At 61.7% G+C, this 115,343-nt stretch carries 104 protein-coding genes (1 of these 104 running past the window's edge); 19 read left to right on the forward strand and 85 right to left on the reverse strand.

The window, feature by feature from the left end; all coding sequences use genetic code 11:
• Positions 1–285 (forward strand): PRC-barrel domain containing protein (locus QP828_RS02290; RefSeq protein WP_284891184.1); only part of this gene is annotated, 285 nt, incomplete at its 5' end.
• Between the two features lie 72 nt (positions 286–357).
• On the opposite strand, the gene QP828_RS02295 is transcribed toward QP828_RS02290, so the two are convergent.
• Positions 358–1,512, reverse strand: coding sequence for a YibE/F family protein (locus QP828_RS02295; RefSeq protein WP_274733226.1), 1,155 nt, complete (start codon positions 1,510–1,512; stop codon positions 358–360).
• Between the two features lie 85 nt (positions 1,513–1,597).
• Here QP828_RS02295 and QP828_RS02300 point away from each other — a divergent pair, with 85 nt between their 5' ends.
• Complete coding sequence (locus tag QP828_RS02300) at positions 1,598–2,830, forward strand: lipid II:glycine glycyltransferase FemX (protein ID WP_274733225.1); 1,233 nt, start codon at positions 1,598–1,600, stop codon at positions 2,828–2,830.
• A gap of 81 nt (positions 2,831–2,911) precedes the next feature.
• On the opposite strand, the gene murJ is transcribed toward QP828_RS02300, so the two are convergent.
• Positions 2,912–4,681 carry a murein biosynthesis integral membrane protein MurJ gene (gene murJ / locus QP828_RS02305; protein ID WP_274733223.1) on the reverse strand — a complete coding sequence of 590 codons (1,770 nt, stop codon included), beginning with the start codon at positions 4,679–4,681 and terminating at the stop codon, positions 2,912–2,914.
• 15 nt (positions 4,682–4,696) lie between these two features.
• A complete protein-coding gene (locus QP828_RS02310; RefSeq protein ID WP_126134603.1) occupies positions 4,697–5,929 on the reverse strand; it encodes a carboxylate--amine ligase in 1,233 nt (410 codons plus the stop codon).
• A 99-nt stretch (positions 5,930–6,028) separates the two neighbouring features.
• On the opposite strand from QP828_RS02310, the gene QP828_RS02315 reads away from it, so the two are divergent.
• Positions 6,029–6,265, forward strand: a complete 237-nt coding sequence (locus QP828_RS02315; protein WP_126134604.1) for an RNA-binding S4 domain-containing protein — start codon at positions 6,029–6,031, stop codon at positions 6,263–6,265.
• On the opposite strand, the gene QP828_RS02320 is transcribed toward QP828_RS02315, so the two are convergent.
• From QP828_RS02320 to QP828_RS02460, 29 genes are all read right to left on the reverse strand, one after another.
• Positions 6,262–7,659, reverse strand: coding sequence for a glycine--tRNA ligase (locus tag QP828_RS02320; RefSeq protein WP_126134605.1), 1,398 nt, complete (start codon positions 7,657–7,659; stop codon positions 6,262–6,264). The two genes, QP828_RS02315 and QP828_RS02320, sit on opposite strands and share 4 nt — an antisense overlap.
• 45 nt (positions 7,660–7,704) lie before the next feature.
• Positions 7,705–8,166: a VTT domain-containing protein gene (locus QP828_RS02325; protein WP_274733220.1), complete on the reverse strand. Its 462-nt coding sequence runs from the start codon at positions 8,164–8,166 to the stop codon at positions 7,705–7,707.
• Between the two features lie 64 nt (positions 8,167–8,230).
• Positions 8,231–8,680, reverse strand: a complete 450-nt coding sequence (locus tag QP828_RS02330) for a Fur family transcriptional regulator (RefSeq protein WP_126134607.1) — start codon at positions 8,678–8,680, stop codon at positions 8,231–8,233.
• Positions 8,667–9,527: a metal ABC transporter permease gene (locus QP828_RS02335; protein WP_284891188.1), complete on the reverse strand. Its 861-nt coding sequence runs from the start codon at positions 9,525–9,527 to the stop codon at positions 8,667–8,669. The genes QP828_RS02330 and QP828_RS02335 overlap by 14 nt, the downstream gene beginning before the upstream one ends.
• A complete protein-coding gene (locus QP828_RS02340; protein ID WP_274733218.1) occupies positions 9,524–10,273 on the reverse strand; it encodes a metal ABC transporter ATP-binding protein in 750 nt (249 codons plus the stop codon). Before QP828_RS02340 ends, QP828_RS02335 begins: the two co-directional genes overlap by 4 nt.
• Positions 10,264–11,238: a metal ABC transporter substrate-binding protein gene (locus tag QP828_RS02345; RefSeq protein ID WP_274733217.1), complete on the reverse strand. Its 975-nt coding sequence runs from the start codon at positions 11,236–11,238 to the stop codon at positions 10,264–10,266. The genes QP828_RS02340 and QP828_RS02345 overlap by 10 nt, the downstream gene beginning before the upstream one ends.
• Before the next feature lie 23 nt (positions 11,239–11,261).
• Positions 11,262–14,792, reverse strand: a complete 3,531-nt coding sequence (dnaE, locus tag QP828_RS02350) for a DNA polymerase III subunit alpha (RefSeq protein WP_274778467.1) — start codon at positions 14,790–14,792, stop codon at positions 11,262–11,264.
• 10 nt (positions 14,793–14,802) lie between these two features.
• Positions 14,803–15,258, reverse strand: a complete 456-nt coding sequence (locus tag QP828_RS02355; RefSeq protein WP_126134611.1) for a GNAT family N-acetyltransferase — start codon at positions 15,256–15,258, stop codon at positions 14,803–14,805.
• Entirely contained in the window at positions 15,255–16,175 is a 921-nt protein-coding gene (locus QP828_RS02360) for an RluA family pseudouridine synthase (protein WP_274734874.1), read from the reverse strand. The genes QP828_RS02355 and QP828_RS02360 overlap by 4 nt, the downstream gene beginning before the upstream one ends.
• A 1-nt stretch (position 16,176) precedes the next feature.
• Complete coding sequence (locus tag QP828_RS02365) at positions 16,177–16,779, reverse strand: signal peptidase II (protein ID WP_274733212.1); 603 nt, start codon at positions 16,777–16,779, stop codon at positions 16,177–16,179.
• A gap of 5 nt (positions 16,780–16,784) precedes the next feature.
• Positions 16,785–17,360, reverse strand: a complete 576-nt coding sequence (locus tag QP828_RS02370; protein ID WP_284891192.1) for a DivIVA domain-containing protein — start codon at positions 17,358–17,360, stop codon at positions 16,785–16,787.
• Positions 17,361–17,462: 102 nt separating this feature from the next.
• Positions 17,463–17,756 carry a YggT family protein gene (locus QP828_RS02375; RefSeq protein WP_126134614.1) on the reverse strand — a complete coding sequence of 98 codons (294 nt, stop codon included), beginning with the start codon at positions 17,754–17,756 and terminating at the stop codon, positions 17,463–17,465.
• Positions 17,756–18,163, reverse strand: coding sequence for a cell division protein SepF (locus QP828_RS02380; RefSeq protein WP_274733209.1), 408 nt, complete (start codon positions 18,161–18,163; stop codon positions 17,756–17,758). Before QP828_RS02380 ends, QP828_RS02375 begins: the two co-directional genes overlap by 1 nt.
• Before the next feature lie 40 nt (positions 18,164–18,203).
• On the reverse strand, positions 18,204–19,019 hold the full coding sequence (locus QP828_RS02385; RefSeq protein WP_284891195.1) for a purine nucleoside phosphorylase YfiH/LACC1 family protein: 816 nt from the start codon (positions 19,017–19,019) through the stop codon (positions 18,204–18,206).
• Between the two features lie 105 nt (positions 19,020–19,124).
• On the reverse strand, positions 19,125–20,336 hold the full coding sequence (gene ftsZ / locus QP828_RS02390; RefSeq protein ID WP_274733207.1) for a cell division protein FtsZ: 1,212 nt from the start codon (positions 20,334–20,336) through the stop codon (positions 19,125–19,127).
• A 268-nt stretch (positions 20,337–20,604) separates the two neighbouring features.
• Positions 20,605–21,495: a cell division protein FtsQ/DivIB gene (locus tag QP828_RS02395; protein ID WP_126134618.1), complete on the reverse strand. Its 891-nt coding sequence runs from the start codon at positions 21,493–21,495 to the stop codon at positions 20,605–20,607.
• Complete coding sequence (murC, locus tag QP828_RS02400) at positions 21,492–22,847, reverse strand: UDP-N-acetylmuramate--L-alanine ligase (RefSeq protein WP_274733204.1); 1,356 nt, start codon at positions 22,845–22,847, stop codon at positions 21,492–21,494. The genes QP828_RS02395 and murC overlap by 4 nt, the downstream gene beginning before the upstream one ends.
• Positions 22,844–23,935, reverse strand: coding sequence for an undecaprenyldiphospho-muramoylpentapeptide beta-N-acetylglucosaminyltransferase (gene murG / locus QP828_RS02405; protein ID WP_274733202.1), 1,092 nt, complete (start codon positions 23,933–23,935; stop codon positions 22,844–22,846). The genes murC and murG overlap by 4 nt, the downstream gene beginning before the upstream one ends.
• Positions 23,932–25,170, reverse strand: a complete 1,239-nt coding sequence (locus QP828_RS02410; RefSeq protein ID WP_274733200.1) for an FtsW/RodA/SpoVE family cell cycle protein — start codon at positions 25,168–25,170, stop codon at positions 23,932–23,934. Before QP828_RS02410 ends, murG begins: the two co-directional genes overlap by 4 nt.
• Positions 25,163–26,755, reverse strand: a complete 1,593-nt coding sequence (murD, locus tag QP828_RS02415) for a UDP-N-acetylmuramoyl-L-alanine--D-glutamate ligase (RefSeq protein WP_284891199.1) — start codon at positions 26,753–26,755, stop codon at positions 25,163–25,165. The genes QP828_RS02410 and murD overlap by 8 nt, the downstream gene beginning before the upstream one ends.
• On the reverse strand, positions 26,752–27,837 hold the full coding sequence (mraY, locus tag QP828_RS02420; protein WP_016442544.1) for a phospho-N-acetylmuramoyl-pentapeptide-transferase: 1,086 nt from the start codon (positions 27,835–27,837) through the stop codon (positions 26,752–26,754). The genes murD and mraY overlap by 4 nt, the downstream gene beginning before the upstream one ends.
• Positions 27,837–29,324 (reverse strand): UDP-N-acetylmuramoyl-tripeptide--D-alanyl-D-alanine ligase, encoded by a 1,488-nt coding sequence (locus tag QP828_RS02425; protein ID WP_274733197.1) that lies wholly within the window; start codon positions 29,322–29,324, stop codon positions 27,837–27,839. Before QP828_RS02425 ends, mraY begins: the two co-directional genes overlap by 1 nt.
• Before the next feature lie 5 nt (positions 29,325–29,329).
• Positions 29,330–30,934 (reverse strand): UDP-N-acetylmuramoyl-L-alanyl-D-glutamate--2,6-diaminopimelate ligase, encoded by a 1,605-nt coding sequence (locus QP828_RS02430; protein WP_274733195.1) that lies wholly within the window; start codon positions 30,932–30,934, stop codon positions 29,330–29,332.
• Positions 30,934–32,787 carry a peptidoglycan D,D-transpeptidase FtsI family protein gene (locus QP828_RS02435; RefSeq protein ID WP_274733193.1) on the reverse strand — a complete coding sequence of 618 codons (1,854 nt, stop codon included), beginning with the start codon at positions 32,785–32,787 and terminating at the stop codon, positions 30,934–30,936. The genes QP828_RS02430 and QP828_RS02435 overlap by 1 nt, the downstream gene beginning before the upstream one ends.
• A gap of 16 nt (positions 32,788–32,803) precedes the next feature.
• Positions 32,804–33,193: a cell division protein FtsL gene (gene ftsL, locus QP828_RS08805; protein ID WP_016442540.1), complete on the reverse strand. Its 390-nt coding sequence runs from the start codon at positions 33,191–33,193 to the stop codon at positions 32,804–32,806.
• A complete protein-coding gene (gene rsmH / locus QP828_RS02445) occupies positions 33,190–34,176 on the reverse strand; it encodes a 16S rRNA (cytosine(1402)-N(4))-methyltransferase RsmH (protein ID WP_274733190.1) in 987 nt (328 codons plus the stop codon). Before rsmH ends, ftsL begins: the two co-directional genes overlap by 4 nt.
• 112 nt (positions 34,177–34,288) lie before the next feature.
• On the reverse strand, positions 34,289–34,720 hold the full coding sequence (gene mraZ, locus QP828_RS02450; protein ID WP_016442538.1) for a division/cell wall cluster transcriptional repressor MraZ: 432 nt from the start codon (positions 34,718–34,720) through the stop codon (positions 34,289–34,291).
• A gap of 344 nt (positions 34,721–35,064) precedes the next feature.
• Positions 35,065–35,472: a DUF3040 domain-containing protein gene (locus tag QP828_RS02455; RefSeq protein WP_126134629.1), complete on the reverse strand. Its 408-nt coding sequence runs from the start codon at positions 35,470–35,472 to the stop codon at positions 35,065–35,067.
• Positions 35,473–35,541: 69 nt separating this feature from the next.
• On the reverse strand, positions 35,542–36,894 hold the full coding sequence (locus QP828_RS02460) for a DNA polymerase IV (RefSeq protein ID WP_274733186.1): 1,353 nt from the start codon (positions 36,892–36,894) through the stop codon (positions 35,542–35,544).
• Positions 36,895–36,977: 83 nt separating this feature from the next.
• On the opposite strand from QP828_RS02460, the gene QP828_RS02465 reads away from it, so the two are divergent.
• Complete coding sequence (locus QP828_RS02465) at positions 36,978–37,811, forward strand: spermidine synthase (RefSeq protein WP_311373469.1); 834 nt, start codon at positions 36,978–36,980, stop codon at positions 37,809–37,811.
• On the opposite strand, the gene QP828_RS02470 is transcribed toward QP828_RS02465, so the two are convergent.
• The gene (locus QP828_RS02470; protein ID WP_274778466.1) at positions 37,808–38,902 is read right to left on the reverse strand and encodes a PAC2 family protein; all 1,095 of its coding nucleotides are present in this window, start codon (positions 38,900–38,902) and stop codon (positions 37,808–37,810) included. The genes QP828_RS02465 and QP828_RS02470 overlap by 4 nt on opposite strands.
• A gap of 267 nt (positions 38,903–39,169) precedes the next feature.
• Between QP828_RS02470 and QP828_RS02475 the strand changes: the two genes are divergently transcribed.
• Positions 39,170–41,443, forward strand: a complete 2,274-nt coding sequence (locus QP828_RS02475) for a HelD family protein (RefSeq protein ID WP_274778465.1) — start codon at positions 39,170–39,172, stop codon at positions 41,441–41,443.
• A gap of 208 nt (positions 41,444–41,651) precedes the next feature.
• The gene (locus tag QP828_RS02480) at positions 41,652–43,811 is read left to right on the forward strand and encodes an AMP-binding protein (RefSeq protein ID WP_274778464.1); all 2,160 of its coding nucleotides are present in this window, start codon (positions 41,652–41,654) and stop codon (positions 43,809–43,811) included.
• Positions 43,812–43,931: 120 nt separating this feature from the next.
• Here the strand turns inward: QP828_RS02480 and nrdR are convergent, their stop codons facing one another.
• A complete protein-coding gene (nrdR, locus tag QP828_RS02485) occupies positions 43,932–44,435 on the reverse strand; it encodes a transcriptional regulator NrdR (RefSeq protein WP_206435359.1) in 504 nt (167 codons plus the stop codon).
• A gap of 92 nt (positions 44,436–44,527) precedes the next feature.
• Positions 44,528–45,211: a LysM peptidoglycan-binding domain-containing protein gene (locus QP828_RS02490; RefSeq protein ID WP_274778463.1), complete on the reverse strand. Its 684-nt coding sequence runs from the start codon at positions 45,209–45,211 to the stop codon at positions 44,528–44,530.
• A gap of 183 nt (positions 45,212–45,394) precedes the next feature.
• Here QP828_RS02490 and lexA point away from each other — a divergent pair, with 183 nt between their 5' ends.
• The gene (gene lexA / locus QP828_RS02495; RefSeq protein WP_274778462.1) at positions 45,395–46,102 is read left to right on the forward strand and encodes a transcriptional repressor LexA; all 708 of its coding nucleotides are present in this window, start codon (positions 45,395–45,397) and stop codon (positions 46,100–46,102) included.
• Between the two features lie 120 nt (positions 46,103–46,222).
• Here the strand turns inward: lexA and QP828_RS02500 are convergent, their stop codons facing one another.
• Together QP828_RS02500 and hflX are read right to left on the reverse strand one after the other, a co-directional pair.
• A complete protein-coding gene (locus tag QP828_RS02500) occupies positions 46,223–48,163 on the reverse strand; it encodes an ATP-dependent DNA helicase (RefSeq protein WP_274778461.1) in 1,941 nt (646 codons plus the stop codon).
• Complete coding sequence (hflX, locus tag QP828_RS02505; protein ID WP_274778460.1) at positions 48,160–49,689, reverse strand: GTPase HflX; 1,530 nt, start codon at positions 49,687–49,689, stop codon at positions 48,160–48,162. Before hflX ends, QP828_RS02500 begins: the two co-directional genes overlap by 4 nt.
• 107 nt (positions 49,690–49,796) lie before the next feature.
• Here hflX and QP828_RS02510 point away from each other — a divergent pair, with 107 nt between their 5' ends.
• Positions 49,797–50,399: a class I SAM-dependent methyltransferase gene (locus tag QP828_RS02510; protein WP_274778459.1), complete on the forward strand. Its 603-nt coding sequence runs from the start codon at positions 49,797–49,799 to the stop codon at positions 50,397–50,399.
• Positions 50,400–50,462: 63 nt separating this feature from the next.
• Here the strand turns inward: QP828_RS02510 and miaA are convergent, their stop codons facing one another.
• From miaA to dapB, 11 genes are all read right to left on the reverse strand, one after another.
• Positions 50,463–51,374, reverse strand: coding sequence for a tRNA (adenosine(37)-N6)-dimethylallyltransferase MiaA (miaA, locus tag QP828_RS02515; protein WP_274778458.1), 912 nt, complete (start codon positions 51,372–51,374; stop codon positions 50,463–50,465).
• Positions 51,371–51,913: a regulatory protein RecX gene (locus tag QP828_RS02520; protein WP_274778457.1), complete on the reverse strand. Its 543-nt coding sequence runs from the start codon at positions 51,911–51,913 to the stop codon at positions 51,371–51,373. The genes miaA and QP828_RS02520 overlap by 4 nt, the downstream gene beginning before the upstream one ends.
• A 127-nt stretch (positions 51,914–52,040) precedes the next feature.
• Entirely contained in the window at positions 52,041–53,213 is a 1,173-nt protein-coding gene (recA, locus tag QP828_RS02525) for a recombinase RecA (protein ID WP_274778456.1), read from the reverse strand.
• Positions 53,214–53,505: 292 nt separating this feature from the next.
• Positions 53,506–53,742: a DUF3046 domain-containing protein gene (locus QP828_RS02530; protein WP_164545864.1), complete on the reverse strand. Its 237-nt coding sequence runs from the start codon at positions 53,740–53,742 to the stop codon at positions 53,506–53,508.
• 185 nt (positions 53,743–53,927) lie between these two features.
• Positions 53,928–54,308, reverse strand: a complete 381-nt coding sequence (locus tag QP828_RS02535) for a helix-turn-helix domain-containing protein (protein WP_026428564.1) — start codon at positions 54,306–54,308, stop codon at positions 53,928–53,930.
• Positions 54,309–54,464: 156 nt separating this feature from the next.
• Positions 54,465–55,007: a CinA family protein gene (locus tag QP828_RS02540; RefSeq protein WP_274778455.1), complete on the reverse strand. Its 543-nt coding sequence runs from the start codon at positions 55,005–55,007 to the stop codon at positions 54,465–54,467.
• Positions 55,004–55,615, reverse strand: coding sequence for a CDP-diacylglycerol--glycerol-3-phosphate 3-phosphatidyltransferase (gene pgsA, locus QP828_RS02545; protein ID WP_274778454.1), 612 nt, complete (start codon positions 55,613–55,615; stop codon positions 55,004–55,006). Before pgsA ends, QP828_RS02540 begins: the two co-directional genes overlap by 4 nt.
• A gap of 9 nt (positions 55,616–55,624) precedes the next feature.
• The gene (locus tag QP828_RS02550; RefSeq protein ID WP_274778453.1) at positions 55,625–58,474 is read right to left on the reverse strand and encodes an FtsK/SpoIIIE family DNA translocase; all 2,850 of its coding nucleotides are present in this window, start codon (positions 58,472–58,474) and stop codon (positions 55,625–55,627) included.
• Between the two features lie 61 nt (positions 58,475–58,535).
• Positions 58,536–60,212 carry a ribonuclease J gene (locus QP828_RS02555; RefSeq protein ID WP_016442517.1) on the reverse strand — a complete coding sequence of 559 codons (1,677 nt, stop codon included), beginning with the start codon at positions 60,210–60,212 and terminating at the stop codon, positions 58,536–58,538.
• Positions 60,213–60,349: 137 nt separating this feature from the next.
• Positions 60,350–61,258 (reverse strand): 4-hydroxy-tetrahydrodipicolinate synthase, encoded by a 909-nt coding sequence (gene dapA / locus QP828_RS02560; RefSeq protein ID WP_016442516.1) that lies wholly within the window; start codon positions 61,256–61,258, stop codon positions 60,350–60,352.
• A gap of 9 nt (positions 61,259–61,267) precedes the next feature.
• On the reverse strand, positions 61,268–62,014 hold the full coding sequence (gene dapB / locus QP828_RS02565; protein ID WP_274778452.1) for a 4-hydroxy-tetrahydrodipicolinate reductase: 747 nt from the start codon (positions 62,012–62,014) through the stop codon (positions 61,268–61,270).
• Positions 62,015–62,051: 37 nt separating this feature from the next.
• Here dapB and QP828_RS02570 point away from each other — a divergent pair, with 37 nt between their 5' ends.
• Positions 62,052–64,070: an ABC-ATPase domain-containing protein gene (locus tag QP828_RS02570; protein ID WP_274778451.1), complete on the forward strand. Its 2,019-nt coding sequence runs from the start codon at positions 62,052–62,054 to the stop codon at positions 64,068–64,070.
• On the opposite strand, the gene QP828_RS02575 is transcribed toward QP828_RS02570, so the two are convergent.
• The 5 genes from QP828_RS02575 to QP828_RS02595 form a co-directional block, all read right to left on the reverse strand.
• Positions 64,067–65,380: a M16 family metallopeptidase gene (locus tag QP828_RS02575; protein WP_274778450.1), complete on the reverse strand. Its 1,314-nt coding sequence runs from the start codon at positions 65,378–65,380 to the stop codon at positions 64,067–64,069. The two genes, QP828_RS02570 and QP828_RS02575, sit on opposite strands and share 4 nt — an antisense overlap.
• A gap of 92 nt (positions 65,381–65,472) precedes the next feature.
• On the reverse strand, positions 65,473–67,902 hold the full coding sequence (locus QP828_RS02580) for a polyribonucleotide nucleotidyltransferase (protein ID WP_274778449.1): 2,430 nt from the start codon (positions 67,900–67,902) through the stop codon (positions 65,473–65,475).
• 275 nt (positions 67,903–68,177) lie between these two features.
• Complete coding sequence (rpsO, locus tag QP828_RS02585; protein ID WP_016442511.1) at positions 68,178–68,447, reverse strand: 30S ribosomal protein S15; 270 nt, start codon at positions 68,445–68,447, stop codon at positions 68,178–68,180.
• A 199-nt stretch (positions 68,448–68,646) separates the two neighbouring features.
• Positions 68,647–69,027, reverse strand: coding sequence for a phage holin family protein (locus tag QP828_RS02590; protein WP_126134650.1), 381 nt, complete (start codon positions 69,025–69,027; stop codon positions 68,647–68,649).
• Positions 69,028–69,089: 62 nt separating this feature from the next.
• Positions 69,090–70,079, reverse strand: coding sequence for a bifunctional riboflavin kinase/FAD synthetase (locus QP828_RS02595; RefSeq protein ID WP_274733154.1), 990 nt, complete (start codon positions 70,077–70,079; stop codon positions 69,090–69,092).
• Positions 70,080–70,320: 241 nt separating this feature from the next.
• Here QP828_RS02595 and QP828_RS02600 point away from each other — a divergent pair, with 241 nt between their 5' ends.
• Together QP828_RS02600 and QP828_RS02605 are read left to right on the forward strand one after the other, a co-directional pair.
• The gene (locus QP828_RS02600; RefSeq protein WP_274733152.1) at positions 70,321–71,274 is read left to right on the forward strand and encodes a carbohydrate kinase family protein; all 954 of its coding nucleotides are present in this window, start codon (positions 70,321–70,323) and stop codon (positions 71,272–71,274) included.
• 23 nt (positions 71,275–71,297) lie between these two features.
• Positions 71,298–72,197 (forward strand): DUF4862 family protein, encoded by a 900-nt coding sequence (locus QP828_RS02605; protein ID WP_274733150.1) that lies wholly within the window; start codon positions 71,298–71,300, stop codon positions 72,195–72,197.
• Between the two features lie 76 nt (positions 72,198–72,273).
• Here QP828_RS02605 and truB read toward each other — a convergent pair whose 3' ends face one another.
• The 6 genes from truB to rimP all read right to left on the reverse strand — a co-directional run bounded on the left by truB (position 72,274) and on the right by rimP (position 79,123).
• Positions 72,274–73,374 (reverse strand): tRNA pseudouridine(55) synthase TruB, encoded by a 1,101-nt coding sequence (truB, locus tag QP828_RS02610; protein WP_274733148.1) that lies wholly within the window; start codon positions 73,372–73,374, stop codon positions 72,274–72,276.
• Positions 73,352–73,885, reverse strand: a complete 534-nt coding sequence (gene rbfA / locus QP828_RS02615) for a 30S ribosome-binding factor RbfA (RefSeq protein ID WP_274733147.1) — start codon at positions 73,883–73,885, stop codon at positions 73,352–73,354. The genes truB and rbfA overlap by 23 nt, the downstream gene beginning before the upstream one ends.
• A 98-nt stretch (positions 73,886–73,983) precedes the next feature.
• The gene (infB, locus tag QP828_RS02620; protein WP_274733145.1) at positions 73,984–77,046 is read right to left on the reverse strand and encodes a translation initiation factor IF-2; all 3,063 of its coding nucleotides are present in this window, start codon (positions 77,044–77,046) and stop codon (positions 73,984–73,986) included.
• Positions 77,047–77,173: 127 nt separating this feature from the next.
• Positions 77,174–77,431 (reverse strand): YlxR family protein, encoded by a 258-nt coding sequence (locus tag QP828_RS08775; RefSeq protein ID WP_367881876.1) that lies wholly within the window; start codon positions 77,429–77,431, stop codon positions 77,174–77,176.
• 49 nt (positions 77,432–77,480) lie between these two features.
• Entirely contained in the window at positions 77,481–78,557 is a 1,077-nt protein-coding gene (nusA, locus tag QP828_RS02625) for a transcription termination factor NusA (protein ID WP_241227329.1), read from the reverse strand.
• 14 nt (positions 78,558–78,571) lie between these two features.
• Positions 78,572–79,123: a ribosome maturation factor RimP gene (gene rimP / locus QP828_RS02630; protein ID WP_274733143.1), complete on the reverse strand. Its 552-nt coding sequence runs from the start codon at positions 79,121–79,123 to the stop codon at positions 78,572–78,574.
• A gap of 127 nt (positions 79,124–79,250) precedes the next feature.
• On the opposite strand from rimP, the gene QP828_RS02635 reads away from it, so the two are divergent.
• Complete coding sequence (locus QP828_RS02635; protein ID WP_274733142.1) at positions 79,251–80,411, forward strand: hypothetical protein; 1,161 nt, start codon at positions 79,251–79,253, stop codon at positions 80,409–80,411.
• Between the two features lie 125 nt (positions 80,412–80,536).
• Here the strand turns inward: QP828_RS02635 and QP828_RS02640 are convergent, their stop codons facing one another.
• The 6 genes from QP828_RS02640 to pyrH all read right to left on the reverse strand — a co-directional run bounded on the left by QP828_RS02640 (position 80,537) and on the right by pyrH (position 86,407).
• Positions 80,537–82,363 (reverse strand): proline--tRNA ligase, encoded by a 1,827-nt coding sequence (locus QP828_RS02640; protein ID WP_274733231.1) that lies wholly within the window; start codon positions 82,361–82,363, stop codon positions 80,537–80,539.
• Between the two features lie 192 nt (positions 82,364–82,555).
• A complete protein-coding gene (locus QP828_RS02645; RefSeq protein WP_274733141.1) occupies positions 82,556–83,419 on the reverse strand; it encodes a GNAT family N-acetyltransferase in 864 nt (287 codons plus the stop codon).
• 18 nt (positions 83,420–83,437) lie between these two features.
• Positions 83,438–83,977, reverse strand: coding sequence for a DivIVA domain-containing protein (locus tag QP828_RS02650; protein WP_126134663.1), 540 nt, complete (start codon positions 83,975–83,977; stop codon positions 83,438–83,440).
• Positions 83,978–84,119: 142 nt separating this feature from the next.
• Positions 84,120–84,998: a phosphatidate cytidylyltransferase gene (locus tag QP828_RS02655; RefSeq protein WP_274733138.1), complete on the reverse strand. Its 879-nt coding sequence runs from the start codon at positions 84,996–84,998 to the stop codon at positions 84,120–84,122.
• Positions 84,998–85,555, reverse strand: a complete 558-nt coding sequence (frr, locus tag QP828_RS02660; RefSeq protein ID WP_026428541.1) for a ribosome recycling factor — start codon at positions 85,553–85,555, stop codon at positions 84,998–85,000. The genes QP828_RS02655 and frr overlap by 1 nt, the downstream gene beginning before the upstream one ends.
• 102 nt (positions 85,556–85,657) lie before the next feature.
• Positions 85,658–86,407, reverse strand: coding sequence for a UMP kinase (pyrH, locus tag QP828_RS02665; protein ID WP_126134665.1), 750 nt, complete (start codon positions 86,405–86,407; stop codon positions 85,658–85,660).
• A 64-nt stretch (positions 86,408–86,471) separates the two neighbouring features.
• On the opposite strand from pyrH, the gene QP828_RS02670 reads away from it, so the two are divergent.
• Entirely contained in the window at positions 86,472–87,566 is a 1,095-nt protein-coding gene (locus tag QP828_RS02670) for a YeiH family protein (RefSeq protein ID WP_284891211.1), read from the forward strand.
• A 99-nt stretch (positions 87,567–87,665) separates the two neighbouring features.
• Here the strand turns inward: QP828_RS02670 and QP828_RS02675 are convergent, their stop codons facing one another.
• The 3 genes from QP828_RS02675 to rpsB all read right to left on the reverse strand — a co-directional run bounded on the left by QP828_RS02675 (position 87,666) and on the right by rpsB (position 90,527).
• Positions 87,666–88,547, reverse strand: coding sequence for a formate/nitrite transporter family protein (locus QP828_RS02675; RefSeq protein WP_274733132.1), 882 nt, complete (start codon positions 88,545–88,547; stop codon positions 87,666–87,668).
• A 232-nt stretch (positions 88,548–88,779) separates the two neighbouring features.
• Positions 88,780–89,628 (reverse strand): translation elongation factor Ts, encoded by an 849-nt coding sequence (tsf, locus tag QP828_RS02680; RefSeq protein ID WP_274734039.1) that lies wholly within the window; start codon positions 89,626–89,628, stop codon positions 88,780–88,782.
• A 29-nt stretch (positions 89,629–89,657) separates the two neighbouring features.
• Entirely contained in the window at positions 89,658–90,527 is an 870-nt protein-coding gene (gene rpsB, locus QP828_RS02685) for a 30S ribosomal protein S2 (protein WP_126134667.1), read from the reverse strand.
• A gap of 631 nt (positions 90,528–91,158) precedes the next feature.
• Here rpsB and QP828_RS02690 point away from each other — a divergent pair.
• From QP828_RS02690 to QP828_RS02710, 5 genes are all read left to right on the forward strand, one after another.
• Positions 91,159–92,121: an ABC transporter ATP-binding protein gene (locus QP828_RS02690; RefSeq protein WP_274734038.1), complete on the forward strand. Its 963-nt coding sequence runs from the start codon at positions 91,159–91,161 to the stop codon at positions 92,119–92,121.
• 14 nt (positions 92,122–92,135) lie between these two features.
• Positions 92,136–92,864, forward strand: coding sequence for an ABC transporter permease (locus QP828_RS02695; RefSeq protein ID WP_274734036.1), 729 nt, complete (start codon positions 92,136–92,138; stop codon positions 92,862–92,864).
• Entirely contained in the window at positions 92,864–93,616 is a 753-nt protein-coding gene (locus QP828_RS02700; RefSeq protein ID WP_274734044.1) for an ABC transporter permease, read from the forward strand. The genes QP828_RS02695 and QP828_RS02700 overlap by 1 nt, the downstream gene beginning before the upstream one ends.
• A complete protein-coding gene (rsgA, locus tag QP828_RS02705) occupies positions 93,613–94,716 on the forward strand; it encodes a ribosome small subunit-dependent GTPase A (protein ID WP_274734035.1) in 1,104 nt (367 codons plus the stop codon). The genes QP828_RS02700 and rsgA overlap by 4 nt, the downstream gene beginning before the upstream one ends.
• Positions 94,717–94,845: 129 nt before the next feature.
• The gene (locus QP828_RS02710; protein ID WP_274734034.1) at positions 94,846–95,586 is read left to right on the forward strand and encodes a M23 family metallopeptidase; all 741 of its coding nucleotides are present in this window, start codon (positions 94,846–94,848) and stop codon (positions 95,584–95,586) included.
• An 18-nt stretch (positions 95,587–95,604) separates the two neighbouring features.
• Here QP828_RS02710 and QP828_RS02715 read toward each other — a convergent pair whose 3' ends face one another.
• The 12 genes from QP828_RS02715 to rpsP all read right to left on the reverse strand — a co-directional run bounded on the left by QP828_RS02715 (position 95,605) and on the right by rpsP (position 106,088).
• Positions 95,605–96,540, reverse strand: a complete 936-nt coding sequence (locus tag QP828_RS02715) for a tyrosine recombinase XerC (protein WP_274734033.1) — start codon at positions 96,538–96,540, stop codon at positions 95,605–95,607.
• 20 nt (positions 96,541–96,560) lie between these two features.
• Positions 96,561–97,859: a DNA-processing protein DprA gene (dprA, locus tag QP828_RS02720; RefSeq protein WP_274734032.1), complete on the reverse strand. Its 1,299-nt coding sequence runs from the start codon at positions 97,857–97,859 to the stop codon at positions 96,561–96,563.
• A gap of 70 nt (positions 97,860–97,929) precedes the next feature.
• A complete protein-coding gene (locus tag QP828_RS02725; RefSeq protein WP_274734030.1) occupies positions 97,930–99,450 on the reverse strand; it encodes a YifB family Mg chelatase-like AAA ATPase in 1,521 nt (506 codons plus the stop codon).
• On the reverse strand, positions 99,447–99,872 hold the full coding sequence (locus QP828_RS02730; RefSeq protein ID WP_274734029.1) for a YraN family protein: 426 nt from the start codon (positions 99,870–99,872) through the stop codon (positions 99,447–99,449). The genes QP828_RS02725 and QP828_RS02730 overlap by 4 nt, the downstream gene beginning before the upstream one ends.
• Before the next feature lie 129 nt (positions 99,873–100,001).
• Positions 100,002–100,325: a DUF2469 domain-containing protein gene (locus QP828_RS02735; protein ID WP_016442473.1), complete on the reverse strand. Its 324-nt coding sequence runs from the start codon at positions 100,323–100,325 to the stop codon at positions 100,002–100,004.
• On the reverse strand, positions 100,325–101,002 hold the full coding sequence (rnhB, locus tag QP828_RS02740; protein WP_274734028.1) for a ribonuclease HII: 678 nt from the start codon (positions 101,000–101,002) through the stop codon (positions 100,325–100,327). Before rnhB ends, QP828_RS02735 begins: the two co-directional genes overlap by 1 nt.
• Before the next feature lie 5 nt (positions 101,003–101,007).
• Positions 101,008–101,919 carry a signal peptidase I gene (gene lepB, locus QP828_RS02745; protein ID WP_274734027.1) on the reverse strand — a complete coding sequence of 304 codons (912 nt, stop codon included), beginning with the start codon at positions 101,917–101,919 and terminating at the stop codon, positions 101,008–101,010.
• A gap of 729 nt (positions 101,920–102,648) precedes the next feature.
• Positions 102,649–103,002, reverse strand: coding sequence for a 50S ribosomal protein L19 (rplS, locus tag QP828_RS02750; protein ID WP_016442470.1), 354 nt, complete (start codon positions 103,000–103,002; stop codon positions 102,649–102,651).
• Between the two features lie 120 nt (positions 103,003–103,122).
• Entirely contained in the window at positions 103,123–104,631 is a 1,509-nt protein-coding gene (trmD, locus tag QP828_RS02755; RefSeq protein WP_274734042.1) for a tRNA (guanosine(37)-N1)-methyltransferase TrmD, read from the reverse strand.
• 8 nt (positions 104,632–104,639) lie between these two features.
• Positions 104,640–105,269, reverse strand: coding sequence for a ribosome maturation factor RimM (gene rimM / locus QP828_RS02760; protein ID WP_274734025.1), 630 nt, complete (start codon positions 105,267–105,269; stop codon positions 104,640–104,642).
• A gap of 100 nt (positions 105,270–105,369) precedes the next feature.
• Positions 105,370–105,609, reverse strand: a complete 240-nt coding sequence (locus QP828_RS02765; RefSeq protein ID WP_016442467.1) for an RNA-binding protein — start codon at positions 105,607–105,609, stop codon at positions 105,370–105,372.
• A complete protein-coding gene (gene rpsP, locus QP828_RS02770) occupies positions 105,609–106,088 on the reverse strand; it encodes a 30S ribosomal protein S16 (RefSeq protein WP_126135005.1) in 480 nt (159 codons plus the stop codon). The genes QP828_RS02765 and rpsP overlap by 1 nt, the downstream gene beginning before the upstream one ends.
• Positions 106,089–106,380: 292 nt before the next feature.
• Between rpsP and QP828_RS02775 the strand changes: the two genes are divergently transcribed.
• A complete protein-coding gene (locus QP828_RS02775) occupies positions 106,381–107,460 on the forward strand; it encodes a cation diffusion facilitator family transporter (RefSeq protein ID WP_274734041.1) in 1,080 nt (359 codons plus the stop codon).
• Between the two features lie 59 nt (positions 107,461–107,519).
• Here QP828_RS02775 and ffh read toward each other — a convergent pair whose 3' ends face one another.
• The 5 genes from ffh to QP828_RS02800 form a co-directional block, all read right to left on the reverse strand.
• Positions 107,520–109,082: a signal recognition particle protein gene (gene ffh, locus QP828_RS02780; RefSeq protein WP_274734022.1), complete on the reverse strand. Its 1,563-nt coding sequence runs from the start codon at positions 109,080–109,082 to the stop codon at positions 107,520–107,522.
• Between the two features lie 168 nt (positions 109,083–109,250).
• On the reverse strand, positions 109,251–110,441 hold the full coding sequence (gene ftsY, locus QP828_RS02785; RefSeq protein ID WP_274734021.1) for a signal recognition particle-docking protein FtsY: 1,191 nt from the start codon (positions 110,439–110,441) through the stop codon (positions 109,251–109,253).
• Between the two features lie 47 nt (positions 110,442–110,488).
• Entirely contained in the window at positions 110,489–111,064 is a 576-nt protein-coding gene (locus QP828_RS02790) for a hypothetical protein (protein ID WP_274734020.1), read from the reverse strand.
• An 87-nt stretch (positions 111,065–111,151) separates the two neighbouring features.
• A complete protein-coding gene (gene smc, locus QP828_RS02795) occupies positions 111,152–114,706 on the reverse strand; it encodes a chromosome segregation protein SMC (protein ID WP_274734019.1) in 3,555 nt (1,184 codons plus the stop codon).
• Positions 114,707–114,822: 116 nt separating this feature from the next.
• A protein-coding gene (locus QP828_RS02800; RefSeq protein WP_274734018.1) for an aspartate:alanine exchanger family transporter crosses the window boundary here: on the reverse strand, positions 114,823–115,343 show its end. Its footprint extends 1,039 nt past the window's final position; only the last 521 of its 1,560 coding nucleotides appear in the window; its start codon lies off the right edge, out of view; the stop codon is at positions 114,823–114,825.

The raw sequence follows: 115,343 nt of genomic DNA on the forward strand, positions 1-115,343 counted from the left end.
GAAATCGGGCCGGTGCGTGAAGTGTTCCTCGATGACGCCAGCGGGCAACCCACCTTCGCCCTCATTGGGCGGGGATTATTCAATCTTCGCTCCGCCCTGGTTCCGCTGCGCGGTTCGCGCCTGGTGGAGGGCAAGCTCATCCTCGCGGTTTCTGCAGAAGCGGTGGCCAGCGCTCCGGCCTGGTCAGTGGAGGACGGCCTCACCGAAGACCAACAGCAACGCATTTACGAACATTTCACCCTCACCGATATTGCCGACGGCAACGAGCACGCTATCGATGCTTAGCCACCGGATCTCCAAGGGGAATCCGCTCCTCAACGTTTCTCCCGCTGCTTGGTTGCACCGTGGAGCCACAAACTAGGCGTTCACCCGATCCCGCCCGGGGGCCACGGGGGCGAGAAGCGCGGCTACCGCCGTCGTCAAAGGAATCGCCAGCACCAAGCCAACGGAAGCGGCCAAGGTGCGGGTGATCTCCTCCGCGATCTGCTCCACCTGCATGAGGTCAAGGAAAGACCGCTGGTAAATCGAGGCGAGAATCAGAAGGGGCAGCGAAGCTCCCACGTAGGCGAAAGCCAGCGTATAAACGGTTGAGGCGATATGGTCGCGCCCGATGGCCATCCCGCGGCGTATGAGGCGGCGGCGCGGTGTGCTCGGCGATTCGGCGTGCAGCTCCCAAATGGTAGAAACCTGGGTAATGGTGACGTCATTGAGGGCACCCAGCCCGGCCAGAATAATCCCCGCCAGCAGCAGAGTACGCATATTAATACCGCCCAGGCTCCAGGAGAGCATTGCGGTTTGTTCCCCGCCCGTGCCACTGAGATTCTGGGCGCCCACCGCCCACACCGCGACCGCCGTGGTAATAAGAAGCCCGAGGAAAGTTCCGATAATCGCGGTGGTCGTACGGATCGAAATGCCATGGGCCAGATAAATCGATGCGAACATCATCGCTGACGCCCCGGTCAGCACCACCGCGAAAGCATGACCGCCACCGGCCAGCGCCGGGATAATAAAGAACCCGACCACCAGGAGGGATACCCCTAAGCCCGCGAGCGCCGCCAGGCCCTTCCAGCGTGCCACCGCCACAATGACTAGCACGTAGAGTCCGGCCAGGAGCGCCAGGGGCACCCCGCGCTCAAAATCAACGAAAATATGGGCGGTACCGGAGGTGACCATGGCAGGATTGAAACGGGCCTCAATAACATCCCCCACGGCCAGCCCGGAAGCCACCACCTCCGCCGGAACATGCACGGGAACGGATACGCCCTCCACTTCCATCTCCACCGGCGTTTGGCCTTGCGCATCCGTTTCCCCCACCGAGGTGATCGGCCCGCTCACCATGCTCACACCCGGCGAATTAAGCGGGATAGAGCCCACCGGGGACTCCCCGCGCGGCCACAGCACGACCAGCGCAATCACGGTAAGAAGGGCGAGTGGCACAACAATAGCGGCGAGCAGGCGCCCAACTTTACGGCGCACCCGCGCCGGTACCTCGATATCTGAATGATGATGCACGCCTTCAGGCTACCGGCCCACCGCCGCGCGTGGAAACCGGTGTTTCTTCCCGGGCTTGTTCGCCCGTCATCATTAGACTATCTACATGCATTTCACCACGTTGACTGCCGAAGAGTACGCCTCCGCCACCCGCCACAGCTCGCGACTCTTCCTCGCTCAGCTTCCCGAATACGGCCAGTGGCGCACGGAGCAGGGAGATACCGTTGATTATGTGGGGGTACGCGAGGGCTCCGAGCTGCGCGGCGTCGCCCTTATAACCTACCAGCCGTGGAAAAAGCTTTTCACTCGCGCCATTATTACCAACGGCCCCACCCTGGATTGGGAAGATGCCGAGCTGGTGGATTTCTTTTTCACGGAGCTCAAGGGCTACCTCGCCGCGAAGAAACGGGTGATCGCCTTGCGTATCACGCCTAATGTTCCCGCGGCTTTCTACACGGACACTGACAAAATGGCGGATTCTGCCCTGGGTACGCGGGTAACTGCGCAGCTGAGCGCGGCCGGCTTCCAGCGCGTCGCGGTGGATCCCAATGACCCGGCCGATATTCATTTTATTTATACGAAGGATATTGCTGGAAAGAGCTTCGAGGAAATCGCTGATTCCCTCACAAAAACGATGCGTCGCCAGGTTAAGCACGTGGGGCGCTACGGCGTGGAGGTGCGTACCGGAGGCGTGGAGTTGTGGGAGACTTTCCACCAGCTTTACGAATCCTCGCGCGAGCGCACCGAGATGGCCGAAATCTCGGATTATTCCGCGCACCTGTATACCGCGATGATGGAGAAACTGGGCCCGGAGCGGGCTTTCCTCGCGATTGCCTACGCGCATCCGGCCACCTACCTGGAGGAGATCACCGCGAATATTGCCCGCCTCGATGAGCAGATCGCACAGAATTCCACCGAGCCGCATACTCGCAAAAAGGCGGGAGCGCTCAAGGAGCTCGGTAACCAGCGCGCCTCCCTGGTCAAGCAGGAAACCGAGGCCCGCGATTTAGCGCAGCGTTACGGCACTAATGTGCCTTTCGCCGGGGTACTGGCTTTCCGCTGGGGTGACGAACTGGTGCAGCTGCTCCGCGGCTTCAATAAGGATTTCACCACCTATAATCGCGATTACCCGGTGGAATCCACCCTGCTGCGCTGGGCGGCCGCCCACGATATTTCCACCTATAACACTCTCGGGATTTCCGGGATTTTTGACGAGTCCGCTCCTGATTACCCGGTGCTTGAGTACAAACGCAAACTCAACGGGAACGTGGAGGAATTTATCGGCACTTTCGCCCTGCCGCTGCGCCCGGAGGCCAGGCTCACGGGAGCGCTGCTCTAGCTTTTCCGGCACGGTGCCGCGGCAGCGGTACGACGACGGGGCTGCGCCACCGGCGCAGCCCGGCTAGTTCCCCGCGCGGACTCATGAACGCCGGCGCAACCGGGCCAGGATCTTCGCCACGGGGCGGAAAAGCACGTCGATTTCTTCCATTTTTGCGAGTTTCATACCGCCCACGTAGATCAGCACCATGACGCTTCCTCCCACGATGAGGGCCAGGAGTGCCTGCGCCGGGGTCATGGGGCTAAAGACGGGGCCCACCAGGCGCGCCGCCCCGTAGCCGGCCGCGGCCGCCAGCCCGGAAATCGCCAGGAGTTTGAGATGGAAGGATGTCAGGGTGGCGCCGTCGACCCCACCCATGCGCGGGGACAGGTGCCACAACATCACGATGACCGCAAAAATATTGGCGAGGGAGCCCACAATGCCCACCGCCCACACCACGTGCTGGGGTGGCAGCAGCGCGCAGAATACCGTGAGCACGCAGGAGGCGCCCTGGAACGGCAAGCTAATGAGGAAGGCACCGCGGGTGTCCTCAAAGGCGTAGTAGACGCGGTCGAGTACGCTCACCGCGCCGATCCCAAAGAGCCCGAGGGCCATGGAAGCCACCACTTTCCCCAGGGTGACCGCCTGCTCCGCGCTCGACGTAATAGCGAAAAGCCGCGAGACGGGAACCGCGAAAACCATGAGACCGATGGCCGCCAGGAACATGATGGTGGAGACGATGCGCAGGGTGCGGGAAACATCGCGGCGCATGCGATCCCTATCCCCATCCGCGGCCGCCCGCGAGATCCGGGTAAAGACCGCGGTGGCAATAGAAACGACGAAAAGCGAGGTGGGTAGGGAGTAGATAGTGTAGGCGGTGTCGTAGGCGAAATTACCCGCGACGTACTCCGAATTCATGCCCATGCGAATGGCCCGGTCAGAGGCCCCGGCGGCGGCATTGGAAATGAGCGCCGTCGGGATAATCGAGGTGACCATCATGAGGAGCATCCACCAGGAAGCCCGGCCGGCCGCCCCCAACCCGGAATTACGCCACCGGAAATCGAAACGGAAATGGATACCCAGGCGGCGCAGCGGCCAGATAAGGATAAGCGCTTGGGCCACGATCCCCAGGGTGGAAATACCACCGAGCCAGCCCACCCGCGAGGCGGTCCACCGCCCGGCTTCCAGAGCATCCTCCGGGGTGGCCGAACCAAAAATAGCAAGAATGGCGAGCATCCCGAGAACCGCCACCACGTTATTGAGAGCCGGCGCCCACATATAGGGCCCGAAGTTTTCGCGGGCGTTGAGGATCTGCCCGATAACGGTGTACATGCCGTAGAAGAAAATCTGAGGCAGGCACCAGTAGGCCCAGGCCACCGTGAGACGATACCAATCCTCGGACATGGTGGCCGCCATAACTTTCACCACGGCGGGCGCAGCCAGGGTAATAAGCACCGTCACCGCCCCCAGGCCCACAATCGCCACGGTGAGGAGCTTGTTAATAAAAGCGGCGCCTTCTTTCTCCCCCCGTTTGGTGGCCCGCACGATCGCCGGCACCAGCACCGCGTTGACCAGACCGCCCACAATAATCATGTAGATGAGGTTCGGGAGCTTATTGGCAATCCCGAAAGCATTTCCAGCCGGCGAGGTTAGGCCCACCACCGCACCGAGGAGAATCGGGGAACGCACCAGGCCGAGGATGCGCGAGACGAGCGTACCGAAGAACATGATGATGGAGGCCCGCGCGGCACTCGCGCTTTTTGCACCGGAACTAGCGGAGGTATCGGGCTCCGCTAGCTCCGGGCGGGCATCGGCACAATCATCGGCCACAAAATGCCGCCCGGTCGGGCGGCGCGGGGGGAAGAAACGCATGCCTTGAGCTTAGCCTTAGAATCCAGATTCGGTGGGATGCGGGTAGAAGCGCCGCATTTTCTGCACCGCACGAATATCGGAAAGCATCCGGAAAATAGCGCGTTTCAGGTGGCGGTCCTTGCTATAGGCAATCGGATTGACCACCGGGCCACGCCGGCGCACTCGCCGCACCTGCGCAGCCAGCTGCGGATCGCGCACGTAGTTCCGGCCCGCCAGCCACGCGGGAATAATCGCGAAAATACCGGCGCGGTTAACCCGTTGGAGGGGCGCGGTTTCCCCGGCGATATCCGCCACCAGGGCGCGCGCCAGATTCACCCCGCCCACCTTAAGGTAGTAGTGCCCGCGCCCGGCCCGCGGGTTGAGATCCAGCCAGTAGGCCCGGCCGGTGCGCGGATCTATTTTCACGTCCATGGAGAAGAAGCCCCGCAGGCCAACCTCCCGCACGATCCGTTCGGCCCGGTCGGTGAGGAAACCATCCGGATCCGTGAGGATAATCCCAGCATTGCCGATAAGAGAAGGCTCATGCAGTCCCAGTAATACCCGCCCCGAGCCAATCGCGCTGAGGTGCCCGCGTGAATCAATATAGCCATTGACAACCCACTGGGTGGTGTCATCCCCCGGAATAAGCTCTTGGGCGATGAGGTCAATACCAACCTGGCGGCCGGCAAGCATGGCAAATTTCGCGCGGGCTGCGGCGGCGTCGTCGAATACCTCCACCTTTTTCAGACCCGTGGCGTACAGCGAGGTGGGGTTATCCGCGCGCGCGGGTTTCACCACAATGGGGAACGGCAGCGCGGCGAGGGCCGCGTCCCAGGTTTCGGGTCGGGATAAATGGACGACGGCGCGCCGCGGGGCCGCCTCCCCCACCTTTTCGTATACCTGCGCCATCGCCTCTTTCGAATTTGCCAGGTCCACGACCTCCGGGGCGGCGAAAGGGAAGAACCAATTCGACGCCAAACGGTGCCGGTTACGCACAATAACGTCCACACCCTCGTCAACGTTAACGAGGCAGATGAGGGTACGATCCGCGAACTCCGCGGCCAGGGAGTTAAGCAAGGCCACGAATTTTTCTTCGTCCTCCATAATGCGGCGTTCGCAGTACCGCACCGAGAGAATCGAGGAGTTATTAATATGCCCGCGCGGGTATTCGGCAACGACGAGCGAATTCACCCCGTAGGTTTCGTGGAAAAGCCGCGCAAAACTATAGGCTTCCACCTCATTACCGAAGATCACCGGCAGTGCATCCATACGTGTTCTCCCTCCGCGCCCCGCCGCGGGCACGATCATTATGCTAGCAGCGCCGCGCTAAAGTAGAAGCCAGCACTCCGGCCACGTGAAAGGACCGTCATGACCGACACCGCTATCCCCAGCATCGAGGTTCGTTTGCCTATTAAACTCGGCCAGTTCGTGAAATTAGCATCGTTGGCGGCTTCGGGCGCCGAGGCCCGCGAGCTTATCGAAGCGGGCGATATTAGCGTGAACGGTCGGGTAGAAACCCGCCGCGGCAGCGCGCTGGCGGAGGGCGATGTGGTTGCCCTCGCCCAGCCGCGCGGCGCGCTGCGCGTACGAGTGACGAGCCTCTAGCAGCCCACCAGTTTCTGGGCCAGGAAGCCCTCCACCTTCTCTAGCGGGATACGGACCTGCTCCATGGTGTCGCGGTCGCGTACCGTGACCGCCTGGTCTTCGAGGGTATCGAAGTCCACGGTCACGCAGTACGGGGTGCCAATTTCATCCTGGCGGCGGTAGCGGCGCCCGACCGCTCCTGCGTCGTCGAAATCAACATTCCACGAGGCCCGCAAGCGCGCGGCAAGATCCGCCGCCAAGGGGGTGAGCTTCTCATTGCGCGAGAGCGGGAGCACCGCGGCCTTGACGGGTGCCAGGCGCGGATCCAAGCGCAGCACGGTGCGCTTATCCACCCCGCCCTTGGTATTGGGCGCCTCATCTTCCACGTAAGCATCCACGAGGAAAGCCATGAGCGAACGGGTCAGCCCAGCGGAGGGCTCAATCACGTAAGGAACATAGCGTTCCCCGCTGGCCTGGTCGAAGTAGGACAGATCCTTACCCGAATGCTTCATATGGGTGGTGAGGTCAAAATCGGTACGGTTGGCGATGCCTTCCAGCTCGCCCCAATCCGATCCCTGGAACCCGAATTTGTATTCGATATCCACGGTGCGCTTGGAGTAATGGGAGAGCTTTTCCTGGGGGTGTTCGTACAGGCGCAGGTGCTCCGGGTTGATCCCCAGGTCCTTGTACCAATCTAGGCGCTGGTCAATCCAGTACTGGTGCCATTCTTCATCCTCCCCGGGCTTGACGAAGAACTCCAGTTCCATCTGCTCAAATTCACGGGTGCGGAAAATGAAGTTTCCGGGGGTGATTTCATTGCGGAAAGACTTGCCGATCTGGCCGATGCCGAACGGTGGCTTCTTGCGCGAGGTAGTTTGTACATTCGCGAAATTGACGAAAATACCCTGGGCGGTTTCCGGGCGCAGGTAGTGCAGGCCGGATTCGTCTTCCACCGGGCCGAGGGTGGTTTTCAGCATCATGTTAAAATCGCGCGGCTCGGTCCATTGGCCCTTCACCCCGCAATGCGGGCAGCCCAGCTCCGCGGTGGTAATGGAATCCGGGTCGTCAATATGCTTCTTCGCGGCCTGGGCTTCCTGGAGCTGGTCCATGCGCAGGCGCTTGTGACAGTTGAGGCATTCGATGAGCGGATCGTTGAACACCCCGACGTGCCCGGATGCCACCCACACTTCCCGCGGCAAAATAATGGAGGAGTCAATGCCGACAACGTTATCGCGACTTTGCACCATGTAACGCCACCACTGGCGCTTAATATTTTCTTTCAGCTCGGTTCCCAGCGGGCCGTAATCCCAGGCCGAGCGGGTGCCGCCGTAAATTTCCCCGGCGGGGAACACGAAACCGCGGCGCTTGGCCAAAGAAATAACGTTATCGAGACGGGAGGGAGCAGGCTTAGCCAACGTTGTTCCTTTCTATTGCGCGCATCCGGATGATGCGTGGCCCGTCTAGTCTACCGCCGCGCCCGTTTCCGCGCGGTCCCGGCCGGTGCGGAAAACGAAAAGGAAATATGCGACGACGACGCCCAGCACCACCACTGCGGCTATCCCCCACGGGTTACCGAAAATAGCTGCCCATACCGCTCGCAAGGCGAGCATACCCACCGTGGAGTAGATCGCCGCCCACCCCAGCCAGCCGGGAAGCGCGGCCAAGGTGAAACGCCAGCCGCTCATACGGGTGAGCCCGGCGCCGATGAGGATGACGGTTTGCACGCCGATGGTGAAGAAGCAGAGAGTGACGAGGGGCCAGCCGCGGCGCGCCACCCGTGCCGAGGCCGCGATAACGCGTTCGTCATGCGCCCAGGCCCAGGCGCGGTGGGCGAGGCGATTGCGCGGTTCACGCTGGCGCGCCACCAGGTAAGCGGCATAGCGGCCCAACCAGAAGGTGGCGCTGGAGCGCAAGGAAACCACAGGAAAAGGAAAAGATAGACGAAGGCAAAGGAACGCCCGGCCAGGAACGCAAAAGAATCCATGCTCAGCGACCCGCGCTTTCTCCGGTGCGGCTCGTTCCCTGCCCACCCCGCCCGGTTGTTTGCCCGGCGCAATCGGAGCAGACCCCAATGAGTTCAAGGGTGTGGTCCACATCCGAGAAACCGTTGGCGGTGGCAATGGAACGCACCCAATCTTCGGCACCTTCGAGTGCGATTTCCACGGTTTTGCCGCAGCGCCGGCACATGAGATGGTGGTGGTGTTCTTCGGTTTCACAATAGCGGTAGAGAGTTTCGGTCCCCTCCTGCATGGTATCGAGAATCCCCTCCTCCGCCATGGCCTGCAAGGTGCGATACACGGTGGCGAGCCCGATGCGCCGGCCCTCCCGAGAAAGCTTTTCGTGGAGCTCCTGGGCAGAAACAAATTCCGGGATCGTTTCCACCATCTTCGAAATGGCGATCCGCTGGGCAGTTACCCGCGGTTTAGACGCGTTCATGAACCCTCCTGTGATTGCGCCGTACCAGCGTAGATACCATTGCCACGGCCGCGTACCCGGCAATGAGAATCACCGCGATCATAGCCCCCGGAGAGGCAGAAACATAGCGGGTAATGACCAATCCGACAAGTGCGGCTCCGCATCCGAGCCCCATGGCCAGGCGCTGGGTATGCGCCAGGGAGGAGCACACCAGCTGGGCGGTGGCCACCGGGACGATCATCATGGCCGACACCAGCAGAATGCCCACCACCCGCATGGACACCGCGACCGTGAGCGCTGCCGTGACCGCGATGAGGATATTAAAGGCCCGCACCGACAGTCCCGAGGCACGCGCGAAGTCTTCGTCGTTCGTCACGGAGAAAAGCGGGCCGCGCAGCCCGATACCCACCGCGAGGATAACCACGGTGAGGGCCACGGTGTACCACACGTCCTGCCCCGTGACCGTGGTAACTGAGCCGAAGAGGTAGTAGTTGAGGTTCGCCGTCGTGCCACCCGCAAGGGAAATGAGCAGCACCCCGCAGGCAATACCCCCGTAGAACAAAATCGCGAGCGCGGTATCCCCCGAGGTGATTCCCGCGGACCGCACCCATTCGATAATGAGGGCGCCGAGCACCGCGATAACGAGGGCACCGGGCACCGCGAAACGTTCGGGTTGGCCGTGCAACCACGTGCCGGTGAGCCAGCCGAGGGCCACCCCGGTGAGAGCCACGTGCCCGATACCGTCGCCCATGAGGGCCATGCCGCGTTGGACGAGGTAGCTGCCCACCACCGGCGCCGCCAACCCCACGAGTACCGCTACCAGCAGGGAACGCATCATGAGGGGCGAGGAAAGAATATCTGCGATCATTGCACCACTCCCCCGTGAACGTAGCCATCTGATACCTGGATATCGCGGTGCACCAGGTGAGCGAGTTCCCCGCGTTCGTGGAGCACCATCACGAGGGTGAGCCCCGCGCCGTGCAGGCGGGTGAGGATATCGGCCAGATCGGCGCGGGCGCGGGCATCGATCCCGGCCAGCGGTTCGTCAAGCACCAGTAGATCGGGGCGGCGCACCAGCGCGCGGGCGATCATGACGCGGTGCTGCTGGCCGCCGGAAAAGACCCGTACCGGATCCTGGGCGCGATCTTCCAGTCCCACCGCCGCGAGGGCGTCATAGGCTGCGGCGCGGGCCGCTTTCCCCTTATCCGCGAAAAGGTGACGCCCGGATAGTAAGCCGGAGCGCACAACTTCCAGCGCGGTGGCGGGCAGGTTCCCGGCGTGCACCATCGACTGGGGCACGTAGCCCACCCGGTGCCAGGGCACCTGGCGCGGGCGCGCGGTATCCGCCCCGAAAATTTGCGCGGTTCCGGTGTGGGCAACGACGCCGAGAAGCCCCTTGACGAGGGTGGATTTACCCGAGCCATTGGGCCCGAAGATCCCCACCGATTCCCCGGCCGCGATCTCCAGGTGGGCCGAATGCACGATCTCGCGCCCGCCCAGGGTAATACACAGGTCGCGGGCAAGGAGGGCCGGGGGAAGCGTAGGCTGCGCCGGGGCCTGGCCCGCAACGGATATCGCGCCCGTGCCGGGTGCCGGGGACGGACTTACTGGCACTGCAATCCCTCACGCAGGTGGGCGAGGTTGGTATCCATAATGCTCAGGTAACCTGCGCCATCCGGATCGGATTCCGCGGTGCTCAGCGAGGAGAGTTGCGCGCCGGTTTCCGCGGCGATGGCCTCGGCGGTTTTCGCGGGGCTATTTACTTCCGCGAAGATGGTGCGGGTCCCGGTTTCCGCCATAATGCGTTTCACTTCGGAAATATCGAGCGGGGAGGGATCCTGATCCGGGTCAATCCCCGAGATTCCCACCTGGACGAGGTTATAACGGTCCGTGAGGTAACCGAAAGCCGCGTGGGAGGACACCACGGTAGTAGTAGCGCACTGGGCGAGACCCGTGGAATAGCGCGAATTGAGATCGGATAGCTCGTTCTTGAGGCGCGCGAAATTTGCCTCGAAATCAGCGCGATGCTCCGGGTCCATGGAGGAAAGCGACGCCGTGATGGCTTCGCCTACGTCCCGCATCCGCACCGGATCAAGCCAAAAATGCGGATCCAGAACGCGCCCGGCTTCGGTAGCTTCATCCCCGTGATTATCGGCTAGACCGCGGTGGTGAACCAGCTTGGCGGCATCGGCCAGATTGACAGCGTTACCACCCCCAATGGTGGAAATCGCCGCATCGAGGGAGGGCTGGAATCCGGCGACGTAGAAGATGACGTCCGTGGCTTCCAGTTCCGCGACCTGCTTCGGGGAGAACTCGTAGTCATGGGGTTCCACATTGGTGGGGGTGGCGGAGGTGACCTCCACGTAATCCCCGCCGATCTGTTCAGCGAGCCACCGGATCGGGGTGAACGATGCCGTCACACCAATGCGCGCGGTATCCGCGCTCGGTGCAGCTGCGGAGCTTGCGGCGCTATCCGCGGGCGAGGTGGAGGATGGCTGGCAGCCGGCCAGCAGCGCGGTGGATCCCAGCAGCGCTGTGCATCCGAGCAGCGCCACCATACGAGTCAAAGTTTTCTTCACCCGGCCAGTCTACCCAACGCGAACTAGACCAAGCAGTTACGCCCGAGGAGCACCTTGAGATCGGAGAAGAAACGCGCTTCGGGTTTAACATAAAATTCTTGGCCCACCTGCACCACCGAGGTGCGGCCGGGGCGCTGGATATGGAGCCGCACCGGGGCACTCCCCGGGTAGAGCTGCAGCAACTCGCTGAGCTGCCCGAGCAGATCGCGGGTGCACATGCGCTCCGCCAGCTGAACGTCCACGGGCGAATCCGGGAGCAGGTCACCGCTGGGAATTTTCATATCCTGTGCGGAGAGCTGAATATTGCCATCACGATCCGAGACGCGCGCGGTAATAATGGCTACCTGATCCGGGGCGAGCAGCCCGGCCACGGTCTGGTAGGTGGCCGGGAAGAAGTTGATCTCCGTACTGCCCGTCATATCCTCCAGAACAATCGTCGCCCACATCTTCCCGTTTTTCTTGGAGATGCGCGGCTGGACAGCTGTCACGAGTCCGGCCAAGGTCACAGTCCGCCCGTCCGTTGCGGCGTCGTCGTCCAAAAGACGCACCACCGTGGTATCGGCCGCGCGATCCAAAATATGTTCCATGCCGGAGAGCGGGTGGTCGGAAACATACAGGCCGAGCATATCGCGCTCGAGGTTGAGCTTTTCGCGTTTATCCCATTCGGGCAGCTCGGGGATATCGACCTCCACCCCGCCGGCGATTTCCGAACCGCCGAACAAATCGAACTGCCCCACCGCTTCATTCTTCTTCAGGGCGACGACGGCATCCACCGCTTCCGCGACTTTGGAGAGCAAGGCGCGGCGGGTATAGCCCATGGAATCGAAAGCCCCGGCGCGCACGAGGCATTCCACGCTGCGCTTATTGAGGACCTCGAGAGGAACCTTATCGAGGAAGTCCTGGAAAGAAGTGAAGGCACCCTTTTCTTCGCGGGCGCTAATAATGCCGTCCACGACTTTCGCGCCCACGTTGCGCACCGCGGACAGCCCAAAGCGGATCTCCTCCCCCACGGCGGAGAAATTCGCCAGGGATTCGTTCACATCGGGGACGAGCACCCGGATGCCCATGCGACGGGCTTCCCCGAGGTAGACCGCCATTTTGTCTTTATTGTCTTTGCGGGAGGTGAGGAGGGCCGCCATGTATTCCACCGGGTAGTGGGCTTTCAGGTAGGCCGTCCAGTAGGAGATCACGCCGTAGCAGGCCGAATGGGACTTATTGAACGCGTAGGACGCGAAGGGCTCCATGGTGCCCCACAGGGTTTTCACCGCGTCCTTGCTAAAGCCCTGGGCCACCATCCCGGCTTCGAAATCGACGTACATCTTATCCATGACGTCTTTTTTCTTCTTACCCATGGCTTTACGCAGTGAATCTGCCTGGCCCATGGTGAAACCGGCCACCGTCCGGGCGATCTGCATGATCTGTTCCTGGTAGACGATCAGGCCGTAGGTGGGGGCCAGAATCGGCTCGAGGATCTCCTCCAGTTCGGGATGGATTGCCTCGATTTTCTGCAGGCCGTTCTTGCGCAGCGCGTAATTGGTATGGGAGTTCATCCCCATGGGGCCGGGGCGGTAGAGCGCGGACACCGCGGAAATGTCCTCGAAGTTGGTGGGTTTCATCTGCTTGAGCAGCGTGCGCATCCCCGAACCATCCAGCTGGAAAATACCGAGGGTATCTGCATGCTGGAGCAGCTCGAAGGTGCGCTCATCATCGAGGGGAACATTATCGATATCGAGCGGCTCTTTATTATTCGCCACGATATTTTCCAGGGCGTCCTCAATCGTGGTGAGATTGGACAGCCCTAGGAAGTCCATTTTGAGGATGCCAAGGTCCTCGCATTCGGGGTATTCGAATTGGGTGATGACCGCACCGTCAGCCGGACGTTTCATCACCGGGATAACATCGGTGAGCGGGACCGAGGACATAAGGATGGCGCAGGCGTGCACACCCCACTGGCGGGTGAGCCCTTCGATGCCTTGGGCCAGGTCGAAAACACGTTTGGCATCCACATCGGTGGAGACCATATCGCGGAATTCCCCGGCTTCCATATAGCGGGAATTCTTTTCATCAAAAACGCCGGAGAGCGGGATGTCTTTGCCCATGACCGAGGGCGGGAGGGCCTTGGTGAGGCGTTCGCCCATCTCGAAGGGGTAACCGAGCACCCGGGAGGCGTCCTTGAGGGCCTGCTTCGTTTTAATGGTGCCGAAGGTGACCACCTGGGAGACTTTGTCATGCCCGTATTTATCTTCAACGTACGCGATGACTTCCCCGCGGCGCCGTTCATCGAAATCCACGTCAATATCAGGCATAGATACGCGTTCCGGGTTGAGGAAACGTTCGAAGAGGAGGCCGTGTTCGATGGGATCCAATTCGGTGATATGCAGCGCGTAGGCCACCATGGAACCGGCCCCGGAGCCACGCCCCGGGCCCACCCGGATGCCATTGCGTTTGGCCCACAGAATGTAATCGGACACCACGAGGAAGTAGCCGGGGAAGCCCATCTGGACGATGACCTCCACCTCGTAATTGGCGCGCTGGCGCACATGATCGGGAATATGCTCCCCATAGCGCGAATGCAAGCCGCGTTCCACTTCTTTAATGAACCAGGAGGTGATGTCCTCCCCTGCGGGAACCGGGAATACCGGCATGTAATTAGCGCCTTCGGCGGCGGTGGTGAAGGAGATATTGCAGCGTTCGGCCACCAGCAGGGTGTTTTCCATGGCTCCGGGTAGGTCCCCGAAGAGACGGTACATTTCTTCGGTGGAACGCAGGTGGTAGCCGTGGCCATCGAATTTGAAACGGTTGGGATCCTGGAGGGTGGAACCGGAGTTAATGCAGAGCATGGCATCCTGGACGGAATGATCCTCCGCGCGCACATAATGCGAATCATTGGTGGCCAGCAGCGGCGCATTGATTTTCTTAGCGAGATCCAGCAGATCATTGCGGGTGCGCCGCTCGATTTCATTATCGTGGTCCATGATTTCCACGAAATAGTTTTCTTTACCGAAGATCTCCTGCATCCGCCCGGCGGCTTCCAGAGCTTCGGCGTGCTGCCCCAGCCGCAGCCGGGTTTGCACCTCCCCGGAGGGGCAACCGGCGGTGCCGATGAGACCTTCGTGCAGCTCCTCGAGAAGCTCGATATCCATGCGGGGCCATTTGCCCATCTGGCCTTCCAGCGAGGCGCGCGAATCAAGCCGGAAAAGGTTATGCATCCCGGTGTTATTGATGGCCAGCAGCGTCATATGGGTATAGGCTCCGCGCGCGGACACATCGTCGCTGCGCTGCGATTCATCCCCCCACAGCACCCGGTTGCTGGAGTAGCGCGAGGTACCCGGAGTCATATATGCTTCCACCCCGATAATCGGCTTGATACCCGCGTCCTTACAGGCCCGGTAAAACTCATAGGCGCCGAAGCAGTAGCCGTGATCGGTAATGGCCAGCGCACTTTGATGTTGGGCAACGGCCTGCGCTACCAACGGCTTGATTTTCGCGGCCCCGTCCAGCAGGGAGTATTCGGTATGGGTGTGGAGGTGAACGAAATCTGAGGGAGCGGCCATGGGGCCTAGTCTATCCAGCGCTCACTATCCGCGCCATTTCCCGGTGCCAGATGCGCGCGTCCAGGAAGGGTTCGCGGGCGGTGAGTTCGTAGCCGAGGGCCCGGTAGAAGCCGATTTTGTCCTCTTGAGCATCGAGGACAATGCGCACCTGCCCGGCGTGTCCGAATTCGCGCAGCGCGATCTGGGCCGCGGCCTCACAGGCGACACGGCCCACGCCCAGCCCGCGGGCGCAGTGGCGTACGCACACCCGCCCCAGGTGTACAACGCCCTCATCGGTTGCGTATACCCGCGCGGTTCCGAGTGCTTCACCCGCTGTGTTTTCGACGACGACGTGGTGGGCGCGTTCGTCTATATCGTCAAGTTCTTCTTCCAGCAGCACGCCCTGCTCCCCGCAAAAGACTTCGATGCGGAGGGCGCGCGCCCGCTCCAGATCTCCCTCGCGGCAACGTAGCTGCGCCGTCGTCATGAAAAAACTCCCGCTCGCATACGTTCGAGCGCGGTGGCGAGATCCGCCGGGTAGGGAGCCTCGAATTCGCGCCAGCTGCCGTCCGGGTGTTCGAAGCCGAGATGGGTGGCGTGCAGCCACTGGCGGGTCAGACCGAGCGTTTCGCTCAGCCCCGGATCGGCCCCGTAGGTGGCATCGCCCACGCAGGGGTGGCCGAGGGCCGACATATGCACCCGAATCTGGTGGGTGCGTCCCGTTTCCAGGTGAACCTGGAGGAGGCTACCTCCGGCCATTGCTTCGAGGGTGTCATAGTGCGTAACGGAATGGCGCCCATCCGCGCGCACCCCCATTTTCCACTGGTGGCGCGGATCGCGCCCGATAGGGGCATCCACGGTACCGGAAAGCGGGTCGGGATGCCCTTGGACGAGGGCATGATAGATTTTTTCGGGAACGCGCTGACGGAACTCATCCTTGAGCAGCACGTAGGCGCGTTCGGATTTAGCCACCACCATACACCCGGAGGTTCCCACATCTAAGCGATGCACAATCCCCTTGCGTTCGGCCGGGCCGTAGGCGGAGAGTTGCACCCCGGCGTTCATAAGAGCGCCCAGGACGTCCGGACCGGTGAAGTTGAGGGAAGGGTGTGCGGCCAGACCTGCCGGTTTATCCACCACCACGAGATCCCCATCCTCGTAGAGGATGGGGATGGTGACGTCTCCCCCGCGCGGAGCAACGGTGCGCGGGGTTGGGATATTGATTTCTAGAATGCTCTGCGCGCGCAGCCGAACTGATTTCGCCACCGGGTTACCGTCCAGGAGCACGTCCCCGGTATCGATCAGGCGCTGTACTTCGGCTCGCGAAAGGCCGGTGAGACGCGCGATAGCGGCATCAATGCGTACGTCGTTGAATTCTTCCGTGACCGGATAGGTCCGCCACATGCTAGTCGCCTCGCTCGGGGCTGCCCGGTGCGGGCACAGAATCTGATGGACGCACCGCATCTGCCGACCGGGAAACTGGAAGTGCTCCGGTATCCGCAGTGGCGCCAGAATCCGCTGATTCCGAAGCTGCGCCGTCGTTCATCAAGAATGCTACAGCGATCATAATCACGGCCCCGGCCACCAGCGCAATATCGGCCACGTTCCCTACGAACCAGTCGAAGTAGGCGATGAAATCGACCACGTGCCCGGCGAAACCGCCCGGTTCGAAGAAGATACGGTCGATGAGGTTACCGGCCGCGCCACCCCACATGAGGGCAAGACCGACACCAATCCACCGGTGACGTACCCGCGCCGCGAGGGCGGGGAAAACCGCAAGCACCACAACCAGCGCGATGACGGTGATAACGCGGGTGGAATTTGCCCCCAGAGAGAATGCTGCACCCGGGTTAAAGACCAGGTTCAGCCCGAGGGCATCCCCCACAATGGCGATACGCTCCGTTTGGCTGAGGTTAGCGATGGCCCACTGCTTCGTGAGTTGGTCGATGGCCACAACGGCCAGCGCCCCCACGAGGATGAGGAACCACGAGGTGCTTCGCCTCACCATACGCACTAGTTACGAGCTTCGGGTTCCTGCGCGCCAGAATCGACGTTGGCGAGCAGCGTCTCGAGGTAGCTGTGCAGGCGCGTGCGGTAATCGCGCTCGAAGTCACGCAGCTCGGAGATCTTACGCTCCACCAAACCGCGTTCCTGCTCCAGCTGGGCCAGGGTGCGGTTGGACTGAGCTTCGGCATCCTCGATGATCTTGGCGCTGCGGGTTTCCGCATCCTGGATCTTCTGAGCTTTCTCAGTTTCACCGCGGGCCACGAGTTCTTCGTAGGTCTGCTGTGCCATCTGGAGCACGGCAGCCGCCTGTTCCCCAACGGTACCGGTGGGCTGAGCGAAGGACGCGGTGGTTGTGGCCTGGTCCGGCGCTGCGGGTTCTTCACCCGAACCGTTCTGGAGTTCGGTCACGCGCGCTTCGGCGACGGTGGCGCGATTCTCCGCTTCCTGGAGCTGCTTCGACAGATCGACGATGGTTTCGTAGATCGCGTCAAGGAATTCGTCGACCTGTACCTCGTCGTAACCGGTCTCCGCGGTTTCCGGGCGCTTAAAGCGGACATCCATGACATCCTGTGCCGTGAGCATTGCCATTTCTCACCTCAAGTAGTGTAACGAAACTGTGTTAAGAGCACGTGACTGTGTTATGAGCACACGGCTCTCGGATAAAGCCTACCTCATCTGGGCGAACTACGAGACAAAGATACGTAAAATTATCCCGTTGAGGATTTGAAGCACGATAAAAACAACGATGAAACCGATGTCAATCGCAATACCTCCGAGCCGCAAGGGCGGGATAATTTTGCGCACCAGATTAAGAATCGGGTCCGTCAGCGCGTAGACAATATTAACGATAACGAGAAGGGCGCCACTGGGGCGCCAATCACGCGCCGCAATGGTTACTAGATCAATAATCACCCGCGCGAGCAGCACCAAAAGATAGATGCTGATGAGGGTGGAAAGGATAATTCCAACTACTGCCATTAGAACGAATCGCGCGACTCCGGGCGCTGGTTTTCCATGCGAACGGTACGCGGGGTCATGAGCAGGACATCTGCGGAAATCTTATTGAGATCCCCGTGCAGCCCGAAGCAGATCCCGGTGGCGAAGTCAACAATGCGATTACGCGCAATATCGTCGGCTTCGGCCAGGTTGATAATGACGGGCAGGCCGTCACGGAACTGTTCCGCGAAGCCCCGCACCTCCGTGAAGGAACGCGGTTTCGCGGTGATGATCCGGGCGATATCCACGGGCTGCTCCACAGCGTGAATTTCGCTGACGGGGCTTTCCGATTCCGCCTCGTAATCATCTTCGTAGTAATCGGCGTCGTCCTGGTAATCCAGGTACTCGTCGTCGTTAAGCGTTGCCTTAGAGACAAAACGCTGGAACATTCCCATAGCAGCCAACCCTTCTCACTGTTCTCGTTTTACGTTAGGCGACACGCCCGGCCTTGTCAGCACGGCGCGCCGCGGGCGCGTTACAGTCCACCGCGAGCACTCCAGCAAAACGGCCGGTGCGCGATGCACGGCGGTAGGAATAAAAATCGGTATCTTCACGGGTGCACTGAGAACTGACGTGGATCTCACGTACCCCGACGGCGCGTAGCTGAGCGCTGAGCCCGGCCGCGATATCAAGGGAGGGAGTGCCCCAGGCGGTGCGCCCGGCAGCTTCGGGAACGCTCGCGGCAACGCTGGCCCGAAGTTCCTCGGGCACTTCATAGCAGCGCCCACAAATGGACGGGCCAAGGTAGGCGATGAGGTGCTCCGGCCCGAGGGCGCGCGCGGCGGCCGGCCCGATACCGGCCTCCAGTCCACGCCGCCCCACGTGCACGGCAGCCCCGGCAGGGCGATCACGCGCCACTAGGAGCAAGGGGAGGCAATCGGCCACCATGACTACCGCAGCAGCACCTCTCGGCACCGGTGCGGTGCCCGAGCTACGCGGAATGTCAATGAGGAGGCCGTCGGTGCCGGGGGCCACGAAGGTACCGGCGGAAGTCAGAACGCCGGCATCTTCAAGGTGGTCCCCGTGCACCTGGTCCATATAGACGGGGCGCTGCCCGATGTGCTCTGCCAGAAGAGCCCGGTTACGCTCCACGTCCGCGGGGTCATCCCCCACGTGGTGGGTCACATTGAGGCCCGCAAAAGGAGCGTGGGATACCCCGCCGGCGCGGGATGTGAATCCCGCCCGGATGCGACCACCGGGCACGGAGATATCCGCTACCCACTCCACCAGAGCGTTACGAGTCATTACTGCCTGAGTTTTCCTATGCGCTGCGTTTCCCGTAGATCTCTTAGATCTCTTAGCCTTTTGGCTCCCTTAGTTCCCCGCCCGCGTAGTTCCCTCGAAGTCCCTTTAGTTTTCCTCGAAAAGGAAGGAGGGAATATCCAGATCGGAACGTTGCGGTTCTTCCACCCGCGGCGGGATGGCGCGGTGGGTTCCCGGGCGCTGCGGTGCCGGCTGCGCTTCAGGCTGGGCCGCCTGATAGGCCGGGCTGGCCACCGGGTGCGCCGGGCTGGCCACCGCTTCGACTTCCGGTTCAGCTTCGACCGGGGCCAGGTCCTCGATCGGCTCGACGGTATCGTGGCCAGCGGGAACGCCGTCCATCTGCAGCAGGTGATCACGCGCTTCATCGAAGCCCGCGGCGATAACGGTCACGCGCACCTCATCACCGAGCGATTCGTCGATAATCTGGCCGACGATAATATTCGCGTTCGGATCCACCGCTTCCTTGACCATCTTGGAGGCGGAGGCAAGCTCCTTCATGCCGAAGTCCGCGCCGGCCAGGAAGGAAATAAGCACACCGTGCGCCCCGTCAATAGAGGCTTCCAGCAGCGGGGAGGAGATGGCACTTTCGGTGGCGCGCACCGCACGATCCTCCCCGGAGGCCGAGCCGATACCCATGAGTGCGGTACCCGCGTCCTTCATAATGGCCTTGACATCCGCGAAGTCGAGGTTGACCAGGCCCGGAATGGTAATGAGGTCAGAAATTCCCTTGACGCCTGAGCGCAGCACCTCATCAGCGAGATGGTAGGCCTCGATAATGGTGAGGTCTTCTTCGGCGATCTCCAGAAGGCGATCATTGGGAATAACAATGAGGGTATCCACCGCTTGGCGCAGTTCTGCGATACCCATGGAGGCGTTATTGGCGCGCTGAGCGCCTTCAAATTCAAAGGGACGAGTAACGACGCCGACAGTCAGCGCTCCCAGATCCCGAGCCACCTTGGCAACCACGGGGGCGGCACCGGTGCCGGTTCCCCCACCTTCACCAGCGGTGACGAACACCATATCCGCACCTTCAAGGGCGCTTTGGATAACTTCCACGTTTTCTTCCGCGGCGCGCTTACCCACCGAGGGATCCGCACCCGCGCCCAGGCCCTTGGAAACCTCGCGGCCAATATCAAGTTTGGTTTCCGCTTCGGATTTCACCAGGGACTGTCCGTCGGTATTAACGGCAATAAATTCCACACCGGCAAGTCCGTCTTGAATCATGCGATCAACGGCATTGACACCGCCCCCGCCGACCCCGATGACTTTGATATTGGCGGCGTTATTAACTACGGCCATGAGCTTTCCTCCCGAACCTCAAGTAAAACTTGAGGTTTTTCGTTCCTGACTTCGCGGACAAGATAGTAGGCGAATGACAACGGTGCAATTCCCCGCGCTGGTGTGTTGCGAAGTGATCTGCGCTACGGTGCCGAAATCTGGTCAAACGGTGCAGAAATCGCACGGAACGGTGCGAATGGCGCGGACGGGGCGGCGGCGTGGAACGGTGCGAAAATTGCGGAGAGCGGGGCTGCGGCGTGGAACAATGCGATAGCCGGTTGGTTCAGGATTAATGAACGACGACGGCGGTGGGCTCTGACACGTCGTACACCTGGCCAGGAACGGTGATCACGGTGGCCAGTGCTGCTGCTTTGAGGTCGGAACGCTGAGCATCACCCCAGATCACCTTCTGCCCGGAGGTGAGATCGAGCCCTACCCGCCCGCTATCGCTCACCGATACCCCGGCTACCTGGGCACGAACATCGTCTTTGAGACTGGAGAGGACATCGAGGGCGATACGGATTCCCGGACCATCATTCCCGTCCTCGGAGCGGGTGGCCGGCCCTGGCGTGAGACTTACCCGCGGGAGGCTTGCTTCCACCTCGGGGAGAACCGGGAAACTCACGCCGTCCCGGTCCATAGCCGAGCACGATCCTTTGTCCATCAGGCAGGCTACCGGCTCGCGTACGGTGAGGGTGACCTCCAGTCCGTGGAGGTAGCTGCGGCGTAGTTGCGCTTCCTTGATGGGCGGAAATTGCTCGCTTAGTTCGGTGGCGAGAGCTTCGGTATCCAGGCGTGGGAGCGGAATCCCGGAGCGTTCCGCGAGGGCGGCGGTGACGTCTTCCGCCGTCACCGCAGCGTTCGCGGGGATACCCGAGACGGTAATATCGCTGGCCCGCAAGGCCAGCAGCGGGCTAAAGAAGATTATCCAGGCCAGGGCGGCAAGCGCAGCGAATCCCGCACCGGCTACCCCGACGCGGCGCCAGCGTACCCGGCGTTTCTCGGAGGCTTTCTCTTCGAGGCGCTCGTCCAGGGATACCGTGGTGGTGCTCGCGAGATCGGCTAGCGGGGCGTCGCCGTCGTCGTATATCACCGGAGCGGTGGTGGCGGTGGGAACATAGGTGATCTCCGCACGCGGATTAATATCGCGCGCGGAGCGACGCCGGGATGGTTCTTTCACCGCGCCGTCCCCTCTCCCAGCAACGCTAGGATTTCGGGCCCCAGCGCGGTCACGTCACCGGCACCCATGGTGAGCAGCAGGTCCCCCGGCTTCGCGCTGGCTGCGAGCGCCCGGGCAGCTTCGTGTTTATCCGCAATAAAACACCCAGCGCCTCCCATGCGGGACGTGAGCATATCGCCCTCGATACCGTCGAAGGGTGTTTCGCGCGCCCCGTAGACGGCGGTGACAATGGCCGTATCGGCAAGCTTGAGGGCGGTGGCGAAACGGTCCGCGAAATTGCGAGTACGCGAATACAGGTGCGGCTGGAAAAGGACGCGCACGCTCCCCGCACCGGCCTCGGTGCGGGCGGCGCGCAAAGTAGCCTCCACTTCGGTGGGATGGTGAGCATAATCATCGAAGAGGCGCACTCCCCCGACCTCACCGCGTAGCTCGAAACGCCGCCCCGTCCCGGTAAAAGACTCCAGGCCGCGGGCGATATCGGCCAGGCTCACGCCCAGTTCCAGGCCAGCGGCGGCTGCCCCCGCCGCATTGAGTTCGTTATGGGCTCCGGGAACCTGGAGGGAGAGCGGTGCGCGCGTTTCCCCGCACCGTAGGGCTCCATCCTCAAGGGCTACATGGGACTCCGCACCGGGGAGCGGAGTGCCCCGCCCGTAACTAACCACCCGGATACCTTCGCGCACCGCTTGAGCACCCAGGCGGGCCGCGCCGGCGTCGTCGACGCACACGATGAGGAGTCCGCCGGGAATGATGCAGCGCGCGAATTCCGCGAAGGCTTCTTCAAAAGCTTCCCGGCTGCCGTAATGGTCGAGGTGATCGGGTTCGACATTGGTAACCACGGCAATACGAGGGCGATAGTTAAGGAAGGAAGCATCCGATTCATCGGCCTCGGCAACGAGGACCTGCCCGCTGCCCAAGTGGCCTCCGGAGCCGTGCCCGCGCACGCTCCCCCCAATCGCCCAGGATGGTTCTTGGCCCGCTTCATCCAGTGCCACCGCCAGCATCGCCGAGGTGGTGGTTTTTCCGTGGGCGCCGGCCACCGCCACAAAATCGCGGGTCCCGCTCGCGAGGGCAAGGGCTTGGGAACGGTGGATGACGCGGGCGCCGAGCTGGCGAGCCCGCGCGAGTTCCGGGTTATCTTCCCTGATGGCCGAGGATACCGCCACGAGGGTGTCGGCGCTGATGCGTGCGGGATCCGTTCCGATCCACAGGGTGATTCCGGAATCCGCCAAGCGCTCCGTGGTGGCCGAGGCACGGGCATCGGAGCCGGTCACGGTCCAGCCCTCAGCGTGGAGCAGATCGGCGATAACGCTCATGCCCGCCCCGCCGATGCCGATGAGATGGATATGTGTCACCTGAGAACCTCCTCGATAAGATCGGCGAGCCGGGCCGCACCGTCGGCCGGACAGATGGCGCGCGAAGCCTGGGCCATACGGGTGCGGGCGGACGTATCGGTAACAATGTCCAGTACGGTGCCCACCGAGTCCGCAGTGAACTGGGCATTAGGGATGAGCAGCGCCCCTCCAGCGGCTACCACATCGGCCGCATTACGCGCCTGTTCCCCGTTGCCAATGGGGAGCGGAACGAAGACCGCGGGGATCCCCAAGGCGGAAACTTCTGCCACGGTACCGGCGCCGGCACGGCACACCACAGTATCCGCCACCGCGTAGGCAAGTTCCATTTCTTCCAGGTATTCGAGCACGTGGTAGCTGGGGATAGTGGCGGCGGCGCGCTGGGCCTCGGCGGCTTTCCCTCGCCCGGTGAGGTGGAGAAGCTGGACGCCGGCGGCGGCGCAGCGGGGGGCAGCGGCAGTCATGACGTCATTGAGGTGGGCAGCGCCCAGGGAGCCCCCGGTGACCACGAGGGTGGGTAAGTGCGGATCTAATCCCAGACGCGCTGCGGCTACGGTGCGTGCCTCCGCTCTATCGGCGCTGGCGAGGGCAGCAATGGCGGGACGTAGCGGCAGCCCGACGGTGCGGGTGATGCCGCGCGCAGCACGGAGCGGCGTGGAGGGGAACGTGAGGCCAACGGCAGCCGCGCCCCGCGCCCCGAGTTTATTGGCCAAACCCGGCAGTGCGTTCTGTTCATGCACCACTACTGGGATACCGGCACGGCGCGCCGCAGCGTAGACGGGGGTGGAGGCGAAACCACCGAAGCCGACCGCAAGCGTGGCACCGACACCGGTGAGAATACGGCGGGCTTGGCGCACCGACCGTGGGAAAGCAACGGGGAAACGTAGCGCGTCCCTGTCGGGACGGCGCGGGAACGGTGCGCGTTCCACGGTGGCGAAGTCGAAGCCGCTGGCCGGAACGAGGTCTTTTTCCATGCCCGTGGCGGTGCCGACCACGAGGATACGGTGCCCGCGCCCGGCGAGTTCGTGGGCGGTGGCCAGTAGCGGATTGACGTGCCCGGCGGTTCCCCCGCCGGCGAGCACTAGTGTCACGAGGTCCTCCTGATAACTGCGCGCACCCGGCCCGCGAGCGAGCTGGAGCGCCGGAACGATTCTTTCACGCCCGGGACCGCCAGGGCTGCCGCCACGCAGACTCCCACTGCCATGAGGCAGGAGATAACGGAGGAGCCACCCTGGCTCATGAAGGGTAGCGGTACCCCGAAAACGGGCAGCAGGCCGGTGACGACGAACATATTTGCTACGGCCTGTCCGCATAGCCACAGGGTGGCACCCCCGGCAATGAAACGGCCGAAACGGTGCGGGTGGTACATGCAGATGGTGAGGAGGGCGTAGCCGATTGTGCCGAGAAGCACGATGACGACGGCGCATCCGAAGAACCCGAGTTCTTCTCCCACCACCGCGAAGATGAAGTCGGTATGTGCTTCGGCGAGGTTCCCGGGCCATTTTTCAATTCCGGTGCCCAGGCCGGAGCCGCCCGGCCCCCCGGAACCGAAAGCCCAGAGCGCGTAATCGGCCTGGGAGGGGGTTTGCCCAGTAGGAAGGGTGAAGAGGTTTTGGAAGAAGTCCTGGATGCGGGTGATGCGCGAGCGGCTCGAGAAAATAAGAACGACGACGAGGAAGAAGCCCAGCGCTCCGCTGATAAGGAAATAGCGTCCCGGGAAGCCGGCCATCCAGAACATTCCCACTCCGATAAGGAGGAAGATGAGGGCGGTTCCCATATCGCCACCTACGAGCACCACGCCGATGGCCGCGCCGGTGATGACAATGGGGATGCTCCAGTCGGAAAGCTGGAAGTGGGCGCCGTGCACCATGCGCCCGAGCACCGCGGCTAGGGCCACCACCATGGCGAGTTTGAGGAATTCGGAGGGCTGGAGCCGGATAGGGCCGAAGGCAATCCAGTTACGGTTGCCGGCAACGGAGGCACCCAGCGGGGTGAGCACGAGGAGCTGCAAACCTATCCCGAAGCCGAGGGCTAGGCCCCATAGGCGCTGGAAAACAGCGAGGGGAATACGTGCGCAGATCACCGCCAAGATGGTGCCGATTGCGGCGTAGGCCATCTGCAAATAGGCCGAGCGGAACAGGTTGGGGCCGTCTTCGTATTCGGCTCGCACCGCCCCGGGGGTAATGGCGGAAAACACCATGAGGAGCCCGAGGAGGGTAAGGATCGCGGTAGCCACCACGAGAAGGAGGATGGAACGGTGCATAACGTTGCGTACACGTTCCTCCGGGACGCTCGGGGCCTGCGGCTTCTCGATCCGATCACGCATGAGGCGTCCCCGTGGAGCTATCCTGTGCGCCGTTTTCCCGCGCCGTTTCCTCCGCCGGGGCACCGTCTCCCGGCAAGGCGTCGCCCTCCGACGAGGTGCCGCCCGCTGGCGGTGCGGGCAGGGCGCGCACGGCCGCGGCGAAACGATCACCGCGATCCGCGTACGACGTGAATTGATCCATGGACGCACTGGCGGGGGCCAGCATGACCGTATCCCCCGCTTGCGCGTAGCGCGAAGCAGCCAGCACCGCGCGCGCCATCGGTTCGGAAGCCGCCGGGTCAATATAGGTAACGGGAAGATTTGCTCCGTCCAAAGCAGCGTGCCAAGGTTCTTGGTTGACACCAATAACAACGACGGCGCGCAATTTATCCCGCACCTGCGCCACGAGGGATTCAAAGCGGGCCCCCTTGGGTTGCCCGCCCACGATCCATACACAGCTACCTTCAGCCAGTGCGGACACAGAAGCGAGAGCGGCGTGGGCATTAGTGGCCTTGGAGTCATCCACGTAGCGCACCCCGGCCCGTTCGCTCACCGTCTCGATGCGGTGGTGGCCCGGGCGCATATGCCGGAGTCCGGCGCGTACCACCTCCGCGGGAATATCGATGGCCCGAGTGAGGGCCACGGCGGCCAGGGCGTCCCAGATGAGGTGGCGCGGAAGCGCCGCAGTGGTGGGAGCCAGCTGGGCGACGTCGTTCAAAGAAGCAATCTCCACGGCGCTACTCCACCGATGCTTCCCGTAGGCACGGTCCACGATAAGGCCGTCCACGATGCCGATCTGGCCGACGGCGGGAATGCCGGTTGTAATGCCAATGGCGCGGGCACCTTCACGCACATCCGCGTTATCGACCATGCTTTGAACGGTGCTATCGCCCACCGGGTAAATCGCAGCGGTGCGCACATGCTCGTAAATGCGGGCTTTCGCGGCGGCGTAGGCAGCGCGGCTACCGTGCCATTCGAGGTGGTCATCGGCAATATTGAGGCAGATGCTGGCGGCCGACTCCATGGTGTGGGTGGTGCGCAACTGGAAAGAAGATAGTTCCAGAGCAAAGGCTTGCGGGGCGTCCGGGCCGGTGGCGCTCACGGCGGTGACTGCGGGATTACCGACGTTCCCGATGGGTTCACCGCCCAGGTGCGCGGCACACAAAATATGAGACGCCATGGTCACCGTGGTGGTCTTCCCATTGGTGCCGGTCACGGCAAGCCACGGAGCGGCGTTCCCCGCACCGTCGTGCGCGCGCAGGCGCCAGGCAAGTTCGATTTCCGACCACAGCTCAGTACCGTGGTCAGCAGCTGCGGCAAAAAGCGGGCCGATTTCGGGAATGGCGGGGGCGGGGATGATGATGTCAGGCCGCCAGACCAGCACTTTGCGCGCCAGCTCTGCCGGAGTTGGGTCGCTCCCGCCGGTGTCCACGGGGAGGGCGGTAACCGCCCCAAGTTTGGTGATATCGGCGTCCCACACGCTCACACGCGCGTCGGTGAGCTCGGTCAGTGCCCGCGCGCAGGCCCGCCCTGATTTTCCTAAACCGACGACGGCGATACGGCGCCCTGCCAGCTCCGCCGCGCCCGGATGTTGCCACTCACTCATCTTTGCATCAACCACTCAGCGTAAAAAATACCCAGGGCGATAAAGCCGCACAGGGCTTGAATCACCCAGAAGCGCACCACAACCGTGACTTCGTTCCATCCTTTGAGTTCGAAGTGGTGGTGGATGGGTGCCATACGGAATACCCGTTTTCGTGTCATTTTGAAAACACCCACTTGGACAACATCGGAGATAACTTCCAGGAGGTAGAGCCCGCCGATGAGCACGGCGAGGAATTCGGTGTGGGTGTAGATAGACATTCCCGCGAAGACGCCCCCCAGGGCGAGGGAGCCGGTATCCCCCATGAAGATTTGCGCCGGCGAGGTGTTCCACCAGAGGAATCCGATGAGTGCCCCGACGAGGGCGACCGCGATGATGTTGAGATCGCGCGGGTCGCGGATGGGGTAGCACCCCGGTGCGGCATCCACGAGGCCATAGCAGGGGTGGTTGCTTTGCCACATGGTAATAAGGGTGTAAACACCGAAGGCGATGATGGAGGCACCGGTGGAAAGGCCGTCGAGGCCGTCAGTGAGATTGACGGCATTGGACCAGGCGGTGATGAGGAAATTCGCCCAAATAATAAAAAGAATAATGCCGACGGCGGTGCCGGCGAAGGCGAGACTCAGGCCGGTATCGCGCACGTGGGAAATACGCATGGATGCCGGAGTTCGGTTATTTTCATCTGCGAACATGAGGGAGAGCACCGCGAAGGCGACGCCGACAATCCCCAGGCCAGCGATTTTTGCCCAGGGGGTGAGGCCCAGGCTTTGTTTGCGGGAAATCTTGGTGAAATCATCAGCGAAACCCACGCCCGCCATACCGATCATGAGGCCGAGGAGGAGAATCCCGGACATACCCGGGCTGCGTCCGGCCCCAATATTGCCCACCAGGTAGCCGATAACAACCGCCGCAACAATGGCGAGGCCACCCATGGTGGGGGTGCCGCGTTTAACCAGGTGCGAGGTGGGGCCATCCTGGCGTATGAATTGACCAAATTGTTTACGCACGAGAAAACGGATGAGAAGCGGGGTCCCGAATAGGGTGACGAGAAGCGAGACCGCAAAAGCGATAATAAGCGCGAGCACTATTCCCCCTTGAGACGGGTGGCGATGTGCCACACGCCCGAACCGTGCGAACCTTTGATGAGGAGTGCCCCATCCTCATTGAGCATATCGGAGAGCGCCGCCTCCGCTTCTTCCCACGCGCCGACGGAGCGGGCGGTGATGCCGGCATCACGGGCTGCCGCCGCGAGGGCTGCCATATGAGGCCCCACTGCAATAAGAAGGCTCACGCCGGCCGCTTGCAGAGCCGGGAGGAGGGCGAGGTGTTCTTCCCGGGAGGCCGCGCCGAGTTCAAGCATATCGCCAAGAATCGCGGCCTTGCGCCCGTTTCCGAGCTGTCCGAGCGCGGCGATGCCGGCGCGCATGGAATCCGGGTTGGCATTGTAGGAGTCATCGATGATCAGCGTGGAGCCACGGCGGAACACATCCATACGGTGGGCGCTGGCCGGCCCGCTCGCCAGTCCCGCCACGATGGCGGGCAGGCTCACCCCAGCGGCGCTGGCGGCGGCTGCGGCCGCGAGTGCGTTCATGACTTGGTGCTCCCCTACGAGCCCGAGGCTGACCGTTGGAGCGGACGGCGCAGTGGAGGCAGGCGGCGCTGATGGCGCGGACGGGGCGAATGGCGCTGACGGCGCGGACGGGGCTGAGAGCACGGCGGGCGCGGAGCTAGCTGCGCCGTCGTTCATATGCAGAGTGAAACTGGCCCGACCGTCACTCCCGAGAGCGATATCGGTTGCGGTCACGTCCGCCGGATTCACACGCCCGAAGGTACGCACCCGTCCACTCGCAACTCGCCCGGCCATAGCCGCAACCCGCGGATCATCGGCGTTGAGGATGGCGATCCCGTCCTCGCGCAGCCCTTCCACAAGTTCTGCTTTAGCGCGCGCCACATTCTCAATTCCACCAAATTCACCCAGGTGCGCGCGGGCCACCACGAGCACCACGGCGATATCCGGGGGTGCGATGGAGGTGAGGTAGGCAAGGTTGCCGATATGGTCGGCACCCATTTCCGCCACGAGAGTGGAAGTGCTTGCGTCAACACGAAGCACCGTGAGCGGCAAGCCGATTTCGTTATTGAGTGATCCTGGTGGGGCAACCACGTCACCGCGTTCCCGGCATATCGCGGCAAGAAGATCCTTAGTGGTCGTTTTCCCTACGCTCCCGGTCACCGCGATAACCCGCAAGTCGGGATTGAGTTGGCGAGCCAGCTCAAGATTATGCCGGGCCAGGCGTCCGAGCGCCGCGGGGATATTATCGACCACGATAATACGCTCAGCTTCGGCGCCGCCGGCCAGGGCTGCCGGGCCGTCTTCGGTGAGAATGAGGCTGGCTCCTGCCGCGCGCGCCTGGCCGCTCAGGGTATTCGCGTCCACGCGCGCGCCTTTCACGGCGGCAAATAGCGCACCGGGAGTGATGGCGCGGGTATCGATAACCGCCCCGGTAACCTCACTATCGCTCAGCGGTGCGAGCGCGGTCCCGGCGACAGCGGCGATAACCTCCGCGGAGGACATGGGAATCATTGCGTGTCTTTCTGTTCTTGCGTGTTTTTGTTGAGGGCGCCGCGGCGAGCTCGGTCAGCTAACGCCACCCGTGCTACTTCTCGGTCGTCCAGCGGAATGTTACGCCCCCCGGCCAACGGTTGATAAGTTTCGTGCCCGCGCCCGGCCAGCAGCACGGTGTCCTCCGGTGTCGCCTCAAGAATAGCGGTGCGCATGGCGGTGGTCCGATCAGCGATGTCCACGATGCGGGCCGAGCTGTGCGCGCTGCGGGCTCCGTCCAGGAGTGCGGCTCGAATGGGAGCAGGATCTTCGTCGTGCGGATCATCGTCCGTAATGTAAACAACATCGGCCAGTTCGGCTACTGCCCGCCCCATCTCGGGACGTTTGTCCACATCGCGTTCCCCGGCGCTTCCGGTTACGACGATGAGCTCACCGGAGGTGGTGGGGCGCAACGCGTTCATGGCCAGACGCAACGCCGCGGTATTATGCGCAAAATCGACGACGACGCGCGGCGCGCTGCCCACTACTTCCATGCGGCCGGGAACTTGTGGGGTGAGCCCGGCCCCTACCACAGCACCGACGGCGCGCCTGTCTGCCCCGCTTTCCAGCACCATGGCGACCGCGAGCGCGGTATTGGCGATATTGAAATCTCCGGGTAGGCCGGTGCGCACCGTCATTTCCCAGCCGTTGCTATGCGCCAGGGTAAAGGAGGTAACGGGGCCACGCTCGATATCGCATACCTGGTATCCGCAGCGGCCACCAAGCCCGGAGAACACCGCGAGGGCCACGGTGGGAACCTCGGTTTCCCCAGCCAGGCGCCGGCCCCAGTCATCATCAACGGTGATAACCGCCTTCCGCGAACAGGCCGGCGTGAAGAGGCTGCGTTTAGCTTGATAGTAGTTTTCCATGGTGTGGTGGTAGTCGAGATGATCCCGAGTGAGATTGGTGAACCCTGCCACGCTGAAAACCACGGGGCTGGTACGGTGCTGGGCCAGCGCGTGGGAGGAAACTTCCATGGAAACATCCGTCCCGCCCCGTTCGACGAGGAGTGCTAGCAGCGCCTGGAGATCCGCGGGCATGGGCGTGGTCAGACGCGCTGGGGCGCACAGGTCCGCAATTTTTGTTTCCACGGTTCCTACCAGCCCGGTGGTGCGGTCCAGCGCGGTGAGCAAGCCGTCCAGGAGGTACGTCGTCGTTGTTTTACCGTTGGTGCCGGTCACCGCGAAGCTACGCAAGCGCTCGGCCGGGTTTCCGTAGATGCGTGCCGCAATGGCACCCAGGTGCGCAGCCGGATCCTCCATAACGACTAGCGGAAGATCCAGGCCGGCCTGCCTGATAAGAACGGCACCGGTCGCATCGGTGAGGATGGCGCGGGCGCCCCGCTGCACCGCCTGGCTAGCAAAGCGCGCCCCGTGAGCGTGGGCGCCAGGTAGCGCGGCAAAGAGTGCGCCGTCGTGCACCGCGCGCGAATCTGCGGTTACGGAGGTGACGGTGGTACCGGGGGCGCTGCTCGGATCCGTATCGTCAGCGTGCACGTCTCCCGCGAAAACGTGCACGTCCGCGCCCGGAATCTCATTGAGCGCGACCGGGCGCACCTGTGGAAGGGGGAATTCGTCACTCACTAGTTGCCTACCTCGGATGAGAACCACGGATATTTAAAAAGCGGAACGGTGCTGGGCGGCACGCCTAGGTGCCGCATCGCGAAGGGCGCGAAGTTCGCGAAAACAGGCACCGCGGTGTCACCACCGTATCCGGCCCCGGCCCCGCCGTAGACCGCGATTGCCACCGCAATTTGCGGGTCTTCGGCCGGGATGGCCGCAATAAAGGTACCTACACGCCGGGTGAGGTTTCCGTTGGCGTCCGGAACCTGGGCGGTACCTGTTTTGCCGGCCACGTTGTAACCGGGAACTTTCCCGCGCCACCCGGTGGATTGGTTATTGGTGACCGCTTGCATCATATTCATCATGGTGCCCGCGGATTCCTCACTCATAACACGGTGGCTTTCCCCGGGAACGGTGGGGGTGGTGCGCCCGCTAGCATCGGTGGTGGAGTCCACAACATGGAGGGGTATATACACTCCCCCGTTGGCGATGGTGGCTCCGATCTGCCCGAGTTGCACCGTGGTAGCTGCCCACCCCTGCCCGAACATGGTGGTGTAGCGATCACGCTGCCCCCACTGCTCCGGCGGGCGCAAAATGCCACCCGATTCAGCCGGCAGTTCTATCCCGGTGGGGCTACCCAACCCGTAGCTGCGCATATAGTCATAGCGCACGTTATCGTCCACCGTGTCACCGATCTGAACGAGTCCGGTGTTATAGGACTGCGCGAGAATCCCTGCCACCGTCATCCCCTGGGTGGGATGCGGGTCATTATCGGAAATACTTTCGCCATTGGGCATGGTGATGGTGTCCGGCACCGTGAACTGGGTGAGCGGGGTGACGGTGCCGGTATCAATAGCTGCGGTGAAGGTGGGGAGCTTGCCTGAAGATCCCGGCTCGACCGGTGCCTGCACGGCACGCGAACCCCAAGAATCCGGACTCGCTTCCTGGAGGCGCGAAGGATCGGGAGCGTGGGAATCGGCAAGGGCGAGCACCCGCCCCGTCCCCACTTCAATAACAACGGCGGCGCCCCAATCCGCGGCATTGGCATCCACCGAGGCGTCGAGGGATTCCATGAGTGCGTTTTGCAGGTCGCGGTCGATTGTCAATTTCACGTTCGCACCGTTAACCGGATCCACGCGCTCGGTTTTTCCGTTCGGTACGACGGCGCCGCCTCCGGCGGTTTGCACCGTCAAGCGCCCATCCGTGCCAGAAAGGGCATCGTTAAACGTGCGCTCAATTCCGGCTTGCCCGGTGGGAACCGGGTTTTCCGCTGTTTCCCCCACGTAGCCGAGGACGTTTCCAGCCACCGATCCATTGGGGTATTCGCGTTTCATAAACTGTTCGGGTTCGATACCCGGAATTCCTAAGGAGTTGATTTCCCGCCATTTTTCGGGGGAAATATCGCGGGCGATATACACAAAGGTTGATTTTTTCTCACCGCCCAGGAGAGTGCCTCCCAATTCCGCTCGATCCACGCCGAGCAGGGGCGCGAGCACTTTCGCAGCTTCTGCCGCCCCGGTGCCTTCCACGATGAGCTGGTCATTGGCATCCAGGACGTAGTCCCCGTTGTCATCAGTTTTGTAGTGCTGGTAGGAACCGATGAGATTCTGGTTGACGCCCACGTTGTAGCGTTCCACTGAGGTCGCCAAAACCGCCCCGTTGGTGTCCACGATATCGCCACGTTTGGCCTGCAAAGTGTAGGTACGAGTACGAAACGCGTCCGCTGAAGCAGCCAGGGCATCGGCACGAATAAACTGCAAATCGATGAGCCGTACCCCGAGGATCCCCAGCGCGAAGAAGAAGATAATCGCCATGGTGCGCACGCGCCGTACGTGCGGCTGCGCGGCCTTCCAGCGGCGGGCTAGTTCCTTCATGCGCTCTTCCTTCGTGTCACTCCCCCGGAATCGGAGCAAGAATCGTAGCGGACCCCAGGTCCATATGCTGAACGTCCGTGGCGGGGACGAGGCCGAGGGCCTGCGCGCGTTCCTTGAGACCTTGCGGAGTGGAGGCCCCCACGACTTCATCCGTGAGGGTGGACTCCACCGATTGCGCGACCGCCAGCTCCTGCTTGACGGAGCGGATTTCGTACGCCGTGCCTACCATACGCGTATTAAGTGCAAAAACTGTGGCAAACGCGCCGAAGAAGAGTGCCAAGCATATGATTACGGTCCCGAGAAAGCCACGGTGCGCCGCCGGAGTGGGGATAAGCGTGAGTTCGGGACGCCCCGAGATCACGGGACGGGTACGCGGCGCTGCAACAGCGTGGGGCTGTGCGCTCATAGCTGACCTCCGGGACGGATTTTCTCGGCAGCGCGTAAGCGAACGGACGCGGACCGGGAGTTGCGGGTGATTTCTTCTTCGTTAGCTCGGATAGCTCCTCGGGTGAGGAGCTCCAACCAAGGTTTATGTTCTTCAAGTTCAACGGGCAGTCCCCTGGGTGCCCGGGAGGTGGCCCCGGCGGCAAAAGCCCGTTTCACCAGCCGATCTTCCAGGGATTGATAAGCTTCGACGACGATGCGCCCACCCACCCGCAAACTGGCGAGCGCTGCCGGCAACGCCCGCTCGAGTGTTCCGAGTTCGTCATTCACCGCAATGCGCAGTGCCTGGAAGGTGCGCTTGGCGGGGTTCCCCCCGGTGCGCCGCGCCGGGGCTGGGATGGAAGAACGTACGATATCCACCAATTCGCCGGTACGGAGCAACGGGGCACTGGCGCGCCGTTGCACAACGGCGGTGGCGATACGGTGGGCGAATTTTTCCTCCCCGTACTCGCGCAAAATCCGGGTGAGCTCGCGTACCGATTCTTCCGCGAGGATATCCGCGGCGGTGCGCCCGACCTGGGCGTTCATACGCATATCAAGCGGGGCGTCATGCGAGTAGGAGAACCCGCGCTCAGTTTCATCCAATTGCAGGGAGGACACTCCCAAATCCATGAGGATTCCATCTACGGGGCGATTTCCCGCTGCCGCGGCCACGTCGTCGTACGTGGTTTGGACGGGGCGGAACCGTTTGCCGAAACGGGCCAAGCGCTCCCCCGCCAAGGCAATGGCGGCAGGGTCGCGGTCGATTCCGATAACAGTGAGGTTTTCAAAACGCTCAAGGAAAGCTTCGGTGTGTCCGCCCATCCCGAGCGTGCAGTCAATGAGGACAGGAGCGGGAACCTGGAAGGCGGGGGCGAGGAGTTCGATGCAGGTGTCCACGAGCACCGGGGCATGCAGCGCGTTCCCAGCGGCGCGCGGCGCGCCCGAGGTGCGTGCTGTCTCCATTCTGTGCCCTTCTCATTGCGGCGCCCGCGATAGTGATCCCCCGCGAGTGATCTGAAGCTGGGGAAGTGCCTCAGAGCTCTCGCGAAAGACCGCCACCGCGATCACGCGATTCCTAGAAGAGGCCGGGGATGACCTCTTCCTCCCTATCGGCGAAAGCCGATTCTTGATCCTCCAGATAGGCCGCCCACGCGGCGCTATCCCAGATTTCGACTCGGTTGCCCGTGCCGATAACCGCGAGGTTGCGATCCAGACCCGCGTACGTGCGCAGCATTGCCGGAATGGTGATTCGCCCCTGTTTATCAGGGATGTCATCCACGGCGCCGGAGAGCAGTACGCGGGTATATGACCGCGCCTCTTTAGACGTCAAGGGGGCTTTGGCCAGGGTCTGCTGCAATTCCACAAAATCCGCGAGCGGAAAAACGTAGATGCAGTGTTCCTGACCGCGCGTCATCACCAGCCCGCCCTGGAGCTGATCACGAAATTTGGCGGGCAGAATAATTCGACCTTTGTCGTCCAATTTGGGCTCATACGTGCCGAGGAACATCTACCGCACCCCCTCCCGTGGCGCTTACCTCCACTTTACTCCACTTTCCTCCACCAGTTTGCCATGACGAGGGTATGTCGCGCTAGTGATTCTCAGAAAAGCCCGTGATCACAGGGGAAAACTGAGTGGAGTGCACGTGGAGTGTGGTGGGGTATTCAGGGGTGAGGAATGCCAGATCCATATGCGAGGCATTCCGTGGAGCAGAATGGTCAGTGGAGCGAGGGCACTTTCACCCAGCTGCGCCGTCGTACCTCAGAAAAAGAAAACGGTGAGAGGATCGATATCCTCTCACCGTTACGGGTGCTGAGTTTGAGTTACCGGCCGAACCGGTGCGGCACGCGAATCTAGTGGTCGCCGCGGCGGCGCTTTTCCCAAATTTCTTGCTGGCGCTGCATAAAGGACGATACTCCGCGCGGCCCCGCCGAACTCGGGGATGCCGCGCCGCCGGCAGGCACCGCGACTTTCTCCGTATGTACGCCCGCGAGCGCGTACCACACCGAGGCAAACATAATGATGACACCGAGCAAACCGAGCCACCACATCTTCGGTGCAGAAATCCCACCGATCAGAATGGCGATGCCCGCGACCAGCCCGAGAATCCCCAGTACGAGATTGCGCACGGACAGCTGCCGACTGATGGCTTCTACTTCCGGAGCAGCGGGCTTCATATTACGCGCGAAGCTGGGATCCTCGTTGGTGAGCTGCGCTTCCAGCTCAGCGAGCATCTTCTTCTCGTAGTCCGATAGGGCCACTGTGCCTCCTTGTTACTGTACTGCTGCCAGTCTACCGTGCCCCGTGGGCCAGCGTCACGATATGTTGTGTCACGATACACCGTTTCCGCGCCCTGCGCGCCCACCGGGTGCGACGTCGCCGCGCCCCGTTCTATCGCGCCCCGGTCCACCATGCCCCGTTCCGGCGCCTCCCGCACCATCGCCATCGCCCGCCCCATCGCCGTGGCCCGTACCCGGCACCCGCAAAAGACTTGCCGGCCCGAGTGCCCCGGCTCCGAAACGCGAACGCACCGCATCCATAGCGCTTTCGGCTTCGCCGCGGCGCGGATCATCGTCGAAAGCGAGCTGCTGGAAACCGCCCTGCTCGCTCAGGTTTTCCACCCGCAGGCCCAGGAGCCGCAAGCCGGCGGTAGGGATCTCCACCCCGTCCAGCAGCTCGCGGGCGCGTTCGTAAATATCTGCGGCAACCTGGGTGGCTTGCGGCAGCGTTGCCGACCGGGTGATGGTGGTGAAGTCCGGGAACCGTACCTTAATCGCCACGGTGCGCCCGACCAGGTCTTTTGCGCGTAGTCGGGTGGCGGTGTCATGAGCCTGAGAAAGCAGAATCCGGTGGAGTTCGCCCCGGTCAGCCAGGGGGTCGAAAAAAGTTTCTTCGCGTCCGATGGATTTTTCCTCGCGACTCGGGGTGACGGGGCGCGGATCGACGCCGCTGGCCAGCTGGAAGAGGTGCTCCCCTGCCGCGGTTCCAACCAGGCGGCGGAGCTGATCAGGGCCGGCTGCGGCGACGTCGCCCACCGTTTCGATCCCGTGCAAACGCAAACGCTCCTCGGTGCGCCCGCCCACACCCCACAGCGCCCCGGCCGGTAAGTCGTGCAAAAACTCGAGGGTGGCCGCGGCGGGGATAAGGAGAAGCCCGTCTGGTTTGGCGTGCGCGGAGGCAATTTTGGCCACGTGTTTAGTAGCGGCGATCCCCACGGAAGCCGGCACCCCAACCTCGGCGCGGATCCGGGCGCGCAGCTGTTGGCCGATATGAACGGGAGAGCCGAAAAGCCGGCGTGCTCCCCCGACATCCAGAAAAGCTTCGTCCACGGAGAGCTGCTCAACCAGCGGGGTAACCTCCCGCAAAATCGCCATGATTTTTTCCGATACCGCGCGGTAAAGCTCCAGGCGCGGGGCCAGCATAATGAGATTCGGACAGCGCCGCCGTGCCTGCCCCACCGGCATCGCGGAATTCACGCCGAAAGCGCGTGCCTCGTAGGAGGCAGCGGCCACGACACCGCGTTCCTGGCCGCCCACCGCGACGGGACACCCGCGCAGCTCCGGATGGTCGAGAAGCTCCACGGATACGAAAAAAGCATCCATATCGATGTGGAGGATGGGAGTACGCGAATCGTCATCGCCCCAGGAATGGCGGGCAGCACGTGAGCGCGGTGCGCGTGACATAAGCCCTCCGTTTCCTAGGTTGCCCTCTGCTTCGTGTCCTCAGTTTCCCCTCGCTCGACCCTGCTCTCCGTTAGGCTGGAGCTGTGAGTGTGCCTACCGAACCCGTGCGAACTGATTATGCCCTCGCCGAACTAGATCGACGCTCGGATCGCCCGTCCCTCGTGACGCTCTACTTGGACGGAGTGGAATCATCCGCCCTGGACCTCGACGATCCCACCTATCTTGAATTCGAGTATATGCAACAGTTTAGGTGCATTCTTGAAGCCATGTACCCCAAGCGTCAGCCGCTGCGGGTACTCCACCTGGGAGCGGCCGGATGCGCTTTTCCGCGCGCCGTGGATGCCGCGCGGCCCGGCTCACGCCAGCTAGCGGCGGAAATCGACGGCAAACTCGCCACCTACGCACGCGAGTGGTTCGATCTGCCACCTTCCCCGCGCTTGCGTATCCGGGTGCAGGATGCGCGCGTCACCCTGGACACCACAGCGGCACGCTGGGACGTGGTCGTGCGCGATGCTTTTGCTGACCGTGATGTTCCGCCCCACTTACGTACCGGCGACGCCGCTGCGCGAGTCGCCCAGGTTTTGCAACCAGACGGCGTGTATCTCCTCAACTCAGTGGCTTCGACCGGCTTGACCCGCTTCGCGAATGAATCACGGGCCCTCCTCGAGCATTTCGAGCATGTGCTAGCGATTATGGATCCGGCGGTGCTGCGCGGGCGCCGCTTCGGCAATATTGTCTTGGCTGCCTCGCAGCGGGAATTCGCTTTCGCGCAGATCGAGCGGCTGGTACGCCGCCTCCCACTCCCCGCGCGCATGGTGGGGCGGGCGGATTTACGCCGGAGGGCTCGCGGCGCCATTCTCGAGCGGGATACCGATATCGGCTACTTGCCCGCTAGCACTCCCCTACCCGACGATTAGTCCGCGGCGTGCCGGCCGCGCGGCCGTTCGGTGCTCGGGTTGCCCTCCGGCTCGGGACGCTGGTCGCCCCGATCACGCTCGGTGCCGGAATGCTGCCCGTTACTGGCATGTTGCCAAGCAGCTCGCATATTTTCCAGACGTTCCGTCATCTGCGCCTGCTCGTTATCAGCGTGCTCTTTGCGCTTGACCATCGAAGCATCCACTCGCGCAAGGAAACTTTCCGCCGCACGCCCGATTTCATCGGCGCTGGGGACGGTGAGAGTATGCTGCGGGGCTTGGATAAGACCCGGATGCCCCTCCGCCCGATCATATTCGGTTTCCAGGGCCGCAACGATTTCCGCGAGCTGCTCATTGTGTTCGGTGAGCTGGGCGAGCTGCTCAGATTCTTCGGCGGCGCTAGCTTCCAAATCTCCGAGCGGCAGGCTCAACCCGGCCGTTTTTGCGAGCATGGAAAGCGCGCTAGCGGCCCCGGCCGCGTAATGATGCCCCGCTATATACATAGGGACGCGCACCGTTACGGAGAAGGTCGCCACGCCCATTTGACCTAGACTGTATTCCAAAAAATCCGAGAAAGAAGCCGGGTACCACACATCGGCTTCGAGCGCGGGAGCCACCGGTTCTGAATTGCGGGTGCGGATGAGCATATCGGGCTGGCGGGTATGGGGTAGCGCCCCGGCCACCGACCCGGCCCGGTAGAGGTGCTTGACCCCGAGCTGCGCGAAAACTGCCATGAGCTCGGAGTTCAGCCCCTGCCAGCAAAAATCAGGTTCGGTACCGAGCAGGAGCAAAAAAGAGGTGCCTTCAATATCTTTCGCGTGGAACAACCCGAGCGCCGGGATAGCGATATCTTCCAAAGCACCATTGAGGTAGTGCACCCGCGGACGCTGCGCTCGGTAATCGACCAGCCCGTCCACATGTATATCGGCCACCGGGCTGAGGTCCAGAGTATAGAGCTGGGAGGCAATGAGTTCGGATACCGAACCAATGTCATTGATGGGATCGGTGAGATGAACGACGACGCTATCGAAACGCTCCCCGTTCGCCCAGGCATCCTCATGTTCACCCTCACAGGGGTAGACGAAATAGTTCACCGCGCTCCTCCTCCCTCTCCAGCTCGCTAGCTTCCCTTCCAGCCTAGACTACCGGCCTGGCCGGGTGTGCCAGGCGCCGTCGTACCGCGGCAACAGCAATCGTGACAACGAGACGTAACCGAACACGGTTCCGGTATTCGCCACCGGCTGATCACTGTCGTTCCTGTCACCGCACTATAGCGCGCCCGGGCGTTTTCCGTCATAATTGATTGTTACTTTTTTCCAGGACACCACCCGATTATTTTCGGTCATCAGGAGGAGCCGCTCGTGGTCAACGATCCTCACAGCGCGCGCGAGGACGCGATACGGGAAGAACAGCTTTTCGTGGATACTGCGTATCACGCGCTTGATCGCCAACGCGAGGCCTACGCCCAGCGCCTGGCTGCCGTGCGCAGCCAGAGCGGTCAGGAAAGCGCCGGTGAGATGACCGAGCGGGATTCTTTCGCCACCCATTACGAAGATAATCTCACCCGTTTGCGGCGGGTTGAAAACCGGCTGGTTCTCGGGCGGCTCGATACTCGCGACGGTGAAACCGATCATATCGGACGAATCGGTTTGAAAGACGAAGCCGGAGAGATCTTGCTCCTGGACTGGCGTGCCCCGCAATCGGAACCCTTTTATCGCGCCACCGCTGCCCATCCGGGGAAGGTACGGCGGCGCCGCCATATTCAGACCCGCCTCCGCACGGTTACCGGGGTGGAAGATGAGCTTCTTGATTCCTCCCGTGCCTCCTCGGATCTCAATCTGACGGGCGAGGGCGCCCTCATGGCGGCGATGAATGCCGCGCGCGACGGGAAAATGAACGATATCGTCGCGACGATTCAGGCCGAACAGGACAGTATTATTCGCGCCGATTCCAATAATGTGCTGGTTGTTCAGGGCGGGCCCGGCACCGGAAAAACAGCGGTGGCTCTCCACCGCGCGGCCTATCTGCTCTATACCCACCGTGAGCGGCTGGCGCGCTCCGGGGTTCTTATTGTGGGTCCCTCGCCGGTCTTTTTGCGCTATATCGATCAGGTGTTGCCTTCACTGGGAGAATCGGATGTTGTGTCGACGACGATTGCCGGGCTGGTGCCCGGGGTGACCGTAAGCGCCGTCGATACTGCCCCGGCCGCGGAGGTTAAGGGGCGCCTTGTTTGGCGCACCATCGCCCCGCGGGCGGTGCGTACCCTCCTCGAGCGCCCGCTACGTAAGACCGTGCGGATGCGCATCAGCGGGGTTGATGTGCGCCTGACCCCGCAGGATGTAGACAACGCGCAGCGGCGGGCCCGCAGAACCGGTAAACGCCATAATGAGGCCCGCGATACCTACGCGAAGTACCTCGTGGATGTTTTAGCGCGCCAGGTGGCCGAGGGCCAGGACGTGGAGCTCTCGGAAAATCCGTGGATTATCGCCGATGTAGCAGAGAGCATTGATGCGCGCCGGGAAATCAATCTGCGCTGGATGCCGTCCTCCGCGGTGGCGCTGCTGGAACGCCTACTCACCAAACCGCATCTTCTTGCCGAGGTGGCGCCCGAACTCAGCGCTGCGGAACGAGCCGCGCTGCAGCGCCCGGCCGGGCACGGTATGACTATCGCCGATATTGCCCTCATTGATGAATTCGCTGAAGTTCTCGGGCCTTTTGCCACCGATGCGGAGCGCCATGCCCGGGCGGCGCGCGACGCGGCCGAACGCAATCGCCTGAGCTATGCCGGAGAAACAATGGAGGCGCTGGGCGTGGGCGGCGGAATTGTGAGCGCGGAACTGCTGGCTGAGCGCATGGGTGGGCGCGGGGACGGCAGCTCACTAGCCGAACGTGCTGCCGCGGATCGGACCTGGACCTATGGGCACGTCGTGGTCGATGAGGCCCAGGAGCTCTCCCCTATGCAGTGGGAAATGCTTATTCGGCGTAATCCCTCCCGCTCCATGACGGTGGTCGGTGACCTTGACCAACGCCCGGATGGTTCGCCGCGGGCCGGCTGGGAAGGGCTGGTGGGGCGCTTGGCTGATCGGGTACGCGTGGAAGAACTCACGGTGTCCTACCGAACTCCCGCCGTTATTTTGGATACGGCCGGGGCGGTGCAGCGCGCCGCCGGGGTTATGGTGCGCCCCGTGCGTGCAGCTCGCACCGAGGGCGGCGCCGTGGAGATCGCCCCGCGCTGCGCGCCCGGAACTCTTACCACAGGTGCTATTAAGGCGACGGCGCACGTGTGCGAACGTTTGGACAGGCGCTATGGTCATGCCGGGACCCTCGGCGTAATCGTGCCGGAGGCTCGAGTAGCCCCGGTGGCGCAAGCAATCGCAACGGCTCCGGAACTGGCCGGGTGGACTGTAGATGTCACCGGTCGTGATGTCACGGCCCGGATCCAGGTTCTCACGGCGGTGCAGTCCAAGGGCTTGGAATTTGACGCTGTTGTGTTACTGGAGCCACGCGAGATTTTGGCCGAAGGCCCGGGAAATATTTACGTGGCGATGACGCGCCCCACCCAGCTTCTCTCCGTGGTGTCCGAGGGCGATCTTCCGGACGGGCTCACCGCGAGCGCGGCGGGTGTTGGTTCCTAAAATTGCCCCCCCTGCACTGCGGCTGGGACGGCCGTGGACTGCGGACCGTTATGCAGTCACTCCGTGTGCCGTGGTTAGGCGTACTGCCCGTATACATACCGCGCTTACGCCGTACCGTGATTACACGTACCGCCGTTCTGAGTTATTACCACTATGATTGATTAGTCAACGCCACGAAACCGCTGTTCGGGTGGGTGAAGGAGTAGGAATGACCGTGAAACCTTGGCTGGATATTTACCCGGAGTGGGTACCCTCCGATATCACGGTGGACGAGGAGACTTTAGAAGAGTCGCTCCTGCGCGCGGCCGAACGCTATCCCAATCGGGTTGCCTTGGATTTCCTCGGGGCAACGACGAGTTATCGGGAGCTGGTTGAGCGGGCTCGCCGGGTTGCTACTCTCCTGCGCAGTTTAGGGGTGCAGCGTGGGGATACCGTCGCCGTGGCCTTACCGAATTGTCCCCAACATATGTACGCGCTGTGGGGTGCGATACTGACAGGTGCGACCGTGGCGGAGATGAATCCACTAGCTCCGCGACCTGAATTACATCGTCAGATCACGATGGTTAATGCGCGGGTTGTTATTGCGTGGGAGAAGACCATTGCCACGCTGGCACCAGCCACCCACGACGCGCGCCACTATTTCGCGGTTGACCTCTCCCGCGACTTACCCCTGACCTCTCGGATTCTTCTCAAGCTTCCGATAGCGCAGGCACGAACCCAGCGTGCTCGCTTGCGCGGGGATGTTCCCGCTCACGTGGCTTCTTTTGATCGGGAGTGGCGAAAAGCGGCTCCTATGGATCTCGATACGTTCCGTAAACCGCAGGCGGATGACGTAGCGCTCTATATGTTTACCGGGGGTACCACCGGCAAGCCGAAAGCGGTAATGCTCACGCACCGGAATTTGGTGTCCAACCGCAAGCAGATCATTGCCTGGGTGCCTTTTGAGGCTGATCATCACGAGGTGATTGCTGGGGTGCTGCCCCTCTTCCATGCGTTCGGTTTTACGCTCATGATGATGTGCGGCCTTGATCTGGCTGCAACCGCTATTTTCTTGCCGAATTTCGATATTCAGTCTTTGCTGGCTGCTCAGAAGCGGCGCCCCATCACCGTGTTGCCCGGGGTAACGCCCATGTTCTCCCGTATTCTTGCCGAGGTGGAGAAGCGGGAAGCAGCCGGGGAAACTATTGACCTGTCCTCGATTCGTTTCGGGGTGTCCGGCGCGATGGCACTGCCGAGCGAAGTGGCGCGCCGCTGGGAGGAACGCACCGGCGGTTTCCTCATCGAAGGCTATGGAATGACGGAATCATCTCCGGTGGTTTCTGGATCTCCGATGAGCCAGAATCGGCGCCCTTCCACCCTAGGTGTTCCGTTCCCCGGTACCGAGGTACGTATCGCCAATCCCGATAATTTGGCGGAGGATGCCGCGGATGTGGGCGAGATTTTGGTGCGCGGCCCGCAAGTTTTTGCTGGGTACCTGGGTGAACCGGAGGAAACCGAGGAGGCGTTGTTCGGAGACTGGCTGCGTACCGGTGACTTGGGGCGCTGGGATGGTCCTTTCGTTGTTATGGCTGATCGCGCGAAGGAGATGATTAATTCCTCCGGTTTTAATATTTATCCTTCCGAGGTGGAGGAAGTCCTGCGGGAAATGCCAGAGGTCCGCGACGTGGCAGTTGTGGGGATTCCCGCTGCGGAACGTGGCGAATCAGTGGTGGCCGCTCTTGTATTGGAACCGGGATCCACGGTTGATCTGGCTGCGGTGCGCCGCTGGGCCGAAGGTAAGCTTGCCCATTACGCAATGCCATCGTCTATTGCTCTTTTTGATTCTCTTCCCACGTCCCAGTTAGGGAAGGTGATGCGCCGCTCGGTGCGCGAACAGCTGGATAATTTCGAGCTGACGGCCGGGGTGTGGGTGAAAAAAGCCGGCGCGGTCGCTGGAAGTGCTACTACCGCGGTGGGTGACATGACCCGTGAGACTTTCGAGCGCGTATTGGCCGGCTTGGAGACCACCTATAACCTGACTGTCGATCAGATTCAAAGTTGGGCCTCCAGCATCACGAAGTCCGCCACGGAAAGTGGTGGTGCGGTACGCCAATGGGTCGATAAGACTGCCCCCAGTCAGGAAACTATTGCTGCTTTCGTGCGTTCTGCGGGAGCTACTTTGGAATCTTTTGCCACCTGGGTGGTACGATCTGGCCACGACTTAGTTGCTGGCGCTACGCGGTCAATCACGCCTACTGCACAAGAACATGCGAGCGCCCAGAACCGTTACCCCCAAAGCGATGGCAGGAGCGACGGTGCCACTAACCCCGCCTCGGGTAGTTCCGCAACCTCCCAGAATGAGGAGAATTCAACTAGCCCGGAAAACTAGACCGTTGGTGTGGTTCCACGGGTGGGAGCGCTCCGTATAGCTATGCCTCACAACCAACCACAAGCAACGCGCAGCCCACAAACACCGCTCAGCGCAGGAGCTTCGCTCAGCGCAGGAGCTTCAGGATTGAGGTTTCGAAAAATCCGGCGATTCTGATGCAACCGGAACATCCGGATCACGGCGCAGGTCTGCGATGGCGCGCTCAAAATCATCAATCGAATCGTAATTTGAGTAGACCGAGGCGAAACGAAGATATGCGACGAGATCAAGAGCCTTGAGCGGTTCGAGAATAGCTAGGCCGATATCATGCGCGTCAATCTGCGAGCTGCCCGAGGAGCGGACTTTTTCTTCCACTTGTGCTCCGAGAAGCGCGAGTTGATCTTCGGTAACCGGGCGCCCCTGGCAGGCTTTCCCTACCCCGTTGATAATTTTCTGACGTGAGAAAGGTTCGGTAGCGCCCGAGCGCTTGACGACCACAAGACTGGCGGTTTCCAGCGTAGAGAAACGCCGATGGCAGTTCGGGCATTCGCGACGGCGACGAATGGAGAGACCATCATCGGCGGTACGAGAATCAATCACCCGTGAATCAGGGTTGCGACAAAATGGGCAATGCACATTAATCATTCTAAATGCCTCAGCTATAATGCGCCAACCGTATACCTATGGCGAGATTGCCCAGCCCTCCGTACCGCCTGTGCTCAACCGAAAGTTCAGGACTAATAGCCCGGAATCTCAAGAACCTGGCCGGGAACCAAGTTATGCGACGAGAGTCCGTTAAGGTTGACGATATCTGCCACCCCGGTGGAAATATCAGGAACTCCCGGGATGCTGGCAGCAATACTCGCTAAGCTATCCCCACCTTGCACCGTTACGGTTGCCATCCCTGTTTCCAGGAAAGTAGTTCCCACGATCATGGCAAAACTGGCTAACAGAAGAGTAACAGCGATGGTTAGCGCTACCCGCACACCCATCCGAACGACACTATCCAGAGATGCCGTGCTGGATCGCGCCCCGGGTACCGCCGCACCGCGAACCGGCTTCACCAAAGTGGCGGATGCCGTATTCGAAGCCAGCGATGCTGAGACGGTGCGTGAACGCGAGACCGATGGTGCCGATAGCGGTACCACCCGAGCAACCTTGTGAGTACCAACCTCAGATGCAAAAGCAACCGGACGGCGTACCGCGCCCAGAGCCGGAGTGTTCCAGCGCCGGCGCGCCCCCGCTACCCGTAGTGCCGTGACCGAAGCTGCCCCGCGAGCATCCCCGTGGCAAACTTCTTCCCCGCGTGACTTACTATGCACGGCCGCGGACTGCTCACCCACCACCCGCAGCTTCGGGTGCCGCCGGCTAGTGTGAGCACGGCTGGTTTCCCGCGTTATCTCCTGGTATGCGACACTCATTTTCCACTCCTCGAACATTCGTTCGCCGAACATCTGTATGTTAGACTAGTACGACAGTGAGGGTTTGTCTAGAACGTTCGTTCGACTCCGTGAAGTTCGGTCCTACTCCGGGCCCTACCGTCGTAGAACTATTCAAACCCGCCCTTACGACAAAAAATTCGGCACGAACGCTCGGGAGTGCATATGGATCATCCTCAACTCACGGCTCGCCAGGCAGAGATACTGGACGTTGTCATTGACGGGATCGCCACCCATCACGTCCCGCCAACGGTGCGGGAAATCGGTGAAGAAGTGGGCATGTCCTCCCCTTCCTCAGTGAAATACCAACTCGATGCACTGGAGGAAAAGGGCTACATCTCCCGCAATCCTCGCCGGCCTCGCATGATTGAGCTCACAGAAGCCGGCCGTGCCCACGCACGCCGTTCTCGCGGTGATTCCGAGTGGGAAAGCCAGCTACTTCCGGTGGGTAAACCGGGTCAGGCCAGCTTAGAATCTGATGTCCCGGTGGATATTAGTGAGGCAATCAATGTGCCAGTCGTCGGGAAAATCGCGGCCGGCGCTCCGATTCTGGCTGAAGAGCTCATTGAAGATGTATTCCCGCTACCGCGCCAATTGACCGGAACCGGCGAGCTTTTCACCCTGAAAGTCCAGGGCGAATCGATGATTGATGCGGCGATTTGCGATGGGGACTGGGTGGTGGTGCGCCGCCAGCCTACCGCCGAAAACGGGGAAATCGTTGCTGCCATGATCGATGGGGAGGCCACGGTGAAAGTTCTCCAACGCCGCGATGGCCACGTCACGCTGCTTCCTTGCAACCCCGCTTACTCCCCCATTCCCGCCGATGATAGCGAAGTGCTCGGGCGCGTCGTCATGGTACTGCGCACCCTCTAGCCAACCTCGGTTTCAGGCGGCCTCCGGAACACCGCGATTGGTAAACCTGCATATCGGGCAGGGCTGCGGCGTCGTACTACTATCCACTGCCCAAGCCGGGTTACTATTCGGGCTAGACCGCTATTTAACTTGAGCCGCGAGCCGCCCCAGGGCCGCCCGGACCACGGCACCGTTGTCCGTTCCCCACATATGCGGAAGCGAAGCGCGCAAGAACCCACCGTAACGCGCGGTGACAAGCCGCGGATCCAGAATCGCGACCACACCCCGGTCACTCTCACTGCGGATGAGGCGCCCGGCCCCCTGCGCCAACAACAGGGCAGCATGCGCTGCGGACACATCCATGAAGCCGTTATATCCGCGCTCGTTAGCCCGGCGTGAACGCGCTTGGACCAGCGCGTCGTTGGGGCGCGGGAACGGAATCCGATCAATGGTCACCAGGCGGCACGTCAGACCGGGAACATCCACCCCCTGCCACAGCGAAAGGGTACCGAAAAGCGAGGCGTGGGGATCCGCGGCAAAATCTTTGACGAGGGTGGGCAGCTGGTCCTCACCCTGCGCCAAAATGGGCAGATCGAGGTGATCGCGGGCGAAAGCCGCGGCCTCGTTCGCGGCCTTACGGGAGGTGAAAAGACACAGCGCCCCGCCCTCCGCCGCCTCGATCAATTCCACGAGTTCACGCAGAGTTTCCTCCCCGTACCCCTCCTTCCCCGGGACGGGCAGGTGGCGCGCGACATAAAGAATGCCCTGCTGGTGGTAGGTGAATGGCGAGCCGACGTCGATTCCCCGCCACGGACCCTGGCTCGGATAAGAGAAACCGATCTGACGAGCAGCCAGGTCAAAACGCCCGCCGATGGCGAGCGTGGCGGAGGTAAGGATCGCGGGACGGGCCTCGAAAAGCGTATCCGCCAACGGTGCAGACACATCGAGGGGTGCCGCACACAGACTTGACCGCCCCTCCAGATCGCGGGCAAGCCACACGACCAATGTGCCAGTTGCCACTTCTTCACTCACCATAGCGCTCACCATATCGACGCAGGTAGAAAGCCGGTGGCGCACCACCGCTTTCGTTGCGGCATCTGATTCGGTACTACCGGGCAGAGCTGCGACGTCGTTCTCTACCAGCTGCAATTCGCGCAACAACAGCATAAGAGCGTCCTGCAAAGGCGCGGGCAGGCAGGCAAGGCGCCCTTCCTCCAGCTCATCCATAATGGCGACGACGCCGTCACGGGCCCGTTCGATCCCCTCAGCCAAGATTTTTTCACGGCGCAGCAGGCGCGCCAATCCCGTGATTTCCCCGTGGGAAAGCGCGAAGGTGAGCTGACTCGTCACGCGGTCGACGAGATCATGAGCTTCGTCTACAACAAAAGCATCCGCGTCCGGGAGCACGGGGGTGCCGGAACTATGCACGCCGAGCATGGCGTGGTTCGTGATGACGATATCCGCTTCGGCCGCCGCGGTACGGGCCCGCACCGGAAAACACACGTCACGGAGCGGGCACTTCACCCCCACGCATTCGGGTTTACTCAAGGACACCTGGCGCCAGGCCCGCTCGGATACCCCGGGGACAAGGTCGTCACGATCCCCGGTCTCAGTTTCCGCGGCCCATTCGCGCAAACGCACGACTTCTTCACCGGTTGCACTCGCGCCGTATTCCCCTTCGGCGCGGCTGACAAGCGCATCATCCTCGGGATAACCACCGTGGACCTTACGCAAACACACGTAATTATTCCAGCCTTTGAGCAGAGCGATATGCGGCTCATGCCCGGTTACCGCACTGACGGCTCGCGCCACTCGCGGCGCGTCCTGCCCCACGATTTGGCGCTGCAAGGCAAGGGTGGCGGTAGACACCACCGCACGCTGACCGGTCCGCACCGACCATTCCATGAGCGGAACCAGGTAACCAATGGATTTCCCCGTGCCCGTCCCAGCTTGGATCAGCAGGTGGGAAGAGTCCTCCAACGCGGTGGCGGTCTCCTCAACCATACGATTCTGGCCCTCGCGGACCGCTCCCCCGAGATCCGCAACCACCAGTTCGAGGATCTCGGCCAGTTCTTTTCTCATGCCCGCATCCTGGTGGACGCATCTGTTTGGGCATCCCAGCGGGAGTCGATCTGCCCGGCGATATTTGCTCGCACCAGGGCGTGGATACGCGTGCCGGTCGGCAGATAGTCGAGCTCATCCAATAATTCGCCCTCTTCCAGAATCCGCGAGACGAGATCACCACGCTCGAAGGGAATAATGGCGTCAATTTCAATATCGGGGTGGGGCAGTTCTTCCTCGATGCGCGCAAGCAGCTCATCGATTCCCACCCCGCTATGCGAGGAAACCGCGATAGCGGAAGGGTAGCGTGAACGCAGAGCGGTCAGATCTACCGGATCGGCAATATCAGCCTTGGAGAGCACAATAATCTCCGGGATATCGCGGGCACCGGGCACATCCGCGAGCACGTCGTGCACGGCCGTGACCTGGGCAACCGGATCCGCATTGGAGGCATCGACCACGTGGAGGAGAACATCCGCCCCATCCACTTCTTCAAGGGTGGAGCGGAACGCTTCGACCAGCTGAGTGGGAAGATTACGCACAAATCCCACCGTATCCGAAAGCGTGAATTCACGTCCTTCCGGGGTGATGGCTTTGCGTACTGTCGGGTCGAGAGTGGCGAAGAGGGCATTTTCGACCAGAACATTCGCCCCGGTAAGCCGGTTGAGCAGCGAGGATTTCCCGGCATTCGTGTAGCCAACCACCACCACGGAGGGGATACCGGTACGCCGCCGTTCGGCACGCCGAGTGGAGCGGGCCGGTGCCATCTTTTTGATATCACGCCGGAGTTTTGCCATGCGTTGGCGAATGCGACGTCGATCTAATTCCAGCTGAGTTTCACCGGGGCCGCGCGATCCGATTCCGGCACCGCCGGCCACCTGCCCACCAGCCTGGCGTGACATCGATTCACCCCAACCGCGCAGGCGCGGGAGCAGATATTCGAGCTGCGCGAGTTCTACCTGAGCTTTGCCTTCCTTCGATTGGGCATGCCGCGCAAAAATATCAAGAATGAGAGCGGTACGGTCAATAACCTTGACATTGACGATATCTTCGAGGGCGCGCCGTTGAGAAGGCGCCAGCTCGGTATCAACAATGACGGTATCAGCTTCGTGAGCTTCCACCATCGCGGCAAGTTCTCGAGCTTTTCCCGCACCGAGATAGGTGGCACGGTCAGGAAGCGTGCGGCGCTGGATAACCCCGGCGAGTACCGTTGAGCCGGCCGTATCAGCTAGCGCTGCGAGTTCACGGAGGGATTCTTCGGCCCGTGGACGATCATCAGCGAAGACTCCCACAAGGATGACTCGTTCCAGGCGGACCTGGCGGTATTCAACGTCAATCCCTTGTTCGCGTTCGATACCGCGGGCCAGACCTTCAACTTCCTGGAGGCCGACGTGGTCGCGGTGGATATTGTCCGTACTCTCTTGCCATACGGTATCGGCTTGGAGCACTGTGCCGCGGCGGGTGGAGATATCAACATCACCGACGTGGTGCTCATGTTCATGTACTTCGTTACTAATGGCCACGTTCTCCTTCGTATGGACTCTCATTTTCTCACGTTGCGCCGAAGTTTCCTACCGGCAACCTGGCGCACATGCGTGGTCGGCGGCGCTTCCTGCGAGTTTCTTCCTCTCCGCGCCTCGTTTAAGCTGGTGTTATGACTTCGCACTACTTTTCAGAGCATCCGGATACCGCGAGCAACGCCCGTGCCATGGAGGTAACGATCCGCGGGCGGGACTATTCCGTTACGGTCGACGACGGCGTCTTTTCCGGCAACGGCCTCGATAAAGGAACCGCGGTCCTCTTACGAAAAGTGCCCGAACCGGAATTGGAGCCGGGTGATATCGCGGTGGATCTCGGGTGCGGCTGGGGGCCGATCACCTTGGCTTTGGCCGCCGAAACTCCTCGCGTTATCGGGGTGGATGTGAATGAGCGGGCTCGCGAATTGACACGTATCAACCTTGAAGCCAACGGCTTACATGGCGACGTGCTTACCCCCGGCGAGGCCCTGGAGCGTTTGGGAGAGAAATCAATTCGGTTGCTGTGGTCGAATCCTCCTATCCGGATTGGGAAAGCTGCCCTGCATGAGTTGCTTGCTACCTGGCTGGATCGCCTGGCCGCAGATGGCGAAGCCTACCTGGTTGTGCAGAAGAATTTAGGTGCGGATTCCCTTGCTGCTTGGCTAGCGGGCGAGGGGTACCTGTGCGAGAAGATCGGATCCTCCAAGGGATTCCGGGTCTTGCGGGTACGCCGGTCATGACACACGTTGGCCACTGATTACCAGGCGATACACTCGGAGTGACAAGGGCGCTCTTCGCCCTCGTCACGTGAGCTCCTCAAGTATCCGGGAAGCAAGCTGGGCTGGGGTAGCCGCATTGGCTTCCAGCCATGTTATGCGCGGATCGGCCCGGAACCACGAGCGTTGCCGGCGCGCAAGCTTCCGGGTGGCGATCCGGATTTCTTCCGTGCCTGCAGCGAGGCTGAGGCTACCATCCAGGATTGCCATGGCCTGAGGGTATCCGGTGGCCCGCGATGCGGTAGGAGCTTCCCGCAAGCCGCGGCGCAACAAGCCCGCGGTTTCTTCGAGGAGTCCTTCCCTCATCATGTCATCCACGCGTGCGTTGATCGCGGCGTGAAGATCAGTTATGTCGCGGTGGATCGCGAAGATATGTACATCCTCATAGTGCGAGGTGTGGCGCGGGAAACGTGGGGTGTAGGGCTTACCCGTTAGCCGGATCACTTCCAGGGCTCGAATGACCCGGCGTTCATTACGAGTATCGATGGTGGCATATGCCTCCGGATCACGTTCCTCCAGCTCCCGCAGGAGCCGCGGGAAATCACTGCGGGCTTCTTCCGTAATCGCAGCGCGCAGTCCGGGATCGGTCCCGGGAAACTGCAATTCATCAAGAAGCGCAGACACATAGAGCCCAGAGCCCCCCACCACCACGGGGATTTTTCCCGCCGCGGTGATAGCCCTGAGATCCTGCCGCGCATGCTTTTGGTAGGCAGCAACCGAGGCTTCTTCCGCGATATCCAACTCGTCAATTTGATGATGGTTAATTCCACGCCGCTGCGCGAACGGAAGTTTAGCGGTACCGATATCTAAGCCGCGGTACAGCTGCATAGCATCGGCGGAGATGACCTCGACCTTCTCCGGCCCACCCAAAAGCTCTGCGAGTTCCAACGAGACGGATGTTTTTCCGCTTGCGGTGGGCCCCACGACTGCGATAATCACTCTGCCACCGTGCCTTCGGTCGTATAACCGTACCCGGCATCCCCCGCTTCTTCCGCGGTGTGTTCATCCACGAGTATCGCTCGGGCTCGGCGCAGTGCCTGTGCGCATTGCTCGGCTGTGAAACCGCGCCGGGCCAGCATGGCGTACGTGCGCTGGGCTAGCGTTTCCGGTTTCCCGGAAGCGCTGCGCAGCTTCTTCACCGCTAGCTGCACCGCAGAATCAAGCTCCGCATCGGGATCAATATCCGCGAGCGTTTCTTCAATGAGCTCCACAGCTACGCCTTTGCGGTGCAACTCAGCTGCGATAGCACGCCGGGAAGCATGTTTATCGCGCCGGCGAACCGCGGTGAGAGCACGTGCAAACTTGGCATCGTCAATATAGCCAGCAACGTCAAATTCGTGGAGTACCCGTTCAGCTATTGCTTCCGGGACCTGACGGGTGTGAAGCGCCTGACTGAGCTGATAGCGGGAACGATCCATCATGCCGAGCTGGCGGTAGACAATATCCCGAGCCCGGCGTAATTGTTCTTCTTCGCTCAAAGATTCGAGGTCGGGCGTACGCCGACGACCTTGCCCATTCCGGGTACCTCGCTGTGATCGGCTACGGCCCGGTGATCGCCCACCGCGCGTTTCGGTATCCGAGTAGTGTGTCACCGCGGTCACCTACTTAGAAGTCAACAGTTTCGGTAGTATTCCCACTGCTTTTCGCGGATGTACTCTGCTTAGTTCCCGTAGAACCAGCCGTAGCACTACCGGCACCTGCCTTAGCTTCGGTTTCTCCGCCTTCGGTTATTTCCGGATCTTCACGCAGTCCGGCCTTGCGGAGGATCTTATCCTCGATTTCATCACGCAAATCCGGATTATCCATAAGGAACTGCCGAGCTTTTTCTTTACCTTGGCCCAATTGGTCACTCTCATACGTGAACCATGCCCCGGCCTTACGGATAATATTCAACTCCACACCGACGTCAAGGAGACTTCCTTCTCGGGAAATTCCCTCACCGTAGATGAGGTCAAATTCTGCTTGTTTGAAAGGCGGAGCCATCTTGTTCTTGACGATCTTGACGCGGCAACGATTCCCCACCGGTTCACTACCGTTTTTGAGAGTTTCGATGCGCCGCACGTCCATGCGAACGGAGGCATAGAACTTGAGCGCTTTCCCGCCTGTGGTAGTTTCCGGGTTACCGAACATCACGCCGATTTTTTCACGCAGCTGGTTAATAAAGATGGCGGTGGTTCCCGAGGCGGAGAGCGCACCGGTCATTTTCCGCAAGGCCTGGCTCATGAGGCGTGCTTGTAAACCGACGTGGGAATCACCCATATCGCCTTCAATTTCTGCCTTGGGAACGAGGGCCGCCACGGAATCGATGACGATGATGTCAATCGCGCCAGAGCGGATAAGCATATCGGCAATTTCCAAGCCCTGTTCCCCGGTATCCGGCTGGGAGACAATGAGCGAATCAGTATCAACGCCCAGAGCCCGCGCATAGATTGGATCAAGTGCGTGTTCCGCGTCGATAAACGCAGCGATACCGCCATTGCGCTGCGCGCTGGCAACAGCATGGAGAGCAACCGTGGTTTTACCCGAAGATTCCGGGCCGTAAATTTCTACCACGCGCCCGCGCGGCAATCCGCCGATACCGAGGGCAATATCTAGGGCGATCGATCCGGTAGGAATGACTTCCACCCGGGGACGGACATGGTCACCCAGCCGCATAACGGAGCCCTTACCGAATTGCTTATCAATTTGCGCCAGAGCGGTATCAATTGCCTGCTTGCGATCATCTGCCATAGGGCGCCCGACCGTTTTGGTGCGGGCACTAGCTTTAGCTGCGGCCATATCCCATCCTTACTCACGTTTCCTACAGATCAGGCCTAGGCGAGACACTCCCTCTCCGAGAGGCTCGAGATCACTGTATATCCGGCCTACGACATACTTAGACGCCGCGAAACTCTTGTGGATAACGCTGACGCCTGAGGATCTGTGGATTATTCTAGTACGAACGGTTGTTCGGTACCGCATTGAAAGGGTGTGTCACCCGCTGCATTCGCGCGTAAGTCGCGAATGCTTCCCGCGAATACTGAGCGAGAGGACGGTGCGCGCGCCACTTCACGAGTGCTACTCCCCGCCACTATTCACGGGCTGCGAAATCTTCCGGGCTGAGCCGGTGGAGGTAATGGTAGTAATCCGGGAATCCCATCGTGTCGCACACGGCATCCCAGATACGTTGCGGGTCTTCCCCGGCTTCGAGGGCTTGAACCGGGCTGCGATCCCCCAGGGCCGAAAGAACAAGATCTTGGGCGGCGCTCCTCCCGCGCCCATGCGGGAACGCCCGATCAATATTGAGCCAGAATTCTGATTCACGCACCGGTGGATTATATTCCTTTATTGGTTGTGGGGTCTGGAGTAGGACGCGCCTGGTGAGAAGCGTTCCGACACAGCATAACGGCGCGCATCAAGGAAAGCTGAAGCCATAGAGCTAACGCTAAGCGCTCCCGCTTCCGCAGCGGGGCACCGCCTTGACCGCGCCGTTTGCGACGTGGTGTACAGGGATTACTTCGTAGTGGAAAGTTCCCCGCGCATGAGTTCGGCCGGGCTCTCCGGCACGCGCAGGTGGGCCGGGATGCGACCTTCAACCAGGTCAATCCGATCAGCAACCAAGCGCAGTACGTGGCTCATGGGCACGTTGAGCGCCCGGCAAATCGAAGCGAGGAGTTCCGAAGAAGCTTCCTTCTGGCCACGTTCAACTTCGGAGAGATATCCGAGAGAAACACGTGCATCGGAGGAAACTTCCCGCAGGGTACGCCCTTGCCGCTGCCGGTAAGCCCGCAAAACCTCGCCAATCTCTTCGCGAAGGAGAGCGGGTTGGCGCTGTTCAGGACGCACTACGAAATCATTCTTCCGGGTTACGCCGGTACGGGTATCAATTGTCATCACTAATCTCAACGCCTACTTCCTGTTTTTATTCCCCACAGAGCGAAACATCTTCATCGCCTTCGGTGCCAGACTCGTGGCACGAGGCCATCAAAAGGTTCCACAAATATTAAGCCAGGCGAATCTGGAGATTTACTGGGAGCGAACAGGAGTTAGTCAGGACACAGCCAAGTTTGCGCGCGGCCCGGGTGCGCCGTCGTTCAAAAAAGCAGCAAGAAGTTCGACGGCGCCGCGCACGGCCCCGCTCCGTACGTCGCTGCGGCCACCGGCGAGGTGGAGCTCGCGCGCCATCTGCGCACCACCACGTGCACTCACCGCGATCCACACAGTTCCCGCCGGGTGTCCATCATGCGGACCGGGCCCGGCCACCCCAGTGGTGGCCATGCCGATATCAGCTCCGGTCACGTCGCATACGCCCCGCGCCATCTGGAGCGCGACGTCCCGATCTACCGGCCCGTGAGTACGCAGCCGTTCACTAGATACTCCAAGGATGCTGGCTTTCAGGTCCGTCGCGTAGCTGACCACTCCCCCGCGCAGCACCGCGGAAACCCCGGGAACAGTAACGAATTGCGCGGTAAGGAGACCGCCGGTTAAAGATTCCGCGCAGGCGAGGCTGAGGCCATGCTCGCGTAAATCTGCCACGCAGGATTCGGTGAGCGTGGCCAGGTACGGGGCCTCACCTGACTGCGGCGTCGTCATGAGCGCGCTCCCTGGCCACCGCCGCGCGCGATACGCACCGCATCACCGACGTACCCGATCGCGGACCACACCGACAGGACGAGGGCCACCCCGAGGGTAATCCACCCGAGCCATTGGAAAATATCTCCGCCCGGGTGCCCGAGCCACGCAATCCACGGCAGCATGAGGATACCGGCACCGATGGACTGGGCAAACATCTTGAGTTTACCGATCCACCCGGCTGCCATAACCTGTTTCGTCACCACGAGCATCCGCACCAGGGTAATGAAGATTTCACGGGCGATCATGAGGACAGTGACCCACCACCACAGCCGATCATGGACCGACAGCATAATGAGAGCCGCAGCTATAAGACCTTTATCGGCAATGGAATCGGCAAGTTTCCCAAAGTTGGTAATAAGCCCACGCGAACGTGCTAGCTGCCCGTCGAGGCGGTCAGTGAAAGCCGCGACGGCGAAAACTACCCATGCCCAGAAGCTGCGAGTAGCGGTGGGTTCCCAGAATACCCAGACAAAAACAGGAATGAGGATAATCCGCGCGACCGTCAAAGCATTGGCGATATTGAGGAGGGGCGGCTCGCTCGCCTCCGTAGCGTTCGTGTGAGACATGTCCCTACTTTACCGCCCCGTGAGCTGCCAGGCGTCCTCCCCGGATTCCCCGGCGGGGTCATCATCGTCGTACCAGGTGGGAGCGGTGTCCTCCGGGTCGTGTGCCAGTGGGTCTTCAGCGTAGCGGTTCGTGCCCACCGTATCGGTATCTCCGGCACCGTGTGGCCCGCCAGGTGCACCAGGTGCCACAGGTGCGCCGGGTACCACAGGTGCGCCAGCCTCGGGGTGATCGGCGCCTCCGACTCCAGCCGTGCTATCGCCAGTTTCGTCCTCGTAAATAGAATCGCGTTCCCCGCGCAGCATGGCGAGGGCATCTTCCACCAGTTCCGGTGCCACCAGCACGTCGCGAGCCTTCGAGCCTTCGGAAGGCCCCACAATCTCGTATTGTTCGAGCAAATCCATCATCCGCCCCGCCTTGGCGAAGCCAATGCGCAGCTTACGCTGCAACATAGAGGTGGATCCGAATTGGGTGGTGATAACAATTTCCGCGGCCTGGAGCAGAATGTCGAGGTCCTCACCAATTTCTTCGCGCTGCTTCTTTTCACGCCCGGCAGCCTCCACCGTTTCCTGGAAATCTTCGCGGTACTGGGGGCGCAACTGCGTTTTCACATGCTCGACGACACGCTCAATTTCCGCTTCGTCCACCCAGGCACCCTGGAGACGAATCGGCTGGGCACCACCTGGCATAAAGAGAGCATCACCTTGCCCGATGAGTTTCTCGGCCCCGCCCTGGTCGAGGATGGTGCGCGAATCAGCGAGCGAGGATGTCATAAAAGCCAGGCGGGAAGGAATATTAGCCTTGATGAGGCCGGTAACCACATCCACGGAGGGCCGTTGGGTGGCGAGCACCAGGTGGATACCAGCGGCGCGCGCCAGCTGGGTGATGCGCTGGATGGAGGATTCCACGTCGCGCGGTGCCACCATCATCATATCGGCAAGTTCGTCTACCACGACCAGCAGGTAGGGATAGGGCTGGAGGGTACGGTGCGGGTCATGCGCCTTAACGGTGCCCGCCCGAATCGCTTCATTGAAATCAGTGATGTTCTTGAAGCGGTAGGACTGCATATCGTCATAGCGCGCATCCATCTCCTTGACCACCCATTCCAGCGCCTCGGCAGCTTTCTTCGGGTTGGTGATGATCGGGGTGATGAGGTGCGGAATACCGGCATAAATGGTGAGTTCCACGCGCTTGGGATCCACGAGGATCATCCGCACTTCGTCCGGGGTGCAGCGCATGAGCACCGAGGTGATCATCGAGTTAATGAAAGAGGATTTGCCGGCGCCGGTGGCCCCCGCCACCAGCAGATGTGGCATTTTCGCCAGGTTGGTCACCACGAATTGTCCGCGTACATTCTTCCCCACCGCCACGGTGAGGGGATGGTGGTCACGGCGTGCCACGTCGGATGCCAGCACATCGCCCAGCTGCACCACTTCGCGGTCCGCGTTGGGAATTTCGATACCGATCGCGGATTTACCTGGGATGGGGGAAAGAATACGCACATCGGCACTCGCCACCGCGTAGGCAATATTCTTCGAGAGCTGGGTGATGCGCTCGACCTTGACGCCCGGCCCCAATTCAACTTCGTACTGGGTGACCGTCGGTCCGCGCGAAAAGCCAACCACCTGCGCGTCCACCCCGAAATCAGTGAACACCTGGGTCAGTGCAGCGACCACGCGATCATTAGCTTCGGTGCGTTCAGGATGCACCGCTCCGCGTTTGAGTAAATCCGGAGAGGGAAGCTCATACAAAATACTCGGGTCGAGGGCCAGTTGCTGAGTGCGCGTGAAGGGCGCACCGGTATCGGGGGCGGGAAGATCAGGCGCCGTCGCGGCACCGTCCTGGGTGTCTGCCGCACTACCGGCTTTCTTGGTGCGCACCGTTTTTTTCGGCGACGCCGCCGCGCGGCCCGCCGCTCCACCGCCCGCCGTCGGCTGAGGCAGCACCGTGGTGGCGCCCTGGGTCTGCCCGCCGTCGGCACCGTCTGCCCAGTCGGCCTCCGCCGCCCCGTCCGCGCCATTCGCACCGTTGTTGGTAGCGGGAGCGGTAGCTGCGCCGTCGTTCTCAGAAGGAGCCCCGGAAAGTGCCGCATCCAGATAGCTGCGCGCGGGCTTCTTACCGCGCCGGGACGTGCGTCCGGCGCTCGGGAGCCGGGTGGTGTTTTCCGCCGCGTCAATATCGTGAGGCGAATCGTAAGGCACCGATGCGGAGTGCCCGCGGTTAGCGATCTCATCCCCCGCTTCAGCATCGCGCTGCGCGCGCCGATCCCGAATAGTGGCGGCAATATCCGCCATCGAGACGTCGGCGATGTAGAGCCCGGCCCACAGGATAATAATCACGAGGATAGGAACGGCACCCCACGGGGAGAAAAGCATCTCGAGAACGCCCCCGCTGAGCCACCCAAGTAGGCCGCCGGCGTTTTCTACGTCTGCGAAGTGGTCGGCCGGGCTTCGCGGCTGTTTCACCACGTGAATAATGCCGGCCAGACACACCACGATAATCAACACACCGAGCAGTACCCGCCGGTGTTCATTCCCGCGTGCCGGAACCACCAGTCTGATGGCGAGGGCCAGGAAGACGGCGGGAAGGAGAACGGAGAGTAACCCAAAAATACCGGCGGTGGCGTGGTGAATAACCCCGCCAAGTACCCCGGAAATATTGAACCATTCGCGCAGTGCCACAATAACCGCGAGACCGAGGAAAGTGGCCACGAGGGCGTTACGAACATTCCCCGTCAGCTGGCGCCCCTCCGCCCGCTCCGTGCCCGCCCCGTTTGCGGGCGTGGCGGAGCGTCGGGACGGGCGGCGCGCGGGCGCAGTCGTCTCTTTCTCGGTTTTTTTGACACGTCGCTGAAACTTCACATCAAAAGCCTAGCCTTTGTGCAAAAAGTTGCCCCTCCCGGCGCGCCGCATGCGAGGGGGACTACACCTCCACGACAGTCGGAATAATCATGGGCGAACGGCGCAGTTTGCGGGAAACCCAACGCCCCACCACGCGCCGCATGGCCTGCTGCATCCCGTAGCTATCTGAGCCCTTCGCCACGGCTTCTTCCAGGGCTCGCGTGACTTCCGGAGTGATGCTGTCAAAGACAGTCTCATCTTCAGCCATGGCGCGTGCCTGGAGGTGCGGACCGGTGACGATGCGCCGCGCATTGGTATCCACCACCGCGAAAATAGCAATAAATCCTTCATTGGAAAGAATTTGGCGGTCCTTGAGTTCGGATTCGGTAATATCCCCAACGGAGGAGCCATCCACATAAATATTCTGGAAAGGCACCGAACCAACGAGACGAACTTCGCCGTCGATCATATCGATAACCGAACCGTTTTCCGCCAGAATCACATTATCGGCGGGCACCCCGGTTTTCACCGCGACGCCGGCGTTCGCGACCTGGTGGCGTACCTCCCCGTGAATAGGCATGGCGTAGGCTGGCTGCAAAATGTTGTAGCAGTAGAGCAATTCGCCCTGGGCAGCATGCCCGGAGACGTGCACCCGCGCATTACCCTGGTGAATCACATTCGCGCCGAGCTTGATAAGCCCGTTGATCACCCGAAACACCGAATTTTCGTTTCCGGGAATGAGCGAGGAGGCCAGCAGCACCGTATCTCCCGGATTAATCGCCACCTTAGGGTGGGAACGATTCGCGATACGAGAGAGCACGGCCATGGGTTCACCCTGGGAGCCGGTGGACATGTAGATGCGGCGGTTTTCGGGCAGGTCCTTCATATTTTTGAGGTCGACGACGGTGCCTTCTGGCACGTCCAAATACCCGAGGTCCTCCGCGATCTTCATATTGCGCACCATAGAGCGACCCACGAATGCGACCTTACGGCCGTTATGTGCCGCGGCATTGAGAACTTGCTGGACCCGGTGCACGTGCGAAGCAAAGGAAGCAACAACGATCTGCCCGGTAGCCCCGCCGATCACCGAATCAATCACCGGCTGAATTTCCGACTCGGAATGCACAAAACCGGGGATTTCGGCGTTGGTGGAATCACACATGAAGAGATCCACGCCTTCGTCTCCGGCCGCCGCGAAAGCACGCAGGTCGGTGAGACGTCCGTCCAGCGGAAGCTGGTCCATCTTGAAATCACCCGTGATGAGAATATTGCCCTCCGGGGTGCGGATGAAGAGGGCCAGTGCATCCGGAATGGAGTGGTTGACGGCAATGAACTCAAATTCCATGCCCGCGATGCGCATGGAATCCCCCTCGGCCACCACGGTGACATTCGGGGCGATGTGGTGCTCCTGGAGCTTCGCCTCCACGAAAGCAATGGTCAATTGGGAGCCGATCACCGGGATATCCGGGCGCATTTTCAGCAGATACGGCACTGCCCCGATATGATCCTCATGCCCGTGGGTGAGGACGATGGCGGCAATATCGTCGAGGCGGTCTTCCAGGTAGTCAAGATTGGGGAGAATAAGATCAACACCGGGTTGGGCTTCTTCGGGGAACAGCACTCCGCAATCGGCAACTACCAATTTGCCCTGGTATTCAAGAACGTTGCAATTGCGACCGACTTCACCGAGTCCGCCCAGGGGAACGATACGAACGGCGTTCCGCAGCGGTGGTACAGATTTCTTCACTTCATCACTCACCCCTGTATTCTCTCACGAAGCGCGGCGCTTCCATAGGTGCTTCCTGCCCGGACCTCGCCCTGGCGGCTCGATACCCGCGCGGGCACGAGCACCGTGCGCGCCGCCGGGGAACACCGAGCGCGCACCAGCGGGGGGAGCTAGCTCGCGAGGAGACCTTCGGCGCGCAGCGCTTCCGCCAATTCCGCGATCTGCGCCGTAGATGCCCCTACCAGGGGTAGGCGCAGGGTAGCCGAGGGGATGATCCCGAGGAGTTTGAGCGCTTCTTTCGCCATAACGGCACCTTGCCCGCTTCCCATAATCGCGGAAATAATATGGCGCTGCGCGGCGGCTTCCCGGCGGGCAGCCGGCAGATCTCCGGCGTCGACCTGCTCCACCAGGGCCCGCAAGCGCGCCGCAATAACGTGCCCGGCCACCGAAATCACCCCGGAAGCCCCGTGCGCGAGCCAGGCGAAATTGAGGGCATCGTCTCCCGAGTAATATTCCAAGCCGGTGCGTGCCATTTTGACGAAACCGGCCGCCACATCACCGGTGGCATCTTTCACGGCGTGGATGCGCGGGTGCTCAGCCAGGCGCAGCAACGTATCCAGTTCGAGCCGCACCCCGGTGCGCCCCGGAATATCGTAAACCATAACGGGCAGGTCCGTGGCTTCCGTCACGTTCACAATATGTTGGTAGACGCCTTCCTGGGAGGGCCGGTTGTAATACGGGGCGACGACGAGCAGCCCCTGCGCCCCACTTTTTTCAGCCCCGCGGGCAATGCGCACCGCGTGGGCGGTGTCATTGGAGCCGGCGCCGGCGATAACCATGGCGCGGTTACCAACCGCCGCGCATACTTCCCGCACCAGGACGTCTTTTTCCGGCTGGTGCGTGGTAGGAGATTCTCCGGTGGTGCCGGAAAGGAGCAGGGAATCACATCCCTGGTCCACAAGGGTGGTGGCCAGCGCCACCGCGGCGTCAACATCCAAGGCGCCGTCGGCGTGGAAAGGGGTCACCATGGCAACGCTAACGGATCCAAAACTGCGTGAAGGCAAAGTGTGCTCGTCCATGGGCTCAGCCTATCGTTCCCAGCTCATGTACTGCTCTAATCCCACCTGCACGCCCGGATGCTGGTCAATGCCGCGGATAGCCAGAAGCACCCCGGGCATAAAAGACTCACGGGTGAAAGAATCTTGGCGCAAGGTGAGCTGTTCCCCGGGATTCCCCAACAGCACCGTTTCGTGAGCATTCAAGCCCCGAAGGCGCACCGCATGCACCGGGATGCCGGCAATTTTCTCCCCGCGGGCGGGCGCGGGCCCGGTGGTGGCATCGGGAGCCGGGGCGCATCCGGCTGCCGCTCGAGCTGCCGCGATTTTCTCCGCGGTGGCGCGCGCCGTTCCCGAAGGTGCATCCACTTTATCGGGATGGTGCATTTCCACCACTTCGACGGATTCAAAATACGGGGCGGCCATTTCCGCGAACATCATGGTGAGTACGGCACTCAAACCAAAATTCGGGGCGATGAGCACATGGCGCCCCGTTTCCTTGGCCACCGCCTCGATGCGCGCAATCTTTTCCGGGGTCCATCCCGTGGCTCCGACGACGGCGTGGCAGCCGTTGGCGAGCAACGCACGCACGGTATCTTCCGTGGCGTCGGGAACGGTGAAATCGACTCCCACAGTGGCGCCCGCCAGGGTCTGGGGGGTGATGGGATCATCCTTGGTGATCCGGGCGGTCAGGTTCATATCGGGGGCGTCGGTGACGGCGGCACACACGGTGCTACCCATCCGTCCCGCCGCGCCCACCACAGCTACGTTGATAGTCATACCGTCCATGCTACGTGGCCTGGATAGACTAGGTGCTATGAGTTTTGGATATGAGCACAGCTCGGAACGTTACGATGCCCGCGGTGGGCGCGACTACCGGGGAGGCCGGGGCCCGCGCGGGGGCCGAGATCGCCACTTTGACCGTCGGGATGGGCGAGGCGGGGCGCCGCGCGAACGGCGCGAATTTGTGCGGGTCGAGGGAGACGACGTCGATCTTATTGATCGCCTCCACGAACTTGACGGACGCAACTACCCGGCCTACAAGTCCGTTATCGGTGATTATGACTACGGCATGTATACCGTCCATATTGATCGGGTGCAATCCGATCCCTACGCCCCGCCCTCCTCGCTGCGGGTAACAGCCGATCCGGCGAAGGTGGGGATTCCCGCCGACTTGCTCACCACCCCGGAACAGCGCCTGGCTGTTGCTGATTTCCTGGCCCGTACTTTTGCGGAGCGCTCCCGTCATTCCCGCGATATTTCTATCGCGAAAGTGGGGCAAGAGATTTTGGAGCGTTCGAGCGCAACCGTTTTCGCCAATCGCGTGGAATTACGTTTCCAATGCCATTTCCCGGCTCAGGGACGCACCATCCTCGGGCACGCCATGGCACAAACCGCAGATGAGTACCTTCCCGAGATTATCGAAGCCACGCTCAATTTCTCCTCCGAAGGAGAAGAATTCGCTGCTCACCGGGCCGCGTTACGCAAACACGTGGAAACATATGAAGATTATCTCGCCCTCCAGGAACTGATTCGGGAGCGCGGCTGGATTGGTTTTATTAACGACGGCGCAGTGCTGGTGCGCCGCTCAGGAATTTCCGATCTGCCTTTGACAGACGCCATCGCATTCTCCAGCCCCGAGAACTTGCGCGACAGCGTGCATCTCCCCCATGCCGGTGAGGTGACCGGTATGCCGATTATCCCGGGTATTACGGTGATCGTCGGCGGGGGCTACCACGGTAAATCCACGTTGCTCTCCGCTCTCGAGCGCAGCGTCTATCCGCATATCCCCGGGGATGGCCGCGAACTGGTGGCCCTGGATCCCAGCGCGATGAAGGTACGCGCTGCCGATGGACGCTGGGTGACCGGTGTGGATGTCTCAGCTTTCATTAATTCCCTGCCCGATGGCACGGACACCACCGATTTTTCCACCGAAAATGCTTCGGGTTCCACTTCGCAGGCCGCCGCGATTTCCGAGTCCATCGAAGCCGGCTCGCGGGTTTTGCTTATTGATGAGGACACCTCGGCCACCAATCTCATGATTCGTGATGAGCGGATGCGCGAGCTGGTTCCGGCTACCCAGGAGCCTATTACACCTTTTGTGGATCGGGTGGCCGGTATGGCGCGCGCCGGTATTTCCACCATCATGGTCATGGGCGGCTCGGGTGATTACTTGGATGCCGCGGATCGGGTACTCCTCATGGATCACTACGTGTGCCACGATGTTACGGAGCAGGCCCGTGCGGTAGCCGCAGCTCACCCGCGAGAGCGTAATGATATCGCGGAGTTTACGCACCCGGCACCGCGCTATCCCCTCCCCCTCAAGGCCCACGGGGTGAAAGCGAAAACGAAATCGCGCGGGGTGGATCTTATTTCTCTGGATCGCGCTGATATTGATGTGAGCGATGTGCCCCAGATTGTGGATCCGGGCCAAACCGCCGCAATTGCCTGGGCGATCCGCTCCCTGACCGACCCGACCCGCGCCCTGTGCCTACGGGGCAAATACACCGTTCCGGAAGGTATTGGGCGCCTCGAGGAGACAATCGCTACGCACGGTCTGGATGCGCTGGGCGCCGGTGAGAAACCAGCTTTCCTGGCACGGCCGCGCGCGGTGGATATCGCCGCGGCGCTTAACCGTTACCGCACCCTCAAGGTGGTGCACGCACCGGTGGAGGAACCCACCGCGGACGAGGCAGAGGATGCAGAGAAGGCTCACGATCTCGTTGCCACGCCGTCCGCGCCGTCGGTAGAGAGCACCCCCAGCGCACCGTCCGCACCGTCGGTAGAGAGCACCCCCAGCGCACCGTCCGCACCGTCGGCCGGAAGCGCCTGCTAGTTCTCCGGTCCGACCGTTACACACGAACGCTGGCCTGCCGCAATGCGGCGGGCCAGCTCGTTTATATCGGCGGCTCGCACGGCGCGGGCCCGGCGCAAGTGTTCCTCATGCGAAATAATGCTGCCGCGCACCAACTCGGAGGTACCGAGCCGGGTCATAGCGGTGCCCACCCGTTCGGCGTCGAAAACAATATCGGCACGCAGACGCCGGAAAGCAGATTCTGTTTCTTCTTCACTCACGCCATCACGGGCGAGGCGATCCAACTCGGTCATCATGAGCTCCCGCACGGTGCCCACATTGTGCGGGGCGCACCCGGCCGCCAGGCAGAACATCCCGCCTTCGCGGTAACTAACCGGGAAGGAGTAGGTTGAGTAGGCCAGGGCGCGCCGCTCGCGAATTTCTTGGAAGAGCCGCGAGGACGTTCCTCCACCCAGAATCGCGTTGAGGGCGAGCAAGGTAGGAAGCTCCGCGCTGGTCAAGCTCAGCCCCGGCATCCCCACGATAACCGCAGCCTGCTCCACTTCCTTAGGAATATGCAGCTCGCGTGCCTCCTGGTAGGTAATGGACGGGGCGATACGGCGCGGGTGGGCATCGCGCTCCGTGCTCAGATCCCAGCCCCCGGTGCTCAGCGCCCGCACCGCCAGCTCGCACAGTTCTTCATGGTCGACGGCGCCCGCGGCAACCACCACCACCTCATCGGGATGATAGACCCCGTGGTAGTGCTCGAGGAGCGCCTCGTGTTGCAAAGCCCGCACCGTTTGCGCCGTTCCCCCGACGGGGCGCGCCAAGGGGTGATCCCCGAAAACAAGCTGTGGGATTTTCTCCATGGCGGTATCGGTAGCGTCGTCGGCATACATGGCGAGTTCTTCGAGAATAACGCCACGTTCCACGGCGAAATCTTCGGCACTCAGCGTGGCGCTGGTGAGCATATCCGCGAGGATATCAACGGCCTGGGCCAGGTCTTCGTCAAAAATATGACCGTGGTAGTGGGTGTATTGCTTCGAGGTGGCCGCGTTAAAGCCACCGCCCAGGTAGTCTGTTTCCCGCGAAATATCAAGGGAACTGCGCCGCTTCGTTCCCTTGAAGAGCAGGTGCTCTAGGAAATGGGTGGATCCTTGGGTATCCGCTACTTCGTCGCGAGATCCGGCACCCACCCACATGCTGACGTAAGTGGAGTGAATATGGGGCAGGCGGTAGCTGAGGACACGGAGCCCGCCGGGGAGGACGGTGCGGCGCAGAAGTGCGCCGTCGTCGTCAATACTGAGACTGGCGCCCGCGTTAAGTGGAAGGGGCAGTTCGCTATACAACATGGGAATACTTTCCTGGATAGTTACGCAAACTCCCCGAACGTCCGGAAACATTCGGGGAGCTCACTGTACCTTAGCGCCCGTGGGCGCGGGTTTTAGTCTTCGTCCGTGTGAACGGTGCGACGACGCCGCCGCGAACCGCGACTTCCACGCGAACCGCGGCTCGAGCTGGAGTCAGCATCGGAGTCGTCGGTCGAGGGTGCGCTGGGCGCCGAAGACTCGGTGCGCCGGCGCGAACGGGAACGCGAACGGTTCTGGCGCGGGGCGCTTTCCTCCGCTTCACCGTGCTCGCCCTGCTCGGACGTTTCCGTTTCGGCGTTTGCTTCGCCTTCCGGAACCACCGCTTCCAGGGAGATCTTGCCGCGGTCATCGATTTCACCGATTTCGACCTCGACCTTATCGCCTACGTTGAGGACATCTTCCACGTTTTCCACGCGCTTGCCACCCACGAGGCGGCGAATCTGGGAAATGTGGAGGAGGCCGTCGCGCCCCGGGGTGAGGGAGATGAACGCGCCGAAGGTGGTGGTCTTGACCACGGTACCTACGTAGCGTTCGCCCACTTCGGGAAGCTGCGGGTTGGCAATGGAATTGACGGTGTCACGAGCGGCTTCCGCGGAAACGCCGTCGGCGGCGCCAATGAAGACGGTGCCGTCGTCTTCGATGGTGATTTCCGCGCCGGTATCTTCCTGGATCTGGTTGATCATCTTGCCCTTGGGACCGATGACCTCACCGATCTTGTCCACCGGGATCTTCACGGTGAGGATACGCGGAGCGGTGGGTGCCATCTCATCGGGGCCGTCAATGGCCTGGTTCATGAGATCGAGGATGGCCAGGCGGGCATCACGGGCCTGGGATAGCGCCGCGGAAAGAACCTCCGCGGGGATGCCGTCCAGCTTGGTGTCCAGCTGGAGCGCGGTCACGTACTCGCGGGTACCGGCCACCTTGAAGTCCATATCGCCCAGGGCGTCTTCCGCACCGAGGATATCTGTGAGGGTCACGTACTTGGTTTCCCCGTCGATCTGGGCGGAGATAAGACCCATGGCGATGCCGGCAACCGGTGCCTTGAGCGGCACCCCGGCGTTGAGTAGGGACATGGTCGAGGCGCATACGGAACCCATGGAGGAGGAGCCGTTCGAGCCCATCGTCTCGGAGACCTGGCGGATCGCGTAGGGGAATTCCTCGCGGCTGGGCAGCTGGGATTCCAGCGCCATTTCGGCCAGGTGCCCGTGCCCGATTTCGCGGCGCTTGGGGCTGCCCACACGCCCGGTTTCGCCGGTGCAATAGGGCGGGAAGTTGTAGTGGTGGATGTAGCGCTTGTGGGTAATCGGGGAAAGATTATCCAGCGGCTGCTCCATCTTGAGCATATTGAGGGTGGTCACCCCGAGGATCTGCGTTTCACCACGCTGGAAGATCGCCGAGCCGTGCACGCGCGGCAACACGCCAGCCTGCGCGGAAATCGAGCGAATATCGGTGGGGCGGCGCCCGTCCATCCGCACGTTTTCGGTGAGGACGTGGCGGCGCATAACCTCCTTGAAGTGGTCATTGACCGCGGCAGCGAGGCCCGGGCCGTCTTCTTCCAGATTGAACTGGGCATCGGCGGGCACCGTCAGTTCGGAAACGATCTGATCGGTAAGGTCATTGAGGGCGGTATCGCGCTCCACCTTGTCCACAATTCCGAGGATGGTATTGAAGCGATCACCCAGAACATTCCCGACGGCCTCAAATTGGGCTTCGGTGTAATTCGGGAAGAAGGGGTAGTCCGCGGTGGGCTTACCGCATTCTTCGATGAGCGCGCGCTGCGCCTCGCAGAGGGTGCGGATAACGCCCTTGGCGGCTTCCAGGCCCTGGGTAATAACCTCTTCGGTGGGGGCAATACCACCGGCGGCCACATTCGCTTCCGTTTGTTCGGGAGCTTGGGCCTCCACCATGGTGATGGCGACGTCGTCCCCAACAATGCGCCCGGCAATATCCATGGAGAAGGTGGCGCGCGCCATTTCCGACCAGCGCGGGAAGGCGATCCACTGCCCGTCCACGAGGGACACGCGGGTGCCGCCGACCGGGCCAGCAAAAGGCAGATCCGTCAGCGAGGTGGACAGGGACGCGGCGTTAATCGCGAGGACGTCGTAAGCATCATCCGGGTGGATGGAGAGGACCGTCTCCACGATCTGCACTTCGTTACGCATGCCCTTGGTGAAGAGCGGGCGCAGCGGGCGGTCGATGAGGCGGGCGGCCAGAATCGCATCCGTACCGGGGCGACCTTCGCGACGGAAGAACGAGCCGGGAATTTTACCGGCCGCGTAGGACCGTTCTTCCACGTCCACCGTCAGCGGGAAGAAATCGAAATGTTCCTTCGGGCTTTTCGAGGCGGTGGTGGCGGAGAAAACGGTGGTTTCTCCATCTAGGTAAGCCAGGGCGGCACCGTTGGCTTGTTGGGCAAGCAGCCCGGTTTCAAAACGGATGGTACGTGTTCCAAAGGAGCCGTTATCAACAACGGCTTCCACACTATGAATATTGGGACCCTCCACGGGACCTCCTTTTATTTCGGCCGCGAGGCGGCCATCAGTGGTAATTCACGAAAACGGGCCAGAGTTGTTCCCGCCTTCGTCAACCATCACCGAAGACCACGTTCGCGGTACTCCACATATTGGGGTGCGCAGGCGCGCCACACCCTTTCTATCGTAGTGTCCGAGCAAGCAGCTGAGCGCCGCACGCAGTTCACTTGCGGCGATGCTGAGCAGCTTCTCACGCCTGCGGACATACGGAAAGCGGCCCGGGATAAAACCCGAGCCGCTTTAAGTACTTATCGACGCAAGCCGAGGCGTGCGATCAGCGACCGGTACCGCTCGATATCTTCCTCAGCGAGGTAGCTGAGAAGGCGGCGGCGCTGGCCGATAAGAAGCATGAGACCACGACGCGAATGATGGTCGTGGATGTGCGAGCGGAAGTGCTCCGTCAGCTGCGAAATACGAGCCGAGAGCAGGGCCACCTGCACTTCGGGGGAACCGGTATCGCCCTCGTGCGTGGCGTATTCGGCAATGATCTTCTGCTTTTCTTCAGGCTTGAGGGCCATGCGATTCTCCTTAGTTTCCGTTGCACGGAGCTCCGGGGCATGTTCTCCCAGGCATGACGCTACCGTGGCCGATGTAAACGGCCTGAAAATTCTAGCACACGGCGACGACGCCGCGCACTGGCGTCCCCGCCAGTGCGGGTGTGGCCTTCCCCGCTTTCCGTTTACTAGTCGATGGCGGGTAGCTGGTCGATGGCGGGAGCTAGGAGCGTTCCACGAAACCGCTGAGCACCATATTGACGAGGGAGACCACGATCCCGCCGAAGAGTGCCGCCCAGAAGCTACCTACCACCAGGTGCACCGCCAAGTCCTGAGAAGCCCAGGCGGTGAGCGAGATCATCGCCGCGTTGATCACCAGGGAGAAGAGTCCGAGAGTGAGGATATAGAGCGGGAATGAGAGGAATTTCAAGATTGGGCGGATCACCGCGTTGAGGATGGCAAGAATGAGGCCAGCCACCACGAACCATCCAATGAGGCGGAGCGTATCGGGGGCCTCCCCCACCATTGCCAGACCGGGAATAACCAACGTGGCTACCCACAGCGCAACAGCATTGATAGCGACGCGAAGAGCGAATGTACTCATGCACCTACCCTAGCGAATGCGCCCTGTGGTTTCTCGGCGGTGCTAACGGCGCCGACGGCTTGTTAGGCCCGCACCGCCCCGGGTGGGACACGCCCGGCGGGTGGAACGCCCAAGCGGTCCGCGGTTTCTAAAACGTCCAGGTCGATACGATTCAGCAGCTCATCAACCGAGGCAAAAGTGAGCATGGGGCGGATACGGGAGACGAAATCGATACTGATGGGTTCCCCGTAGAGGTTGAGGTCGCTACGCCCGAGCACGTGGGCTTCCACGGTACGTTCCTGGCCATCGAATTGCGGATTGGTCCCCACGGATATGGCTGCCGGGAGGTATTCTTCGGCGCTGCCTCCCGAAACGCGGCGCACTAGCCATCCGGCGTACACGCCATCAGCAGGCACTTCACCCAGCTCATCGCCACTCAGGTTGGCGGTGGGGAATCCCAATTCACGCCCGCGCCGTGCCCCGTGCACCACGGTGCCGTGGATACGGTGCGGGCGCCCTAGGATCTGCGCGGCGCTAGCGACATCGCCGGTAGCAAGCGCGGCGCGCACCCGGGTGGAGGACCACCGTTCACCCGCCGCGTCACAGCGGTCACCTACGATTTCCACACCGAAACCCAGCTCGGTGCCGAGGCGACGCAGCACCGCTTCATCTCCGGTATTCCCCGCCCCGAAACGAGCATCGTGCCCAACCACAACGAAACCGGCCCGGAGTTGGCCCACAAGTTGGTTCCGCACAAATTCCGCGGCGGTGGCACGGGCGTAGGCGGCGTCGTAACGCTGGAGGTAGAGCGCATCCGCACCCAGCGTCTCAATGCGATTAATGCGATCTTGCAGGCTCATGACGAGACGAATATTTGCCTCGGGGCGGTGGACGGTGGCGGGATGGGGATCAAACGTGAGAACAATAACGGGCCAGCCGAGTTCCCGGCCAATATCAACCGCGCGGGTGAGAACGGCGCGGTGTCCACGATGGACGCCGTCGTACACCCCGAAGGTCACCAAGCTCCGGTCAAAATCCGGCGAAATATCTAAGGGAGATGTCCAAATCTGCACGTTCTCCAGGGTAGCTTATTCCCACCGTTATCCAACCTGCGCAAAAATCAGAATTTTTTGCGCGCTCGGGCTTGACATTTTTCTGTCATGGCGCGGGGCCTCCCGCGCCCCGTATGCCCCAAAATCCCGGTGATTTTCCAGATAAACTGGTACGCGAAGAAAGCGTGCGCAGCGTCGGGCAGCCAGGTTACGGTGCCCCGGACCTGCGCGCAGGATAGCTGTGGCGATGGGAGGCACACCAATGGCACGATTTGTGAGCGCCGGTGAAGCACTTGTAGACATTATTATCCGTGAAGGGGAAACCGGACCCGGCACCGAGGTCGTGGGCGGTTCACTTCTCAATGTGGCATCCGGTGTTGCCCGGCTCGGCCAGCACGTAGAACTCGCTACCTGGTTCGGGCGTGACGAGCGAGGGGAACGTATCGCCGCGCAGGCCGCCGCCATGGGGGTGGATATCGTCCCCGGGTCCGACGGCGCCAGCCGCACCACCACCGCGAGCGCCTTCCTCGACGCGGAGGGCCGGGCAAGTTATGAGTTCGACGTCGAATCGGACTTCCCCGAGATCCCGGACCCGGAAACGGTGGGTCACCTGCACTGCGGCTCATACTCTGCGGTGGTGGGTGCCTCGAGCAAGAAGATTTTGCGTGCCGTCAAACGCCAGGCCCTCACCGGCACCGTTTCCTATGATCCGAATGCCCGCCCGGATCTCATGGGTTCTCCCGAAAAGGTGCGGGAGAGCATTGAGGAACTGGTGGCACTGTGCGATGTGGTCAAGGCTTCCGATGAGGATCTCGAGTGGCTCTATCCCGGTGAGCCGGTAGAGCGAATCATGCGGCGCTGGGTCACCTCCGGGCCGGGCATGGTGGTGGTAACCCGCGGGCCGTGGGGCGCTTATGTCAAGCTGGCTGGGGAGCGCGATATGCTCGTCGTCGATCCGCTTAATGTGGAGCTGGGCGACACCGTGGGCGCCGGCGATTCGTTTATGGCCGGAATGCTGGCCGGACTCATGGAGGCCGGGCTTCTCGGATCGGTGGAAGCCAAGCAGCGCCTGCGTGCAGCCCATTTCTCCGACGTGCGCCCGGCCCTGCACCAGGCGGTTATTACGGCGGGGCTGACCGTCAGCCACGACGGTGCTTACTCCCCCACTCCCGCGGAGGTAGACACTGTTCGCACCGGCGACCCGGCGCTACGTTAAGTATTATTTTGGAAGGAAAATAAATGACACTCCCCTTCGTTGTTGGGGCGTATGCTTCGCTCCCCGAACCCGCCTCGCAGCCCGATTACTATCACCTGCTGGCGGAGCAGGAATGGGTCTCCGGAATCGAGATTCCTTTCCCCGGAGTCCTGGCCAGCGATGCCAAGTCCATCGCGGATGTCATCGCCCCGCACTGGACGCTTAACACAATTACCGCGATTCCCGGAACCATGCAGAACGTCGGGAAAAACCCAGCTTTCGGACTGGCTTCCCCCGACGAGGAGGGCCGCGCGGCCGCCCTCGCTTTCACGGGCAAGATTCGGGACGCCGTTGCTTCCCTTGCCCAGCTCAGTGGCCGCCCCGTCATCACGAAGGTGCAGCTCCATTCAGCACCCACAAAGCAGGCCGACGGCGCAGCTTTCCGCGCCTCCCTTACCGAGCTAGCGAAGTGGGATTGGTCCGGGGCGGTTCCCGTGATCGAGCATTGTGACCGCTATATCGAAGGTCAGGCTCCGGAAAAGGGCTTCCTTGCCCTCGAGGAAGAAATTGCTCTCTGCCAGGAGCTAAGCCTGGGTATCCACATCAACTGGGGGCGCTCCGCACTCGAAGAACGCAGCGCGGACACGGCTTTCGCGCATATCAAGGCATGCGGCGAGGCGGGTGTGCTTGCCGGTCTCATGTTCTCCGGAGCGGGCCCGGCAGAAACCCAGTACGGCTACGCCTGGATTGACGGACATCTGCCCTCGCAGACCGACGAGCCGACGTCGATTATGACGGCGGAAGAAATCACCCGCTGCGCCAATGCTGCTCGCGAGGGCGGGGCGCGGTACCTGGGGGCTAAGATCTGCGTGCCAGCCAATGCTTCTTTGCCTGAGCGCGTTGCCATGCTTGAGCATATCCACCGTGCCGCGGTAGCGAACTAACCGCACATTATCGCTAGCGCGTGCATCACCCCGCGCCGGTAACCTTCACGGCACCGGCGCGGGGATTTTTATGCACCTACACGCCGAGGGGGAATACTGTGGCCGGCCGGAAGGTATCCCCGTGCCGGCGCGCAACCGCAACGAGGTCATCGCCGCGCAGCAGGGCGACGGTGCCAGCTTCACTTCCTGCCCTGGAATCGTCTGCATGTACCTCTGGGGCGAGCTCATCCTCCGGCACCGTTCCTCCAGCAGGCGTCACTTCTCTCCCCCGTGCCTGAAGGAATTGGCCGTGGCGCACGGATTCAGCTTCGGCTAGGTCAATCTGCACCGTCGGCAGCGCACGAACCGCCACCTGCGCCAGCGGGATAACAGGGGGCTGTGCCCCGCTCTCTACCAGTTGTGCTAGTTCCGCTATGCTCACCGCTTCGGCTTGGCTGAAGCCGCCCACGCGGGTGCGTCGCAGCGCGCTCATGAGGGCCGCACTTCCCAGCGCTATCCCGGTATCCCGGGCAAGGGCACGGACGTAGGTGCCCGAAGAGCAGCTCACTTCCACATCAACATCGGCAACCGACACAGATGGTGCGCGAGCTTCTACCTCATGCATCCCATCCCCCAGAGCCGCACCATCCAGCGCCGCTATGCTACCGATCTCCACGTGGCGCCACCGAAGCTCCCCGCTACGCTCCAGCCGAGCAATATGGACCGGCACCGCCTCGAGCGCCACCTTCTGGCCAGCTCGAGCCAGGTCATAGGCCCGCTTGCCAGCGATCTTCTTGGCCGAATACGCCGAAGGCACCTGGGAGATATCACCCTGGAGGGAGGAGAGAGCAGCGTCAAGCTGCGCCGTCGTACCGGAAAAACCTGGAGTGGACGTGACGGTACCGGTGCAGTCCTCGGTATCGGAGCCGATGCCGAGCGTAAACGTGGACCGGTAGTCTTTATCAGCCCCGCTCAGGTAGGTGAGGAGACGGGTACCTGCGCCGACGCCCACCACGAGCACCCCGGTGGCCATCGGGTCAAGAGTACCGGCGTGCCCGACTTTACGGGTGGCACATAAACGACGCAGCGCCGCGACAACGTCGTGGGACGTCACTCCGGCGGGTTTATCAATAACCAGGACGCCGCTCGGCGCCGGATGCTGCGCGCGCGGCAGCTCAGGCCACGGATTCTGGCGCATCGGTTTCATGAGATGCTTCCGGAGCAGATGTCGCACGAGGAAGCGACGGAGCCTCAGAGTCTGACGGTGCTGCGGCGCCGTCGTCCTCCGTTACCTCACGGGGTTTGCGGTAGGGATCAGCCTCCCCCGCGTATTCCTTGCCCTCCGCGTTGCGCGCCAGTTCGGCATCACGGTGCAGCGCCGCGGCCAGAACATCCTCGAAGGTGCGAGCACCTTCGGGCAGTTCGTCTGCCACAAATTCCAGGGTCGGGGTGAGGCGCAAACCGAGCTGGCGACCCACTTCCGAACGCAGCGCACCCTTAGCCGCCTCCAGTCCGCGAGCAGCGTCTTTCACCTGGTGTTCGTGCCCGATCGCCGTGAAGAATACGGTGGCGTGCTGGAGGTCGCCGGTTACCCGGGTATCGGTGATAGTCACCATGGTCAGGCGCGGGTCTTTCATACGGGTGTTAATGGTTTGCGCCACGATCTGCTGGATACGTTTCGCCACCCGTTCCGCACGGGGATTAGCCATCTTCGTCTCCTTTATTGCTGGTGGATACGGTGCGGCCCGCCAGCGCCAGTGGCGAGCCGGCGGGCCGCACCATTCCTCAGGACAGTCAGGACAGACCCCTAGCTACGGGCCTTCTCCTGCATCTCGAAGGTTTCAATAATGTCGCCTTCGTGAATATCGCGATAGCCGAGCGTAATACCGCATTCGTAGCCTTCGCGCACTTCGGTGACATCGTCCTTTTCGCGGCGCAGCGAGACAATTTCGAGTTCGGGTTGAACCACGACACCGTCGCGCACCAACCGTGCCTTCGCCCCGCGCTTGATCGCGCCGGTGCGGACAATCGAACCGGCAATGGTGCCGGCCTTGCCCGAACGGAAGAGCTGGCGCACTTCGGCGCTGCCCAACTGGACTTCTTCGAGGACGGGCTTGAGCATGCCCTTGAGGGCCGCTTCCACTTCCTCGATGGCTTGGTAGATGACCGAGTAGAACTTCATCTCCACGCCTTCGCGTTCGGCCAGATCCGCCACGCGTTCCGCCGGGCGCACATTGAAGCCGATAATGACGGCGTTATCAACGGTCGCGAGGTTGACGTCGTTCTGGGTGATGGCACCCACGCCACGGTGGATAATCTGCAGCGCCACTTCGTCGTCGACCTCAATATCGAGGAGCGAGGATTCCAATGCTTCCACGGCACCGGAGGAATCGCCCTTGATAATAAGGTTGAGCGTTTCGACGCTGCCTTCCTTGAGGACGTCGCCGAGGTTCTCCAGCGAGACACGCTTGCGCCGCCTGGCAAGGGAAGCCGCCCGTTGGGCCGACTCGCGCTGTTCTGCGATTTGGCGTGCGGTGCGTTCGTCGTCCGCCACCAGGAAAGCATCACCCGCGGAAGGCACCGCATCCAGGCCGAGGACCTGCACCGGCATAGAAGGACCAGCTTCCTTGACCGGGTTGCCACTGGCATCAAACATCGCGCGCACGCGCCCGTGGGCAATACCCACCACAATCGGATCGGAGATCCGCAGCGTACCGGTCTGCACCAAAGCAGTAATAACCGAGCCGCGACCCTGATCGAGCTTGGCTTCAATAGCAACACCGCGCGCGGTGCGATCCGGGTTAGCCTTGAGCTCCAATTCGGCATCTGCAACGTAGAGGATGGCTTCGAGGAGATCGTCGATACCGATACGCTGCTTAGCCGACACGTCAAGGAACATGGTGTCCCCGCCGTATTCTTCGGCGATGAGTCCGTATTCGGTGAGCTGACTGCGCACCTTCTGCGGATTAGCGCCCTCCACGTCGATCTTATTGACCGCGACAATGATCTTCACACCCGCGGATTGCGCGTGGTTGATAGCTTCCACAGTCTGGGGCATCACGCCGTCGTCCGCGGCAACCACGAGGATCGCGATATCGGTAATATCCGCACCGCGGGCACGCATCTGGGTGAAGGCTTCGTGACCGGGGGTATCGATGAACGTAATTGCCCGGGTTTCGCCTTCGTATTCGATATCGGTCTGGAAAGCACCGATGGCCTGGGTAATACCGCCTGATTCGGTACCTTCCACCCGTGAATGGCGGAAAGCGTCGAGGAGCTTCGTTTTACCGTGATCCACGTGGCCCATAACGGTAACAACCGGGGGACGCGGCTTGAGGTTCTCTTCGTCTTCCAGGAGCTCTTCTTCTTCGAGGTTGATGTCGAAGCTCTCCAGGATTTCGCGATCCTCATCTTCGGCGGAGAGAACTTCCACCTCGTAGCCGAGTTCGGCGCCCAGCAGCTTGAAGGTATCTTCATCCAGCGACTGGTTCATCGTGGCCATTTCACCCATGCGGAAGAGCACAGTAATGAGGGCCGCAGAGGAAGCACCGATACGCTCAGCGAAGTCCGCCAACGAAGCCCCTTGACGCAGGCGCACCACCGTGGAGCCATCCCCGCGAGGAACCTGGACGCCGGAAAGCATCGGCGAGGACTGTGCTTCGTATTCTTCGCGCCGGGTCCGCTTGGACTTGCGGCCGCCGCCACCTCCGCGACGCCCGAAAGCACCAGCGGTGGAACCGCCGCGCGAACGCCCGCCACTGCGGGTGAAACCACCCGTAGGCCGACCCTGACCGCCGCGATTCTGACCGCCACCAGCCGGGCCACGCCCGCGGCCACCACCGCGACCGCCCCGCCCTGAGGAAGGAGCACCGGCCATCTGGTTAGGCATCATCGCCGGCGAGGGACGCGAACCACCGTGCCCGCGCCCGCCACCGGAACGCTGCCCGCCACCGTGGTTGTTTTGATGTGCACCAGGGCGCGGAGTACCCGCACTCTTGCGCCCGCCACCGGGACGGGGCATACCCTGCGAGGTGGCATATGGATTATTGCCGGGCCGCGGGCCGCGCCCGCCACCGGGACGGGGCATACCCTGCGAGGTGGCGTAGGGGTTGTTCCCGGGCCGCGGGGTGCGCTGATCGGCTTCGGCACGCGCGGCCTTGGCGGATTTCACCGCACCGCGCGGGGTAGGAATATTGGAACGGCCGGCGTGCCCAGTTTCATGGGACTTTCCGCCGCCATGCGCGGCATCGGAGCCGTGCGCGGATCCCGTGTCCCCAGACTTTCCGGACGGTGCGGGCGCGCCGGGCTTAGGAGCCGGTTTCGGTGCCGCCTGCTGCGGGCCCGGCTTGCCGGGCTTCGGAGCCGCACCGCCGTGCGCGCCAGCTGCGGAGCCGGGCTTGGGCGCGCCAGCAGCGCCAGTGCCGCTAGCGGTTCCGGCAGCGCCTGCCACCGCAGTCGGAGTGGGCGCCGCGGCGCTATTCGAATGAGGTTTGGCCGGAGCCGGCTTCGGGCCGGGCTTGGGTGCACCGGTACCAGTACCGGCAGCAGTTCCGGCATCCCCGGAGTTCGCGGCAGCCTTCGCCTGCGCCGTCACATCGACAATCGAGGCTGAACCGGCGGGCATATCCACCGCATCGGGTGCCACGGGGTGCTTACGGACCGGCTTGCGCGGTGCCGGCTTACCGCTCCCCTTGGATTCAACCAATTCGGGATGCGCTTCAAAGTATTCACGTGCTTTACGCACGACAGGTGCCTCAATGGTGGACGAGGCAGATTTGACGAATTCGCCGTTCTCTTTGAGTGTGGCCAGCAGCTTCTTGCTGGTCACCCCCAATTCTTTGGCGAGTTCATGGACGCGGACTTTTGCCACAGTTCTCCTTCGTTGGGCCCGGCAAAAGTGCGCGCGGACCCGTTAAATCCGGTTGTTCATCGTTGGGTACTCATCGGGTGCCCATCAGCTTCCAACCCGCTTTCTTGGTCTCGGGTTTTCGCTCCGCTCACGCGAGCGAACTGATTACTTTTGTTACGGCATGCGGAGGAAGAACGACGGCGCAGCGAAAGGCATGCGCAAGTTGTCCTGTCCGCATTCCCCTGGCTAGACAGTCAGGGCGGGCGTGCACCCACGCTCCCCGGCCGGGCAGCCGCTGCTTTTTATCCACAACAACTCCCGCATCGGTTAGCGCTAAGCGCACCAGATCCTCCCGGGCGGCACGCTGACGGCACCCCACGCACATGCGCGGATTTTTAGCCATCATCCCACCGCCTCGAAATTCACACCCTATCTATTTTAGCGGCAAGATGCTACTAGCGCACGTCATCATGCGACTGTGCCGCGTGATCTTCCCCGTGTTCAGCTCCGCTGGTTGGTTCACCATCGGAAATTTCCACAGCGGGAGTTTCTTGCACATCGGATTCTTTACGAATATCGATGGACCATCCGGTGAGCTTAGCTGCCAGGCGCACATTCTGCGCTTCTTTACCGATAGCGAGGGATGCCTGCCCATCGGGAACGATGGCCCGTGCCTGACGCTTCTCCGCGGAGATGATATCCACCCGGGTTACCTTCGCGGGGGACAGTGACGCGGCGATAAAGACCGCCGGGTCGTCGTTGTAGTCAACGATGTCAATTTTTTCTCCGCCCAGCTCCGTGGTAACCGCACGCACGCGCTGCCCGTTGTGACCAATACATGCACCCTTGGCATTGACCTCCGGATCCTCAGCGTACACGGCGAGCTTGGAGCGATGCCCCGCTTCGCGCGCGAGCGCCACAAGTTCCACGGTCCCGCTAGCAATTTCAGGCACTTCCAGTTCGAAGAGACGGCGCACAAAATCCGGGTGGGTACGCGAGAGCCGAATAGAAGCGCCGCGGCTGGTCACCACTACGTCCAAGACAAGGGCGCGGATACGATCTCCCCGATTGAGATGTTCGGTCGGAACCTGTTCTTCAGCTCGCAAAATAGCTTCGTGATCCCCCACCTCCACGAGGAGATCACGGGAGAAGCTATCGCGCCCAGCCCGGCCCTGCACCACGCCGGAAATAATGTCACCTTGCTTATTTTTAAAAGAGCCAAGAACGCGATTCGCTTCGGCTTCCTTGAGTCGCTGGGCGATAACGGATTTCGCCGTCGCCGTTGCAATGCGCCCAAAATCGTGCGGGGTGTCATCGAATTCACCGACGACGTTACCCTCGTCATCAATTTCCGGGGCCCACACCACGATTTTTCCGGTGCGCCGATCCATATCGACCCGAGCCCCACGAATCGCACCGGGCACCCGTGCATAGGCGTGCAGCAAGGCATCTTCAATTGCTTCGACGAGTACATCGGAGCTCAGACCAAGTTCACTTTCCAGGGCCCGCAGCTCGTTCATGTGAATTTGAATATCCACGATTTCTCCTACTCTTCCTCGCCGTCGCGATGGAATTCAATATCAACACGGGCCCGTTCCACCCGGCCAATGGGTAAGCGCCGTTCCGCTCCCCCATTATCCGGTGCGAGAACGAGGATATCGCCCTCAACGGCGCGCAACCGGGTCACGATCTCATCCTCACCGGAGGGCGTCAAACGCAGCAGGCGTCCCACGGCGCGAGAAAAGTGGCGCGGTTCGACGAGTGGACGGGTGGCACCGGGGGTGGACACTTCAAGGTTATAGGCGCCTTGGACGAGGTCGACGTCGTCCAAACGCGCGGAAATAAGACGCGAAACGTCGGTTAGTTGATCCGAGCCAACACCGCCGGGGCCGCTGGGAAGATCGACCGTAACTTGGACGACGGCGCGCCCGCCGGCACGCCCCACCGTTACGCCTTCCAGGTAGAGCCCGCATCGGGATACAAGAGGTTCAATCGCGGCGATGATTTCACCGGTCCGCTGTGCCTGACTGGATTTACGGGGCCCGGTAGAGCGGTGGTCCCGCCGCGTGGGAGGACGCGAACTCTTGGAATGACTCATGGGCTAATCCTACAGTTTCCGCGCCGGGCCGTGGTACACGGGCGTGCCAGACGGCGCCTACGGTGCTGCCGAGGTGGCACAATGTAAGCGGTTTTATTCCCGTCAAGAAACAAGAGAGCGGAGAAGCATGGTAGCTGCACCCCGGAGCGGAGCGCCCGCTCATCGGCGCACCTCTCAGCCGGTTCGAACCACGGTGCAGCTGGTGGGCGCCGCCGTGCTTACGATCCTCATCATTGGCGCCATTCTTATTGCGATGGGAGCGCGGTGGGAACACGGCGATCCCTCCCCCGCACCCATGACGACGGCGCAAGAACTGCGCCAAAGCCTTGCCGTAGCATCCCAACGGTGCTCCGCGGCTGCCACTGATCTGGCCGCTGAAACGGGCGGCTACGCCGCGCAGGTATACCAGGATGTTGCCGAGCACGCGAGCATATGGGAGAACCAGCTTGGTGGGGTATGGCAGGCGTGGCCGAGCGGAGCCCCGGCCGGGCATACAAATTCCCCCGAGCCTTCTCCCCTGGCTCCCGATGCTGCCGAATTACTCACGGAATTATCCAAGATTAGCTCCGCAGCGGTAACGGCCGCGGATGCGCTACTGCCCGAAGCAGAAACTCCGGCGAAAGGAGCGGCCGTCGGTGCGGCAAATGGTGCAGTAACTTACGTGGCAGACGGTGCGGTAGGCGGCGCAACGAAAGGCGCCGGGGCTCGCGAGGAGATGTCCGAGGAAACAGCCGGGGAGCGTGCGCTCTATTTAGCAATTGCGTTGCGGGCAACCTGGGATGCTCAGCTGGTGGCAGAGGCTGCTGGCTTGCCCGCCCCGGCTCCCCTTGGTGCTGCGGCGCAAGGTGGCGCCGGCTACGATGTCGCCCAGCTGGCATCGGCTGGCGGCGACGAGAAACTTCTCACGGCCGCGAATACAGCCCGCCAATGGTATGAAGTTGATGCGGCACGGCGTGGCATGGAGGGGCATGCCGAACGTATGGAACGCATCGCACGCATTGCTGATCTGGAGGAAGCCCTACTTCGCGCCGGCACCCCGGATACCCGCGCCGCCAGCATTCCCCTCCCGGCTGTTGCAGACGATGAGCTCGCATCCGCTGCGTACGCCACTTTGATCGGTGCGCTGTGGCATAGCGGAGCACCGGCCACGGAGGCTCTCAATTTTGCGATTGCAGTGAATGACGCTGACGGCGGCACCGGTGCGGGCGGTGCTATCGGTGCCAGCGGCACCACTAGCCAGGGCCTGGGCAGCGACGCACTCCCCGGGCTTTCATCACGCCGTCATTAGAGCCACTTTTGTCTATTAGCCCCACAAAATGCGCTTCCAGGACATACATATTTATGTAGCTGGAAGCGCATTTTGTGGTTATACATTTTCAGATCCGAGCACGATGTGCCTAGGATTGAAAACCGTTACTCGCCCGCTTGGGCAGCAGCTAGGATCTCCTGTACGCGCGAGGCAGCATCCGCCACCGCCACGTCTTCGGATTCCCCGGTGGCGCGGGTGCGTACTTCCACCGTTCCATTGGCCAGACCCCGGCCAACCACCACCGCGTAGGGCATGCCCAGGAGCTCGTAATCAGCGAATTTCACTCCGGCGCTCACCTTACGGCGGTCATCGAAGAGGACTTCGATACCCGCGGCGGTCAACTGCGTGGCTAAGTCCTCCGCGGCAGAGAAGACGGCGTCGTCCTTACCAGTGGCAAGGATATGCACCTGCGCGGGCGCGACACCCACCGGCCAGACCAGGCCCTTCTCATCGTGGTACTGCTCGGCAATAGCAGCAAGGACACGGGACACACCCACCCCGTAAGAGCCCATGGTGACCACGCGAGTTTTACCGTTTTCGTCGAGCACCGTCAGACCGAGAGCCTCGGCGTATTTGCGTCCCAGCTGGAAAATATGGCCAATTTCGATACCACGCGCGATATCGAGCGGGCCCGAGCCGTCCGGGGCCTCGTCACCGGCGCGTACTTCCGCTGCCTCGATGGTGCCATCAGCCTCAAAATCGCGCCCGTAAACCAGGTTGAAGACATGCTTATCCACCGCGTTGCCGCCGGCGATCCAGCGCGAGCCCCGAGCTACGTGGGGATCAAGGAGGAGGCGCGCCACCGGCACCGTTGCGCCGTCGCCAGCACCGTCAGCTCCGTCGCCGGAATTATCAGCAACAGCACCACCGCGAGCCTGCGGGCCAACCGCGCCGGGACCGGTATAACCCGGCACAATTCCCGGATACTTCTCCATATCCTCAGGAGCAGCAAGCTCCACCTCTGCCGGCGCCAAGCTAGCTTCCACCCGCTTCATATCAACTTCGCGGTCTCCGGGAAGGGCGATGACCACCACTTCCTTCTCCCCATCGGGATGGGTAAGGGTCACAATAACCGATTTGAGGGTATCTGCGGCATTCCACGGGCGGTCCGAACGCGGATGCACCTGATTTGCCATCTCAACCAGGTCAGCGATGGTTTTCGCCCCGGGAGTGTCTACCAGCTCCGGTGCAGGAACGTCGGAGAAGTCCTGCTCGGGAAGCTGCGGCGTCGTAACCGCTTCGGTATTCGCGGCGTAACCACCCGCGGACCGGACAAAAGTGTCCTCCCCAATAGCGGTGGGGAATAAGAACTCTTCCGAACGCGAGCCGCCCATTGCCCCGGACATCGCGGAAACAATGGCGTAAGGCAGGCCCAAGCGCTCGAAAATACGCTGGTAGGCCGCGCGCATCGTATTGTAGGAAACGTCCAGACCTGCCTCGTCCATATCGAAGGAATAGGCATCTTTCATGACGAATTCACGCCCGCGAATCACGCCGGCGCGCGGGCGGGCCTCATCGCGGTACTTCGTTTGGATCTGGTAGAGCGTGAGGGGCAGATCCTTGTAGGAAGAATAAAGATCCTTGACGAGAAGCGTGAACATTTCTTCGTGCGTGGGGGCAAGCAACATGTCGTTACCCTTGCGATCCGCCAGCTTGAAGAGAGTGGGGCCGTATTCGCTCCAGCGGTTCGTTGCCTCGTAAGGTTCGCGCGGGAGCAGGGCCGGGAAAAGTACTTCCTGAGCCCCGGACGCATCCATTTCTTCCCGGACAACCCGCTCCACTTTCCGCAGCACCCGCAAGCCGAGCGGCAACCAGGTGTAAATACCTGGAGCCACGCGCCGCACATACCCGCCGCGGACTAGGAGTTTATGACTGGCGACCTCGGCGTCGGCCGGGTCTTCGCGCAAGGTGCGCACAAAAAGACTAGACATTCTCAGCACGCCCGCCATTCTACCCGCTCATGATGCAGGACGGCGCGGCACCGGTGGTGGATGGGGCAACGGCGCAAACGGGGCACGGCTCACTCGGCACCGGAGCGGATGGCGGGAACGGTACCCGAACGGAGCGACAGCGCCAAACGGAGCGGCAACATGGCGCCAGAGGGTACACGCAGCGCCCTGAAACTAAAGGAGGATCGTTGCCCATTCCCCCGCGCGGCTGAAACCAACATGCTGGTAAAGCCTAACCGCGGCGGTATTGTAATCATTGACGTAGAGAGAGACGGTGGGCGCATAGCGGGCGCGCACCTGGTCAACGACGCTGGCCATCGCCCGGGTTGCTATCCCGCGGCCCCGTAGATCAGGGGCGGTCCATACGCCTTGGATCTGCGCCACTCCCCCGGCCAAGGCACCGATATCAGCCTTGAATTCCACTCGTGGGGCTCCGGTGGCGGGATCTATTCCCATACGCACGAAAGTGTGACCGGAGCGGATAAGATCACGGACTCGCCGCCCGTAGCTCGGCCCATAAACAGTCGGGTCGTATCCGACTTCCTCGGTGAACATAGCTACTGCCGCGGGAAAAACAGCACCGAATTCCCAGGGCTCGGCCGGCCGCACCTGCGGATCGGGCGCCACCGGGGAAGCGTGGGTCAGGGAGAGGGAATATTGGCGTGCCCGAACCTCACGAGCGGGACTCCAGGAGCGCTCCAGGTGCTCCCACAGTCCGAGAACCTGATCGGCTGGCCCAAGGATGGAGCAGGCCACCCGATGCCGGGAAAGAATATCGTCACCTAGTTCGCGCAGGCCCGCCGGGGAAAATCCCAAAGGGATAATATTGCCGCCATCCCAGGCTAGAGCTTCAATATCGCGACGGTGCATCGCCGCCAACGCCGAGGATGTCCCCACGCCCATGCGTTCCACATTGACGCGGGCGAGCACGGAATTGACCGGGTCGCGAGCTAAAAATTCCAGGGCGCGGGATTTATCCGCACCCGTGAGACGGCGCAACGAGGATGCAGCTCGATGCGGCCAAATGGAGCGTTTCATCGCGGTGTATTTACTCCGCTACTCCACCGCAAGCAAGACGCTGACAGCCCGCTCGAGGAACACGTCAACGACGGCTTCGTCATAAGCGTTTTTTCCGCGCGATTCCGGGAAAATAGCATCACGCACCACTTCTGAGGTGACGGTTTCTTCACCATCGAAATACCGGGCAAGACGGTCGAGAAGCTCATCAACATCCGATTTGCGGTATCCCCAACCTTCAGCGTCAGCAAAACGCTGCCCAGCCGGGCGTAGCAGGCGCGGATAAAGGCTTTTAGCGTCCTGGTAAGCGAGGTTGAGCCATGCCTGTTCCCCGCGCGCCCCGATAGTATTCGCACGCTTGAGGTGAATAAAGGCAGCTTCGAGGCGGTCGAGCGCGGCATCCACCCGAGCCGGATCATATCCGCCACGCTGGCGGGAAAAACCGGCGCGCCGCACATCCGTTTCGTCCATATCGCCAGTTCCTCGCGAATATGCGTCTTTTGCACGGGCGAGGAAATCATCGACCTGCTCGGTATTGTATCCGCGCGTGAGCGGACCCACTCGTTTAAACGTGCTCACAACTCACCTCACTTGTCTATGCCAGCACCACGGTGCCGACCTGCCGGCCTTCCCTCTTAATGTGCCGCACTCATTTTGCCATATGCGCCCGCCACACGCCGCTCTCGCTCACAGCGCAGCCGTGCACCGCACCGAGCTAGTATCAGAACACCCCTTGCGCCGCCGCGAAGAAGAGGTAGCAGAACGGCGCCCACAACAGGATGGAATCAATGCGATCAAGCATGCCGCCGTGCCCGGGGAAAATTGCGCCCATATCTTTAACGCAGAGCCAGCGTTTGAGGCGTGACTCAAGCAGGTCACCGGCGGTGCAGCACACCACCGCTGCCATCCCGATACCGCAGGCCCACCATACGCTGTGCCCGAGGGCCCCCGTGGCGAGCAGCAAGGCCACCATCAGGCAGGCGAGGATTGATCCGGCCAGCCCTTCCCAGGTTTTCTTCGGGGAGATTCGCGGGGCGAGCGGATGACGCCCAAAAAGCACCCCGGCAGCCCAGCCCCCGGTGTCATTGGCAACGGGCAGGAGGATGAGCGCTGCGACCATCCACGCCGGGGAATCCAGCTGGCACAGTGCCACCGCAAAACTCCCCAGCACGCTAATCCACAGGGAGACGAAAACCGCGCAGGCGGCGTCGCTCACCTGCGCACGCCCCCGGTCGCGCAACCCCAACCACAGGGCGCAGGCCACCACCGTCGCCCCGAAAGCCAGCATGGCGGCGCCGAGTCCGCGCCACCAGGCCAGCGCCAGGATCGCGATATTCCCGGCCATCAGCATCGTGAGCGGCAGTCGGATCTGACGCGCGAGGAACGCACCCGCGGCCTCCCATACGGCAAAGCTAAGCGCCATCACCACGAGCACCACAAAAAGCTCAATACGCCAGAGGACACTGAGGGCCACCAGCGCCAGTAGGATGAGCGCGGTGGGGACGGCGGCTTTGAGGTTACGGCCGGCCCGCGAGGAGGTGGGGCGCGGCGGTTGCGGGGGACGCGGAGCGAGCAGGCTCCGCAACGAGGTGCGCGACATTAGATTTCGAGCAGGTCCTTTTCCTTGCCTTCGAGGAGCTTATCGATCTGCTCCACGAAGCTCTTCGTCAGCTTTTCCAGCTCGTCTTCAGCGCGCTTGACTTCATCTTCCCCAGCCTCGCCATCTTTTTGGATAGCTTCGAGGGTGTCCTTCGCCTTCCGACGCACGGCCCGGATGGACACGCGCCCATCTTCAGCGCGCGTGCGAGCCAACTTGACGTAATCCTTTCGGCGTTCCTCGGTTAGAGCCGGGAGGTTCACGCGCAGCACATTGCCGTCATCGGAGGGATTGACACCCAGGTCCGATTCGCGCAGCGCCTTGTCGATCCCTTGCTTGGCACCCGGATCGAAAGGCGTGATCATAACGGTGCGCGGTTCGGGAATGGTGATGGTAGCCAGCTGCTGGAGCGGCGTAAGCGTTCCGTAGTAATCCACCAGAATCGGGTTAAACATCCCGGCGCTGGCCCGCCCGGAGCGGATATGCGAAAATTCTTCGCTGGTTGCTTCAATAGTTTTGCCCATCTTTTCGCGGGCTTCGCGCAAAGCTTCTTCAATCATCTTTTTTCCTTCGCAGTTTCGTTCACGGCGCGTAGCTACGTGGTACGACGACGCCACCGCCACCACACGCCCGATGTGACATATCTTACCGGCTTAGCGGGGCTATGCGCCCTGGGCGGAGACCACCGTTCCAATATTCTCACCGCGCAGCGCGGCGGTGACATTCCCCGGCTCGGTCATACCGAAAACCCGCATCGGCAGGGAGTTATTCCGCGCCAGAGCAAAGGCCGCGCCGTCGGCCACCTGGAGATTATGGGAAAGCACCGTATCGTAGCTGATGGCGGTGAGCTTTTCCGCTTCCGGATGGGTGCGCGGATCGGCGGTATAGACTCCATCCACCCCGTTCTTTCCCATGAGGAGCTCATCGCAGCGCAGCTCGAGGGCACGCTGCGCGGAAACGGTATCGGTAGAGAAGTAGGGCATGCCGGCCCCAGCACCGAAAATAACCACCCGCCCCTTCTGAAGATGGCGGATGGCGCGCAAGGGAATATACGGTTCAGCAATTTGCGTCATCTGGATTGCAGTTTGCACGCGACACTGGGTTCCGGCCTGCTCGATGAAATCCTGGAGCGCGATCGCGTTCATAACGGTGCCGAGCATCCCCATATAGTCTGCCCGGGCTCGATCCATTCCAGATTGCTGCAATTCAGCTCCGCGGAAGAAGTTTCCTCCCCCTACAACAATGGCTACTTCGATTCCCGAAGCCGCCGCTTCGGCAATTTCACCGGCGACACGCTGGAGCACCGCGGCATCAACCCCGACACTACCCGCCCCAAAAGTTTCTCCCGATAGTTTAAGAAGAACTCGGCGGACTCCATCCGAGCTCGCGTCATGTTCCAGTAGTGTCACCATTGCCTCCCGTCGCTCAGTTCATCGGGCTTAACCATACCAGCGCGGACTCAGGCATAATATCCGGGTGTCTAATGAAAATATTTCTTCTGACGCTGCCACATGGGTGGCGTCGCTGCGCGCCCTCACGCCGGGCGTGCTGCTTGCCGCTGTTATCGCGGTAGCATCCTGGGGCCTGAGTAAGCTGATGCCCCTGCTTTCCGCCATGCTCTTCGCCATCGTATTGGGCATGCTGGTGCGCAACCTGGGACTTATCCCGCGTTCGGCTAACCGCGGTCTCACCTTCACCTCCAAACGGGTGCTACGCACCGGGGTGGTGCTCCTGGGGCTGCGCCTATCCATTCCCGCAATTCTGGGGCTGGGCTGGGGTACCCTCATCACCATCGTCACCTGCGTGACTGCAACGATGCTCATTTCGGTGCCCCTGAGTAAACTCCTGCGAGTCCCGCACGCCTCAGCTATTCTCACCGCCGTGGGCACCTCCATTTGCGGGGCCTCCGCGGTGGCGGGAACTTCCGCCGTGGTGCGGGTGCGTAACGAAGACGAACGCGATACCGCCGCGGCGACCGCTATTGCCTGCGTGACGCTTTTCGGTACTCTCACCCTCGTGGCACTCCCCTGGCTCGCCCACCTGCTGGACTTGAGCGCCAATCAGGCGGCTGTATGGATGGGCGCCACTATTCACGAAGTTGGCCAGGTGGTGGCCGCCGCAAATATTTACGGTGGGGTGGCCGATACCGCTACTGCCGCCAAGCTTGGGCGCGTGGTATGCCTGGCCGCGGTGATTGCCGTGGTGGGGCTGCTGGAGCGCGCCGCTAAGCAACGTGAGGCCCGCGCCGCGGGGCTGGACGGTGCGGCGCTCGATACGCACGGCCATACACGTGGCTCCGCACCGCTCATCCCGCTGTTCGTGCTTGGCTTCCTTATCGCGGTAGGTATCGCCTCCGTCCTGAAGAACCAGGCCTGGGCGGCCAGTGCCTTGCAGATTCTTGGTAACGACGTCGCCAACTGGCTCCTCATCGCCGCGATGGGCGCCATGGGTGCCGGCGTTCATCTCAAAACGATTATGCATACGGGGGCACGCACCGTCCTCTTTGGGTTCCTTCTCACCCTCGTGATTGTGGGGATCGGATTGGCGTGCGTGGCCGTTTTTGTGGTGTAGCAACGGCCTAACATACGTGAAGCGGGGGCTTTCCTAACGTGGGAGCCCCCGCTTCGTGTATGCCCCGTATGCGGGCAAGCTAGCCGGTATCGGCGTGGATTACTTCAGCGGCGCGTCGTATACGTCAGCTGCGTCGTCGTCACGCAGATACGCAACCCAGAAGTACGTGGCGAGGATGAAACCGCCGCCCACGATATTGCCGAGAATCACCACACCGATATTGAGGGCGACGGCGCCCGGCGTGAACGCGGCGTAGTCGGCGAGACCGTGACCGGAGGCGAGCACCGCTTCGGAATTCCAGAACGCATCCCCACCCCAGTACTTGCACATAAGGCCGAGCGGAAGTAGGAACATATTGGCCACCGAGTGCTCGAATCCAGCGGCAACGAAGAGTGGGATGGGGCATAGACAGGCGAGGATCTTATCCGCCGTGGAACGCCCCGATTGCGCAATCCATACACCGGCGCACACCGCGATATTCGCGAGCACGCCCAGGAGGAAGGCCTCTGGGATAGAATGCGCGGCCTTGCCCGCCGCGGTATGGAGGGCAACCTCGCCCCAGGCTCCCCCGTTAGAGAGTGCCTGACCCGCGCCAAAGACGAGCAACGCCAAAAACAGCGCGCCAACTAAATTGCCAGCTAGGGAAGTGCCCCAGTGCGCGAAGAACCGCCGTGGCCGCACCTTCTTGTGGTAGAGCGGCATGACCGTCATCGTGGTTGAGGTGAAGAGGTCCGAGCCGGTCAGTACCACCAGGATGAGACCGACCGAGAAGCACAGGCCCCCCAGGACTTTCGCCGGGCCGAGCGGCCCGTCGGCCAGGCCCTGTTGCGACGTGATGTAGAAAATGTAGCCCATGCCAATAAAGGCGCCGCCCGAGAGTGCCATCACGAAGGATCGCGTCAGCGGTTTCTTAGTTTTCTTGTATGCCGCGCGGGCGTTCTCAACCGCGAGGGTGTGCGGATCGGGAATGGTTATGCTCACCTCTTACTCCTTTGTCAGTTCAGCGCCCCTCATCTTATGTGAAAGTGCCCGGTGGGAGCTATAGATATTTAGAAGCAGATAGGTCCGGTGCCCGAAACAGCACCGCTCCAGCGAAAAGAAAACGGAGGGCGGGACGCACTCACGTACATCCCGCCCTCCGGCGTTTAGTGTTCTCACAACCGAAAGCTAGGCTCCCGGCAGCCGGAAACTACGTCCCGGCGCGTGCATAAACTTACTCAGCGTGCGAACCGACGCGCAGACGCTTGAAACCGGTCACCTTGCCGCCGGTCTGGGACACGATGGTCTTGACCGGGGTCTTCGGCTCGCGGGCGTAGCCCTGCTCTTCGAGAACGACCTGCTTGTAGAAGCCGTGCATGCGGCCTTCCACGATCTTCGGCACGGCCTTTTCCGGCTTGCCTTCAGCGATAGTGGTTTCGGTGGCGATGCGCTTCTCGGTTTCCACCACGTCAGCCGGCACATCCTCGATGGAGAGGTACTTCGGATCCAGCGCGGCGATATGCACCGCGACATCATGCGCAACTTCGGCAGCCTTGGCATCGGTGGCAACCAGCACGCCCACCTGCGGGGGCAGGTCAGGGTTGGTGCGGTGCATATAAGCTTCCACGTGCTCGCCCTCGAGGACTTCAACGTGGGAAACTTCCATCTTTTCACCGATGACGGCGGTCATGGCGGTGATGCGATCCGCAACGGTGCCATCGCCTAGCTTGGCGGCGAGCAGCGCTTCCACGCTATCGGCGCCGGAATCCACGGCAGCCGTGAGGATCTCATCGGCCATGCCAATGAACTTCTCATTCTTGGCCACGAAATCGGTTTCCGCGTTGATCTCCACGAGAATGCCACGCTGGCCGGCCGCGGTATCGGACACATGCGAAGCCACCAGGCCGTTCGCAGCGGTGCGGTCCGAACGCTTAGCGGCAGACTTCATGCCCTTGACGCGCAGGATCTCCTCAGCCTTGGCGGAATCCCCCTGGGCTTCGTCGAGAGCCTTCTTGGCGTCCATCATGCCGGCGCCGGTCTTGTCACGCAGCGCCTTCACATCGGCGGCTGTGTAATTAGCCATGCTTCACTCCTCACTTGTAGTGCTCAGGCTTAGGCCTGGGCGTCAGCTTCTTCGGACTTGTTTTCTTCGGATTCGGTCGCTTCGGCCTCGGCTTCAGCCGGAGCGGCTGCAGCTTCCGCGGCGGGAGCGGCTTCTTCAGTAGCTTCCCCAGCCGCGAGAACTTCACGCTCCCACTCGGGCATCGCATCTTCGGTAGCGTTCTTGCCAGCGCCGCGAGCCAGGAGGCCTTCGGCTACCGCATCACCGATGACGCGGGTGAGCAACCCAACGGCACCGATGGCGTCGTCGTTACCCGGAATCGGGTAGGCAACTTCATCCGGATCGCAATTAGTGTCCAGGATGGCAACCACCGGAATGTTGAGCTTGTTGGCTTCGGACACCGCGAGGTGTTCCTTGTTGGTATCCACAACCCACACGGCGGAGGGCAGGCGGTGCATATCACGCAGGCCGCCGAGGGTCTTCTCCAGCTTGTCCTTTTCACGGGAGAGCATGAGGAGTTCCTTCTTGGTCAGGCCCGAGCCGGCCACGTCCTCGAAGTCCATCTGCTCGAGTTCCTTGAGGCGCTCAATACGCTTGGCAACGGTCTGGAAGTTGGTGAGCATGCCGCCCAGCCAACGTTCGTTCACGTAGGGCATCCCGGTGCGTTCGGCCTGTTCCTTCACGGCTTCCTGCGCCTGCTTCTTGGTGCCCACAAAGAGGATATTTCCACCGTGCGCCACGGTTTCCTTCACGAAATCGTACGTGCGGTCGATATCGGCGACCGTCTTGCGCAGGTCAATAATGTAAATCGAGTTACGATCCGTGAGGATGTAACGCTTCATCTTCGGGTTCCAACGGCGGGTCTGATGCCCGAAGTGCACACCAGCTTCCAGCAGCTGGCTCATGGTGACGACAGCCATGCGGCGTCCTTTCTCAGGCGCCATTATGACAATGGCGCGGTATCGGTTCTTGCACGACGGCGGAATTGCCGCCGCGCCCTGGTGCCCACGAACCGCGGTTCCCAATATGCGCCACCCACCGGGTAGCCCGCATCGGGACCGATCCGCGACCCTCTTATGCGGGCACGCGTATTACGACCGGGGATAACCGGCCGCCTGTACATATTACCCCACCAGGAAAAGCTGCGAACGGCGAGCGGGTGTGATTTTCGCGGGAATCTTGCGGCTAGGCGAATGCGCACCCGAGGCTGAGGCTAGCGCGCACGCTCCATCTCAACATATGGTTGCGGTTGTGCAGCTTTTCCGCATCACTATAGGATAATCCACATAGTTACTAACACTAGATCCTAGGAGCAACCTGCCCTATGCGCGTCCTTGAATCCAATACCTATCGCATCAAGGAAACCTTCTTTATATAAAAATGCGAGAAAGCCGTATTCTCGCACGCACTTAGCGATGATGCGCGCCCGGAGCGTATACCTATTTCCTCAGGCCCCGGGTGAGTACAGCTGTGTACTTTTCCTAAATGGTGCGTGCGATAGGGGCCCATGCTGCCCTGAATACGGCAATTGGATTGATAAGGATAAGGATTTTGATAGATCCTCATATTCCCGTCCTCGACGTCACCCATGTGCGGCGCGTTTTCGGGAAAGAAAAATTTGTTGCAGTTGATGATGTGTACCTGGTGATCGAAGCGGGCCAGGTGCATGCCTTGCTCGGTCCGAACGGGGCCGGGAAAACCACAACGGTGCGGATGTGCGCGACTCTGCTGGCTCCCACGTCGGGACAGGTACGGATCGCGGGGATCGACGCGGTGCGCCATCCTGAAAAGGCGCGCTCGCGCCTGGGCCTGGTGCTAGGCGGGGACCTCGGGTTTTATCCCCGGGCTACGGCACGCGATAATCTCTTGTATTTTGCTGACCTGCAGGGGGTAGGGAGCGGGCAGCGGCGCGGCGTCGTCGCTGATGTTCTTGAACGCGTTAAGCTCACCGACTCCGCAGGGGTTAAGGTGGGGCAGTTTTCGCGCGGGATGCGCCAGCGCCTCCACCTGGCGCGCGCCTTATTGGGCGCTCCGCCGCTGCTCCTTCTTGATGAACCGACCACGGGGCTGGACCGCGACGTCGCGCTCACGGTGCGCGATATTATCCGCGACGTTGCCAGTAACGGCACCGCGGTGCTCCTCACCTCGCATTCCATGCCGGAGGTCGAAGAGCTGGCGGATACCATCACCGTCATTGGCGCGGGCAAAATCGCGGTGCGAGGTACCGTCCGAGATATCGCGGAATATGCCGGGGTGGGTGCAACCACGACGTTCACGCTGGGTGCACGCAAAGCGGATATTTTCACGAGTCTCGAAGCTGAATTCCCCGGAGCGGTGATTATTCGCCGTCCACGCGCGGGCAATTGGGCGGTCACGATCTACTGGGAGGTGCGCTCCGGTGCGCAAGCCGAACGCCTGGTGGCGCTTCTCGGGCACGAGCCGGAGGATCTGGTTACGCGTCCGGCTTCGCTGGAGGAAACGTATCTCGCGCTGGCAGATGGGTTGGCACGGTGATGCGGCAATTACGTATGAGCGCTTTTCACGTGCGCCAATTTGTATCCGTTCCCTATTTCATCCAGCTTATGGTGACGACGACCCTCGCCACCGCACTGGTGCAATTCCTCGGTTTCCGAGCTTTCGGAAATATGAGCGCGACGCAAGGGTGGGTGCGTGCCGCGATTATCGGCATGTGGACCACGGCAACCTGCGCGGCTGGAATTATTGGTTTCGAGAGGTATAAAGGTACCCTCGTCTACTTGGTGAGCGCGCCGATTGGGGCACTACGGAGCATTGCTGCGGTAGTAGCTTCGGCCGGTTCCTTCGGACTGGCCGCATTCCCGGTGGCCTGGGTGACGTGGGCCCTGTGCTCCGTCTCGGTCACCTTCACCGCACCGTCCTGGGGCTTTGCATGCGGGATTCTACTGTTGTGGATGGGGTGCCTGAGCGTTTCCTTCGTGATCGCCGCGCTTTTCGTGCTCACCCCGAACGCGATTAGTTACGAAGGTCTGCTCCTGGTTCCGATGTTTTTAGCTTCCGGAATTCTTTTTACGACGACGGCGCCACCCACGTGGCTGGCCTATCTTTCCCTCTTCGTACCCCTCTCAATGCCCACCTCCCTGCTCTTCGGAGAGGATATTACCGGGAGTGACGTAGCTGTCTGGGTGGTCGTACTGGGCGTGTGGCTGACGGTGGCGGGAGTGGCGGGGCGCGCGGCGCTGCGCCGTGCTACCCGCTCCGGGACCTTGGAGGTGATGTGATGCTGACGCGCTATCGCTCGATTATTCGGGTCTCCTGGGCTTCCTCGGTGACCTTTGCAACGGTGGGGACGGCGGTGACCACTCTCCTGGTTCTTCCGCTCCTCGACGTGCTTTTTGATGTGGTGCTCGGCAATGACGTGGGTACCCCGGACCTGGTGCGCACGGGCTATGCCGCGGCGCTGGTTGCTTTGGCCACGTCGGTGGCCTCCGGGGTGGTCAGCGCGGTGGCAACCGACCGGGCGCTAGGGATATTCCAGGAGGTTCACCTGCGCCGGCGTTTCGATGTGGTGTACTGGGTGGCGGTGGCCACCGTTCCATGCGTCTTGGCACTCTCCACAGGTATTGCAGCTATTGGCGCTGTCTTCCTCCTGTCCCCGGACAAAGATGCGGCGCTGCTGGGGCGCGTGGCACTTTTAGCCTGTGCAGCTTTGGTATGCGGAGTGCTGCTCGGAGTGTGCGCTGCCGGCATCGGGGTTGATCTTCCTGACCCGTACCTAGGGGCGACGTTACTCGCCACGTTCTTGCCTGTTTTCACCGGAGTTATTGTGCCCCTTGATTACTATCCGCCCGTGCTGGCTGCGCTAGCGAATGCTGTGCCCCTGGCAGGAATTATTGCGGGTATCGCGGCGCCAGCCGGGTGGCTGGTAGTCCGCGATATTGCGGTTGCGGCGATCTGGGCCGGTATCGGTGTGATAGCGACCCGCCATGCGGTGGCTCGGCTGCGTTCGGGTATGCGAAGGGATGTTGTATGAGTTTTCTGGGCTTTGATGAACGTTGGGCGGCCTACCTAAAAGTCGCGGAAATTAACCTTGGCGCTGCCGCGCGCATGCACGGCGGGCGGATCGCCGCGGTGCATCGTGGCGCTGTCGAGGTGCTCCTAGTTGCTGATGCCGCTGCTCCGGACGGGCCAGTAGGTGCCACTGCTGGTGCACCAGACGGAGCGTCGCTGCGTATTGACCTCGATATTCCGGGCCACTGCCGAGATAGTGAATCCTGGCCGCCGGTGGTGGGTGACTGGGTGGGCGTGGATGATGCCGGGCATATTCTCGACATTTTGCCGCGCCGTACCTACCTCACCCGCCCGTCGGTGGGCCGTGCCGCTCTCGAGCAACCTATCTGCGCGAATATTGATGTGGTTCTCATTGTGGAACCCGTGGTGCCAGCAGCCAGTCGCGGGCGTATCGAACGTTTCGTGGCCCTGGCCCACGCGAGCGGGGCATGCCCCTGGCTGGTGCTCACGAAGGCGGATCTGGCGAACCCGGCAGATCTCCAGGAACTGGGTGAGGGATGCGAAGAAGTCCTCGCACTCGATGCGCGTTCCACCGAGGACGTGGCGCGGCTCGTTGAGCGCCTCTCCGGTACGGTCGTGGTGGTGGGGCGCTCCGGCGCGGGGAAATCCACTCTCACCAATACTTTGCTCGGAGCCACCCAGGAGGTGGGAGCGGTGCGCGAAAGTGACCATAAGGGTCGGCACACGACCACCGGGCGTCAGTTGGTTTGCGGAGAACACTTCGCGGTCATTGACACTCCCGGGGTGCGCGCTTTGGGAGCCACGATGGACACGGAGGCCATTGCGGATACCTTCGCGGATATTCGCGAATTGGCTGCTTCGTGCCATTTCGCGAATTGTAGCCACGGGCGTGAGCCGGGGTGTGCGGTGCGTGAGGCCTGCGCGCACGGGGCTTTGAACGCGGACCGTTTAAATCGCTATCTACGCATGATGGCGGAGGCAGAACGGCTACGTTCCCGCAGCGACGCACGAACGGCACGGAGCCAGGATCGGCACGCCTCGAAAGAGAATACCCGCGGGCGGCGCGAAACGATGCGTCTCAAGGGTAAAAACCGCGGATAACAGCGCAAAAACCCAGGCTAGTTCCAGAATAGAGCTAGAGCGTTCCACAGGTTGCGGAGACGCATGGACTATCCACAGCCGGTGGGTGCCCACTGGAGTTCGGGCTTTCTCCACGGCATGCTCAGCCCTATGAAGACTCTCAGGATTTTTGCGACACGATTCCCCGGTGCGCGCTACGGTCCGGGCACGGCTACTCGTGCCCGGACCACAGCGCTCTCCCGCTCCCGTGCGGGGCGCATGATCGTGGCACGTTGCCTGGCCGCGGCCGGCGCAGCTCTCACCCTGGTGGCGAGCGTCATTTCAGAATCGGCATCTAGCACGGTGGCGCCGTCGTCGGAAAACACCCCCGCGCAAGCCGCGACCTCGAGAACGGAAAACACGCCAGGGGCACCGCCGGCGTCCGCCCTCATGGTAGACGCCAGGAACACCACGCATACAACGGCTGCGCATCCCCGCCCCACCGGCTTCCGCTCCCCTACCGGTAGCGAGCCTGTAGTCACTCGCCCCTTTGACCCGCCGAAGCACAATTGGCTGCCCGGGCATCGCGGTGTCGATGTGGAGCTTCCGGCGGGCAGCCCCGTTCTTGCTGCCGGCACGGGCACCGTGGTGTATGCCGGGATGCTTGCGGATCGGCCAGTAATTTCTATCGAACACGCCAATGGTCTGCGCACCACGTATGAACCCGTGGAGCCACAGGTGCAGCGCGGAGAAACCGTGAGCGCCGGGACGGTCATTGGGACATTGCTGGCCGGGCATGAGGATGGCGGACGCTTCCCCGGGGATGTTTTGCACTGGGGTGCGCGGCGCGGGAAAACCTATATTGACCCGCTCTCGCTCCTCTACCGGCGTGAGATACGCCTTTATCCGTAACGCTCCTGTGACCCTTCTTTAGGCCCGCGGATGGGCTTGGAGGAATGCAGCCCGGAGCCTGTCGGCGCTGACGTGGGTGTAGCGCTGCGTGGTTTGCAGGGATGAGTGGCCCAGGATCTCTTGGACGCTGCGCAAATCCGAGCCACCGTTGAGAAGATGCGTGGCTGCGGAATGGCGTAAATCGTGCGGGGTAATATCGGGTACTCCCGCTCGGCTGGCGGCCCGATGCACAACGTCGCGCAATGAACGCGGATTGAGGCGCCTACCCTGAGCCCCCAAAAAGAGAGCCCGGGTCGGTTCTTTCATAAGAGAGGCGCGCGCGGGCAGATATTCCTGCACGGCCCGCATAGCCGGCACTCCGTACGGCACCACGCGTTCCTTATTTCCTTTTCCGATAACGCGCACCGTTAAATCAGGGCGAACCTGGTCAATATCCAGGGAACACACTTCGCTCACGCGCAGGCCTGCCGCATACATGAGCTCAAGGGCCGCCCAGTCTCGGTAGGCGAGAGCATTCCCACTCTCAACCGCATGACTTTTGGCGTTGTTGAGCAACTGCTGGGCTTGGTGTTCATTGAGGACATGCGGGAGCTCATTGGTGACCCGGGGTGATTTCAGCCTGGCTGCCGGATCCGAGGCGGTATAGCCACACCGGTATGCCCAGGAACTAAAAGTACGTATTGCTGCGGATTGTCGTGCCATCGAGGCCAAGGCACTACCGTGTTCGCGCGAATGGGCCAGCCATGCCCGTAAATCAGCTAAGTCCAAGTGTTCGAGGTCAATATCTTGCTGGGATAAATCTTTATTGGAAGCCTCGTCCCCGGTGGATAGCTCATGGAGGAAAGCGAGAAGTGAGACCACTTCATGCACATAAGCGCGAATCGTATGCTCGGAGTATCCGCGGCGCAGCCGCAATTCTCGCTCATAACGGTCCACAATATCTGCTACTCGCATACTTCCAGTTTATGCGAGCCTCAGGTCGCCCGTTGCCGGCTTGCCTCCCGAGCCTGGGGCGTTAGGCGCCATTTCCCGCCCCGGCTCTCCGCGATTCCGGCTACCTCAAGTTTTCCGAGGGCCGCCATCACCTCAGCAAATCCCATTCCCGCGGTCTGCGCTATTTTATCTAGCGGCTGATAATTGCGAGCCGGTAGCGCGTCACGCACCCGCACCGCCCGCGGATCCCCGGCAAGCGGATCGGTAATGGCGAGCCCGAACCCTAGTTGCACGCCGCCGGTAAGCGCATGAGCAACAGTTCGGCTTGCTGCCCCGTCACCGTTAGGAGCCGTGCTCCTCTCCCCCGCTACTCGTGCACGATCTGCACGGAGAAGTTGCTGACCGGCGCTAAAACCGAGCATGTCCACAATATCTTCCACCCCGGTAATACATACCGCTCCTTCTCGCAAAAGTCGGTGACAGCCCGTTGAGCACATGGCGTAAATGGATCCGGGGACTGCCCCCACTGGAATGCCGTAGGTATGGGCGTGCCCCGCGGTATTAATGGCTCCCGATCGATAGGGAGCTTCGATAACAACAACGGCGCGCGATAGGCCCGCAATGATCCTGTTTCGGGCCAGGAAACGGTGCCGGTGGGGAGCATTACCCGGAGCTGTTTCTGAAAGGGCGAGCCCACCAGCGTCGAGGATCCGCGCGAAAAGCTCCTGGTGGGCTTTGGGATAGGGCCGGTTAATTCCACTGGCGAAAACCACCGCGGTAGGAGCATTAGCGAGCACGGCGCCGCGGTGAGCGGCCGCGTCAATACCAATGGCTCCCCCGGAAACAATAAGGGCACCACGTTCGGTGAGCTCGTAACTAAAATCAGTGGCAATCTTTTCTCCATAGTCAGTTGATGCGCGCGAACCTACCATCGCGAGCGCGGGTCGTTCAAGGGCCTCAATATTCCCTTTCCACCACAGTCCCAGCGGACGCTGTTCCCCGAGCTGCGTTAAGGATTGCGGCCAGGTGGGGCTACCCGGGTAGGTGAAACCATAGCCTCGATTGAGCAGTTCACGATCACGTGCAAAGGCATCGGCATCATATCGAGCATTCCAGCGGGTAGCGGCCGTGCGCAGCGGTTCAGGTACCGGGGCGCCCGCGCGTATCTCTTCCAGCCAGCTCAGAGCTCCGACGTAACCGAGATGTTCGGTGAGAGCAACCGCGTGGTAGTCTTCCCCTTCTGCCAGGCGGGTCCACGCCATTGCTGCGGCTTCTTCCACACCCGTATATCCAACGGCGGTGGCACCCGGACCGGTGTTCCCCGGGAGGCTTGCTTCCATACTGGCGACTCCCGTGCAAGTTTCTCTCACGCCGGCAGCTCCGGTTATTTCTCTGCCACTCCGGACTGTTTTATCCTCCGTCATAACCAGCATGTCCTTTCCCGCGTAGGGCGAAAGCCCCGGCAACGTCGTCGGTGGTGGGTTGTGCATGGCCCGCTAGGTCCGCGAGAGTCCAGGAAACCCGCAGAATTTTATCCGCAGCCCGCATACTGATGAGACCGCGGGTGAGAGCGTCATGCAAGCTCGCGCTTGAGCTGGGCGCTAACTGAGTATGTGCCCGAAGCCAGGCACCCGGTATCCCAGCGTTAACATCCCAGCTTTCACCCCGGAAACGGTAATGTTGGCGTTCGCGAGCTTCGCGCACCCGCGCGGCGACCGTTTCGCTGCTATCTCCACTATTACCCGCAGCCAATTCCGCCCGGCTGGGCCTGGGCAACGTAACCATGAGGTCGATGCGGTCTCGGAGCGGACCTCCGATGCGATGCTGGTAGTGGGCGCGGTCTGCCCCCGAACAAGTGCAGGAGGCGGGGGAATCAAGTAGTCGGCCGCATCGGCACGGGTTCCCGGCTCCTACCAGTTGGAAACGGGCCGGGAAACGCACCGAGCCGTGGGCACGGTGAATATGTACTTCTCCCGATTCCATAGGTTCACGGAGGGATTGGATGGCCCTGGTGGTGAATTCGGGAAGTTCGTCGAGGAAAAGCACGCCGTAGTGCGCGAGGGAGATCGCGCCGGGGCGGGGCCGGCTTCCTCCTCCCACCAGTGCGGTGGCACTTGAGGTGTGATGCGGCGCCACGTAGGGAGGCCTGGTGGTGATCTCCTCAAATTGCCCGACGATGGAGCGGATACTGGCGCTTTCTACCGCTTGGGCACGGGTGAGGGGCGGCATGATTCCCGGTAGCCGAGTAGCCAGCATCGATTTCCCTACCCCGGGCGCCCCGATCATGAGAAGGTGGTGGCTCCCCGCAGCAGCTATTTCCAGGGCGTGGCGAGCCAGGTATTGGCCCCGTACCTCAGCAAGGTCACCAATATCGCTACTGGTACGAGGCTGGCATACCGGCACGGGTGGCGGTGGTGGTACCGGATCGCTGGCAAGCCCCAGGTGCTGTGCTATCTGGGTGATATGCCAGATTTCTCCCACCTGGATCTGGGCGAGCGCGGCCTCGGCTCCGCATCCGTGCGGGACGATGGCGTGGCGGAAGCCGTGGCGGGTGGCTCCCAGCACGCACGGCAAGATTCCCCGCACCGGACGAACCGACCCGTCAAGGCCGAGTTCACCCAAGAAAACGGTTCCAGACGGGAGTTGGGTATGGGCTTGCGCAGCAAGGATGGCGGCAGCAATCGACACATCGAAAGCGGTGCCAGCCTTTGGGGTATCTGCCGGAGACAGGTTAACCGTGACACGCCCGGCCGGGAAAGGGATCCGAGCTGCGGCGAAAGCTGCCCGGATGCGTTCGCGTGATTCGCTCACCGCCGCATCGGGCAGGCCCACAATCGTGAAATTGGGCAGTCCAGAAAGGATCGCGACTTCCACCCGGATGGGCATGCCCTGAACACCGAGGATGGAGACGGTATGGGAGGTGCCAATCATGAAGCGTTCCGCAGATGCTCGATAGTGATGGGACCGGAGGTGGGAACGCTGATGGCCACGATATCTACCGCGAGTGCGGGATAGTTTCCACCTTCGGCTTGGAGCCACTGCGCCAGAAGCTGGCGCAGCCTGCGATATTTTTCGGAACTAACGGCCAGAGGCGCGGGAACCGTATTCCACCCGCGGCGGGTTTTCACCTCAACAGCAACCAGGGCACCGCTGGGTTCTTCGCGGCATACCAGGTCAAGTTCCCCGCGCCGGCATCTCCAATTCTGGGCCAGCGTGCGATAACCGAGTCCACGCAAGTATGCGGTAGCAACATTTTCTCCCCACTCTCCTACCTCCCGGGTGGTGGCGGAAGCAGAAAGCGGGGCGAGCTCGTTGCGAGCAATGGTGGCATACAGAGTTTCACACTGGTACATGCACCTAGTGTGGCGCGGACATTAACGATGATGGCTCGAGCGGTGCGCGGCTGGGGATAGCGTCGTCGTTTGAGATACCTGTGGATAAACCTAAGCTCCACGAGAACTCACGACGCAACGTTCTTCCGATTAAAGCGAGGAACCGGGAAGATCAAGCTCGCGAGTAATATCGGTTTGGTTGAGCTCTTCGATATTGACGTCCTTGAAAGTCACCACCCGTACCGAACGAATGAAACGGGACGTGCGGTAGATATCCCACACCCACGCATCGCTCAGGTTCACCTCGAAAAACACGTCGCCCGCGGTCGAGGATCGTACTTTCACGTCTACGTCATTGGCCAGGTAGAAACGCCGTTCGGTTTCCACCACGTACCGAAAAATCTTCACAACATCGCGGTACTCGCGATATAACGCGAGTTCCAGTTCGGCTTCGTAGCCGTCAATCTCGCTCATTATTCACTCCTTACCGCGGGCAAATGCCACGACGTTCGATGATACGGGCTCGGCCCCACCTGCGCGATGGCGTCGAGGTGAGCGCGAGTACCGTATCCCTTATTATGTTCCCAATCGTAATCGGGGAAATCTTGTGCGAGTGTTTCCATATAGCGATCTCGTTCAACTTTAGCGACGACGGATGCCGCGGCAATCCCGGCGCAGGAGGCATCCCCCTTAATCACGGTGGTGACCGGAAGCTGCGGGACGGTCGGTTCCGTATCGAAGAGGGAATCTTGCGCCCACCAATTATGTTTTCCGTCTAAGAGAACAGCATCGGGGTGTAATCCGGATTTCTCCAGCTGGGCGAGGGCATCCGCAGCAGCGCAGCGCAAGGCTTCAATGATTCCCACCGTGTCGATAACACTGGCAGCTGCACTTCCCACCGCCACCGCGAGCGGCCAGCGACGAGCTTCTTGGTAAATCGCCTCGCGTCCACGCGCACTCAGCATTTTTGAATCGCGTAATCCGGGCGGGAAATCATCCGGAGTGCTTCCATCCAGGAGGGCTATACCAACACACACCGGCCCGGCGATGGCGCCGCGGCCCACCTCATCCACAGCGGCAAGAACGTGGCCTCCGCGGGCACTCATCTGGGCCAGCAGTTCTTTTTCAACGGTGCGATCAGGTACCTGCACGCCCGCTACCTGCCCTGCCCGGATACCGCGGCGGCGGCAAGCCCCGGTTGGGCCGCAGAAGCCGCATATAAGGAGCGTGGATCAACACAATTTTCCGGCAGCGCTACTCGCGCGCCCGCGGGCGCGGCCGGTTCAGGGACACCGGCAAAGACGTGGCTCATATCAGGCAGGCGCCCATGGCGGCTCCACGGTGAGAAAACGTACCAGGCCCGGCCCACAACGTTTTCTACCGGCACGAATCCGTTTCCGGATTCACGCTGATGCCACCGCGAATCTTTCGAATTGGCGCGGTTATCCCCCATCATCCACAGGTATCCTTCCGGAACCTTCACCTCAAATTTCTGCAGCGACGGCGAAACCCCGTAATTGAGGTACTCCTCCGTGATCGGCACACCATTGACCTGCACGCGGCCATCTTCCCCGCAGCAGCTGACGGTATCCCCGCCTTTCGCGATAATCCGTTTCACTAGGTAGTGACCAGAATCTGCCGGGAGAAGCCCGATGCCTTGCAGGATCCGAGTCCCGGTTTGGGCAATCCAGGACCGGTTTTCTTCCACATCGTCGAGCCAGCCGCCCGGATCCACAAAGACCACGATATCGCCGCGGCGTAACTCCTCGTTATCGGTCACCATCCGGTTGACAAAAAACTTATCCCCGGTACTCAACGTGGTTTCCATGGAACCGGAGGGCACATTAAAAGCTTGGATGAAGAAAGTTTTTATGATGACGGAGACGAGAAGAACGACGGCGACGGTAAGGGCCATCTCCACCACGCTACGCAGGCGCGAGTTACGCACGGGGGCTTCCCGGGTGTCCGCCTCGGGGCGCACCGGGGCCACTTCGGGAGGGTAGGAGGGGGGCTGCTCCGTAGTGGCATCCATATTGGCAGCGGAGGACTGACCGTCCGTTGTATTCATGGTTACTCCTCCGTGGTTCACATGCGCTTCCACCCGGGCCAGCTCATCTCGCAAAGCGTCGGCATAGAGACCTTCATCCGCGTTCGAGAGCTGTTCCGTGAGCGTTAGCCGTAAGCGGGCTTCAGCTGCATTTATCTTAGCCGGCTCTCCCGCTGCCGTAACTACGGTTTGTGACGTCTGCGGCTCTCCCACCTCAAATAACTCGTCAAGCTCCGGTAGCTCATCCGCATCCGGTGAGGTCACCGCCCCAGATAGCACCGACGGTTCGGAGAACCGTTCCGGTACAACCTGTTTCCATGACTCGAGAAACTCCGGCGTTGCATCCAGATTCTGTATCTCGGGTGAGGGAGCGGCCCGACGACCGCGAGCCTGGCTCCGGTGGGTCCGCCCTGCCGGCCACCGCGAGGCATCTTCCGACGCACGTGACCCGCCTGACGTGCCCTCGCCCATACGCCCCTCCGCCCCTGAATAGATAAAAGATACGCGTATTCCATGCTACCAGCGCACGTGAATGCACCTGGGGTTATCCGCGCCGTCGCGCTACGTTATTTTGGTAAAGCCCCGGGAATACCCCAGCGCTGCCCCACCGCTACTGGCGGCTATCCGGGGTTACCTATAGCACTCCAGGCTTACCGGCCGGGGATTCGCGCAGATAAAAATGGGGCCTATAGGACAAAAATGGACCCGCACCGGGGCGCGGGTCCATATGTGAACGAGAAGTTCGTATCCTTACTTGGAATCGGTGCGACGCTCGCGAATCTTCGCTGCCTTGCCGTGACGATCACGCAGGTAGTACAGCTTGGCGCGCCGCACCCGACCGCGGGTGATCACTTCGATGGATTCGATGGAGGGGGAATGCACCGGGAACTTACGTTCCACACCCACACCGAAGGAAATCTTGCGGACATCGAAGGTGGCACGCAGGCCATCACCCTGGCGGGCGATAACAACACCCTGGAACGCCTGGGTACGGGTGCGGTTACCTTCCACCACGCGTACATTTACCCGCACGGTGTCACCGGCGCGGAAATCAGGGATATCGTCGCGCAAACGCGAAGCATCAACTACATCAAGAGTCTGCATTATTCATTCACTTTCCGCCTCTGCACGCAGGCCAGGGGCGCTGTTATCGGTTAAGATCTCGCCGATGCGCGACCCCCTGCGGCAGGCGCAGCGCATTATGAAAGCGAGGAAACTCCACTATTATGCCACAGTCAGCGGGCAGGCAAAAATAAGATCCGAGTTGACTACCTCACCCACGCGAAATTCTCGGGTAGCTACCTTTCGGAAACCGCACCGTTTGTAGAATCGTTGAGCGCGCCGATTGTCTTTATTTGTTCCGAGCCACAGGTACGGTGCGGGCGCCACTTCGGCCGCAGGGAGTCTGGCGTGGCATGCCTCCACTGTCGCCTGCCAGAGCAGATCCGCTACCCCGCTCCCGTGCCAGCTGCGCTCCACGTAGAACTTGGAGAGCTCAAGCAACGGGCCCTTCCGCTCCGGAAGGTGCATGAATGGCGCACCGTCCTCGCGCCCGGCAACGTCGTCGCCCCCCGTTCCCACCACGCTATCGGGAAGCACCGTGAGGCTGTAGCCCAGCAGTTGCCCGCGCGCCTCTCCGCTCGCGCCGCGCACTACCACCGTCATCCAGTGCGGGTCAGCAAGGTAGTTCTCGAAAGCCTCCACGGAAAGATTCGCCGCCACAAATGCAGCAATATCCGCCTCGCTAAGATAACGCGGGCACGCATCGGGGAAGCTACGGGTGGCAAGGTGTGCTAGTTCTGTTGCGGTGCGCCGCTGCGCTCCGTTTGGAAGTTCGCCGCCTGGTACTGCCCCGTTCCTGAGTTCCCCATCCGAAAGAGCTTCGCCCGGGAATACCTCATCCCTGGAAACGACGGCGCTCGCAACCCCGAGGATCTCGGTCTCCACCGCCACCGGGTGAACGTCGCTAGTGCGCCACACGTAGCCCGCCGCCGCAAGTGCCGGACGGTCGCGTTTGTCCAGATGTGAGGTATCCAGTGCCGCGATCATATCGGGACGGCGCGCAGCGGTGCGTGTAATAGCTTCGTCTCTCCGGTAGCGCGCCACCGCCCCGTGATTGCCGCTGAGTAGAACCGCGGGCACCTCGAGTTCGCGCCAGCTCACCGGGCGAGTGTAGACACGATATTCGAGCAGGCCGGCCGCGCCGTGCGATTCTTCCACGAGGGACTCCGGGTTGCCCACCATACCGGGGATAAGACGGGTAACCGCCTCCACGAGGGCCACCGCCGCCACTTCCCCACCGTTGAGAACATAATCTCCGAGAGAAAACTCCTCCACGTGCACGCCCTGCCCACGATAGTGTTCAGCTACCCGCGCGTCGATGCCCTCGTAGCGCCCGCAAGCGATAATGATGCGCTCCCGGGTGGCCAGGTCTTCCACGCGGCGCTGGGTAAGCGGTTGCCCGGACGGGGTGGGAATCGCGAGGGTGATTGTTTCCGGGGCGCTCGAACCGATGAGGTCATCGAGGGCGCGGCCCCAGACATCCGGTTTCATGACCATTCCGGCTCCGCCCCCGATGGGAGTATCGTCCACGGTGCGGTGGATGTCACTGGTCCAGTCGCGCAGATTATGGGCGCGAATATCAACGACGTCGCGACGGCGTGCCTTGCCCACCAACGATAAATCGAGCACGTCGAAGAACTCCGGGAAAACCGAGACGAGGTCAATGCGCAAACTCGCCATTACTTCGTTTCCTCCGCGCTGCTTTCCATCTCGCTGCTTCCCTCGGCGGCACTTTCCTCCGTGCAGTTTTCCTCGGCGGCACGGAGCGCGCCGGTCAGGTCATCACCTTCCACTACGATCATGTCATCTTCGGAGAAAAGCCCGGCTGGGGCATCGACCACGACGCAGTGATCATCCAGGTCCACCGCCGTCACGATCTCGCGCACGAAGGGCACGCGGGTAATCCGGCCGTCTGGCTCACGCACCACCAGGACATCCTGGGCGGGGCCGTTTTCCAAACCGGTAATAATTCCAAGCTCGTAGCCTTCTGGGTCGAGGACTTCCAGACCGCGTAGCTCATGGGCGTAATAGGCATCTTCTTCGGGCTCATCCTCATCGGTTTCCACGATAAGACGCACCCCGCGCAGCGCTTCTGCGGTGTCACGGGTGGTTGATTCAGCAAAGAGCGCGTAGGTGATTCCCCGATATTCTCGAGTGCGGGTGATGGTCAGCGGCCCGAAATCCGCCGGATCGGTTTCCAGCTGGGCCCCAACAGCGAGGCGGCGCGCGGGCGAATCTGTACGGACGTCCAAACGGACTTCCCCTTTGAGTCCGTGCGGCGCCCCAATAATAGCTACCGTCAGTTGCATCGTGTCCTTCTTTCAGTTCCCGCACACGGTGGGGAACAGTGGTGGCTCATACAAAACCGGCCCGCAACCCCGAAAGGTTGAGGGCCGGTATGCCGCTACGTTAGTTACGGTCCGTTTCGATAACGTCCACGCGCACGGAGCCTTCGTCCGAAAGCGCGTTGACGACGGTCCGCAGTGCCTTGGCGGTACGCCCGCCGCGGCCGATCACCCGACCGAGATCGTCAGGGTTCACCCGAACTTCCAGAAGTTCGCCACGACGATTACGCGATGCCGAGACGTTGACATCATCCGGGTAATCAACAATTCCCTTGACCAGGTGTTCCAGAGCGTCCGTCAGCATTAGGCTTCCTCGGTTTCCGCTTCGGTAGCTTCGCCGGCTTCAGCTTCCCCAGCTTCAGCGGCGGCAGCAGCTGCGGCTTCCGCTTCGGCCTTCGCCTTGGCTTCAGCTGCGGCAGCGCGGCGCTTTTCGGCGTCGTCCTGGACCTTCTTGACCGCTGCGGCGCGCGCTTCTTCAGCGTTCACCGTTTCCGGAACACGCAGGCGACCTTCCTGGCCATCCTTGTATCCCTTGAACTTCTGCCAGTCACCGGTCACCTTGAGCTGCGCGAGCACGGCTTCGGTGGGCTGAGCACCCACGCCGAGCCAGTACTGAGCCCGATCAGAATCGATGCGGATAGTAGACGGCTGGGTATTGGGATCGTAGTAGCCGATTTCCTCAATAACCTTGCCATCACGCTTGACACGAGAATCCGCTACGACGATACGGTACTGGGCCGCACGGATCTTACCCATGCGCTTCAAACGAATCTTGACTGCCACTTTTGTGGTCAATCCTTTCTCATTGGGGTGGATTACCCGGCCGGTTGGGGGACGCGCACCGTGCAATCCATGAACACGGATGACACCGGGTTGAGAGGGACCCGGCATCCTCCAAGTACATCTAGCTATTCTGCCAGAATTTTCTAGCTGAGGAAACAGGTAGTGCGCAGCTGCGCGGTGAGATCACTTACGCCCTCGCCCCACTGCAATGCCGGTGCGAATCCGCGACAGTCCCGGTGCGAGCCCGCCATCCCACCGTTTCAACCTGACAAGCACCGCCGCGCCTGGCAAGATGGGAAGCGTGAATAACCCCCTTCCCGCCACCGTAGCCTGCACCGTTGGCACCGTCAGCACCGTGGGCTCACCCTCGGCTGCTCCCGCGCCTACCTCTAAGCTCGTGCGTTACGCCTGGCTCTCCGTTGCGGCCGCCCTCATCACCATTTCACTCAAAGCTGCTGGCTACTGGCTCACCGATTCGGTGGGTCTTCTCTCCGACGCCACGGAATCTTTAGTCAATCTGGCAGCTGCGGTGGTCGCGGTGCTGGCCCTGTCCGCGGCCGCGAAACCCGCAAATGCGCGCTATACCTACGGGCGTTCCAAGGCCGAGTATTTTTCTTCCGCCGTGGAAGGTGCGATGATTTTCGCGGCAGCCGGTTTTATTATTTTTTCCGCCGTTGACCGCATTATTCACCCCCAGCCGCTGGCGGCGCTGGGATGGGGTTTGGGCATCGTGGCGCTCGCATCGTTGGTCAATGGGATTGTCGGCGTCGTCCTACTGCGCGCCGCCGCGAAGCACCGTTCCCCTACCTTGCGCGCCGACGGCAAGCACCTCCTCACGGATGTCATCACTTCCGTAGGCGTGATCGTGGGCGTGGGCTTGGTAGCGCTAACCGATGAGCCACTGCTCGATCCCATCGTCGCTATCCTCGTTGCGGTCAATATCTTGGCCACCGGGGTTAAGCTGCTACGCGAATCCCTCGCCGGACTCATGGACGCAGCTCTGTCTGAGCCGGATACCGAAAAAATCGTGGCGATTCTACGTTCGCATACCCGCCGTGAGGTGCGTTTTCACGGGCTGCAGACCCGAGTGGCCGGGCGTGAGTCGTTTTGTAATTTTGATCTGCTGGTTCCCTCCACCTGGACGGTGCGCGAGGGGCACGAACTCGCCGAAGATATCGCGGAGGAATTACGCGCCGCGGTGTCCCATCTACGCGCCCTCATCCATGTGGAGCCACTGGAGGACCCGCGCTCCTATGAGGATATTCCGGAAGGTTACGTGCCGCTGGGAGGTATTTCCGACGCGGTTCCGGATATCGTGGTGGAGGCTTTAACCACAGGGAAAAACGACGACGCCGCTACCTCCCAGAAATAACCACTCTGCTAAGAACATTGCAGCGGGCAAGATCCCTCCTGCCCGCTGCGCCGTCGTCGTTACTTAAGGAAACGCTTGAGCTCTTCCATGCTTGCCATATCGGGAGCCGCAGGGGCAGACCCGGGAAGCTGGGCGCCCTTACCGAAAGCTGAGCCCTGTTCGGCACGCTGCCGTGCCGCCGCGGCTTCGGCTTCCTGACGGGCGCGTTTGGCCGGATTACCAGAACGCCCCTTCTTACCACCCGAAACGTTCTTCTTCGCGCGTTTCTGCTTGCGGGAGCCCCCGCCAACGCCGGGCATACCGGGCATTCCCGGCATGCCGCCGCCGCGGCTCATCTGCGTCATCATCTTGGCGGCGCCCTCAAAGCGCTGCACCAGTTGATTGACTTCCTGGACGGTGGTTCCCGAGCCGCGAGCGATGCGCTGGCGGCGCGAACCGTTGAGGATTTTCGGGGTACGGCGCTCAGCGGGCGTCATGGATTGGATAATAGCTTCCACGCGCCCCATCGAGGATTCATCCCACTGCTCGAGGGCTTCGCGGTACTGCCCCATTCCGGGCAGCATCCCCATGAGTTTCTTGAGCGAACCCATCCGCTTAATTTGGTTCATTTGCACGAGGAAGTCATTGAGGTCGAAGGACCCCTCGCTCATTTTCTCGGAAAGTTCGCGCTGCTGCTCTTGCGTCCAGGTGGCTTCAGCGCGTTCGATGAGGGAGAGAATATCGCCCATATCGAGGATACGGGAGGCCATGCGGTCGGCGTGGAAGCGTTCGAAATCTTCCAGTTTTTCACCGGTGGAGGCGAAAAGGATTGGTTTGCCGGTCACGCCGCGCACCGAGAGCGCCGCGCCACCGCGGGTGTCCCCGTCGAGCTTGGTAATAACCACGCCGGTGAAGCCCACCCCATCTTGGAAGGCCTTCGCGGTGGCGACCGCGTCCTGACCGATCATGGCATCGATAACGAAGAGGACTTCGTCGGGGTTGACGGCAGCCCGAATATCAGCGGCCTGCTGCATGAGAACATCGTCGATACCCAAGCGTCCGGCGGTATCCACCACGACGGCGCCGTAGCCGTTCGCGGCCGCGTAATCTACACCGCTGGCGGCCACCTGGATCGGGTCCCCCACCCCATTACCGGGTTCGGGAGCCCATACGTCCACACCGGCACGCTCGCCCACCACCTGGAGCTGCTGCACCGCATTAGGCCGCTGCAGATCGGAGGCGACGAGGAGCGCCTTGCGGCCCCCGCGCGCGAACCAGCGCCCGAGCTTACCTGCCAGCGTGGTTTTACCCGCACCTTGGAGGCCGGCGAGCATCACCACGGTGGGTCGCCCCTGCGCAAAATTCAGTTCCCGAGTCTCCCCACCGAGAATCTCGATGAGTTCGTCATTAACAATTTTGACGATCTGCTGAGAGGGGTTGAGAGCTTGGGAGCGTACCGCACCGGTGGCGCGTTCGCGCACCGCTGCGGTGAACTCGCGCACCACGGGAAGCGCGACGTCGGCGTCCAAGAGGGCACGCCGAATCTCGCTAATGGTGGTCTCTACATCCGCTTGGGTGAGCACACCCTTGGAGCGCAGATTCTTGAATGCACCGGAAATCCGGTCGGAAAGATTATTAAACACTGGCCAGCCTTCGCGTCAACAAACTCGTTCCATTGTAAAGCAGGGTGCGCGAGCACGCATATTCACCCATTATCGCGCGTCAAACTAGAATCTAACGGCGGTGGATCTGCTCCGCAGCACCTCGCGCCGTAGCTCCGCTATGCCCGCACGTGGCTCAGCTAGGCGTCCTTAGCTCAGCAGCGAATCGACGAAACCTTCCGGATCAAAGGGTGCCAAATCATCCGGCCCCTCCCCCAGGCCCACCAGCTTGACGGGCACACCGAGTTCACGCTGCACCGAAATAACGATGCCGCCCTTGGCGGTGCCGTCCAGCTTGGTCAGCACGATCCCGGTCAATCCGGTCACCTCCGCGAAAACACGGGCCTGTTGCATCCCGTTTTGCCCCGTCGTGGCGTCCAAAACAAGGAGAACTTCATTAACGGGTGCGGTGCGTTCCATAACGCGCTTGATTTTTCCGAGCTCATCCATGAGCCCGGCCTTATTTTGGAGGCGCCCTGCGGTATCCACGATAACCACGTCCACACCGGTTGCATCGGCCTGCGCCACCGCATCGAAGGCGACGGAGGCCGGATCTGCCCCTTCGCGATCCGAACGCACAACATCCACGCCCACTCGGTCGCCCCAGGTGACCAGCTGATCAGCTGCGGCCGCGCGGAAGGTATCTGCCGCACCGAGCAGCACCGTGGTTCCCTGCGCGCGCAGCAAACGCGCGAGCTTACCTACCGTGGTGGTTTTCCCGGTACCGTTCACACCCACCATCAGAACCGCCGCGGGATGCACCGCCCCGGAATCCGCTTCACTGCGAGTGAGATTGAGGGAACGATCCATATCCGGACCTACGTGGTGCAGCAGCTCCTCACGCAGAATTTCACGGACCCGTTGCGGATCGCTGGTACTTTCAATCTTCACCCGCGAGCGCAGACCCTCCATAATCTCACTGGTAGCATCCAGCCCCACATCAGCCATGATGAGGGTATCTTCCAGTTCTTCCCAGTCCGCCGCGGAGAGATCCCCCCGAGAAAGAATCGCCAAAAGAGCCTGCCCGAAGCCACCCGAACGGGCCAGTCGGGCACGCAAACGCTGCATCCGAGAGGGGACCGATTCGGGTTGTTCAACCGCCGGAACCGTAACAATATCCGGAGCGGTTTCCCCGGGGATTTCCCCGGGGATTTCCCCGGTGGTTTCTTCGTCGGCGCCCTCCGGAGCTTCTGCGGTGGAATCCCCCTCAAGAACGGGGATGTTCCGACGTTCCAATTCCTCACGCCGCTGGTTCTTCTTTACCAGGGAAATAACGAGGGGAACAAGGAGAAGGGCAGCAACGGCCGCGATGACAAGTGCAAGAACTACAGGATTATCCACCCCTCCAGTCTTGCAGAGGGGGCCGGGTTTTTCCAGCCGGCAACCTGTTAGGCGCTGCGCCGTTCGCGGGTTTCAGCGTCTTCAGCCTCGAAGCTTTCCGCAATATCAACGGTGCCGCTCTGGCCGCCAGCACCGTCAGTGATCACGTCCGCTACCAGCGTCTCATCCGGATCCCCGGCGAAATTCGCCACATGGATTTCTTCCGGTACACCCGTGGAAGCATCCGCAGCGTTCGCCCCCGCGCGAGTATCTTCTGCAACGTTCTCAGCACGACGGCGCAGCGGCGGCGCAGGAATACGCGCCCGCAGTTTTTCACTATTGCGGCGCACCGTTTCCGAGAGTTCACGCTCCGTTTCCCGAGCTCGATCAAAGTGCTCATCGAGGGTTTCGGAGGTTATATAGGCTTCGGATTCGTGCGCGAAAGCTTCGAACATATCATCCACCGCCGTATCATGGTGGACGATGTCATAAGTGTCCATATCCAGTTCATCAGAGCGCCACGCGTCAAATGATTCCGCGACGGATGCACCGGTGCTTTTCCCGGAATTCCGCGCGAATGACAGGGCATACACCAGCGCTGCGGCAGCAATAATGATGGCGATAACAACGATGATAAGGGGCACGGTCTTATTATGAGAATTTTTGGAGCGGCCGGCTACCTCCGACCCGCCCGCTGGCGCAATTGTTACCGAACTGCAACGTAAGTCTCGCTATTCGCGCAGTTCAGACATGCGCTGGGATACCACGGTGGAAACCCCATCCTCGCGCATCGCTACCCCGTACAGCGCATCGGCGATTTCCATTGTTCGTTTTTGGTGGGTGATCACGAGGAGCTGAGAGGAGCGCTGCAATTCCCGGAAAATCTCGAGAAGGCGCCCCAGATTGACATCATCGAGGGCTGCTTCCACTTCGTCCATAACGTAGAACGGGGAAGGGAGCGCCATAAAGATTGCCACGAGGAAGGCAATGGCGGTGAGCGAACGCTCCCCTCCCGACAGCAGGGACAGCCGCTTGACGCGCTTACCCGGTGGGCGGGCTTCGATTTCCACCCCGGTGGTCAGCACATTCTCCGGGTCGGTGATGATAAGTCGCCCTTCCCCACCCGGGAAAAGGCGAGCAAAGACCTGCTCGAAACGAGCACTAATATCGCTGAGCGCGGCTTTCATGACGAGGGTGACTCGCTCATCAAGCTCCGCCACAATATCGAGAAGATCGGCGCGGGTCTTCTTCAGGTCATCAAGCTGCTGCGCCAGGTACCTTTGGCGTTCTTCTAGCGCGGCGTGTTCCTCCAGGGCGAGCGGGTTAATGGTGCCCAGCCGAGCGAGGGCTCGCTGCGCCGTAGCTAGGCGCCGTTCCTGTTCGGCCCGCACGTAGGGCACCGCACCGTTGTCGGTGGGCACCGAGGTGAGCGGCCCGAATTCTTCCACGAGGGTAGCGCTGTCCACACCCAGGTCCTCAAGGGCACGAGTGGCCAGCTGTTCGTATTCCATGCGGGCGCGGGCGGTCGCCAGTTCCCGGGCATGGGTGGAATCTGCTAGCTCGCGTTCACGGGCACGCAGCTGTTCGACGTGTTCACGTAGGTGCGTGAGCTGCCCCTCGGCACCGTGTTGTTCTTCTTCTACCCGACGACGCTGCTCGGCCACCTCGGCACGTAGGCTGCGCACGTGGGTTAGGGCTCGCACCGCCGCGGCCGCTACCTGCCCTGCTAGCACCGCATATTCGGCTCGGGCCTGGCGAGCGCGTTCTTCCCGTTCAAGGCGTTCGCGGGCCAATCGAGCCCGGTTATCCAGAGCATCAGCTCGCCCGCTCAAGGCTCGGAAACGTTCTTCGGCGGTGCGCAGCGCCAACCGGGCCTCCGTTTCTTGTTTACGGGCGGCCACGGCAGCTTCATGCGCGGAATCACGCTGCTGGGAGAGACGGGCAAGTTCACCATCATCGGGAATATCAGCAGTACTCTCTTCGGGCTGCGTGAAGCTTTCCAGCTCTGCCTGCCGGGCGGCTATATCTTCCCGCAAGGAGGCGGCACGAGCGACGGCGCGTTCTTCATCGGCACGCGCCGTAGAAAGAGCTTGGCGTAAAGCTCCTAATTGGGCAGTTGCGGCAGCCAGATTAGAGTCTCGCGCCGTCAGTTCGCTCCCGGAAGCCTCGGCGCGAGCCCGAGCGTCTTCCTCGGCGCTCTCAGCTTTCCGCAGCGCCACGGCTGCTTCATCAGCGGCGGTGGCGGCGGCATCGAGCTGCTCAGAAGCGTCCTGGTAGGCAGCTTGGCGGGCGAGAGTGGCAGCAGCGGTAGCCTCTCCCCCGGTAGCGGTGCACGCCGTGATAACGTCCCCGCTCATTGTTACCGCACGGGGCGCCCCGGCAGCCACAAGCAGGCGGGCTGTAACAAGATCAACGGTAAGTGCGGTGCCAGCTAGAAGTTGCTTGAGAAGGCCAGCCAGGTCACTGCCCGTCCCGGACCACCTCACCACCGCTAATGCATGCACGGCGGCATCCTTATCCGGGCGCACCGTCTCAAAGGCGGTGCTCAGCTCAGCTTCGCGCGCGGCAGTTACAGCGTCGTCGTTCTTCCCTTCCGTAATGCTGAGCGTGAGACGCCCGGCTTGCGCCTGCGCGGCACCGCGCAAAATATCCACGGCGCTGTCGAGGTCGTCTACCACCGCACCAGCGGCGGTTCCCGCCAACGCATTTTCCGCCGCGCTTTCCCAACCGCGTTCCACATGGAGGTGGTCACGCAACAATGCCGCACCGTGCCCGATAGCCCACGCGGTCGCATCTTCCGGCTCCAAAGAAAGCGCAAGGGTATCAACAATGGCCTGTACGCGCGCCATTTCCTCGCGAGCACGTGCCTCGTTCGCGCGAGCCTCTTCCACGGCAGCGCGAGCCGCCAGATGAGACCGGGTATGTTCTTCATGTGCGGTAGCGAGGGTATCGTCCCCTGCGGAGGTGGCGACAAGCTCTTCTTCGATATCCGTGACCTGCACGCTGGTGGTCTGCACGCGCTGGCGCGCGGCCGCCACGTCCTTGTCTACACGTTCAACTTCAGCCGTGAGCGCCTCAAGGCGGGATCGTATGGCGGAGACCTTCCCGGCACGGCGCGCAGCGTTCTCTCGCGCGTCGGCCCGCACCCGGCTCGCCTCGTTATAGGCGCGCTCGGCCGCGGCTTCCGCAGTTTCACTTTCCTCCCGCTGGGTGAGGACGGCGCGCAAAGCATCCTGAGCGTCGCGGACGCGCCCTTCCAGTTCTTCTTCTTCGGCCCGGGCCCGTACGGCGCGCGCCCGGAGCTCCTCCGGGTCATCTTGGCCGCCCCGTGCAGGCATGGTGCTCAGGGTGCGTTCCCGTTCGCGTGCCAATTCGTCCATGGCGCGGAATCGTTCTTCGAGGGAGGCGAGACGCTCGGAGCTGTCACGCAGTGCGGAAAGCTGCGGGTTCAGGCGCGCATGGTGTTCCTCTGCCGCGGCGAGGGCGGCGCGGGCCTGCGTGAGGGCCGCTTGGTTTTCTTCGCGCAGCTGGGCGGTGCGGTTATCTTCAGCGGTTCCGGCTTCGAGCCGCGCCTGCGCTTGGGCAAGATCATCGGCAAGGAGGCGGGCCCGCGCGTCGCGTTCGGTTGCCTGAATAACCTGGGCACGCCGGGCGGCCTCCGCCTGTTTGGCAAGCGGCCCGAGCTGGCGGCGCAGCTCCGCGGTGAGATCTTCCACCCGCGTAAACGACCCCTTCATCGCTTCAAGTTTGCGCAGAGTTTTTTCTTTGCGCCGGCGGTGCTTGAGCACCCCGGCGGCTTCTTCCACGATATTGCGGCGCTCTTCAGGACTGGAGGTGAGAACCTCATCGAGGCGGCCCTGCCCGATAATGACATGCATTTCCCGCCCCATCCCGGTGTCCGAAAGCAGTTCTTGGACATCGAGGAGTCGTGCCGGAGTGCCATTAATGGCGTATTCGGAGCCGCCGGCACGGAAGAGGGTGCGGGTGATGGTCACTTCGGAATACTCAATGGGGAGCACGCCGTCAGAATTATCGATAGTAAGGGAGACTTCCGCGCGTCCGAGCGCGGGACGGCGCGAGGTACCGGCGAAAATAACATCCGCCATAGAGCCGCCACGTAAGGTTTTCGCACCCTGTTCCCCCATCACCCAGGCGAGGGCATCCACCACATTGGATTTACCTGATCCATTGGGGCCTACCACCGCGTTAATTCCGGGTTCAAAGCGCACTGTTGTGGCGGTGGCAAAGGATTTGAATCCTCGCATGGTCAAGGTTTTTAAGTGCACGATTACAGATTATGCCAGACGGCGCCACCGGTGGTGCTACGACGGGGCACCAGCTGCTACTGGCACCCACCTCGCGGTGGCACGCCGTCAATGTGCATCGCACCGGTACGGTGCCGCTAGAACATGAAAGGAACGACGACGATCTTGTAGATAAGTGCAATCGCGAAGGTCGTAGCATAACCGGTCATCACCCGGTTATCGGTGGTACGTGAGGTAGCGTAGGAAAGCACGGCCGGCTGCCCGAGCAGTCCTGCCACCGCACCCGCAGAACGGGTGGCCGAGGAACCAAGCGCCCACGCGGCCGCCATCATGACTCCGCACCCAACGATACTCACTGCTGCGGCCAAGAGCAGCGATTTCAGGCCCACCATTGTGAAGACGGTGGAGGCAAAAGCAGAACCGGAGTTGAGGCCCACCGCCGCGAGGAAGAGCATGAGGCCAAACTGGCGCAAGGTGAGATTCGCGGGGCGCGGCAGCTGCCAGGGTACCCGACCGGTGCGATGCACCGCTCCGAGGATCAGCCCCACCACAAGCGGTCCACCGGCCGCACCCAGAGAAAAAGCCGCGCCACCCGGCAGCGGGATTTCTACCAGTCCGAGGGCAAAACCGAGGGCAAGGCCGCCGGCCGCTGCCACCC

The organism is Actinotignum sanguinis (assembly GCF_030230305.1).
Lineage (GTDB): Bacteria > Actinomycetota > Actinomycetes > Actinomycetales > Actinomycetaceae > Actinotignum > Actinotignum sanguinis.

Bases quoted from the DNA above. Each gene is read 5' to 3' on its own strand.
- rimM (WP_274734025.1), bottom strand. From the start codon at position 105,269: ATGCAACTGACGGTAGCTATTATTGGGGCGCCGCACGGACTCAAAGGG.
- truB (WP_274733148.1), bottom strand. From the start codon at position 73,374: ATGCGCCAGAATCCGTGGCCTGAGCTGCCGCGCGCGCAGCATCCGGCG.
- QP828_RS02330 (WP_126134607.1), bottom strand. From the start codon at position 8,680: ATGAACGCGTCTAAACCGCGGGTAACTGCCCAGCGGATCGCCATTTCG.
- QP828_RS02730 (WP_274734029.1), bottom strand. From the start codon at position 99,872: ATGTACCAGTGTGAAACTCTGTATGCCACCATTGCTCGCAACGAGCTC.
- QP828_RS02735 (WP_016442473.1), bottom strand. From the start codon at position 100,325: ATGAGCGAGATTGACGGCTACGAAGCCGAACTGGAACTCGCGTTATAT.
- recA (WP_274778456.1), bottom strand. From the start codon at position 53,213: ATGGCCGCAGCTAAAGCTAGTGCCCGCACCAAAACGGTCGGGCGCCCT.
- QP828_RS02380 (WP_274733209.1), bottom strand. From the start codon at position 18,163: ATGTTCCAGCGTTTTGTCTCTAAGGCAACGCTTAACGACGACGAGTAC.
- QP828_RS02700 (WP_274734044.1), top strand. From the start codon at position 92,864: ATGCTGACGCGCTATCGCTCGATTATTCGGGTCTCCTGGGCTTCCTCG.
- QP828_RS02765 (WP_016442467.1), bottom strand. From the start codon at position 105,609: ATGCTGACGGACGCTCTGGAACACCTGGTCAAGGGAATTGTTGATTAC.
- tsf (WP_274734039.1), bottom strand. From the start codon at position 89,628: ATGGCTAATTACACAGCCGCCGATGTGAAGGCGCTGCGTGACAAGACC.
- QP828_RS02435 (WP_274733193.1), bottom strand. From the start codon at position 32,787: ATGAAGGAACTAGCCCGCCGCTGGAAGGCCGCGCAGCCGCACGTACGG.
- QP828_RS02425 (WP_274733197.1), bottom strand. From the start codon at position 29,324: ATGTCCTCCGCGGAGGTTATCGCCGCTGTCGCCGGGACCGCGCTCGCA.
- QP828_RS02315 (WP_126134604.1), top strand. From the start codon at position 6,029: ATGACCGACACCGCTATCCCCAGCATCGAGGTTCGTTTGCCTATTAAA.
- lepB (WP_274734027.1), bottom strand. From the start codon at position 101,919: ATGAATACAACGGACGGTCAGTCCTCCGCTGCCAATATGGATGCCACT.
- QP828_RS02300 (WP_274733225.1), top strand. From the start codon at position 1,598: ATGCATTTCACCACGTTGACTGCCGAAGAGTACGCCTCCGCCACCCGC.
- QP828_RS02605 (WP_274733150.1), top strand. From the start codon at position 71,298: ATGACACTCCCCTTCGTTGTTGGGGCGTATGCTTCGCTCCCCGAACCC.
- QP828_RS02375 (WP_126134614.1), bottom strand. From the start codon at position 17,756: ATGGCAGTAGTTGGAATTATCCTTTCCACCCTCATCAGCATCTATCTT.
- QP828_RS02535 (WP_026428564.1), bottom strand. From the start codon at position 54,308: ATGACAATTGATACCCGTACCGGCGTAACCCGGAAGAATGATTTCGTA.
- dnaE (WP_274778467.1), bottom strand. From the start codon at position 14,792: ATGGCCGCTCCCTCAGATTTCGTTCACCTCCACACCCATACCGAATAC.
- mraZ (WP_016442538.1), bottom strand. From the start codon at position 34,720: ATGTTCCTCGGCACGTATGAGCCCAAATTGGACGACAAAGGTCGAATT.
- QP828_RS02645 (WP_274733141.1), bottom strand. From the start codon at position 83,419: ATGAAACGCTCCATTTGGCCGCATCGAGCTGCATCCTCGTTGCGCCGT.
- QP828_RS02710 (WP_274734034.1), top strand. From the start codon at position 94,846: ATGAAGACTCTCAGGATTTTTGCGACACGATTCCCCGGTGCGCGCTAC.
- pgsA (WP_274778454.1), bottom strand. From the start codon at position 55,615: ATGTCTCACACGAACGCTACGGAGGCGAGCGAGCCGCCCCTCCTCAAT.
- QP828_RS02310 (WP_126134603.1), bottom strand. From the start codon at position 5,929: ATGGATGCACTGCCGGTGATCTTCGGTAATGAGGTGGAAGCCTATAGT.
- QP828_RS02635 (WP_274733142.1), top strand. From the start codon at position 79,251: ATGGTAGCTGCACCCCGGAGCGGAGCGCCCGCTCATCGGCGCACCTCT.
- frr (WP_026428541.1), bottom strand. From the start codon at position 85,555: ATGATTGAAGAAGCTTTGCGCGAAGCCCGCGAAAAGATGGGCAAAACT.
- rpsO (WP_016442511.1), bottom strand. From the start codon at position 68,447: ATGGCCCTCAAGCCTGAAGAAAAGCAGAAGATCATTGCCGAATACGCC.
- QP828_RS02715 (WP_274734033.1), bottom strand. From the start codon at position 96,540: ATGCGAGTAGCAGATATTGTGGACCGTTATGAGCGAGAATTGCGGCTG.
- QP828_RS02695 (WP_274734036.1), top strand. From the start codon at position 92,136: ATGAGCGCTTTTCACGTGCGCCAATTTGTATCCGTTCCCTATTTCATC.
- QP828_RS02490 (WP_274778463.1), bottom strand. From the start codon at position 45,211: ATGAGTGTCGCATACCAGGAGATAACGCGGGAAACCAGCCGTGCTCAC.
- dapA (WP_016442516.1), bottom strand. From the start codon at position 61,258: ATGGACGAGCACACTTTGCCTTCACGCAGTTTTGGATCCGTTAGCGTT.
- QP828_RS02460 (WP_274733186.1), bottom strand. From the start codon at position 36,894: ATGTCACGCGCACCGCGCTCACGTGCTGCCCGCCATTCCTGGGGCGAT.
- QP828_RS02360 (WP_274734874.1), bottom strand. From the start codon at position 16,175: ATGTGGCGGACCTATCCGGTCACGGAAGAATTCAACGACGTACGCATT.
- lexA (WP_274778462.1), top strand. From the start codon at position 45,395: ATGGATCATCCTCAACTCACGGCTCGCCAGGCAGAGATACTGGACGTT.
- QP828_RS02775 (WP_274734041.1), top strand. From the start codon at position 106,381: ATGGGAAGCGTGAATAACCCCCTTCCCGCCACCGTAGCCTGCACCGTT.
- QP828_RS02725 (WP_274734030.1), bottom strand. From the start codon at position 99,450: ATGATTGGCACCTCCCATACCGTCTCCATCCTCGGTGTTCAGGGCATG.
- rimP (WP_274733143.1), bottom strand. From the start codon at position 79,123: ATGAGTCATTCCAAGAGTTCGCGTCCTCCCACGCGGCGGGACCACCGC.
- QP828_RS02500 (WP_274778461.1), bottom strand. From the start codon at position 48,163: ATGAGAAAAGAACTGGCCGAGATCCTCGAACTGGTGGTTGCGGATCTC.
- QP828_RS02385 (WP_284891195.1), bottom strand. From the start codon at position 19,019: ATGACTCGTAACGCTCTGGTGGAGTGGGTAGCGGATATCTCCGTGCCC.
- QP828_RS02590 (WP_126134650.1), bottom strand. From the start codon at position 69,027: ATGAGTACATTCGCTCTTCGCGTCGCTATCAATGCTGTTGCGCTGTGG.
- ftsZ (WP_274733207.1), bottom strand. From the start codon at position 20,336: ATGGCCGTAGTTAATAACGCCGCCAATATCAAAGTCATCGGGGTCGGC.
- QP828_RS02655 (WP_274733138.1), bottom strand. From the start codon at position 84,998: ATGTCGCGCACCTCGTTGCGGAGCCTGCTCGCTCCGCGTCCCCCGCAA.
- QP828_RS02480 (WP_274778464.1), top strand. From the start codon at position 41,652: ATGACCGTGAAACCTTGGCTGGATATTTACCCGGAGTGGGTACCCTCC.
- rpsB (WP_126134667.1), bottom strand. From the start codon at position 90,527: ATGGCTGTCGTCACCATGAGCCAGCTGCTGGAAGCTGGTGTGCACTTC.
- dapB (WP_274778452.1), bottom strand. From the start codon at position 62,014: ATGACTATCAACGTAGCTGTGGTGGGCGCGGCGGGACGGATGGGTAGC.
- murD (WP_284891199.1), bottom strand. From the start codon at position 26,755: ATGAGTGAGTGGCAACATCCGGGCGCGGCGGAGCTGGCAGGGCGCCGT.
- QP828_RS02510 (WP_274778459.1), top strand. From the start codon at position 49,797: ATGACTTCGCACTACTTTTCAGAGCATCCGGATACCGCGAGCAACGCC.
- dprA (WP_274734032.1), bottom strand. From the start codon at position 97,859: ATGGAAGCAAGCCTCCCGGGGAACACCGGTCCGGGTGCCACCGCCGTT.
- rplS (WP_016442470.1), bottom strand. From the start codon at position 103,002: ATGCAGACTCTTGATGTAGTTGATGCTTCGCGTTTGCGCGACGATATC.
- QP828_RS02575 (WP_274778450.1), bottom strand. From the start codon at position 65,380: ATGTTGTATAGCGAACTGCCCCTTCCACTTAACGCGGGCGCCAGTCTC.
- QP828_RS02335 (WP_284891188.1), bottom strand. From the start codon at position 9,527: ATGATCGCAGATATTCTTTCCTCGCCCCTCATGATGCGTTCCCTGCTG.
- ftsL (WP_016442540.1), bottom strand. From the start codon at position 33,193: ATGAGCGCACAGCCCCACGCTGTTGCAGCGCCGCGTACCCGTCCCGTG.
- hflX (WP_274778460.1), bottom strand. From the start codon at position 49,689: ATGAGAGTCCATACGAAGGAGAACGTGGCCATTAGTAACGAAGTACAT.
- rsgA (WP_274734035.1), top strand. From the start codon at position 93,613: ATGAGTTTTCTGGGCTTTGATGAACGTTGGGCGGCCTACCTAAAAGTC.
- QP828_RS02355 (WP_126134611.1), bottom strand. From the start codon at position 15,258: ATGACGACGGCGCAGCTACGTTGCCGCGAGGGAGATCTGGAGCGGGCG.
- pyrH (WP_126134665.1), bottom strand. From the start codon at position 86,407: ATGGTGACACTACTGGAACATGACGCGAGCTCGGATGGAGTCCGCCGA.
- rbfA (WP_274733147.1), bottom strand. From the start codon at position 73,885: ATGGCTAATCCCCGTGCGGAACGGGTGGCGAAACGTATCCAGCAGATC.
- QP828_RS02370 (WP_284891192.1), bottom strand. From the start codon at position 17,360: ATGCTCACGGCACAGGATGTCATGGATGTCCGCTTTAAGCGCCCGGAA.
- rsmH (WP_274733190.1), bottom strand. From the start codon at position 34,176: ATGGAGACAGCACGCACCTCGGGCGCGCCGCGCGCCGCTGGGAACGCG.
- murJ (WP_274733223.1), bottom strand. From the start codon at position 4,681: ATGCGTTTCTTCCCCCCGCGCCGCCCGACCGGGCGGCATTTTGTGGCC.
- nrdR (WP_206435359.1), bottom strand. From the start codon at position 44,435: ATGATTAATGTGCATTGCCCATTTTGTCGCAACCCTGATTCACGGGTG.
- QP828_RS02540 (WP_274778455.1), bottom strand. From the start codon at position 55,007: ATGACGACGCCGCAGTCAGGTGAGGCCCCGTACCTGGCCACGCTCACC.
- QP828_RS02600 (WP_274733152.1), top strand. From the start codon at position 70,321: ATGGCACGATTTGTGAGCGCCGGTGAAGCACTTGTAGACATTATTATC.
- QP828_RS02365 (WP_274733212.1), bottom strand. From the start codon at position 16,779: ATGGTGAGGCGAAGCACCTCGTGGTTCCTCATCCTCGTGGGGGCGCTG.
- QP828_RS08775 (WP_367881876.1), bottom strand. From the start codon at position 77,431: ATGATGGCTAAAAATCCGCGCATGTGCGTGGGGTGCCGTCAGCGTGCC.
- QP828_RS02570 (WP_274778451.1), top strand. From the start codon at position 62,052: ATGAGTTTTGGATATGAGCACAGCTCGGAACGTTACGATGCCCGCGGT.
- QP828_RS02640 (WP_274733231.1), bottom strand. From the start codon at position 82,363: ATGTCTAGTCTTTTTGTGCGCACCTTGCGCGAAGACCCGGCCGACGCC.
- QP828_RS02410 (WP_274733200.1), bottom strand. From the start codon at position 25,170: ATGCGTGATCGGATCGAGAAGCCGCAGGCCCCGAGCGTCCCGGAGGAA.